Here is a 111,567-nt window from a genome sequence, read left to right as displayed (position 1 = left end):
CACCCGCGCCCGAGGCGAGCGCTCAGACCGCCGGTTCTCCCGGCAACACTGCTCCTGCCGCGCAGCAGACGCCGGAACAGCTCGACTTCGCGATGAAGGCCACCAGTGCCACGCGGCTCGCCTATGTCGTCACCGGCGATGCCGAAACCGATGCGATCAGCCGCTCCGGACTCAAGGGGCTGACCGACTTTCTTGGCGAGCGCACGGCGCTGGAAGCCGGCGAGCCGATGGGCGTCGATCCGGCGAAGGATGAGCTTTCCTTCTTCCCCCTGCTCTACTGGCCCGTGCTGCCCAATGCGGCCAAGCCAAGCCCTGCCGCGCTGGCGAAGATCGACGCCTTCATGAAGCAGGGCGGCACCATCCTGTTCGACACCCGCGACGCCGAGACGGTGCTGCCCGGCTCCAACGGCGCCGGTTCGCCCGCCAATGACGCGCTACGCGCCATCCTTGCCGGCCTCGACATCCCCGAGCTGGAACCGGTGCCCCGCGACCATGTGCTGACCAAGGCGTTCTATCTGTTGCGCGACTTTCCCGGTCGCTTCGCCAGCGGCCAGACCTTCGTCGAGGCCCTCCCGGCGCAGGAGGAAGGCGAAGAACGCCCGGTCCGCGCGGGCGACGGCGTCTCGCCCATCATCATCACCTCCAACGACCTTGCGGGGGCTTGGGCGGTGAATGAGGACGGCCAGCCTTCCCTTCCGGTGTCGGAGGAAGAACCCCGCCAGCGCGAGCTTGCCTTTCGGGCTGGGGTCAATTTCGTGATGTATGTGCTTACTGGAAACTACAAGGCCGATCAGGTTCACGTGCCGGCCCTGCTGGAAAGGCTCGGCCAATGAGGAACCTGCCCATCTCGTGCCGACCTGAGAAAGGCGGACGATGAATCTCGGACTCGGCTTCGATCCGCTGATCCCCCTGCCCTGGCTGGCAGCCGCCGTTGCGGTCGCGCTCGTGCTCACCGCCCTGCTCCTGCTCGGCCGCAGCCGAGGCGCGCTGCTGCGCGGACTGGCCCTGTTGCTCGCAGTGCTGGCACTCGCCAATCCCTCGCTCACCCGCGAGGAGCGCGAGCCGCTGTCCACCGTGGTCGCCGTAGTCGTGGACAAGAGCGCGAGCCAGGATTTCGGCGACCGGACCGCCATGACAGAGGCGGCACGCGCCGAGCTGAAGGAACGCCTTGCCCGCCTGCCCGGCGCCGAGGTGCGCTGGATCGAGGCCGGCAGCGGTGCGGGCGATGTCGACGGCACCCGCCTCTTCACCGCACTGAATGCCGGTCTCGCGGACGTGCCGCCCGAGCGTGTGGCGGGTGCGATCTTTCTGACCGACGGGCGGGTGCACGACATTCCCGCCACCGCTGCCGCGCTCGGCTTCAAGGCGCCGGTGCACGCCATCATCTCCGGTCATGCCGGCGAGCGCGACCGGCGCGTCGCCCTGACATCGACGCCGCGCTTCGGCATTGTCGGGCAGAGCCAGACGGTCGGCTACAAGGTGGTGGACGAGGGCGCGCCGGCGCAGGCGCAGGTTCCCGTTACGGTACGGCGCGACGGCGAGGTGGTGGCGCAGGCGACCGTCACCGCCGGCCAGCCGGCCGAGGTGCAGATACCGATCACCCATGCCGGCAGCAACATCGTGGAGATCGAGGCGGCCGGGCTCGAGGGGGAGCTGACGCCGGTGAACAACCGCGCCGCACTGTCCATCGACGGCGTGCGCGACAAGCTGCGCGTGCTGCTGGTTTCGGGCGAGCCCCATGTCGGCGAGCGAACCTGGCGCAACCTCCTGAAATCCGACGCCAATGTCGACCTTGTGCACTTCACCATCCTGCGTCCGCCGGAAAAGCAGGACGGCACCCCGATCAACGAACTCTCGCTGATCGCCTTCCCGACGCGCGAGCTGTTCCAGCAGAAGATCAAGGATTTCGATCTCATCATCTTCGACCGTTACGCTCAGCAGGGCGTGCTGCCGATGATCTATTTCGACAACATCGTGCGCTATGTTCGCGAGGGCGGCGCCGTTCTGGTCGCGGCTGGCACGGATTACATCTCGGACGGTTCGATCTATCAGACCCCGCTGGAATCCATCTTGCCCGCCGAGCCGACGGGCCACATGACGGAAGAGCCCTATCGCGCCCATCTCACCGATGCCGGCCGCCGCCATCCGGTCACGCGCGACCTTCCGGGCTCGGACCAGAACCCGCCGCGCTGGAGCCCGTTCTTTCGCGTGGTCGACACCGTGAATGCCAAGGGAACCAGCGTGCTGGACGGGCCCGGCAACCGCCCGGTGCTGCTGCTGAACCAGGTCGAGCAGGGTCGGGTCGCGCTGCTGCTCTCCGATCATTTCTGGCTCTGGGCGCGCGGCTATGAGGGCGGAGGGCCCTATATCGACCTGCTCCGCCGGCTCTCGCACTGGCTGATGAAGGAGCCGGAGCTGGAGGAAGAACGCCTCACGCTGGTGGCACGCGGGCCCGACCTCGTGATCGAGCGCCAGACCATGGGCGACAGCGTCGCGCCCGTCACCGTCACCACGCCGACTGGCCAGATCCGGACGATGACGCTCCAGCCGGACGGCCCCGGCATCTTCCGCGCCTCCTTTCCCGCCGATGGACTCGGGCTGTGGCGCGCGACCGACGGCAAGCTCTCGGCGCTGGTCAATGTCGGCCCGCTGAACCCCAAGGAGTTCGCCGAGGTCACCAGCACCGCGGAAACGCTGTCACCCATCGCAGCCGCCACCCATGGCGGGGTCTGGCGGATGGCGGACATGACCGGCGGCGTGCCGCGCGTGGTCGCGGTGCGTTCCGGCGATCGCTATGCCGGCGAGGACTGGATGGGGCTTGCGATGCGCGACGTTTCGGTCGTGCGCGGGCTTGGCCTGTTTCCCCTCTTCGCCGGACTGTCGGGCCTGCTCATCCTGATGGCGGGCATTGCAGCGGCGTGGGCACGCGAGGGGCGGTGAGGCCCACCCCGGCCAGATCCGGCTATGCGGCTCAGGCAGCTTCGACCGCACGGGTGGGTGCGACCATGCCTTCGACGCTGGCCGGATCGCGACCGTCCAGCGTGCACAGTAACACCCGCCGGGGATCGACCGGGCCCGGCAGCGTAACCTTGCCGCGACCGACATGGCGGAAGCCCATCCGGCCGTAATAGGGTTCGTCGCCCACCAGCAGCACGAGGCTCGCACCGGCCGCCTTCGCCGCTTCCAGCGAGCGCTCGACCAGCCGCCGGCCAATGCCGTGGGAACGGAAGGGCGGCTCCACCGTGAGTGGGCCGAGCAGCAGCGCCGGTTCGGTGCCGATCAGGATGGGCGTCAGCCGCACCGAACCCACCAGCATGGTGCCGATGAAGGCGGTGAAGGAGAGGTCGCGCCGGTGCGGGTTGTTCTCCCTCAGCCGGTAGGCGGTCCGGGCGAAGCGGCCGGGTCCGAAGGTGCGATCGACCAGCCGTTCGATGGCGGCGTCGTTCGCAGGGCTTTCGGGCAGGAGGGTGATGGACAGGTCGGTCATGGAACACTCGGGAGCAGGTCGGGCAACGGCATCTCTCCGGATGCCGGCAGGACGCGCCCGGCCGCGACGCTTCGAGGGGCGAAGCTCAGGCGCGGGCGAACGGCACGGCGCGCGCGAAAACGCGGGCTCGTTCGTCTCGTCGTCGCTGGCAGCGCCGGAAGCTCATGACCGATCGGTTCCTCGAAGGTCCGGCCGGATAGCACAGGCCATCGCCGCCGTCGAGAGTTCGTCGGCACCCCACGGCGCCTTCCTGCAGTCCTGCAAGACCGATCCTTCGCCGCCGCACATGATCGGGGGCATCGCACCGCCACCTGCCGCGTTATGGTCCGGCATCACAGCGAAGGAGCAGGACGATGGGTCTTCTGGTCGACGGCAAATGGTCGGATCAATGGTACGACACCAGCAAGACCGGGGGGCGGTTCGAGCGCACCGTCACCCGCTTCCGCAACTGGGTGACAGCCGATGGCAGCCCCGGCCCCTCCGGCGAAGGCGGTTTCCCGGCCGAGACTGGGCGCTATCACCTCTATGTCTCGCTGGCCTGCCCATGGGCGCACCGCACCCTCATCTTCCGCAAGCTCAAGAAGCTGGAGGACGTGATCTCCGTCTCCATCGTCGATCCGCATATGGGCGAGGAAGGCTGGGTGTTTCATGACGGCGCGGGCGGCCTCTCGCCCGGCGCGACGCGCGACGAGGTGCTCGGCAAGCAGCGGCTCTACGAGGTGTATCTGGAGGCCGACCCGCATTATTCCGGTCGTGTCACCGTCCCGGTGCTGTGGGATCGCTCACGCCGCACCATCGTGAGCAATGAATCGGCGGAGATCATCCGCATGTTCAACAGCGCCTTCGACGCCTTCACCGACGCGAAGGAGGACTATTGTCCCGCAGACCTGCTCCCGGACATCGACGCGATGAATGCGGGCGTGTACGACGCGGTGAACAATGGCGTCTACAAGGCCGGCTTCGCGACCCGGCAGGCGGCCTATGAAACCGCCGTCACCGCGCTCTTCGCCAAACTGGACCAGCTCGACGCCCTGCTTGGCGGCGCCTCCACCCTCGTCGGCAACCGATTGACGGAGGCGGACTGGCGGTTGTTCACCACGCTGGTGCGGTTCGACCCGGTCTATGTCGGACATTTCAAGTGCAACATCCGCCGCATCGCGGATTATCCGAACCTCTACGCTTATTTCCGCCGCTTGCTGGACGTTCCGGGCGTGCGCGAGACGGTGAACATCACCCACATCAAGCGGCACTATTACGAGAGCCACAAGACCATCAACCCAACCGGCATCGTGCCGGTGGGTCCGCAACTGGGATGGATCTAGGAACGCGCCTCAGCCGGCCAGAGCAACGCGTTCGACGGAGCCGCCCGCCGCGCAGGTCACGTCCAGTTTGCGGAAGCGCACCATGGTGTACATGCCCAGCGCCACATTGCGCGGGGTCACCATCTCGACCGTGCCGTTCTTCAGGGCCCAGTCCCGCAGGCGGGCGAGCTGGAATTCGGGGCGCCAGCCGAGCTTTCGGGCCCGGCGGGCGAACCAGCGCTCGAAAGAGGCGCGCACCCCGTCCTCGGCACCGAGATGGTTCACCAGGATGATCTCGCCGCCCGGCCGCAGCACGCGCGCGAGTTCGTCCAGCGTCTCCTCGGGCTGCGGCACCACGGTGATCACGAACTGCGCGATGGCGATGTCGAAGGAGGCGTCGGCAAACCCCATCTGCGCGCCATCCATGAGGCAAAGGCCTTCGACATGATCGAGCCTTTCCTTCTCCACCCGCTCGCGCGCCTTCTGCAGCATGGGTTCGGAGATATCGACGCCGACGACCCGATTGGTGCGGCGGTAATGCGGTAGGGCGATGCCGGTGCCCACGCCGAATTCGAGGATGCGGCCGCCGATCTTCTCCGCCTGGGCCATCGCCATTCTGCGGCCCGGCTCGAACACCGCGCCGAAAACGACATCATAGATGGGCGCCCAGCGCGCATAGGCCTCTTCGACGGTGCTGCGGTCGAGATCGGTCGACATCTTTCCCCCTGGAACGCGGCCCTTGGCACGCTGGCACGAGCGAATCTACGGAACGGACGCCATCATTGTGCTGTCCCGTGTCAGCGGCGTGAAGGCGCCTTTTCCGCGACGGATGACCCCGCCCCCAAGCAGGCGCGCATGCGCCCCGCCATCCGCGTAGAAAACGCAGGCCTGCCCCGGAGCGACGCCTTCCTCAGCGGCAAGAAGATGAACCGCGATCGCTCCGTCCGGTTCCCACGCCAGATGGCCGGCAACCGGCGCGCGGGTGGAGCGCACCTTCACGAAGATCTCGCGTCCGGCCTCGGTCGCCTCGGCAAGCGGCTCGTCGCCCAGCCAGTTGATCGCGTCGACCCGCACCACGGTGATGCCGAGCGCCGTGCGCGGGCCCACCACCACGCGGCGCTGGCGCGCGTCGATGCCCACCACATAGAGCGGCTCCGAGGCGGCAATGCCCAGCCCCTTCCGCTGCCCGATCGTGTAGCGCATCACCCCGGAATGCTGGCCCAGCACCCGCCCGTCGAGATGCACGATCTCCCCCGGCTCGGCGGCCTCGGGACGCAGCCTTTCGACAATGTCAGTATAGCGTCCCGTGGGTACGAAGCAGATATCCTGACTGTCCGGCTTGTCGGCCACCTTCAGACCGAACTGCTCGGCCAGCGCACGCACCTCCGGCTTGGTGGTCTCGCCAAGCGGAAAGCGCAGCATCTCGATCTGCTCGGGCGTGGTGGCATAGAGGAAATAGCTCTGGTCGCGGTTCTCGTCCTCGGGACGGAACAGCCCACGCCCGCCGCCCGGCAGCGCCCGGCTGGTGACGTAGTGGCCGGTCGCGAACAGATCGGCCCCCAGATCGCGCGCCGTCTCCAGCAGATCGCGGAACTTGATGGTGCGGTTGCACTCGACGCACGGAATGGGTGTCTCGCCCGAGGCATAGCTGTCCGCGAAGCGCTCGATCACCTCGTGGCGGAAGCGGCTCTCGTAATCCAACACGTAATGAGGGATGCCCAGCCGCTCGCACACGGTGCGGGCGTCGTAGATGTCCTGCCCCGCGCAGCAGGCGCCGGGACGATGATGCATCGCCTCGCCATGATCGTAGAGCTGCAGGGTGACCCCGATCACCTCATAGCCTGCCTTGGCATAGAGCGCCGCGACCACAGAGGAATCGACGCCGCCCGACATGGCCACGACCACACGGGTCTGGCACGGGTCACGGTCGCTGTCGTCGAGACGGATCATCGGCGGGTCATCACGTTGCGCAGCGCGCAGGCTGGAGACGGCGTGGTGCCGCAGGGCGGGGTCGAAAAGCCAATATAGGTGCAATGGCCGGTTTTAGGCACCCCTCGTACGGGACGCAAGCATCCGCACATCCATTGCTGCCGCAGCTCTCGCCCGCGACAGGCACGGGCGAGCCAGCGGAAGGCTCGGGCATCGATGGTTTCCCGGTAGTGGTGTCGCTGCGAAAAGTTTCTCGGATCTTAACAGAGAAACCACGCGCAACACCGTGATTCGCTTAGGGAAATCTTCATGCTCGATGTGTAGGGTTACCTCCATTGGGTATCCCGAGTGAGCGTACCATGACCGAACCCTATCGCCCGAGGGTCAAATATGTGATCGGGCCGGATGGAAGTCCGCTGACCATTGCCGACCTGCCTCCGCCGGAGACCAAGCGCTGGGTGATCCGGCGCAAGGCCGAGGTGGTCGCAGCCGTGCGCGGCGGTCTTCTGAGCCTCGAAGAGGCCTGCCGGCGCTATACATTGACCACCGAGGAATTCCTGTCCTGGCAGGCCTCGATCGACCGCCACGGCCTCGCCGGCCTGCGCACGACGCGGATCCAGCAATATCGGCAATGATCGGCCGGATGAACGACGCCGCACCGGCGCTTACAGCGTCGACAGATAGCCTATCAGCGTCTCGCCGGCCGCTGCGATCTCGCCGTCGTTCATGATGGTCAATGCCGGAGCCACATCGAGGCTGGGCGCCCTCTTCAGGCGAGCCAGGACATCGCCGGCCGTTTCCCGCCCGCGCGAGGCAAGGCGCATCGCCAGCACCTCGGCCGGCGCGGTCACCAGCACCACACGCACGTCGGCAAAGCGCGCCACCGCCTGCGTCACGGCGGCGCGCGAACCATTGGCGGCGACCACCCGGCCCGCCGCCAGCCATTCCCGACATTCCGGGCCCAGGGCATAGCCGAGCCCGTTGGCGCGCCAAGACAGGGCGAAGCGATCTCCCGAGACGCCCGCCTCGAAGGCATCGGGCCCGATCTCGCAATGGTCCTCGGTCGCGTCGGCGGGCCGGGTGATGAGGCGCCGCGCGAAAACCACGGATCGGCCGGCCGGCCGCCGCGCGAAATGCGCGCGCGCATGGTTCAACAGCGTGTCCTTGCCGGCGCCCGAGGGGCCGACCACGAAGACGAGCGTGCCGTTCCTTATCTCCGCCTCGGACCGGACCTCGTCGAGTGTCCCGCTTTCCACCGCCTCACACTTCGTCATCGGTCCGCTCACGAAACCCGCTCGCCGGAACGCCACACCCGGCGCACGGCCGGCACGTCGCCCACCATCGCGACCTGCACCAGATCGGCGCGCAGGCCAGTGGCGAGCCGGCCGCGATCCGTCAGGCCAACCGCCTCGGCCGGGTTGGCGGTGACGAGGCGGATCGCCTCCGGCAGCGGCAGCATCGCGCGGCCATCGGTTTCCCGCGCCAGCGCGAAGGCACCCATCAGCAGGCTGGCAGGCACATAATCGGACGACAGGATATCCAGAACCCCCGCCTCGGCGAGCATCCCGGCGGCGATGTTGCCGGCATGGGAACCGCCACGCACCACATTGGGCGCCCCCATCAGCACCTTGATGCCGACCTCGTGCGAGCCGCGCGCCGCCTCCAGCGTGGTCGGGAATTCGGCGATGGCGATGCCGTCCTCGCGCGCCTCGGCGACATGGGCCACGGTGGCATCGTCGTGGCTCGCCAGCACGATGTCGCGCTCATGGGCGAGCTCGACGAGACGCATCCGGTTTGGCCGGGCGTGGCGGATATGGGCGTCCAGCCGCGCCGCCACGATCACGTCCATCTCGGCGGCGGTGATCCCGCTCTTCTTCATGTAATAGCTGCGGAAATGCTCCTCGGTGAGGAACTGCCGCTGGCCCGGCGTGTGGTCCATCAGCGAGATGAGGCGCACATCACCGGCCTCCATCAATGCCTGCGCATCCTCCACCACCCCGTCCGCCGCCACCTCGCAGCGCAGATGCACCAGATGCTCGGCGCGCAGCAGCCCTTCGCGACCGGCGCCCTTGATGGTCGAGGCCAGTTCGGCGGCATCGCCGTCGACGCCGACGACGCGGGTGTCGGGCCAGACGCGGAGCGAATCGAACACGGTGGTGATGCCGGATGCGGCGATCTGCGCGTCATAGGCCAGCACCGCGGCAAGCGCGTTCCACTTCACCCGCGGCCGCGGGAACAGATGGGTCTCGACATGATCGGTGTGCAACTCGACGAGGCCGGGAATGAGATAGTCGCCCTTCAGATCGACGGCACCGGCCGGCGCCGTGCCTTCGCCGATCTCGGCGATCCGTCCCTCGCGCACCACCACGTTCCCTCGCACCACCTGGTCCGGCAGCACGAGATTGGCATTGGCAAACACCGTTTCGGTCATATCCCTGGTTCCTTACCGTCAGGCCGCCGCCTGGAAGGCGGTGACGTCGATCACCCGGTCGCACACCGCCTCGCGCACCTCGGCATCGTGGAAGATGCCGAGAATGCCGACGCCGGCGCGCTTCTTCTCTTCGATCAGCTCCACCACCACCGCTCGATTTGCAGCGTCGAGCGAGGCGGTCGGTTCGTCCATCAGGAGCAGCGGACGATGGGCGATGAGCCCGCGCGCGATGTTCACGCGCTGCTGCTCGCCGCCCGAAAAGGTGGCGGGCGGCAGGCTCCACAGCCGCTCCGGCAGATTGAGCCGGGCGAGCAGCGCACCGGCCCGTTCCCGCGCCTCGTCCGGTGCCGCCCCGTCAACGACGAGCGGCTCGGCAACGACGTCGCGTGCACCGACACGCGGAATCACCCGCAGGAACTGGCTGACATAGCCGATGGTCGTTGCCCGCAGGCGCAGCAGCCGGCGCGGCTCGGCGGTAGCGACATCCACCGTCTCGGCGCCGTCGCGCACCCGGATCGCACCGGCATCGGTGCGGTAATTGCCGTAGACCATCTTGAGCAGCGAGCTCTTTCCGGCGCCCGACGGGCCGCCCAGCGCCACGCATTCACCGGCGAACACCTCGAACGCCGCATGCGCCACCACCGGCAGCCGTGCGCCTTCGCGCAGATGCAGCACGAAGGTCTTGGAAAGGCCGGAGGCCGAGAGAAGAGGTGTCATGTTCATCCCGCCTTTCACGCCGCCAGAACCGAGGAGACGAGCAACTGCGTATAGGGCTCGCGCGGATCGTCGAGCACCTGGTCGGTCAACCCGGTCTCGATCACCCGCCCCTGCCGCATCACCAGCGTGCGATGGGAGAGCAGCCGTGCCACGGCGAGGTCGTGCGTCACGATGATGACCGCGAGCCCCAGTTCCGCCACCAGCGAACGGATGAGGTCGAGCAGCCGCGCCTGCACCGAGACGTCGAGCCCGCCGGTCGGCTCGTCCATGAAGACGAGGCGCGGGCGCGTCACGAGGTTGCGGGCGATCTGCAGGCGCTGGCGCATGCCGCCGGAAAAAGCGCGCGGGTCGTCGTCGATCCGGTCCGCCGCGATCTCGACGCGGCCGAGCCAGTCCAGCGCCTCCTCGCGGATATTCCCGTAGTGCCGCCAGCCGACCGCCATCAGCCGCTCGCCGACATTGCCGCCCGCCGAGACCGCCATGCGCAGTCCATCGGCCGGGTTCTGCCGCACGAGGCCCCAGTCGGTGCGCATCAGCAGCCGCCGCTCCGCCGGACCGAGGGTCGCGAGGTCGGTCAGCGTGCCGTCTCGCATGCGATAGAGCACGCGTCCCGAACTCGCGGCGAGTTCGGTGGAGAGCAGGCCGAGCAGGGTCGATTTGCCGGACCCCGATTCACCCACCACCGCCAGCACCTCGCCGGGATAGAGGCTGAAGGACACGTCGCGGCAGCCGAGCCGCGTGCCGTACATCTTGCCGAGCCCTTCGGCGACGAGGAGGGGCTTTTCGCTGGTTGTCGTCATCGTGCGTCCTCCGCGAGCATGCCGCCCCACATCTCGCCGTGGTGACCCTCAGCCTGCCGCGTCTCGCAGTGATCGGTGTCGGAGCAGACGAACATCCGGCCGCCGCGGTCGTCGAGGATCACCTCGTCGAGATAGACGCCGCGCGCACCGCACATGGCGCAGGGCTTGGCGAAGTGCTGCACCTCGAAGGGATGGTCCTCGAAATCGAGCGAGACGACCCGCGTATAGGGCGGGATGGCGTAGATGCGCTTCTCGCGGCCGGCGCCGAACAGTTGCAGCGCCGGGCAATCGTCCATCTTCGGATTGTCGAATTTCGGGATTGGCGACGGGTCCATCACATAGCGGCCCGCCACCTCGACCGGATAGGCGTAGGTGGTGGCGATGTGGCCGTGCCGGGCGATGTCCTCATAGAGCTTCACATGCATCAGGCCGTATTCAGCCAGCGCGTGGAGCTCGCGGGTCTCGGTCTCGCGAGGCTCGAGAAAGCGCAGCGGCTCGGGGATCGGCACCTGGTAGACCAGGATCTGGTCCTCGCTGAGCTTCTGCTCGGGAATGCGATGGCGGGTCTGGATGACGCTCGCCTCCCCCGTGCGGGTGGTGGTGGCGACACGCGCCGTCTTCTCGAAGAAGCCGCGGATGGCGACCGCATTGGTGGTGTCGTCCGCGCCCTGGTCGATGACCTTGAGCACGTCGTCTGGCCCCAGAACGGCGGCCGTCACCTGCACCCCGCCGGTGCCCCAGCCATAGGGCATCGGCATCTCGCGGGCGGCGAAGGGCACCTGATAGCCGGGAATGGCGATCGCCTTCAGGATCGCCCGGCGGATCATGCGCTTGGTCTGCTCGTCGAGATAGGCGAAGTTGTAGCCGATCTCCGGCATCTCCGCCTCGGAACCCGTCACCATCGCGTTCATTCCGCGGCCTCCTTCAGGCTTGCGGCGGCCTCGCGCTCCGCCCGCATCCGGCGCACGAGGTCGAGTTCGGCCTGGAAATCGACGTAGTGCGGCAGCTTCAGATGCTCGACGAAGCCAGTCGCCTGCACGTTGTCGCTGTGGGCGAGGACGAATTCCTCGTCCTGCGCCGGAGCGCCCTTCTCCTCGCCGAGTTCCGCCCAGCGCAGGGCGCGCTCGACGAGTGCCATCGACATCGCCTTGCGCTCGCATTGGCCGAAGACGAGGCCATATCCCCGGGTGAACTGCGGCGGCGTGCTGGCCGATCCGGTGAACTGCGTCACCATCTGGCATTCGGTGAGTTGCACGGTGCCGGGCGAGACCTCGAAACCGAGTTCCTCGGCGAAGAACGAAACCTCGACATCGCCGAAGCGAATTTCGCCGACAAAGGGATGGGTGCGCCCGAAACCACGCTGGGTGGAGTAGCCGAGCGCCAGCAGATAGCCCTCGTCGCCCCGCGCCAGCATCTGAAGGCGCGTCGCCCGGTCCACCGGGAAGGCGACCGGCGCGCGGGTGATGTCGAAGGGTTCCTCCCCCTCCTCCGCCGGTGCCGGCTCGATGAGCCCGTCCGCCCCGAGCAGGTCGGTGACGCGCGGCATGGCCTCGGGTTCAGCGGGCATCATCTCCGCCTCTCCGCCTTCGCCCAGACCGGCACCGAGCAGGCGGTGGGTGTAGTCGAAGGTCGGACCCAGAAGCTGGCCGCCCGGCAGGTCCTTGAAGGTGGCGGAGACGCGCCGGCGAACCAGCATGGCCCCGGTGTCGACCGGCGTGCTCGCGCCGAAGCGCGGCAGCGTGGTGCGGAAGGCGCGGATCAGGAAGATCGCCTCGATGAGATCGCCCCGCGCCTGCTTCACCGCCAGCGCGGCAAGCTCGGCGTCATAGAGCGAGCCTTCCGCCATCACCCGGTCGACCGCCAGCGCCAGTTGCTCGGCGATCTGGGCAAGGCCGATATCCGGCAGGTTGCGATTGCCGCGCCGGCGCTTGGCCAGCAGCCTGTGCGCGTTGCGGATCGCCTTTTCGCCACCCTTGGCTGCGACATACATGGTCAGCCCTCCCGAACCAGCGTCGAACGCGGCAGCCCGACCACCGCGCCGGGCGCCGCGAGAATGAGATCGACCCCGCGTGGAAACAGCCTGCGATTGGCGGCGAGGCGCCGGGCCAGATCGGCCGGCAGCGGGCCGGCGGCGATGCGCTCGGCCCCCTTCACGCCCGGGCCTTCCAGATGGAGCGAAACCGCGTCGGTCCCGGCATCCGCAAGGCCGGAGACTTGCAGCACCAGCGTCGCCGAGGCATCGGGATAGTCCGGCGTGCCGGTGGGGAAAGCGGCGAGATCCGGCATCCCCATCGGGTCGGCGATCAGCGCGAAGCGTGCCGCCGCCGGGTCGGTCACCACCGGTGCGCCGGTGTGAAAGCGCAGGAAGGCCGCAACCTCGGGCACTGCCGCGAGCGGAGCATCGAGCCAGATCGGCGTCTCATGGTCGCACAGCGCCAGAACCACGGCAGCCGCTTCCGGCGTCAGCGGAACCGGCGGGGTGAAGCCCGCGACGAGTGCGGCGGGACGCCCCGGCCGCGCCAGCGCGTTCATCACGGCGCGAAAGACGGCCTGAGCGCCGAACACGGGATCGGCAAAGCCGGGACCCGGCACGGCTGCCGGGAGGGTGGGCACCGGCGTGATCGCGCAAACCATGTGCATCGCTCAATCCTCTCCGCGCACGAGGGTGAAGAAGTCGACCTTGGTCGCGGCCGTCTCGGCCCGCACGGTCGCGGCCCCTTCGGCCAGCCGCGCGCGCAGCGGCACCAGAGCGGCCTCGACCGCGGCGCGGCGCGCCTCGTCCTGCCACAGCGCATCGATGACCGCCGCGACACGGGCCGAGGCGGGAGAGCGACCGAGGCGATAGGAGAAACCCGGCGCTCCACCCTCCAGCCGGATCGCGGCACGGCTCACCGTCGCCTCACCAAGGTTGAAGGCGGCGCCATCGCCGCCGATCCGCCCGCGGAGCATGACGAGGCCAATCTCCGGCGCGCGCAGATCCTGCACCGCGGGGATCGGCGCAAGCTGGTCGAGAATGGCGTCGAGCTCGCCTTTTCCGGCGCGGGCGAGCACCGCCATGAGAGCCTGTCGCGCGCTCTGGCGCTCCGGGGCGGCGGATGGAGATGCAACGGTCATGAGCGGCTTCTGGTCCCTTGATGGCTCCGCTGGACGGCCTGCTATTTGTATATTAATATAGACAAATAGGCAATCACGCGTCGCAACAAATCTTCGGGGAGGGAGAATGGGCGAGACCGATAACAGTACGATGACGGATGGTTCCGGCGTCGCCCGCGGCAGCGGTGTCTCGCTCTGGAAACAGATCGCCGAAGCCATCACGGCCGAGATCGCGGAAGGCCGCCTCGCGCCCGGCGCCCGCCTGCCGACCGAAGCCGAACTCGCCGAGCGCTTCGGGGTCAACCGCCACACCCTGCGCCGCGCGCTCGGCGTGCTGACCGAGCAGGGCGTCATCGAGGCCACGCCCGGCCGCGGCACCTTCGTGAAGGAGGTCCCGCTGCACTACGCCATCGGCGCCCGCACCCGCTTCTCCGAGATCGTCTCGAGCGAAGGCCGCGCGCCGGGCGGCCGTTTCCTCTCGTCACAGCGCGAACCCGCCCCGCGCGACATTGCCGAGCGCCTGAAGATCCCCCACGGGACCGAGCTGCTGCGCATCGAGATCGTGCGCGAGGCCGATGGCGTTCCGGTCGTGTGCGGCACCCACTGGTACGTCGCCGATCGCTGCAAGGACCTGGAATTTCTCGTCGCTGCCACCGGCTCCATCACCCGCGCGCTGGAAGCGCTCGGCCTCGGCGATTACCGCCGTCTTGAGACGCGCGTGACCGCGCGTCTTGCCGATGAGACCGAACGCACCCTCCTTGCCCTCCCCGCCGGCCGGGTGGTCATGGTGGTGGAAAGCGTCAATGGCGACGCCAGGCGGCTGCCGATCCAGTACACCCGTTCCCGCTTCGCGGCCGATCGCGTACAGCTCATCGTCAAGAGCTGAGGAGACATACCGGTGACCCGCATCACGTCCATCGAGGCGCTGCGCGCTCTCTATCCCGCCCCGCGCGAGCGCAGTCTCAACAAGGTGCTGCTCGCACTCGACCACCATTGCCGGCACTTCATCGGTCTCTCGCCGCTGATGATGCTGGCGACCTACGGCACCGACGGCCGCGCCGACGTGACCCCGCGCGGCGACGCCGCCGGCTTCGTACGGATTTTCGATGCGCAGACCCTGCTGGTGCCGGACCGGCCGGGCAACAACCGTCTCGACAGCCTCACCAACATTCTCGGCAATCCGGCGGTCGGACTGCTCTTCCTCATTCCCGGTATCGACGAGACGCTGCGCGTGAACGGCACCGCCGAAATCCGTACTGATCCCAACCTGCTCGATGCCGGAATGGCGGAAGGCAGACGCCCGGTCACCATGCTGCGCATCACCGTGCAGGAGGCGTATCTGCACTGCGCCAAGGCCTTCATGCGCTCAAAGGCATGGGACGCTGAGCATTTCGTGCCCCGCGATAGCCTGCCAAGCATGGGCGAAATGCTGCGCGACCAACTGGGCCTCGCTACCGCCGAGACGCAGACCGAGATGCTGGAGCGCTACAAGGCCACGCTCTACTGAAGAACCGGCCTCAGCCCGGCTGCCACAGCACCTGCGGCCCGATGTCGGACAGCGTGCGGCAGCCGGTCAGCACCATCGCTATCTCCAGCTCGCAGCGCAGCAGATGGAGCACATGGGCGACGCCGGCCGGCCCGGCCACCGCAAGCCCATAGAGAACGGGCCGGCCTACCAGCACCGCCGCGGCGCCCAGCGCCAGCGCCTTCAGCACGTCTGTGCCGCGCCGGATGCCGCCGTCCATCAGCACCGGAACACGGCCCGCCACCTCGCGCACCACGGCGGGCAGCGCCTCGATGCTGGCCGGCTGGCTGTCCAGCACGCGCCCGCCATGGTTGGAAACGATGATCCCGTCGACGCCGAGCTCCAGCGCGCGCTGCGCATCTTCCGGCGCCATGATGCCCTTGAGGATAAGCGGCAGCTTCGTCGCCCGCCGCAGCCGGGCGATGTCCTCCCACACCGGAACGGCCTCGAGATAACCGCCGAACATGAGGCTTTCACCAAGGTCGGCATGAGCGAAATGGGTGGTGTGCAGACCGGCGAGGTTGGCGAATTCCGACAGCTTCGGTCCGCGATAGCCAGCCCGGAGCTCCCGGTTGCGCAGCCCGTGCACCGGCGCATCCACCGTCACCACCAGCGCCCGGTAACCTGCCTGCTCGGCCCGGCGCACGACATCGAGCGTGTAGGCCCGGTCATGCTGCACATAAAGCTGGAACCACAGCGGCGCCGTGGCCGCGGCGGCGAGTTCCTCCAGCCGGATGTCGGCCTCCGTGCTCACCACCATGCCGGCTTTCGCGCCCCCCGCTCCCACCAGCGTGGCAAGCTCCCCATGCGGGTCGCAGAGCCGATGCCGTCCGCTCGGCGCGACGAGGATGGGGTGGACGAAGTCACAGCCGAACAGCGACAGCGCCGTGCCGCCTCCGCGCAGATCCGCCAGCACACGGCTCTTCAGCGCCAGCGCATCGAAGGCGGTACGGTTGCGGGCCAGCGTCAATTCATCCGCCGCGGCGCCGGAAATATAGGCGAAGGCGTCCGCCGGCAGGCGCTCGCGCGCGATCGGCTCGTAATCGGTCACGGAGGCGATGTGCGAAGGAATATCGTAGCGCGTCGCCATGCCGTTCTCCCCGCCCGCTCAGGATACCGTGCGCAGCGGTCCGGTGAGCACCCGCACGGTGCGCGTCGCCACGAGCGGATCACCCGGCGCGAAGCCACGTGCCTCCATCTCGCAGCGCCAGATCCCGTTCGCACTCTCGCCTTCCCGGGAGATGCGATAGAGGTGATAGCCCCCCGGCCAGCGCTTGTCGTCCGGCCCCGCGGCGGCGGAGGGCGCCTCCACGACCGGCACCAGTCGCCCGCCGGGACCGGGAAGCTGCTCCACCATCGGCCGATGATCATGGCCGCAGAGCACCAGTTCAGCCCCGTGCCGCGCAAGGCAGGCGCGGAAAGCCTCGGCGTCGATCAGCCGCTTGTGGCTGGGGCGGGAGCCGCACGGCGGATGATGGATGAGCACCACCCGGAACAAGCCTTGCCGGCCAAGCTCATCGAGAACACGGGCGAGGCGTTCCATCTGGGCATGCCCCACCCGACCGGTCGCCATGAAAGGATGGGTCGGGATCGCGCTCGACACCCCGACCAGCGCCACATCGCCGCGCCGGCGCACGAAGGGGAACGCCTCCTCCGCCGTGACGCCCTCCAGCGCGGCATCGTCGCCGCGCATATAGTCGCCCCAGTTCAGCAGCGCATAATGCGCGGTGGAGCGCACATAGGCATCGTGATTACCCGGAATGACGGTGACGTCCCGTCCCGTGCCCAGCGATCGAAGGAAGGCAAGGCCGGTCTGGTACTCGGCGGGCAGGCCGACATTCACCAGATCGCCGGTCACCGCGATATGATCGGGTGCAATGGACTTGATGTCCTCGACCAGAAGCTCGATCGTACCCGCTGCGTAGCGTTTACGGCGACCGCGGCGCCAGTTGATGAAGCCGAGCGCACGTTTGCTCGCAAGCTCTGCGAGTCGCGCGCGGGGCAGCGGGCCGAGATGAGGATCGGTGAAATGGGCGAGAACGAACACGGCCGTTTCCATATCAGCCCCCGGCGGGCGAAGGAAGCCGGAGGTGCGCCCGAGCCGTTCATCCCCGCCATCCGCCAGCCCCGTCGCACCCGCCTGCCCGGCATCGCGCGCTGGTGGCAGCGCTTGTTCAAGGGCGTCACGCTGGGCGTGCGCGCCGTCGTGCTGCGCCCGGATGGCGCCGTGCTGCTGGTACGCCACACCTATGTCGCCGGCTGGCAGTTTCCCGGCGGCGGTGTCGAGGCCGGGGAGACGGTGCGCGAGGCTCTCGCCCGTGAACTGGAAGAGGAAACCGCCGTCGAGCCTCTGGGCGAGCCCCGGCTGCACGGCATCTTCTTCAACTCGTTCCTGTCCCGACGCGACCATGTCGTCGTGTTCGTCGTGGAGCGCTACCGGATGGGCCTGCTGCGCCTGCCGAATCGCGAGATCGCCGACGCCCGCTTCTTCCCGCTCGACCAGCTTCCTGCCGACACCACGCCCGGCACCCGCCGCCGGCTGCACGAGATCGGCCAAAGCCTGCCGCCCGCCCCGCGCTGGTAGGTCCGGCCCGCCCGGCACCGACGATCCGGGGACAGCGCCCGCGCCCCGCTTGACACGCCGCCACCCCCTTCCTTATATCCGCGCCACCTTGAAAGGACGGCTGGGCAACCGGCGCCTTTGGGGCGGAGTAGCTCAGTTGGTTAGAGCACGGGAATCATAATCCTGGGGTCGGGGGTTCAAGTCCCTCCTCCGCTACCAATAAATCCGATATATTTCAGCAATTTAACGAATAGTAAGCAAGTCAGAACGCCCCGGGAGGGTGCGGCCTGCCATGCGGCTTTTGCCGGGGTCGCAAGGTCGCATATGCGACTTTCGTTCTCCGAGCGCGGAATTTTCTGTGCGACCTGCACAGGAATTGCGGCGGGTCAGAGCACGCTGCCGCGCAGATCCACGCATGCCATCATCGTGCCGACGGCGTCGACCGCCATCCGGTTTCCGCCTTCAGGCCCGGATCGTCCCCTGCCGCTCCAGCATCCACCCCGGATATTCCGCCGGCAGCCGGGTGGCGGCGTCGAGCGCCAATAATTCGTCGGCGTCGAGGCTCACCTGCGTCGCGGCGATGTTGTCGGCGAGCTGGTCCGCCCGCTTCGCCCCGATGATGACGGTGGTGACGACCTCCTGATGCAGCAGCCATGCCAGCGCGATCTGTGCCACCGTCACCTTGCGGGTCTCGGCGAGCCGACGCATTACGGCGAGCGCCGCCTCACCCCGCTCCACATTCACCGGCGGAAAATCGAAGGTCGCGCGCCGGCCATCCGCGCCGGTCAGGCCGCCGGCGGCGTCGCGCTGGTATTTGCCGGAGAGGTAACCGCCCGCCAGCGGGCTCCACACCATGAGGCCGAGCCCCTCCGCCTTCAGCATCGGAACGATCTCGCGTTCGAGGTCGCGGCCGATCAGGGTGTAATAGGCCTGCAGCGAGAGGAGCGGCGCCAGCTTGCGCGCCTCCGCAATGCCGACCGCCTTCACCACCTGCCATGCCGCCCAGTTCGACAGGCCGATATAGCGGACATGGCCATGGCGCACGAGCGTGTCGAGCGCCTCCAGCGTCTCGGCGATGGGCGTCTTCGGATCGAAGCCGTGGATCTGGTAGAGGTCGATATGGTCGAGCCCGAGCCGGGACAGGCTCGTCTGACAGGCCGAGAGGATGTGCCGGCGCGAGGCGCCCCGCTGGTTCGGGCCGGTGCCGACGGCGCCGAACACCTTGGTGGCCACCACCACATCGTCGCGCGCTACCCCGAGATTGCGAAGCGACTGGCCGAGAATGCTCTCGCTGCGGCCCTCGGCATAGACATTGGCGGTGTCGATGAAGTTGATGCCGGCGTCGAGCGCCGCCTTCACCAGCTCATCCGCCTCCTGCTGGTCGAGCCGCCCGATCTGCCCCCAGATCCCCTCGTCGCCGCCAAAGGTCATGGTGCCGAGGCAGAGTTCGGAAACGAACAGGCCGCTGGGGCCGAGCGGGCGATAGCGCATGGTGGACTTCCTCGCATCCGGAGACGGTAATGAGCATATAGGGCGCGGCCCGCGGAGGGGATGGGAGGATGGCAACCCCAAACCTCGCCATCCGCCGATGCATCCCCCGGCATCTGGCTCTTTTACCGCGCGCCGTTCCGCGCCAGTTTGCGGGCGGTTCACCCGCCGCGTAGGATTCCATCATGGCCAACACGCCGAACAGCTACGACACCGGACGCCTCAACCTGCCCTTCGTCGGCATCTGTACCTTCGGCAAATATCCTTATGTCGCCGACTGGAATGCCATCGACGCCGATGTCGCGGTCATGGGCGCGCCCTTCGATTTCGGCACCCAGTGGCGCGCCGGCGCCCGGCTCGGCCCACGCTCCATCCGCGAGGCCTCCACCCTGTTCTCCTTCGGCCATGGCGGCGCCTATGACCATGAGGACGACGTGACCTATCTGCCGGCGGAGAGCGTGAGGGTGGTGGATATCGGCGATGCCGACATCGTGCACACCGACACCATGCAGAGCCATGCCGGCATCGAGGCCGGGGTGCGCGCCATCCTGAAGGCGGGCGCGCTGCCGGTGGTGCTGGGTGGCGATCACTCGATCAACATTCCCTGCATCAACGCCTTCGACGAGGACTGCGCGAAGAACGGGCCCATCCACCTCGTGCAGTTCGACGCCCATCTCGATTTCGTCGACGAGCGCCACGGCGTGCGCTACGGTCACGGCAACCCCATGCGCCGCGCCGCCGAGAAGCCCTATGTCAGCGGCCTGTCCCAGCTCGGCATCCGCAACGTGTCCTCCACCGCGAAGGAGGGCTACGAGGCCGCCCGCTCCATGGGCTCCGACATCCTCTCGGTGCGGCAGATCCGCAAGCTGGGGGTCGAGGCGGTGCTGGAGCGGATTCCCGCCGGCGCGCGCTACTACGTGACCATCGACATCGACGGCTTCGATCCCTCCATCGCGCCCGGCACCGGCACGCCCAGCCATGGTGGCTTCGTCTATTACGAGGTGCTGGAGATGCTGGCCGGACTGGCGAAGCGCGGCACCATCGTGGGCGTCGATCTCGTGGAAGTGGCGCCCGACTACGATCACACCGGCACTACCGCCATCCTCGCCGCGCAAATCCTGATGAACCTCATCGGCCGCATCATGCATGCCCGGGGGGTGTGAGACGGTTGATTCCGCCATGGCCGGGCCAGTCTCCGGCCATCCCGGTTCGCGAAAGGGATGTTTCGGCGGGGCGGCAGCCGCAAACGCCGCCGCGGGCGGGCAGTACGTGAACGCCCGCCTGCCATCCTTGCACGCGCCTTGCCTCACCCGGCGGACAGCTTCCGGAGCCCGACCATGATCGCCAATCCCATCCCCTGGCCGAACGGAGCGAAATGCGCCGCCTGCCTGACCTTCGACATGGATGCCGACAGCCTCATCCATCTCGCCTTCCCCGATGACGGGCACAACCGGGTCGCGCAGGTGTCGATGCTGCGCTACGGGCCGGAGGTGGCGGTGCCGCGCATCGTGGAGACCTATCGTCGGCTCGGCATCCGGCAGACCTTCTATCTGCCCGCCTGGTGCATGGAGCAGTATCCCCGCGCGGTGGAAACCATTCTCGCGGGCGGCCACGAGATCGGCCATCACGGCTACATCCACGAAAATCCCCAGCTCGCCGGCCTGGAGGAACAGGCCCACTGGCTCGATGTCTCGACCGAGGTGCACCTGCGCATGACCGGCCGGGCGCCACGCGGCTGGCGCGCGCCGACGTATCGTTTTTCCTCCCATTCGCTGGACCTGCTGCTGGATCGCGGCTTCGCCTATGATGCCTCGCTGATGGGCGACGACCTGCCCTATCTCATCGAGAGCCGGCGCGACGGCCGGCGGCTGGTGGAACTGCCGAGCCATTGGGGCCTCGACGACTGGCCGCAATTCGTCCAGTCTGGCGACCTCGGCTACCTGATGCCGATCCGCGCGCCTTCCGATGGCTGGCGCATCTATCGGGAGGAATTCGAGGCGGCCTACCAGCACGGCGCGCTATGGGTCGCGGTGTGCCACCCCTTCGCCACCGGCCGGCTCGCCCGCTGGCACGAGGCGGCGCGCTTCCTCGAGGAGATCGTCGCACGGGGCGATGTCTGGCTGGCGCCGATGGAGGACATCGCCGCCCATCTGCGCATGCTGGTAGCGACCGGATCCTACGCGCCGCGTATCGAGCTCATTCCGCAATATCAGGCACCCATCGGGCGGCCGCACACACCGGCCTGAGCCCTGCCGGAAAGAATACGCCGAAAGGGGAGCATCCCGTCGAACCTTCCGGAGCTTTTGCACTGAAGCGGCGGAACCGTGAAGGAGGTGCGACGTTTTCGCGCTATGCTCCCGTGCCGTCTTGCCGGCGTCACGGCGGGTCGCGATATGCTCTTATATAATTCTTATAAATGGAGCGCCTCCCATGTCTCGCCTTCTTCGTCTTTCCGCCGCGATCGGCCTTGCCGGCCTCGTCGCGACCGGCCTTGCTGCGCCCGCGCTCGCCGCGAGCGCGGCCGACGTGCTCGCTGCCGCGGGCAAGAAGCCGACCGACACGCTCACCGTGCAGGAGGCTATCGACCTCGGTACCAAGCTGTTCTCGGCCATCAACCCCGACGGCGACACAACGCTTGAGCCGGACGAAACCGAAGGCCGCCTGACCAAGAAGGACTGGGCCAAGGTCAATAAGGACGGCGACCAGACGCTGGAAATGGACGAGTGGCTCGGCATCGTCCGCGCCCGCTTCAATGCCGCGGACAAGAACAAGGATGGCAAGCTGACCGTGAAGGAGCTCGACTCCAAGGCCGGCCAGCAGCTCATTCTGGTGCTGGTGAAATAGGCCCTGTCTCATACGGATCCGGATGGCCGGCGGCGGAACGTCGCCGGCCTCCAGCGTTGAAGAACCGGCCACCGCCGCAACAGGATATCGACCAGACCAGGCGCCGCCAGTCTGCCGGAGCTGATGCTCAGCCTTCAGCCTTCAGCCTTCAGCCTTCAGCCTTCAGCCTTCAGCCTTCCAGCTGTTCCCGCTCGGCGGTGAGCCTGTCGAGCAGTTCCTGCTGTTCGGCCAGGCGGTCGGCCGTGAAATTCTCGTCGCCGGCACCGGAATAGGCTGCGGCCTGCTCGGTCAGCACGCGCATGTTCTCCCGCACATCGGCGATGCGGCGGTCGAGTTCGGCAGCGCTTGCCATGGACGGCGGCTGCGGGGCGGGATCGGTCGGCATCGGCATCTCCTCGACATCTGCGGTACGGGCCTTGGCGCGACGGTAGCCGCCGCACCTGTCCGCGCAACTAAACATAGGATAGCGCGCGCGCCTTGCGCCCCCGCCCTGCCGAAAATTCCGTCAGCGCCGGCAGGAAATCGGTCGGCAGGCAATCGCCGTCCCTTCCGGTCCGTTCATCTCCACAGCGCCGCGAATTCCTCCAGCTCCCCCGCATTCAGGTCGGACACGGCCCAGAACACCATGCCTCCCGCCTTCCAGCGCACGAAATTATAACCGTCACGCGCGCCCGAGCCGCTTACGAACGCCTCGTCGCCGGCAGGCCAGATGAAGAGGTCGATGATGTGCTCCCGCCGCTTGTAAACCAGCGTCCCGGCGGTGTGCCCGGGCAGATAGTCCAGCCGTCCGCCGATCAGCGGGAAGCCGGCCTGCGTGAGGTCCTTCACCGGTGGCGAAAAAGGAAGCCGGCCGGCGAACCAGGGTTTGACGGTGTGCTGCTCGCTCGACGCCACGTCCATCAGGTGATCGGGCTGGAGCGCCCGGATATGCGCAGCGACGATCCAGTCCGGCATAGCATCGCCACGCGGCAGCAGGGCGAACAGCATGAGGGAAGCGGCAAGAGAAGCGGCAAGCGCAACGCCGGCCGCACCGAGTGCGGCGCGCCGCCAGCGGCCGCCGCCGCCCTTGCCCGCGGCCTCCTTCGCCAGCCGCGTGCGCACCGCCTCACGCAGCAGCTCGGGCGCACGGTGGCGCGGCAGTCCATGCATGCGGGACGACAGGCTGAGCAGGCGCTGCTGCAGCCGGGCGCAGGAGGGACAGATCTCCAGATGAGCGGCCACGCGCGCCGCCTCGGCCGGTTCCAGCTCGCCATCGACATCGGCCTGGATCAGCAGGTGCATGGAGGCGCAGTTGTCAGGAATCATGCTCGCCTCCCTCCCCTGCCGCGCCCATCAGCATCTTGCGGGCGCGCCACAGCCGGGACATGACCGTGCCGATCGGCACGCCGGTGATCTGCGCGATCTGTTTATAGGACAGCTCTTCAAGTTCCTTGAGCACGAGACACTCGCGCAGTTCCGGCGGCAAGGCGCGGAGCGCATCGGTCAGGCGCTCGGCGTCCTCGGCCCCGGAGAGCGCGGCTTCCGGATTCGCGCCGGGGTCCGGAACGTTCAGCACCTGCTCGTCCGCCGTCATCTCGCGGGCATCCGTGTGCCGCAATGCCTGCTGGCGGGCGGCGAGTGCCGTATAGGCGGTGTTGCGCACGATGCGCATGAGCCACGCCCGCGGATCGCCGCCGCGAAAGGAAGCGAAATAGGTCAGTCCCCGCACCACGGAGTCTTGCACCACGTCCTCCGCCAGCTGCGCATCGCGGACCAGCCATCGCGCGAGATTGTAGGCGGCGTCGAGATTGGGCAGCACGACCTGCTCGAAACTCGGCTGCTCCTGCTGGGGCGGCACGGAATCCCTCGGTCGGAAACGCCATCTCACAGGCCGGCCTCACTACCGTCAGACCGGGCCGGCCGCACCTGCAACGAAATCTCCGGCAGATGCGGCGCGAGGTGCATGAATGGCTTCCATCGTGACCAATCGGCCTGAAAACCGACGAGCGCGATCGTAGGAACGGCAATGCCGGTCGTTTTCATACCATCGGCTCATTCGGCTTTCCATGCGTTCCACTGCGGCCGAGGCATTCCGTCGACTCCACAACCTGCTGATTGAAGACAGGACCGGAAGAACCCGCGTTTTATTCGCGGCAACGTCCCCGCCCGCAAAAAAATCGCCGCGCCCGCGAATAAACGCGCCCGCCGCCCGGTCTGTTATCCGTGCGGGGGCGTTTTCCGATGCGATGCGGATCGATTCAGGTTGTGGCTGCGGCCTCCGCTGAGGCGGGCAAGGTTGGACGCAGCCACAAGGCGGTGGCGAAGGATCAAGCCGGATTCCGGCGGGCGTTTCGGGGCGGAAAACGCCCATGACTCTCTTCGCCACCGCCATACTTACGGGTGCCGGCGTGGGACTGTCCATCGCCGCGCCGATCGGCCCGGCGAGCATGCTGTGTATCCAGCGCACCATCGCCGCCGGATGGCTGACCGGCCTCGTCACCGGTCTCGGTGTCGCCACGGTGCACCTCACCTATGGCGCGCTGGTCGCCGGCTGCGGAACGGCCTTCGTCGCGCTCTGGTCAGATGCGGCGCTGCTGTCACTGGCTTCCGGGCTGGTCCTCCTCGTGTTTTCGGTCCGGGTCTTGCGGCGCAGCCCGGTGCTGCCATGCGCGGCGGAGAGCCGCCGCAACCTTGCCTCGGCCTATTGCGGTGCCGTCGGATTCGGCTTCCTCAATCCCGTCACGCCTATCCTCTTTGCGGCCGCCGCGCCCGCCTTCCTCGATCATGGGACCACGCAGGTGCTGCTGGCCGCCGGCGTCTTTCTCGGCTCCTTCGGTTGGTGGATCCTGTTGAGCATCACCGCGGCTCTTCTGCGCGGGCGGCTCACCAACCGCCGGCTCCATGTGATGAACAGGGGCGCGGGCCTGCTGCTCGCCGCCCTCGCGGTGAACATGATGATGAAGGGCGCGCTGGCCGCCATGCCCGCCGTTGAGCAGGCCGGGGTACATCTCTCATGGAGCAGCCGGGGACCCAACAACATGGCCGGGCAGGACGCCGCGGCCCGGACGCCTCGCAACTAGAACATCGCGCCGGGGGAGCCGCGCTGGCGTGCGGAAGCCCTGCGTTACCCCATCTTCACGCGATGCCCCGCCACTCCCGGCAGCGCCTCACCGCCTCGGCGAAACGCGCGCGCCTCTCCTCCCGTTTGCGCGCACCCGCATGGGTCGGCGCAAGAGTCTCCTCAGGCGCCGTCAAGGGGACGACCTCGGCGCCCATCGCCGCCGCCGCGAGCAGGGCGGCGCCATAGGCGGTGCGCTCGCTAAAGGCGCTGCGCACCACCTGCCGCCCCAGCACATCGGCGAGGAACCGGCAGAAATAGCCGCTGCGGCTCAGTCCTCCGTCGATGGAGATGGCCTGCGCGGGCAGAACACCAAGCTGGACATGCCGGTCGATGGCGGCCACCACCTCCGCTGTGCGCAGCGCGATGCCCTCGACGAGCGCCTGCCGGAGATCGGCCCGCGTCGTCGCCCCGCTCATGCCGAGCCACATGGCGGCGGCCGTGCGGTCCCAATGCGGACAGGCAAGGCCCGACAAAGCGGGCACGAATACGAGGCCGCGGTCGATGGCGGCCGGCGCGTCGAACCGATCGAGCTGGCTGACCTCGTCGAGCACGCCGATGCGGATGGCCCATTCGACCGCGGAGCCGGCATCGTAGACGCCGCCATCCAGCGCATAGGTGGTCTGCGATGCGGTGCTCCACGCCACCGTCGGCAGCAACCCCTCGCCTTTCGCGCGGATGATGTCGCCCCCCGTCACCGCCAGCGCGAAGGCCCCGGTGCCAAAGGTGATCTTCGCCGCGCCCGGCATGCGGCAGCCATGCCCATAGAGGGAGGCCTGCTGATCCACCAGCGCAGCGAGCACCGGCGCCCCGGCGATCCGGCCCCGCACACCCGCACTCGGCCGGATCTGCGGCAGCGCCGCCATGGGCACGCCGAACAGACGGCACAGCTCCGGGTCCCACGCACAGGTCGCGAGGTTCATCAGCGACGTGCGCGAGGCGGTGGTCGGGTCGGTGGAAAAGCTGCCGGCCAGCCGGTCGAGAAAAAACGCATCCGTGGTGCCGAGCCGCAGCCGCCCTGCCCGCGCCGCTGCGCCCACCGCCGGCACGTTGTCGAGCAGCCACGCCAGTTTCGAGGCAGAGAAATAGGCATCGAGCGGCAGCCCGCTGCTCCGGGCGATCTCGGGCGGGGCGTCCGCAAGACCGCCCAGCCTTGCCGCCGTCCGGTTGTCCTGCCAGACGATGACGGGCGACAGCGGTTCCCCGCTCACCGCGTCCCAGGCGAGACAGCTCTCGCCCTGATTGGCGAGCGCCACCGCGTCCGCCGTGCCCGCCGCGGCAAGGCAGGCGCGGACATTGGCGAGGAGTTCCGCCGCATCCTGCTCCACCCATCCCGCCTGCGGATGAAAGGTCGCGTGGCGGACGATGTGAGCGATGTCGGCAGCACCCGTCGCGGTATCGAGCACCAGTGCGCGGGTCGAGGTCGTTCCCTGGTCGATCGCAACGACCCGCATGGCGCTATTCCTCGATACCGACCCGCAACCGCCTCACCCCTTCCGCCAAGGCTGGGATCGCCATGTCGATCCGCCGTTCGGGAAGAAGCCGCGCGCGGGGCCGCGCCGCCACCTGTCCGTCATCCGTGCCCACCACGATCCGGCCGTTCCGGGCGCCGCCGACGCGAATCTGCAGCCTTCCCATGCCGGGCGCCGAGCCGGCGAGGCGCTGCGGGACGACATAAGCAATGCCCGGACCAGCCTGCACCTCCACCGGCGTCTCATGGCCCTGGCTGCTCCCGAGGAGGTCGTCGGCAAGGCCGTCGGCGATCATCCGCGCCTCCGCCCAGCAGCGCCCGGCGGTTTCCACCGGATGCAGCAGATTTCCGGCGGCCAGCACGCGGCGGTCGCTGGTGCGGCCGAGCTGGTCGATGGAGGGCCCCCGCGTGCCCGGGTCGATCTCCAGACCGGCGGCCCGCACCATCGTCGCTTCCGGCGTGAAGCGCCCGGTCAGCACCACGCCGTCGCAGGCAAGGCGCTCCATCGCGCCATCGGCATGGTCCAGCGTCACCGCCTCGACCCGCGAGACACCTTCGATCCGCGCCAAGGCCGCGCCATAGCGCACCGGAACCCCAAGCAGGCGCGGCAGCAGCAGGAAAGGCCGGCGCGTCGTAGGACGCTCATCGGCCTCGATCATCGCGACCGGCCGGGCGCCGATGGAACGGCAGGTCAGCAGCGCCGACAACGCCACGAGTTCGCTGCCCACGATCACCGGGCGGCGGAAAGGCGAGAGCCCGCGCTCGGCGAGAAGCTGGAGGGCCCCGGTCGTCATCACACCCAGCGGGCGGTCGCCGCCGATGAGCCGGGCCGAGCGCGGCGTCTCGCGCACGCCGGTCGCCAACAGGATACGCTGCGGCATCAGACGTGCCATGCCGGCATCCGAGGTCACGGTCGCGACCAGCGGCTGCCCCCGGTCGATGCCGACCAGCGTGGTGGCGAGCCGGAGTTCGACGCCCGCCTTGCGGGCCCGGTCCGCCAGCGCCTGCGCATAGGCGGGACCCGTGAGGATGCGGGCGAACTCCCGCATCCCGAAGGGCGAGTGCCCGCAATGCCGGGGAATGCCGCCGGGCAACGGATCCCGGTCGATCACGACCACAGTGCCGAGGCCGCGCTCGCGCAGCCGGGTCGCCGCCGCGAGGCCGGCCGGGCCGGCACCGACGACGAGCACGTCGCACGCTTCGATCATGAGCCGCCACCCTCGGCAAGTGGCACTTGGAGCCGCCCGCGCGTCAGCTCGGCCAGGCGACCGAGGCAGCCGAAGCCCTGACAGCGGCCCATGGCGCAGCGGGTGCGACGGCGCAGGCCGCCGAAATCGCGTGCCGGCACCTCGCCGCCCAATGCGGCCTCGATCTCGCGCAACGTCACCAGCTCGCAATGGCAGACGATCCCGCCATGGCCCGGGGACTGCCAGTCGCGCGGCAGATGCTCGGCGAGATTCGGCATGGAAACGGACGGCGCGAGGCGTGAGGGGAGATGATGCTTGGCCTCCTTCGTGTCCCGGTACAGCCGTGCCACATGCTGCGCGATGCCGAGCGACGCCGTCAGCCCGGTCGAGCGGATGCCGCCGACCGTGATCCAGCGCAGCTCCGGGCGCGCGACGATGCGGTAATGCTTTTCCTCGCTCGCCGGCCGCAACCCGGCATAGGTCGCGGTGACATCCATGCGGGCGAGCGCCGGCACCATCTCCACCGCGCGGCGGATGAGAGCCTGAAGGGTGGCGCCATCGGTCGCGGCGTGCTCGCGGTCCTGCTGCTCCTCGGCCGTGGGGCCGACCAGCACATTGCCGAAAGCCGTTCGGCACAGCACGACACCTTTGGTACGCTCGGTCGGCACCGGCAGCACGATGCTGCGCAGCAGCGCGCTCGCCGCCTTGTCGAACACCACGAACTGGCCCTTGCGCGGCCGGATCTCGAAATGCGCCGCGCCCAGCAATAGCGCCTCGATGCGGTCGCCGAACAGCCCGGCGCAGTTGATGACCGAACGGGCACGAAAGGCCCCGCGCGTGGTATCGAGAGTCCAGACCTCGCCGTTGAATGTCCCGCCCGTCACCTCGGTGGAAAAGCTCAGCCGTGCGCCGAGCGCCGTCGCCTGCCGGAGATAGGCGAGGAACGGCGACCAGGGGTCGATCACATGCTCGCCGGGCACCAGCAGCGCAGCGCGGGCGGGCGCCAGATGCGGCTCGCGCTCCGCAATCTCGGCAGCCGTGAGCAGCCGCACATCCTCGACGCCGTTTCCCACCGCCTGCGCCGCGATGGCGGGAAGCGCCGCCTCCTCCGCCCGCGACCACGCGACCACCATGGCGCCGGTCTCCAGAACGGGCAGGTTGAACCCCTCTCGGATCGCCAGATATTCGCGATAGCCCGCCTGCATGCAGGCAAGCTCGACGCTGCCGGGCGGCGCGTCGAAGCCGGTGTGCAGAATCGCGCTGTTCGCCTTGCTGGCGCCGGAGAGCAGGTCGGCACCCTTCTCCAGCAACAGCACGGATGCCCCGTCGAGAGCGAAGCGGCGCGCCACGGCGCAGCCCACCGCGCCGGCACCGATCACCGCAACATCCGCAACCACACCCGCACCCATGCCTGACCCGGAACGCTTCGAAAAAGACTCTCTACCCTTCTTGACTGATCGGTCAATAGATATGACCATTCAATCATCATTTATGATGCTTCGGTCATCGCCATGACACCCCGGCAGCGCAGGGACAGGATCGTCGAACTCGTTCGCCAGCATGAGCGGATGAGCGTCGACGCGCTCGCGGAACAGCTCGCCGCCTCGCGCGAGACCATCCGCCGCGACCTCGCCGAACTCGACGGGCGCGGCTGGCTGCGCAAGGTCCATGGCGGCGCCAGCCTGCCCGAGCCGGGAAGCCAGGGCCGGGTGGCGGAGGGCCCCTTTAGCGAACGCCTCCGGGAGAACGGGCCGGCCAAGCGAGCCATCGCACGGCGGGCGGCGGCACTGTTCCGGCCGGGAGATTCGCTCTTCGTCGACACCGGCACCACCACGCTGTGCTTCGCCGAGGAACTCGCCCTCGCCCGCGGCCTTACCGTGATCACCAACTCCACCCCGATCGCGGCGCTGGCCGCGCGGGGCGAAGGCAGCACCGTCTTCCTCATCGGCGGACGCTACCGCGAGAGCGGCGGGGAGAATCTGGGGCCTATCGCGATCGAGCAGCTTCAGCGCTTCCACGCGCTCCATGCGGTGCTCACCATCGGCGCGATCGGGCGGGACGGCGTATCGGACTTCGACGAGGCCGAGGCCGAGATCGCCCGGATGATGATCCGGCAGGCGCGCAGCGTCACCGTGCTGGCGGACGGCTCCAAATTCGCCGGCGCCGGCATCTTCTCGGTCGCGCCGCTCGCGGAAATCGACCGGCTGGTGACCGACGCCCCGCCGCCCGCCGCGATGGCCGACCGGCTGATCGCGGACGGTGTCGAGGTGCTCCTCGCGGGAGCTGCGACATGAACCGTCCCATTCACCCCGCAGGGCTGGCCTTTCGAAGTGGCCCCGTCCTTTTCCGGCAAAGCGGTGCTTTTTGGGGGAGCCATTCGGGGGAAAGCTGCCTTCCGAACCCCGCCGCATCCCCGTGAGACCGGCGGCTTGAGAAGGAGAACGCGATGACCGAGCCGACCCCGGACTATTCCAAGGGCGCCGCCTATATGAACGGCGTCTATGTCCCCATCTCCGAGGCCCGCATTCCGGTCGGCGACTGGGGCTTCGTGCATTCGGACGTGACCTATGACGTGGTGCACGTCACCGATGGCGGCTTCTTCCGCCTCGAGGACCATCTCGACCGCTTCCACAAGTCGCTTGCCGGCTATCGACTCGATCCGGGCGTGACCCGCGAGGAGATGCGCCACATCCTCGGCCGGGTGGTCGCGCTCAGCGGGCTGAAGGACGCCTTCGTGGCCATGATCTCCACCCGCGGCGTGCCGAAGGTCTATGGCTCGCGCAATCCGCTCGACTGCGCCAACACCTTCATCGCCTATGCGGTGCCGTGGGTGGACGTGATCAAGCCGGACGTGCAGGAGCGCGGCGCGCATCTGCTGGTCGCCTCGGTGCCGCGCATCTCGCCGAAATCGCTCGACCCGACGCTGAAGAACTACATGTGGCGCGACTTCACCCGCGGCATGTTCGAGGCGCTCGACAAGGGCTTCGACACCGCCATCCTGCTCGACCAGGACGGCTTCCTGACCGAAGGCTCGGGCTTCAACGTCTTCATCGTGAAGGACGACAAGGTCATCACGCCGGACCGCGGCGCGCTGGAAGGCGTGACCCGCCTGTCGGTGCTCGACCTCTGCCCGGAGCTCGGCCTCCAGCCGGTGATCGGCCCCATCACCTTCGACGACCTGATGGATGCCGACGAGGTATTCACCACCACCACCGCCGGCGGCGTGATGCCGTGCGCCCGCGTCAATGACCGCATCTACGGCAATGACCGTCCGGGCCCGATCAGCGCGAAGCTGAAGGAGACGTATTGGCGCAAGCACAAGGAAGGCTGGCACATGACGCCGGTCAACTATGCCGATGCCGAGAACCCCTTCAAGGCCGCGGCCTGAGCCGCGACCGAAGGACCGGCCGCGCCCCGGGCGGGCGCGGCGAAAGGAACACCAACGTGCCGGAACGAGGGCGGCGCCAGACCGCCCCGCAAACCTTCCAGAAGCCGGAATACCGGAGCGGGCGACCGCGCCGGGAGGAAACGCCACAAGGCCGGGCCCGCCGGGACCAGATCCCGCAACCTTAAAAACCAGAGGGCGTGGCCATGACCCATTCGAAGTGCAGTCCGTTCGACACGGCGGTCCCCTCCGCCACGTCCATCAACCGCCGCACGGTGCTCAAGACCCTTGCGGCCGGCGCAGCGACGGCGATCGCCGCGCCCTATATCCGGCCCGCCTCGGCGGCGCCGGCTCAGCTTCGCGCGCTGATGTGGGAGGTCTATGCGGTTCCCGAAATCGTGGGGGCCTTCGAGGAGAAGCACAAGATCAAGTTCTCGCCGACCTTCTTCGACGGGAATTCCGAGGCCTACAACAAGCTGCGCGTCGGCGGCACCAAGGATTTCGACCTTGTTCAGGCGGATGGCTTCTGGCCGGGCCTGTATTTCCGCGAGAAACTGATCCGCGCCATCGACTACGGCAAGATCCCCAACACCGCGAATGTCTATCCGGTGTTCAAGCCGGAGCGTTACAAGCTGCTGACCGACGAGGCCAACGGCCAGCATTTCGGCGTCACCTGGTGCTGGGGCAGCTACGGCACGACCTACAACACCGCCGGCATGCCGAAGGAGAAGGTGCAGAGCATCGAGGCGCTGTTCGACCCGGCCTTCTCCGGCCGGCTCGCCACCAGCGCCCGCTTCGAGGAGAACATCGCCCTCGCCGGCATCCTCGTCGCCACCCGCATGGGCACCAAGGACAAGCCGCGCCCCGACGGCAAGTCGTTCAACCCCTATGTGCTGACGGATGAAGAGCTGGCCGAGGTCGAGAAGCTGCTGATCCAGCAGAAGCCGCTGCTGCTCACCCGCTATCAGGACAACACCACGCTGCAGCAGCTTCTGGAGAGCGGCGCCATCGTCGCCGCGCCGGAATTCGCGCAGGTCTATCGCGTGCTCACCCAGAAGAAGGAAAAGGGCGAGATCGACCTCGACTTCGCGCACCAGCTGGTGCCGAAGGAAGGCGGCCTCGGCTGGGTCGATACCTGGCTGGTGACCTCGGGCGTGACCGACCCGGCCATGCTCGACATCTGCCACGACTTCATGAACACCTTCCTCGCGCCCGAGAACATCAAGAAGATCTCGCTCGTCGCCGGTTCCTCCGCGACCATCGACCTGCGCGCGATCTCGACCCCGGAGGAACAGAAGCTGTTCCTCATGGACCGCACCGAGGAACTGGCCAGCATGTACATGTTCGACCAGCCCTCTTCGCCGGAGAAGTGGGAGCGCGTCTGGTCGCGCATGCAGGCCGCCTGAGCGGACCGCGGCCGCGCCGTTCCCCGTGCGGGAGCGGCGCGACACCATGGCGAGACGGCCCACCCGGCGCGCACGCGTTCGCCGGGCGGCCCAGGCCCGGGCGCATCCGCCGTCGGGGCCTTCCGCCTTCTGTCCCCTTGCACACCGGGAGTGCGGCGTGGCCTACATAACCCTCGACGGCGTATCCAAGCAGTATGGGAGCGTCTGGGCGGTCGATCGCGTCACCATGGCGATCGAGAAGCACGAATTCGTGTCGCTGCTCGGCCCCAGCGGCTCCGGCAAGACGACGCTTCTGCGCATCATCGCCGGGCTGGAGACGCCGACCCAGGGCCGCGTGCTCATCGATGGCGAGGATGTCACCCACCTGCCGCCGCACCGGCGCGGGGTGGCGATGGTGTTCCAGGAATTCCTGCTGTTCCCCCACCGCACCGTCTACGAGAACCTCGCCTTCCCTCTTCGCATGCTCAAGCTGCCCAAGGGCGAGATCGAGGAGCGGGTGGAGTGGGTGCTCGGTATCCTCGCCTTGCGCGGGCTGGAGAAGCGCTATCCCAACCAGCTCTCCGGCGGCCAGCAGCAGCGCGTCGCGCTGGGCCGCGGCCTCGTCGGGCGGCCGAAGGTGCTGCTGCTCGACGAACCGCTCGCCAATCTCGATCGCGAATTGCGGCAGGAGATGGAGGTCGAGATCCGCAAGCACCAGACGGCGCTCGGCATCCCCTTCATCTATGTCACCCACAACCAGGAAGAGGCGCTGAGCATGAGCGACCGCATCGCGGTCGTCCGTGGCGGGCGCATCGAGGATTTCGCCGCGCGCACCGATATCTATGACCGGCCGAAGACCGCCTTCATCGCGCAGTTCGTCGGCCGCTCCAACCGCTTCGAGGGGCTGGCCGCGGCCGCGGGCGACACCACCACGCTGCGCGGCGAGGGCATCGTTATCGAGGCGCCACACCATCCCGGCCTGCCGGCGGGAAGCCGCGCGGCAGCCTATGTGAAGAACGAGAAGATCCGCCTCAAGCCCGCGACGCCGGGCGACGCCCCGGCCGCCAACGCGCTCGCGGCCACCATCCGTCATGTCATCCTGCGCGGGGCCTATGCCGAATATGTGCTCGGCTGGGCCGGCGGCGAGATCGTCGCCAGCCGGCCGCGCAGCGAGGCCGAGTTCAGCGCGGGCACCGATGTGGTCGCCTTCTGGGACAAGAGCGACGTCGACCTCTTCTCCGCGACGGGAGAGCCGTGATGAAGGCACGCCTCGCCCCTGCGCTTTTCCTCGGCCTGCCGACCGCCTTCCTCGTCGCGCTGTTCGTGCTGCCGCTGCTCTCCATGCTGGTGCTCAGCGTGTGGCGCACCGAGAGCTACCACATCATCCGCGAGTTCAATCTCGGCAATTATCATGTGCTGGCGACCGAAGGCGCCTACATGACCTTCCTCGTCCGCTCGCTCGTCATGGCAAGCGTGGTGTCGCTCATCTGCACGGCTCTCGCCTGGCCGATCGCCTATGCCATCATCCTCTATGGCGGGCGCTACCGGCTGCTGCTGACGCTGGGCTTCGCGGTGCCGTTCCTCACCGGCGAGGTGCTGCGCATCATCGCATTGCAGGGCCTGCTCGGACCGATCGGCCTGCTGAACGGGGTGCTGATGGCGCTGGGCGCGGCGCCGCTCCGGGTCATCATGTACACCAATGTCGCGAGCGCCATCGGCCTCGTCTATCTGTACCTGCCCATCGTGGTGACGGTCATCTACCTGTCACTGCTCAATTTCGACCAGCGCCTGATCGACGCCGCCAAGATCTTTGGCGCCAGCCCGGCGCGCGCCTTCATCGAGGTCACCTGGCCGCTGAACCTGTTCGGCACGCTGATCGGCTTTGCCCTGTGCTTCATTCCGTGCCTCTCCGCCACGCTGGCGCCCCGCTTCCTCGGCGGTCCGAACGGCACGCTCTACGGCATGGCGATGGCGCAGCAATTCGGCGAAAGCGGCACCTGGGCGCTCGGCGCGGCGATGGGTGTGGTGCTGTTCGCGGTGTCGGTGCTGCTGGTCGTCATCGTCGCGCGGCTCGTCGATCTGCGGCGCACCGGCTTCACCGGCTTCGGGAGGGGATGAGATGCGGGTGAAACCGGGCAAGATCGCGCTGCTGTCGATCGTCGTGCTGACCTATCTGTTCCTCTATCTGCCGATCCTCCACATCGGGCTGGCCAGCTTCGCGCGGAACTCGATCTTCCCCTATCCGCCGAAATGGACGCTGGACACCATGCAGCGCCTGTTCGCCAGCTCGTTGTACCAGACCGCGCTCGGCAACAGCCTCATCATCGGCTTCGCCTCCGCGACCATCGCCACCGCGCTGGCCGGCCTCGCGACTATCGGACTGATGCGCCATGCCGGGCGGCGGGCGCCGCTCTACCTCGCGCTGTTCATCGCTCCGCTCTTCATCGCCGAGGTGCTGCTCGGCATCTCCTCGCTGATCTTCAACGGCCTGTTCCTCGGCCTGCAGGGCAACATGGTGTCCGCCGTGCTCGCCAATGTGGTGCACTGCTTCAGCTATGCGCTGCTCATCATCGCCACCCAGCTCTACCGTTACGACTGGCGGCTCGACGATGCGGCGATGGTGTTCGGGGCGAGCCCGGCGCGCACCTTCTTCGAGGTGACGCTGCCGCTCGTCTGGCCGGGACTGCTCGGTGCCTTCATCGTCACCTTCATCATGGCGTTCAACAATCTGGAGATCTCGTTCTATCTCCTCGGCGCGACGCCCACTCTGCCCTCCGCCGCCTGGGGCGCGCTGCGCTACGGCGTGAAGCCGGAACTCTACGCGCTGGCGACCTGCGTGAACCTCGTGGTGTTCCTGCTGCTGGGCATCATGTTCGTGCTGATGATGACCGGCCTCGTCACCTTCGGCCACCGGCCGGAGCGCGAACGCAGCGCGGTGTGAGCCGGCGCGAAAGCGCGAAGGCGATGGCGCGGAACTTGCGTTTCTCCGGCGGCACCGGTCGGGGAGACATCATGCACCTGCTGGATTCACTGGCACTCGACATCGGGCGGGACGCGGACGCCCCGCTGCACCGCCAGCTCTATAGCGGGTTGGTGGAGAAGATCGCGGGCGGCGCGCTCAAGCCGGGGGAGAAGCTGCCCTCCACCCGCGATTTCGCGCGCCTGCTCGGCGTCTCCCGCAACACCGTGCTGCTCGCCTTCGACAATCTCATCTCCGAAGGCTTCCTGCAGCCGCAGACGGGATCGGGCACCTATGTCGCGCGCGAGCTGCCCGAGCAAAGGCCGGCCAAGGCGCCTGCGCGCATCAACCCCGCGATCCGGGCCGCCGGCCAGCTCAACGGCTCGTTGGCGCCGAGCACCGCCATCACCAATGTGCCGCTCACCCTGCGCCACATGCGCCGGCCGGTGCCGTTCCGCGCCAATTTCCCGGCGGTGGACATGTTCCCCGTGCAGCGCTGGGCGAGCCTCGCCGCCGGGCTCTACCGGTCCCTCGACCCGGAGACGGCGGGCGAACTGCTCGGCGAGGGCGACCCGCAGGGTTACGAGCCGCTGCGCATCGCCATTGCCGAGCATGTCGCGCTAAGCCGCGGGCTCACCTGCGGGCCGCAGAACATCGTCATCTTCGCGGGCGCGCAGCACGCGGTCGATCTCGCCTGCCGTATCCTCCTCACGCCCGGCGAGAGCGTGTGGTGCGAGGATCCCGGCTATGACGGCATCTACGCCTCCGCCACGGCGGCCGGCGCCGTGCCGGTGGCGGTGCCGGTCGACGAGGAGGGCCTGCTGGTCGGCGAGGGCATTGCCCGCGCCCCCGATGCGCGCCTCGCCTATGTCTCGCCCTCCAAGCAGTTCCCGCTCGGGATGGAATTGAGCCTTGAGCGCCGTCATGCCCTGCTGCAATGGGCAAGTGGTGCCGGCGCGTGGATTCTGGAGGACGATTACGACACCGAGTTCCGCTATGCCGGCCGTCCCATGCCCGCTCTCCACGCGCTCGACCGGGAAGGTCGCGTCCTTTATTTCGGCACCTTCAGCAAGATGCTGTTCCCCGGCCTTCGCCTCGGCTTCGCGGTGCTGCCGGATGCGCTGGTGGAGCCCTTCGTCGCGGCGCGCACCGTGGTCGGGCGCTATTCGCCGATGTTCGAGCAGGCGCTGGTCGCGCGTTTCATGGAGGAAGGCCACCTCGCCGCCCATGTACGACGGATGCGCCGGCTCTATGCACAGCGACAGGACTATCTGCTGGACGCCATCGCCACGCATCTTGCACCATGGATGACCGCCAGCCCCACCAACACGGGCATGGAGATCATCGTCCGCCTCGCGCCCGGCCTCAGCGCGCGGCAGATCGCGCAGGCGGCGGCGCGGCGGGGACTGGAGATCCTGCCCATCGCCGCACTGGCGCGCGAGGCGGAGATGGACGATCTGATCACGATGGGCTTCAGCGCCTTCGGCGAAAGCCAGATCGACGAGGGCATCGCCGTGCTGGCGGACATCCTCACGGACGCCCGCCGGGCTGGACACGGCGCCTGATCGCCGCCCTGCCTCGCCATCGCCACAGGCCGGGGGTATGGCCGCGCAGGAGACCGGCGGGTGGGGCCGCCGGAGCCGCCCACACCATGCCGGCGACGCATTACGGCGCGTCGCGCAGGAGAGGACCCCATGACAGGAACCATCGACGAGCTTCTCAGCCTCCTCACGCTGCTGGGACGGCTCATACTGGCGATGTTCCGCTTTCTCGGAGGGCGCTACGCTGCGCCGTAGCCGGACCGCCCGCGTCGGCTGCTCAGGCCAGCGAAGCGAGGGCAAAGGTGATCAGCGCCGGAAGAAAGGCGGTGATCAGGCCGGCCAGATACATTTTCATGAGGGGATGCGCTCTCGTGACGGTCGCGCCAGATGGTCCGCGACCTGGCCGCGCGGCGGCAGGCCGCGTGACCTCCCGTCGTTGTGACGCGCCCCCCGTGAAGCTCCATCTCAGCCCGTCTCGAAATCGCCCTTCTGCGGCGGGGCCAGCGGCACGAACAGGCTGCGGTCGGGCTTGATGTCGATCAGCGGGGTGAGGTCGAGGCAATCGAGCCCTCGCACCAGCAGCGTGCCGTCCTCGATTCCTTCCAGCGCCACGATGGAGGTGCCGATCGGATTCGGCCGCACCGGCGAACGCAGGGCGAAGGTGCCGCGCGTCTCTCCGTCATTGCGCGGGCTCTGCAGGATGAGGTCGCGCCGCGAGCGGTGCAGCCAATACAGTACCTCCAGCCGCTCATACTCTTCGATGCCGGCCAGCGCCTCCTGCCACGGCCCGTCGACGTCGATGCGGCAGAGCGGGCCATCGGTCCGGCCCTGCCGCGGGCATTCCAGCCGGGAGGTCCACGGCGTGCGGATGCGCCCGATGAAGACCAGCCCGGCATCCACCGCCTCCGGCCATTCGATCGCCCGCTCCGCGGCTCGAATCTCGTCCTCGCGTACCATCGGCCCGCCTCCCCTGCTGCCGGTGCAACCCGGCATTGGAGCCGGACCGACATTCAGCTATATCTGGCGCGACACAGCTTTTCACGCCATCCCGTTCGTTCGTCCTGCCCGGATCATCCGCATGACCCCACCCAACGCCTGGCCCCGCATCCTCGCCTTGCAGGGCGCGACAAGCGCCCGCATCCAGGCGACGATGGCGGCCTTCGTGGCGCGGCGGCGGGCCGAGGGCGTCGAGGTCGCCGGCCTCATCGAGGAGAGGATCGGGCAAGAGCCCGATCGGAGCAAGGCGGACGGAGCGGGCAACGCAGGCAAGGCCCCGGGCTCCGGCTGCACCGGCTACAGTCTACGCGAGCTTTCCGGCGGCCGCCTCTTCCGTATCGACCAGGATCTCGGCCCCTGCGCCACCGCCTGCCATCTCGACGCCTCGGGGGTGGTCGCGGCCTGCGCGGCGCTGATGGACACCATCGCCGGGGGATGCGAACTCGCCGTCATCAGCAAATTCGGCAAGCTGGAAGCCGAGCGCGGCGGGCTGGGCGATGCCTTCGCCGCCGCGGTCGGGCGCGGCGTGCCGGTGCTGACGGCGGTCGCCCCCTCCTTCGCTCCGGCATGGGCCCGGTTTGCCGGCCCGCTCGCCGGCTTCGCCCCGCCGGACGATGCGATTCTCGATGCGTGGTGGCACGCAGTGCGCGCCGCTGCTCCCGCCGCACGCATCGCGGCGGAATGATAAGCTGGACGGATGATTGACGGATCGCCAGCTTCGACCGAGTCTAGACTGTAGACGTCGTTACAGCTCCCGGACATGATGGCCCGTCTCAGCATCCGCATCGACCTCGACCCGCAAGGCCGCATCGGGCCGGGCAAGATCGACCTTCTCGAATGGATCGGCCGCACCGGCTCGATCTCGGCGGCCGGCCGGGCGATGAAGATGTCCTATCGCCGGGCGTGGGAGCTGGTGGACAGCATGGGGCAGGTGTTCGGCCAGCCGGTGGTGGTGTCGCAGACCGGCGGGCGCCATGGCGGCGGGGCCCGGCTTACCCCCTTCGGCGAGCAGCTCATCGCCCGCTACCGGATGATCGAGCGCGTCGCGGCGCAGGCCGCCGCCCCGCATCTCGACGCCCTTCAGGACGAGATGCGCGCGCGCGACGCCGCGGACACCGCTCCCCTCGGCGCGGACGCCACTCCCTGAAACGCCGTGCGGCTGCCGGGACGAGCGTTTTGCCGTTGCTCGTTATGCTTCATTGGATATAACGTTCGCATCTGCGAGGAAGAGAGGCCAGATATGAAACGGCGGTCGGTGGTCGCGGTGCGCCATGTCGCGTTCGAGGATCTGGGGCTGCTCGCCGGCGTGCTCGACGCGGCGGGGTGGGACATCGCCTATTGCGAGGCGGCGACCGACGATCTCGGCCATCGCTCCATCGCCAATGCCGACCTCGTCATCGTGCTGGGCGGACCGATCGGGGTCGGCGACGCGCACGCCTTTCCCTTCCTGACGCGCGAGATCGCCCTCATCGAGCACCGTCTCGCCCGCCACAAACCGACCCTCGGCATCTGCCTCGGCGCGCAGCTCATGGCCGCCGCGCTCGGCGCGCCGGTGTTCGCAGGGCCGCAGAAGGAGATCGGCTGGGGAAGCCTCGCCCTCACGCGCGAGGGGCACCGTTCGCCGCTGGCGCCGCTCGCGGAAGCCGGTACGCAGGTTCTGCACTGGCATGGCGACACCTTCGACCTGCCCCGCGGCGCGAAACGGCTCGCCTTCAACGAACTCTATGAGAACCAGGCCTTTTCCTTCGGCCGCTGCGGGCTCGGCCTCCAGTTCCATCTGGAGGCGGACGCGCGCGAGCTGGAGGAATGGTATGTCGGCCACAGCGTCGAACTCGGCGTCGCAAGGATCGACGTCGCCGCGCTGCGGCAGGCCGGCATCGCCCGTCACCCGGATGCGGCCCGCGTCGCCGGCGCGGTGTTCGGCTCCTGGCTCGACGGGCTGTTCCCGCAGGAACGCCCCGGGCGCCGCATGTCCGTGCACGAGGCGCAGGCGGCACATCCGGCCTGAGCCACGCCGGTGCGCATCGTCTCAGGGGGCAGGCTTTTCAGGCCGCTCGTGCGGGCGGGCCTTCCTTTTCCAGCGCCTCGACCTCGGCATCGGTGAAGACGCGCGAGCGGGTGAGGAAGCGCACCCCTTCCGGCGCCTCGACCGAGAAGCCCGAGCCGCGGCCGGGCACCACGTCGATGATGAGCTGGGTGTGCTGCCAATATTCGAACTGCGCGGCGCCGATATGAAAATCGCAGCCGGCGATGGTGCCGAGCTTCACGTCCTGCGGGCCGAGACGGAAATCGCCGGCCGGGTAGCACATCGGCGCCGAGCCATCGCAGCAGCCGCCGGACTGGTGGAACATCAGCGGCCCGTGCTGGGCCTTCAGCCGCTCGACGAGCTCGGCGGCGGCCGGGGTGATCTCGACGCGGGCGACCATAACCACTCCTCCAGCGGGAACAGGCGGGCCGGCGCGGGAAAACCCACGCCGGCCCTGACGACAGGCAGCGCGGCTCAGAAGAAGCCGAGCGCCTTGTTGGAGTAGCTCACCAGCATGTTCTTGGTCTGCTGGTAGTGGTCGAGCATCATCTTGTGCGTCTCGCGCCCGATGCCGGACTGCTTGTAGCCACCGAAGGCCGCATGCGCGGGATAGAGGTGGTAGCAGTTGGTCCACACCCGGCCCGCCTGGATGGCGCGGCCGAAGCGATAGGCGCGGGTGCCGTTGCGGGTCCACACGCCGGCGCCGAGGCCGTAGAGGGTGTCGTTGGCGATGGCGAGGGCATCCTCGTCATCCTTGAAGGTGGTCACCGACACCACCGGGCCGAAGATCTCCTCCTGGAAGATCCGCATCTTGTTGTTGCCGGCGAAGATGGTCGGTTCGACATAGAAGCCGCCTTCCAGCTCGCCGCCCAGCTCGGCCCGCTTGCCGCCGGTCAGCACCTTGGCGCCTTCCTGCCGGCCGATGTCGAGATAGGACAGGATCTTCTCGAGCTGGTCGTTGGACGCCTGCGCACCGATCATGGTCGAGGGATCAAGCGGGTGGCCCTGCTTGATCTTCTTGGTGCGCTCGACCGCCCGCTCGATGAAGCGGTCATAGATGCTTTCCTGCACCAGGACGCGGCTCGGGCAGGTGCAGACCTCGCCCTGGTTGAGCGCGAACATGGAGAAGCCTTCGAGCGCCTTGTCGAAATAGTCGTCGTCGGCGTCCATCACGTCGGCGAAGAAGATGTTCGGCGACTTGCCGCCCAGCTCCAGCGTGACCGGGATGAGGTTGTCCGAGGCGTACTGCATGATCAGCCGCCCGGTGGAGGTCTCGCCGGTGAAGGCGATCTTGGCGATGCGCTTGTTCTGCGCCAGCGGCTTGCCCGCCTCGACGCCGAAGCCGTTCACGATGTTGACCACGCCCTCGGGCAGGATGTCGCCGATCAGCTCCATCAGCGCGAGGATGGAGAGCGGGGTCTGCTCGGCCGGCTTCAGCACCACGCAGTTGCCGGCGGCGAGCGCCGGGGCGAGCTTCCACACCGCCATCAGCAGCGGGAAGTTCCACGGAATGATCTGGCCCACGACGCCGAGCGGCTCGTGGAAGTGATAGGCGACCGTGTCGTGGTCGATCTCGGAGAGCGTACCCTCCTGGCCGCGCACGACGCCGGCATAGTAGCGGAAATGGTCCACCGCCAGCGGAAGGTCGGCATGTGTCGTCTCGCGGATCGGCTTGCCGTTGTCGAGCGTCTCGATCATGGCGAGCAAATCGAGATTGGCTTCGATCTTGTCCGCGACCTTATTGAGCACGCGCGAACGCTCGGCGACCGAAGCCTTGCCCCAGGCGTCCTTCGCCTTGTGGGCGGCATCCAGCGCCAGCTCGATATCGGCGGCGGAGGAGCGCGGCACCTCGCACAGCTTCTTGCCCGTCACCGGGCTCGGATTGTCGAAATAGCGACCCTCGACCGGGGCGACCCACTTGCCGCCGATGAAGTTCTCGTAGCGATTGCGGATGAGAAGTTTGCTGGAGATCGTCTCCAGAGCCTGCTGGAACATTGGCTTCCTCCTGGGATTCGGGCCGATTGAAGCGTCCCTTCCGCGTGTCATCCCCGGCTTGCGGGAAGCGGGGCGCCGCGGTTTCGGACGCAGGTCTCGCGGTAGTCCGCGCGGGGCTGCGACCTTCGGAGCGAAGACTGCGACGGCTCTTGCAGCGTCGTCAACGCAATATTCATGCGAATACAACGTGGGAAATATTTCCGCGCCCGGCGGAAAATCCCCGGATAGGGCGCCCAACCCCGCACCGCGCCGCAACAATCGCGCCGAATACGACCAAAGACGAAAGACACTCTGCCGCATGTGCGAAGAAGGCGGCTTCATCACGTCCGCGTGTGTGCGGCGCGATTCCAGACCAACATCTCATGAACGGCTGCATCGTGCCGGCTGCGGCAACACTCTGCCGCGATGCGCACAATTGCCGTTGCGGCAGATGAAGTGCACCGTCGCACCGTCACAATTGTCATGCTAGTGGCTTCCGGCGGCCGGAAAGGCCATTCCAGGATCGACCTCTATGCCCTCTGTTGCCGGCGCGCCGCGCGTTTCCGTCGTCATTCCCGCCTTCGAGGAGGCCGGCAATATCGGCCGCCTCGTCACCGAGACATTCGCGGCCATAGCGGACGGCGACCTCGGCGAGGTGATCGTGGTGGACGATTGCAGTGCGGACGGCACCGGCGCCGAGGTGAAGGCGCTGCTCGCCACCTTTCCCAAGCTGCGCTACCTGCGCCACGCCACCCGCGCCGGGCAGAGCGCAGCGTTGCGTTCCGGCGTGCTGGCGGCGCGTTTTCCCATCATCGCCACCATGGATGGCGACGGCCAGAACGTGCCCGCCGACATTCCCCATTTGCTGGCCCGGCTCGGCAGACCGGAGGCTGGGGAAGAAGGCGAGCCGGCGCTGGTCGGCGGCATCCGCGCGAAGAGGCTCGCCACCGGCTCGCGACGCTGGGCTTCGCGCTTCGCCAACGGGCTGCGCGCCTGGATGCTGAAGGACGAGTGCCCGGACACCGGCTGCGGCATCAAGGTCTATCGGCGCGATGCCTTCCTGCTGCTGCCCTTCTTCACCTCGATGCACCGCTATCTGCCCGCGCTGTTCCTCAGCTACGGGCATGAGGTGGCCTATGTGCCGGTGGGCGACCGCGACCGCCTCGCCGGCACCTCGAAATACACCAATCTCGGCCGCGCCCTGATCGGCATTTACGACCTGATCGGCGTTACCTGGCTGCGCCGGCGCACGCTGAAGCCGCGCATCGCCGAGGACAGCCGCATCGCAGAGGACGGCCGCGTCGTGCCGTGACGGCCGCGCCGACCCTTCGGGTCATTGCGGACGAATGGCCGAGGGGGCGGATTCTGCGCACGGATTCTGCATGAAGCGACAGGATCGCCCTCGGCGCGCTGGGACGCCCGTTCGCGAACACGCTCCGGCGACATCCCGCCGGGAGTTCACAACCCTGCCGGGGTCCACATGACGGCAGACGCGCGTCAGGCTCCGGGAACGGCGGCAGAAGGCTCAGGTCGCGGTGCGGCGCGCCAGCCGCGCGAAGCCGGCCCGCAGGGCCAGCACACCGGCGCGGGCGTGGTGATGCACGTCGATCCCGATCCGGCTGAGGCGTGTTTCCAGCGCTGCGTCGGTCAGCGCGGGCGGGGTCCAGTCATAGAACAGCCCCTTCAGCCACAGGCCGATGGCGAGGGTCAGTCCGATGGCGATGAGCACATCGGAGAGGAAATGCCCGCCAAAGGCGATGCGGTTCAGCGAAACCGCACCGAGGAACGCCAACGCTCCCGTCACCGCGAGGGGCCGCCAGCGCGGCGGGGTCATCAGCGCGATCGGCAGCAGGCAGGCCACCAGCGCCGCCTCGCCGGACACGAAGGACCGGTTGCGCAGGGCCTCGTCACCGATCGCCCAGGCCGTGACGAAGGACGACGAACCGCCGAACTCCACGATATTGGCCGGGCGCGGCCGGCCGATCGCGGTCTTGAGCACGCCATTCACCAGGAGTGCCGGCGCGGCCAGATAGAGCGTCGTCACGAAAAGCGAGAAGCGGGGCGACCAGAAAGAGGGACTGAGCGGGCGCAGCACCTTCGCAAGAAGGGCCAGCCCGCAAATGCAGGCGAAGCCGACCGGCAGATAGGCTCCGAAATTGCGCAGCTTGCGCAACCCGTGGAAATGCTTGGCGGTGAAGCCGCGGCCCTGTTCGTAGAACAGCTTCGACACGGCGATGTCGAGCGCCGGCCAGAGATGGAACAGCACCGAGATCGCCAGCGTCGCCCCGAAGCAGCACGCGACCGGATGCGCCGCACAAAGCTCCCGCACGCGCCCGACCAGCGAGACGGACCCGGCACGACCGCCTTCCGTCTGAACCCCTGCCGTCATGCGCCCCTCTCCCGCCCCGCAGGTTCAGAATGGCGCATCGGCTTGACGATGTGATGAAGACACGCAAAGCCCGCCCCAAACGCATGGGATCCATGTCGATCAGCGGAAATGCGAGGGAAAACAGGGTGCATAAGGAACAGAATGGCGTGATTCGCATCGGCAGAGGTGACGGAAAGGTCGCGCCACCGGTTGAAAGCGCCGTTCAGCTCGCCCCTTCCGGGCTCTCCGGCAGAGCCGCCGCGCCGGCATCCACCGGCAGGCCCGCCTTCTCGCGCCAGATGAAATAGACGTTGCGCAGATAGATCAGCAACCCGCAGGCCTGCCCGACGATGAACACCGGATCGCCGCGATAGACCGCATAGGCCAGCAGCGTCGCCCCGCCGGCGAGCGAGAAGGTCCAGAACGCCACCGGCACCACGCTGCGCCGCGCCCGCTCCGAGGCGAGCCATTGCAGCACGAAGCGCATGGTGAACAGGCCCTGGCCGACAAAGCCGACAATGAGCCACAGCGTTGCTTGGGACTGGGAGAAAGGCAGCGTCATGGGGTGCTCCCGCGGGGCTGTCCGCCGATGCGGACACAGTGAGGATCGCCAGCATCAGCGGCGGTTTCAAGGCGCTGCGCCGGCATAGACCGACATCGTGACGAGATGCCCGTTACCGGTGTTGAAGCCGGTCACGGTGTCGAGCAGGGAAGGTGCGGCGAGGCCCAGCGCGGCGAGGCGCGCCGCGAAGGCGGCCTGCTGCCGGTCGGACACCGCGGCAACCCGGCAACCGGGTTCGCCGAGGAAATCCGCCGCCGCCGCGCCGTCGCCGAAGCGGGTGTCCTTGCCGAGCGCGAACAGCGCGCTCGCCTCGTTGAAGCCGGACACCATCACCTCCGGCGCCGGGCACGCGCTCTTCGCCACCGCCTCGGCGAGACGCGGGGCCAGCCAGGCGACGCGGATCTGCGGCGCCACGATGCCGAAGCCGAGCCCGTAGAGCAGCACGGCACAGGCGATCAGGCAGCCATAGGCGCGCCCCATCGCCCCGCCCAGCGCCAGCCACGCCCCAACCAGCGCCAGCGCACCGGCCGCCCAGGCGAGCAACAGCACGCCCACCGGGGCCGAGCCCTCGAACCACACCAGCGCCGTCGGCAGCGCGAAGGCGCCTGCCAGTCCGCCGAACGCGGCGAGGATCACCAGCACCCGCGTCCAGCGCGGCCACACCCCACCCCGCGCGCAGGCCGCCGCCCCCGCCAGCAGCGCGATGGCCGGATAGGCCGGCAGCGTATAATGCGGCAGCTTGGTCGCGATCAGCTCGAACACGATCCAGAACGGCACGATCCAGGCGATGCAGAACCGCACCGCCGGCAGCGCCCGGTTCGCCCACACCCAGGGCAGGCCGGCCACCGCCAGCGCGGCGCCCGGCCAGAAGGCGACGAAGAACGCCAGCAGATGCGCGCCGGGCGGCAGGCCGTGCGATTCCTGCCCGCTCGCCACCTTGCCCAGCAGGTCGTTGCCGACCGATTCGTGGAAGAAGTCGGTGCCCGAGGCGAGGAAGATCGCGATCACCCAGGGCAGCACGATCGCCAGCATCACCGGCACGCCGATGGTGGGCCGCAGCCGCTTCAGCCAGGCCGCCTTCCGGTCCATGGCGAGAAGGCCGAGCACCGTGCCGCCCGCCAGCAGCGGCACGATGGGCCCCTTGATCATGATGCCGAAGCCCATCGCCGCCCAGAACAGGAGCGCCGGGCCGAGCCGGCGGGGGCTCTCCGGCCGCGCCAGATAGCACCACATCAGCGCCAGTTGCCCGGCGAGCGCGGCGGCGAGCTGGGTGGCGTCCGTCTTGGCGAGATGCGCCTCCCCGCCCAGCACGAGACAGGAGGCGAGTAGCGCCGCCCCGGCGAACGCGGCCCGCGGCCCGAACAGCCGCAACCCGATGGTGTGGGTCAGCAGCACGGCGAGGCAGGCAGCGATCAGCGAGGGCAGGCGCAGCGTCCAGATCGGCGCCGCACCGTCGCCATGGCCGGTCAGCGTCGCGCTCGCGGTCTGCAGCCAGTAGATGCCGATCGGTTTCTTGAAACGCGGGTCCTCGCCGAGACGGGGCGTAACGAAATCGCCGCTCGCCAGCATCTGCCGGCTGGCCTGCGCGAAGCGGGCCTCGTCGCGATCCACCGCCGGCAGGCTTGCGAGACCCGGCAGCCACGCGGCGAGGCACAGCGCGAGCAGCGCCACGCGCGCGAGCCCGATGCCGCCCGCGCTCACCAGCCGCGCAACCCATCCCTCGCGCTCGCGCGTCCTAGGACCCACCTGCGGGCCGGCCCCACGTCGGGCTGCACTGGCCTGAGCCGCTTCGACCATTCCACCTCCGACAGACCCCGGCGCGCCGACACGAAGGCGGGGCGCTCTTTACATGGCGGTCATATGGCACAGGAAGTGGATCGGACGAAAGATCACGAAAGGGAAAGCCCAGTTCTTGATCAGCCGAGGTCGAGGCGAAGACGCTTCGACCCCGGCGAAGAATTGGCTATCCCGTTCTATTACCGCCGTTCTATCGCAGCAGGGGCACCCTCGCTCATGGCGCGGCGGTCAGCGCGGCCTCCGGGCCCACGAGAATCTGGTTGGTTTCCGCCCACCATTGGAAGGCGTTGGAAGCCTCGACGATCTCGTCCGGCGTGTCGGCGGCCTGCAGGCGTCGGATCAGCCCGTCATAATCGCCCTTCGGATGCGGATTGACGCTCGCAAAGGCGAGCGCCTCCTCCAGCGTGTGAAGGTCGAACATCGCACGGCCCGCGCGCACGCGCAGGGACGGGATAAGCGGGGTGCCGGCCTCGCTGGCGTCGATCAGGTTCGGTTCCATCGCGTCTCTCCCCTTCGTGGTCGGCTGCCAAGGTAATGCGCGGCAAGGGACGCCGGTTCCGCCGTGGAATTCATGTGCGCTCTGCGCCTGCGCCATTGCCGCAGGCGGCCCGGCTCCCCATGATCGCTCCCGAGGGGAAAATCGGTTCACGGGAGAGAAGAGAATGGATCTCGGACTGAAGGGCCTGCGCGCGCTGGTCACCGGCGGCACCAAGGGTATCGGCAGGGCGATCGCGGAGACCCTCGCCGCCGAGGGCGCGGACATCGCGATCTGCGCCCGCAAGGCCGACGAGGTGGAAAGCACCGTCTCCGCGCTGGCGGCGAAGGGCGTGCGCGCGTCCGGCCGCGCGGTGGACGTGGCGGACGGGCCGGGCCTCGCCGGCTGGGTGGCCGACGTGGCGGCCGAATTCGGCGGGCTCGACATCGTCGTCGCGAATGTGAGCGCGCTGGCGATCGGGCAGGACGAGGCGAGCTGGCAGAAGAGCTTCGAGACCGACATGCTCGGCACCGTGCGCCTCGTAAACGCCGCGATGCCCTTTCTCGAACAGAGCAAGGCCGGTGCCATCGTCGCCATCTCCAGCGTCTCCGGCCGCGAGATCGACTTCGCCGCCGGGCCCTACGGCACCTTCAAGGCGGCGATCATTCATTACACGCAGGGCCTCGCCTTCCAGCTCGCGGGCAAGGGCATCCGCGCCAACACCGTCTCGCCGGGCAACACCTATTTCGAAGGCGGGGTCTGGAACCAGATCAAGGACGGCAACCCGGAACTCTACGCCACCGCGCTGGCCCTCAACCCGACCGGGCGCATGGGCACCCCGCAGGAAATGGCCAACGCCGCGGTGTTCCTGGCGAGCCCGGCGGCAAGCTTCATCACCGGCACGAACCTGGTGGTGGACGGCGCGCTGACGCGAGGCGTGCAGTTCTGAAGCCCCGCGCTCCCGGGCGGTGGGTGCGCGGTCGGGCGGTTCGGTTTAACCGGCAGGTTCGGCAGGCGGGCCGCTCAAGCCGGCGACGCCCGCTCCACTCCGCATGACGGAAGGCGAGCCTCACGAGCCGTAACACCGCACGACCCGGCGCGACGCATCCCCTCTCCCCGTCGGGGAGAGGGTTGGATTGAGGGGCTGCGACGCGAGGGTCTTCGACGCGCCAAGGCTCCGCAGCCGCCCTCCCCTCACCCGACGCAGGCGCGCCGACCTCCCCCCGACGGGGAGGTGAAGACGCCGCTCCGGGACGTACTGGCGCGTGCAAGGTCGGGCGGCCGGCGATACCGGGCGATCGGGTTGGCCGGCAGGCTCAGCCTGCGGCCGCGGGCGGGCGGAAAGCGTCGCCCTCCCCGCCCTTCAGCCCTCGCCCGGCTCGCCCACCAACCCGGCGGCGGCGATGCCGGCGAGGGCGGCGGCCTCGTCATTGTCGGAGGTGTCGCCCGAGATGCCGACGGCGCCGAGCAGCGCGCCCGAACCGTCGCGGATCAGCACGCCGCCCGGCACCGGCACCAGCGCCCCGCCGGCGACATGGCTGGCCGCGGCGATGAAGAAGGGCTGGTCCTTCGCCCGCTTGAACAGGGCCCGGGACCCCACGCCGAGGGAGAGCGCACCATAAGCCTTGCCGTGGGCAATTTCGGAACGCTTCAGCGCCGAACCGTCCTCGATGGCGGCCGCCTTCAACGCGCCGCGCGCATCCAGCACCACCACGCCCATCGGCTTGAAGTTGCCGGCCCGGCAATGGGCGAGCGCCGCGGCAAGGATGGTCTGGGCGGCAGCAAGGGTCAGGTCGGTCATCGGGGATCTCCGGAAGGAAGACGGATGAAAGGATGCCGCGACGACGCGGATATGCCGGCAGGCGGCATGGGCGACGGAGCGGGGCGACGGGGGAGGCCGTCGCCTGGGCCCATCGCGTCGTCCCGGCCGAAGTGAGGTACAGGGCCGGGAGCCGACTGGTGGAGCGGAACGACGAACGGCGCGCTCCTCCGGCGACGGAGCCGGGCGCGGAGATTATTCGGGGCATCCCCGGCCCGGCCGGCGCGTCACCCGGCCGGGGAGCGGCCGGATGCGGGTGCCGGATGGGCCGGCCGCGGCCTCAGCGGATCGGCGGGGCGTAGAGGATGCCGCCGGCGCTCCAGAGCTGGTTGATCCCGCGCGGGATGGCGAGCTTGGAGCGGGCACCGACATTGCGCTCGAACACGTCGCCGTAATTGCCCACCGCCTTCACGATCGCGACCGCCCAGTCCTTCGAAAGGCCGAGATCGGGGCCGAACGTGCCATCCGTGCCCATGAAGCGCTTCACGTCCGGCTTGGAGGACGACGCCGCCTGCGCCAGCGTCTCGGTGGAGATGCCCAGCTCCTCGGCATTGACCAGCGCGAAGACGCTCCACTTCACGATGTTGAACCACACATCGTCGCCCTGCCGCACCACGGGGCCGAGCGGTTCCTTGGAGATGACGTCCGGCAGCACGATGTGGTCGGCGGGCTTGGCCAGCTTCTGACGCAGCGCGTAGAGCTGGGAGACGTCCGTCGTCACCGCATTGCAGCGGCCATCTTCATAGGCCTTCGCCACCTCGTCGACGCTGGGCAGCTCGACCAGCTCCAGCGTCATGTTGTTCTGCGCGAAATAGTCCTTCGCGTTCAGGGCGCTGGTGGTCCCGGCCTGGGTGCAGACCTTCGAGCCGGAAAGCTCCAGCCCCGAGGTCAGGTTGCGGGAGGCCGGCACCATGAAGCCCTGGCCGTCATAATAGGCAACGGCCGGGAAGAGCAGCTTCTGCCCGGTCTCGCGCTGCATGGTCCAGGTCGAGTTGCGCGAGAGCACGTCGATCTCGCCCTTGGCGAGCGCCGGAAAGCGCGCCTCCGCGCTCAGCGGCACATAGGTGACCTTCGCGGCATCGCCCAGCGTCGCCGCGGCCACCGCCTTGCAGATGTCGACGTCGAAGCCGCTCCACTGCCCCTTGTCGTCAGGCGCGGAAAAGCCGGAAAGGCCCTGGTTGACGCCGCATTTCAGCGTTCCGTGCGCTTTCACGTCGGCGAGCGTGTCGGCATGGGCGCCGGCGGCGCCCGCGGCCAGCACGAGGCCGGCAGCGGCCATCAGCCGGGTGAGCGGCTTGGCAATGCGTGTCATGTTTCCCCCATTTGCGGCTCGGGCCGCATGTCGTTCACGGGCGCCGCGCGGACGGCGCGCTCGATCGGCCCACCCTCAGAGCGAGGGTGCCTGCCGGATGATGACCTTGGTGCCCACCGGCACGCGCTGGAACAGGTCGGCGACATCGGCATTCACCAGCCGGAAGCAGCCGGAGGACACCGCCATGCCGATCGTGTTCGGCATGTTGGTTCCGTGAATGCGGTACACCGTCTTGCCGAGATAGAGCGCCGCCGCCCCCATCGGATTGCCCGGGCCACCCGCCATGAAACGGGGCAGATAGGGCTGGCGCTGGATCATCTCCGGCGGCGGGGTCCAGTCCGGCCATTCCGACTTGCGGGTGATGTGCTCGAGGCCCGCCCACTGGAAGCCGTCGCGCCCCACCCCGATGCCGTAACGCAGCGCGCGGTCATTGCCCTGCACCAGATAGAGGAAGCGCTCGTCGGTGTGGATGATGATGGTGCCCGGCGGCTCGTTGCTGCGGAAATAGACCGGCTGCCGGCGGAAAGCGGGGTCGAGCTGTGATTCGTCGTCGGAGGGCACATAGCCCGGCTTTTCGTCGATCTGCATGACCGAGGGCTGCACGGGCGCGGGCGGGCGCACCTGGGCATGTGCCGGCGCGGCGCTGGCGAGCATGGCGAGCGTCACGGCTGCCGGGGCGAACCGCGCAAGGCCGAGGGCGTGGAACGCCCGGCGGGCGGCGGCGTCAGGCGCCAGCGCGCGTCCCGTATCGGAGCCGCGGGAACGGAAAGCGGAAATACGCATGGATGGGCGTCCTCATATCCTTCGGGCCCGCTGCCCCGTTGGGCGGGCCATCTCGTTTGCCATTCGTCGCCATCCGCGATGGAAGGCGGTAAACGCGATCCTGTCAACGCCGCCTCACGTTGCGGCGCGCATAACCGGCCGGATAAGGCGGAAGGGGGGAACACCACCCCGCCAGCCACCCCGCCGCTCAGCCGAGCCCGGCGCCGGGACGACGCCACAGGCCGGAGGATCGCGAATCACCTCACATATTGAGGTGCGCCCCTCACACAGAGGGCCCGGCCGGGGGCTGCACCTTCTGGTCTCATCATCCACCTCACTGGCCTGACCGGACCGTGAGCCGCCGGCCTCGCGGCACGTCGCCCACCGGCCCACGCGGTCCGGCGGGGGCACGGACCAGGCCGAGGCGTCCGCCGTGGCAGGGGCGGAGGAAGGGCTGCCGCAGGGGACCGTCAGAAATAGCTGGCGAACAGGTTCTCCAGCCGCTCCTGCCGGCCCGAGCGCGGCTGCGGATCGAGCCCTTCCGCCTCGACGCGGGCGGCGATGTCGTCGAGCGAGCGCCCGCCACCCAGCATGGCCTGCGCCTCCGCGCCGTCCCAGCCGGCATAGCGTTCCTCCACGGCGGCCTTGAGCGCCCCGTCCTCGACCATCTTCGCCGCCATCAGCAGGCCGCGGGCGCACACATCCATGGCGCCGGCGTGCGCGAGAACCAGATCCTCGGGGTCGATCGACTGCCGCCGCACCTTGGCGTCGAAGTTCATGCCGCCCGTCGTAAAGCCGCCCGCCTTCAGGATTTCGTAGATGGCCAGCGCCGTGTCCTCGATATTGGTCGGGAACTGGTCGGTGTCCCAGCCGGACTGGGCGTCGCCCTTGTTGATGTCGATGGAACCGAACACCCCGAGCGCGGCCGCCATGGCGATCTCGTGCTCGAAGGAATGGCCCGCCAGCGTGGCGTGGTTCGCCTCCAGGTTCAGCTTCACTTCCTTTTCAAGCCCGGCCCGGCAAAGCAGGCCATAGACCGTGCCGACATCGAAATCATATTGATGTTTCGTGGGTTCCTGCGGTTTCGGCTCGATCAGGATGGTGCCCTTGAAGCCGATCTTGTGCTTGTGCTCGACCACCATGTTGAGGAAGCGGCCCATCTGGTCGAGCTCGCGCTTCAGGTCGGTGTTGAACAGCGTCTCGTAACCCTCGCGCCCACCCCACAACACGTAATTGGCGCCGCCGAGCTCATGCGTCACCTCCAGCACGTTCTTCACCTGTGCGGCGGCATAGGCGAAGACGTCGGGGTCCGGATTGGTGGCCGCACCGGCCATGAAACGCCGGTTGGAGAACAGGTTGGCGGTGCCCCAGAGCAGGCGCACCTTCTCCGTCTCCATCTTGCCGGCGAAGATGTCGGCAATGGCCCGGACATTGGCGTTGGACTGCGCCAGCGTGCGCCCTTCCGGCGCGATGTCGCGATCGTGGAAGGCGAAGAACGGCACGTCGAGGATGTGGAACAGGTCGAACGCCACATCCGCCTTGGCCCGCGCCAGCGCCATCTCGTCGTCGCCATGCATCCACGGCCGCAGGAACGTCTCGCCGCCGAAGGGGTCGCCGCCCGGCCAGGTGAAGCTGTGCCAATAGGCGACGGCGAAGCGCAGATGGTCCTCCATGCGCTTGCCCAGAACCATCCGGTCCTTGTCGTACCAGCGATAGGCGAAGGGCTCGCGTGATTGCGGTCCCTCATAGCGAAGCGGTTCGCTGTGCCGGAAGAACGAGGTCCGGGTCGTCATTGGCGTAACTCCCTGATATTGTAAGACTTCAAGGCCGGATAAAGCGCGCGGTAGCGCGCATGGCGTTCGGCATAGCGGGCCGCCAGCGCAGCGTCCGGCTCCACCGTCTCGACCCGCTGCGGCGGGGTGCACACGGCCTCCGGCGCCTCGCCGGTCACCGCCATGCGGGCGAGCCGGGCCGCACCGAACGCCCCGCCGCGCTCGCCATCCGCGACGCGATGGATCGGCAGGTCGAGGACGTTCGCGGTCACCGAGGTCCAGAAGCGCGAGCGCGAGCCGCCGCCGATGATGTCGGCCGAGGTGATGGTCGTGCCCGCCTCGCGCAGCGCCTCAAGGCAGTCGCGGAAAGCGAAGGCGACGCCTTCCATCACCGCCTGCGTCAGCGTCTCGCGCGAGGTGTCGTGGTCGAGACCGACAAAGGCGCCGCGCGCTTCGGGGTCGTTGTGCGGCGTCCGCTCACCGGACAGATAGGGCAGGAAGAACACCGGCGCGGGCGCCGAAGGCGCGGGACCGAGCCGGCTCTCCAGCACGCCGGGCGCTTCGCCGGCCACTTTCGACCACCAGCCGAAGGCCGAGGCCGCGGAGAGAATGACGCCCATCTGGTGCCAGGTGGCAGGAATGGCATGGCAGAAGGCGTGGACACCGTGAGCCGGGTTCGGCGCGAAGCGTGCGGTGGTGGCCCACAGCACTCCGGAGGTGCCGAGGGAGACGAAGGCGTCGCCGTCGCGGATCGCACCGAGGCCGATGGCGCCGGCGGCATTGTCGCCCGCCCCGCCCGCGACGATCGGCGCAGCCGTCATGCCCCAGCGCGCCGCCAGTTCCGGCTTCAGCGCAGCAGCCGGCGCGTTGCCCTCGACGAGACGCGGCATGTAGCTGCGATCCATCCGGGTCAACGCCAGCGCCTCGTCGGACCAATCGCGAGCGCCGGTGTCGAGCCACAGCGTTCCGGCACCGTCCGACATCTCCTCCACCATCTCGCCGGTGAGGCGATAGCCGATATAAGCCTTTGGCAGCAGAACCTTTTTCGTGCGGGCGAAAACCTCCGGCTCGTGCTTCGCCACCCAGAGCAGCTTGGGCGCGGTGAAGCCGGGCATCGCCCGGTTGCCGGTCACGCGCGGCAGGTCCGGCCACGCCGCCTCCATCTCCCGGCACTCGGCGATGGAGCGGCCGTCATTCCACAGGATGGCCGGTCGCAGCACCTCGCCGCCGGCTCCCAGCAGCACCGCGCCGTGCATCTGGCCGGACAGAGCGAGGCCGCGCACGGCGGCGAGTTCAGCCGGCTTCTCCGCCTTCAGCCGGTCGATGCTGGCGAGCGTCGCCTGCCACCAGGCTTCCGGGTCCTGTTCGGAAAAGCCGGGCGCGGGGCGGGAAATGTCGAGCGGGGTTTCCGCACTGGCAATCACACGCTGTTCATCGTCGACGAGGACGGCCTTGATGGCCGAGGTCCCGAGATCGAGGCCGAGAAACATGGGTCGGGCTTCCTAAGGATCGGGCTGCCGGAGCAGGAAGGGAGGGAGCGAAGCAGTCGGGCTTCCGGCAGAGGGTTTGCCCCGGATCAGGGCAAATTGTCACGGATGAAGATGTCGATGCGGATACGTTCCTGCTCCTCCATCAGCGGCTCGCCCGCGCAATGGGCCAGCAGCACCCGCGCCGCCGAACGCGACTGGTGGCCGGCATCCTGGTTGATGACCGCGTCCATCACCCCGCGAAGCAAGGCGCGGCGGGTGTCGTCTGTGAGATCGTGGCCGATGAAGACCAGCTCCTTCGCCCGCCCGCTCGCCTCCAGCGCAGTAGCGATGCCCCGATTGCCGGCACCGACATTGTAGAGCCCGACAAGGTCCGGAACCTCGCTCACCAGCCGCTGCGCGACCTGGCGGGCGCGCTCCTCCTCGTCGAAGCTCTCGCCGAGCGCGACCACCTTGAGGCCGGGGAACTCCCCCGTGATCACCTGGCTGAAGCCGAACTGCCGTTCGGCATGGTCACGCAGCGCCGCCGTTCCGACGACAAGGCCCACCGAGCCGCTCCGTCCGCCCGCGAACCGACCGAGCAGCGTCGCCGCGGTACGGCCGGCGGCGATGTTGTCGATGCCGACATAATGGGCGCGCTGGGAGTTGGGAACGTCCGACACCAGCGTCACCACCGCGACGCCCGCGCCTACCAGATCGTCGATCGCTGCACGCACGCGGGGATGATCGAGCGCCACCACCGCCACCCCGTCATAGCGGCCGGCCAGCCGCTCCAGCGTTCGCGCCAGCTCCTCGGGGGCGAAGACATCGACGCGCACGAGGTCGATATAGGCGTTCTGCCCCTTCAGCCATTCCGCCGTCAGCCCAACCTGCTGGGCGAGCTGCCGCATGAAGACATTGCTTCCCGCCGGCAGCACGAAGCACAGGCGCCACGTCTCGCCCCGCGCCAGCCGCGCCGCCGCGAGATTTGGCCTGTAGCCGAGCCGCGCGACGGCCGCCTGCACCCGCTCCACCGTCTGCCCCCGCACCCCGGCCCGTCCGTTCAGCACCCGGTCCGCCGTTGCCAGCGAAACCCCGGCCTCCCGGGCGACATCCTGCAGAGTTATGCGTGAGAGGGGTCTGGACATGGTTCGATGTTGCGCCCAAACTCTGAGGTACGCAACTCATCCTCGGGCTCCGTCCACTCGACCAAGGATGTAGAGCCGAACCGGCCGAGACGCGCTAGAGTGGTCAACGGAGATTATAAAGATTGAAACCTGCGCGGCGACGCGCACCAGATGCAAGGATCCATGAAGCGCACAGATAAATGAGGTGCGCCCATCATGAAATCCAATGGTTTGCCGAGGCTGCGAGGCCTCCGGCACCCCAAGAGGGCAACGCCAATCAGCCCCGAGACCGTCGGCTCCGGAGACCGGAGCCGCCGGAACAGCGATCATCCCTGGGAGGAACCCGATGAAGACGTCCTTCACGCTCTCGCTCGCCGCGCTCGCGACCGCGCTGAGCCTCACCGCCGCCCGCGCCGCCGATGTCGTGGTCGGCGTCAGCTGGTCGAACTTCCAGGAAGAGCGCTGGAAGACCGACGAAGCCGCCATCAAGAAGGCGCTGGAAGCCGCCGGCGCCAAATACATCTCGGCCGACGCGCAATCTTCCGCCTCCAAGCAGCTCTCCGACGTCGAAGCGCTGATCGCGCAGGGCGCCAATGCGCTCATCATCCTCGCACAGGATTCCGACGCCATCGGGCCTGCCATCACCAAGGCGCAGAACGAGGGCATTCCGGTGGTCGGCTATGACCGGCTGATCGAGAACCCCTATGCCTACTACATCACCTTCGACAACAAGGAGGTGGGCCGGATGCAGGCCTCCGAGGTGCTGAAGCTGGCGCCGAAGGGTAACTACATCTTCATCAAGGGTTCCTCAGCCGATCCGAACGCGGACTTCCTGTTCTCCGGGCAGATGGAGGTGCTGAAGCCGCATATCGACAAGGGCGAGATCAAGAATGTCGGCGAGGCCTATACCGACAGCTGGCTGCCCGCCAACGCCCAGAAGAACACCGAGCAGTTCCTGACCGCGGCGAAGAACGACGTGCAGGCCGTGGTCGCCTCCAATGACGGCACCGCCGGCGGCGCGGTGGCGGCGCTCGCGGCACAAGGCCTTGCCGGCAGCGTGCCCGTCTCCGGCCAGGACGCCGATTTCGCGGCGTTGAACCGCATCGCGCTCGGCACCCAGACGGTCTCGGTGTGGAAGGATTCGCGCGAACTGGGTAGGAAGGCGGCCGAAATCGCGCTTCAGCTCGCCAAGGGAACCGCGCTCGACAAGGTCCCCGGCACCACCACCTTCACCGGCGGCCCGAAGCGCGTCGCGATGAACTCCACCTTCCTCAAGCCGATCCCGATCACCCGGGACAATCTCGGCGTGATCATCGAAGCCGGCTGGGCGCCGAAGGCGACCGTCTGCCAGGGCGTCGCCAAGGGCAAGGTCAAGGCCTGCGACTGATCCGACCCTCGCCCTATGGCTTGAAGCCGGTCGCGACGGGTTTGCGCTCGCGACCGGCTCGAATGGATGGATGAGGACGGCCCATGAGCGACATCCCGGCCGGCGGGCCGCCTCCCGCCAAACAGACGGTCCCCGCCTCCGCACCACAGACGGCACCGGTCTCGCGGCTCGGCGCGCTGGAAGTCGACATGCGCTTCCTCGGCATGGTCGGCGCGCTCGCGATCATCTGGATCGTGTTCGATTTCCTCGCCGACCACACCTTCCTCACGCCGCGCAACCTGTGGAACCTGTCGGTGCAGACCGCCTCCATCGCGGTCATGTCTACCGGCATGGTGCTGGTCATCGTGATGAGGCACATCGACCTGTCGGTGGGTTCGATCCTCGGCGTCACCGGCATGGTGATGGCGGTGTTCCAGGCCAGCTATCTGATGCCGGCCTTCGGCTTCAACCATCCCGCAGTGTGGATGCTGACGCTTGTCGTCGGCATCGCGCTCGGCGCCTCGATCGGCGCGCTGCAAGGCTTCATCATCGCCTATCTCGGCGTGCCGGCCTTCATCGTCACGCTGGGTGGCCTGCTGGTGTGGCGCGGGGCGGCGTGGGCGGTCGCGGAAGGCAAGACGATCCCGCTCACCGACGACCATTTCAAGCTGCTCGGCGGCGGTGCCGACGGTTCCATCGGGGCGGGCTGGAGCTGGATGGTCTGCACCCTCGCCATACTCGCCATCGTCTTCGCCACGGTGCGCGCGCGCCAGCAGAGGAAGCGCTTTCGCTTCCCGTTGAAGCCGGTCTGGGCCGAGTTCGTGACCGCCGGTTTCGCCTCGCTGGCGGTGATCGCGGCCACGCTGGTGATGAACGCCTACACATTGCCCGCCGCCCTTGCCCGCCGCTATGCGGAAGCCCATGGCATCGAGGTGCCGGCGGACGGGCTCTTCATCAGCTTCGGCTATGCGGTGCCGGTTCTCGTGGCGCTGGCGGTTGGAATCGTCATGACCTTCATCACCACCCGCACCCGCTTCGGCCGCTATGTCTTCGCCATCGGCGGAAACCCGGAGGCAGCCGAACTCGCCGGCATCAACACCCGGCGCATCACGGTGCAGGTCTTCGCGCTGATGGGCGGGCTCGCGGCCATCGGCGCGGCCATCTCCACTGCACGCCTCAACTCCGCGACGAATGCGCAGGGTACGCTCGACGAGCTCTACGTGATCGCCGCCGCGGTCATCGGCGGCACCTCGCTGTCCGGCGGCGCCGGCACCGTGGCGGGAGCCATGCTCGGCGCGCTGGTGATGCAGAGCCTGCAATCGGGCATGGTGCTGATGCGGGTCGATACGCCCTACCAGAACATCGTGGTCGGCATGGTGCTGGTGTTCGCCGTCTTCATCGACACCGTCTACCGCAAGCGCTTCAAGTGAGGGGAGACGGATCATGCAGCAGCAGACCATGACGGGCACCCCTGCCCTCGCTCCCGGCGCCTCGACAATCCCGGGCACGCCGCTGGTGGAGATGCGCGACATTTCCATCGCCTTTGGCGGCATCCATGCCGTGGACCGGGTGAGCGTCGACCTGATGCCGGGCGAGGTGGTGGCCCTGCTCGGCCACAACGGGGCGGGCAAATCGACCCTCATCAAGATTCTCGCCGGCGCCTACAAGGCGGATGGAGGCGAGATCCGCATCAAGGGCGAAACGGTGCCAATCGCGAACCCTCGCGACGCCAAGCGCTACGGCATCGAGACGATCTACCAGACGCTCGCCCTCGCCGACAATGTCGATGCCGCCGCCAATCTCTTCCTCGGCCGCGAACTCGTGACCCCATGGGGAACGCTCGACGATGTCGCAATGGAGGCGGCGACCCGAGAGGTGATGGGGCGGCTGAACCCGAATTTCCGCAAGTTCAAGGAACCGGTGCGCGGCCTCTCTGGAGGGCAGCGGCAATCGGTGGCGATCGCCCGCGCCATCCACTTCAATGCCCGCATCCTCATCATGGACGAGCCCACGGCCGCCCTCGGCCCGCAGGAAACGGCGCAGGTCGGCGAATTGGTGAAGCAGCTCAAGGCCGAGGGTATCGGCATCTTCCTCATCAGCCACGACATCCACGACGTGTTCGACCTCGCGGATCGGGTCAGCGTGATGAAGAACGGCAAGCTGGTGGGCACGGCGCGCACCGGCGACGTGACGCAGGACGAGGTGCTGGGCATGATCATTCTCGGTAAATGCCCGCCCGGCGCCCGCCCCGGTCCCGGCGCCTCGTGAGCCCTCAGCAGGGCGACTGTGAACCCTCTCCCTGCGCAGCCGGGTTCGACGGCTTGTCGATGGGATTGAGGCCGGTCGCCGTCTCCGGGTGACTGCTCTTGCTGCCATCCGGATTGTCGTGAGAGGTGCCGACGAAGGACCCGCCGGTGCCGCCCGTCCACCCGGTGGAACCCGCCCCACCCGGACTTGTGCCAGCATCGGCACCCTGGGTCGGCGGCGTTGCCGGGGCGTCCGGAGCCTTTATCCCGCTTGTGCAGCCGGTCGAGGGCTCCGCCGGGCTCTGGGCGAGGGCCGGCAAGCATAGGGCGAGCAGGAGGACCACTGGGGCAAGGGATGCGCGTAACATGGCGAGAGCTCCCGGCAACATCACCCAACGGCAACGCATCGCGGCGACAGCCGTTCCATGTTGCCCGCGTCGTCTATCCCGACGGTCGGTGAGTCGCACTGCGCTTTGCACGAAAATGCTCTAGAGACGTGCCGGTGAAAGGTGGATCGCGGATGATCGGCCGGGGAACGGGCATGATGGGGAAGGGCGGCACGGGACGGATCTTGCTGGCGCTCGCCGCCGGCTATCTGCTCGTGCTTCAGACCATGCTCGGTGGCCTTGCCACCGGCGCCCATGGTGCGGCGCGCTATAGCCCGGAACTGGCGGGACAGGTCATCTGCTCGGGTCTGGAAAGCGGCGGCGCCCAGCGTGATGGCGGCGCGCCCGTCGATCCCTCTCATCACACGCCCGATTGCTGCATGGCCGGTTGCCATCTGGCAGGAAGCGCTGGCACACCACCGACGCCGGCCGCGCTACGTGCGCCCCTAACCCATGCCCGGCCCTTCCGATGGCCGGATACCGGTCATGTCGCCCTCGGCACCCTGATCGCCGCCTACGCCGCGCGCGGCCCTCCGCTCGCCTGACGTTGATCGCGCTCCACGCCCATCTCGTCAGCACAGATGCCGGCAGTGACCGCTAAGCGGCCGCCGGCTGGAGAATGTTCATGAATCGCTCTCTTTCCCTCGGTCGCACCCGTCTGCTCGCCGGCCTGCTCGGCGCCGCCACCCTGCTCGCGCCCCTCGTCGCGCAGGCGCACGAATACAAGATCGGCGCCCTCGAGATCATCCACCCCTGGACCCGCGTGACACCGAACGGTGCCAAGGTGGCCGGCGGCTATCTCATCGTCGAGAATGACGGGGACACGGCCGACCGCCTGATCGGCGCCACCACCGAGGTCGCCGGGCGGGCCGAGATCCACCAGATGACCGTCACCGACGGCGTCATGACCATGCGCATGCTGAAGGACGGTGCCGAGGTGCCGGCCAAGGGCAAGCTGGAACTCGCGCCGGGCGGCTATCACATCATGATGCTGGACCTGAAGCGTCCGCTGGTCGAGGGCGAGAAGATCAAGGGCACGCTCACCTTCGCAAAGGCCGGGACCATTGCCGTGGACTTCAAGGTCGAGAGCATGAAGGGACCCTCCCCCGACGCCATGAAGCACGACATGAAGAACATGCCGGCCACGCCCGCCCAATAGCCGCACGGCGACAGAAGGACGGGCGTCGCCGCCAATATGCGGTGGCGCCCTTCCGGGACAGCAGCGCGTCTCCTATCATGCCCGGTGATGACACAGCGCCACGCCACCGCCGCAGAAACCGACGCCGACACGCCTGATGAAACCGCCGCAAAGCAGCGCGACGGGCTCTTCATCCGCATCTTTTTCGGCGACGGGCGTTTCCTCGGCCCCGGCAAGATCGAACTGCTGGAAGCGATCCGCTCCGAACGCTCCATCCTCTCCGCCGCACGCAAGATGGGCATGAGCTATCGCCGCGCATGGCTGCTGGTGGACGAACTCGACACCATGTTCGCCCAAGCCGTGGTGGTGACCCATCCCGGCCGTCGCGGGGCCGGAACCGACCTGACCGCCTTCGGCGAACGATTGATCGCCCTTTATCGCGAGGTCGAAGCCCGCAGCACCGCAGCCTCGGATGAGGCCATCGCGACCCTACGCGCGGCGCTGGCGCCGGAATGGCCCACGGTCAGGCCGGCGCCGACGGAGAATCCGCCGCGCTGAAGCTGGCGGCACGGCTGTCCACCGCCACTGACTTGACCAGCGCCCACACCTCCATGCCCACGGCGAGACGGAGCCGCTCCACGCTTTCCAGCGTCACCATGGCGTGCAGGCACGAAGCGCCGATGGCGAGTTCGACATCGGTATAGGGACCCTCGATGCGGCGGATGTCCGACACCTGCGCGGGGATGCGGTTGGTGACGGAGACGTCTTCCGGCCGTGCGAGCGCCAACGCGACGTCGCGGGAGCGCACTCGCGCGCGCATCGGCGCGCCGGGCTTCACATCCACCAGCGGCACTCGCAGCTCGCCGCCGGCGAAGGACAGCGTCGAGAGGCCGTAATCGGGATCGTGCCGCGCGACCACGCAGTCGAGGATGGTGCCGAGATCGAACCGCCCTACCACCGGCAGGATGTCCGGCCGCGACATCACCTCACTCACCGGACCGGCGGCGACCTGCCGTCCATCCGCAAGTGCAACCACGTGGTCGGACAGCCTCAGCACCTCGTCTATGGAGTGGCTGACATAAAACACCGGGAGCCGCATCTCGTCGCGCAGGCGCTCGATATAGGGCAGGATATCGAGCTTGCGGGCCTCGTCCAGCGCGGCGAGCGGCTCGTCCATAAGAAGGATGCGCGGTTGGGCCAGCAGCGCCCGGCCGATGGCGACGCGCTGGCGCTCGCCGCCGGAAAGTGTGTGCGGGCGGCGCTTCAGCAGGTGGCCGATGCCGAGCAGGTCCACCACCTGCGCGAAGCCGACGAACGGGGTTCCCCGCGCGCGGCGCTCGCCATAACGCAGGTTCTTCTCCACCGAGAAATGCGGGAAGAGGCGCGAATCCTGAAACACATAGCCGACGCGCCGCGCTTCGATGGGCAGGTCGATCCCGCGCTCGAGATCGAAATAGGTCTCGCCATCCACCACGATCCGCCCCGCAGCGGGGCGTACCACGCCGGCTACCGCCTGGATGATGGTGGTCTTGCCCGCGCCCGAGCGGCCGAACAGTGCGGTAACGCCGGCACCCGGCGCCACGAAAGCCGATTCCAGCCGAAAGCTGGATCGCTCGATACGGATGTCGATCTCGATCATGTGCGCCCGATCAGGATGCGCACACGCCGATCCACCAGATTCGACAGCAACAGGGCGGCGAAGGCCAGCACCACGGACACCGCAACCAGCCGTGCCGCCATGGCGTCGCCATCGGGCATATGGGTCGCGCTGTAGATGGCGAGCGGAATGGTCCGGGTCTGGCCTTCGACATTGGAGACGAAGGTGATCGTCGCACCGAACTCGCCAAGTGCGGAAGCAATGGCGAGCAGCGCCCCGGAGAGTATGCCGGGCATCATCAGCGGCAGGGTGATGGTGCAGAACACGTCGACGCGGTTCGCACCCAGCGTGCGCGCGGCGGTCTCAAGCCCGCGATCCACAGCCTCCAGCGCGAGCCGGATGGCGTTGACCGTGAGCGGGAAGCTCACCACCGCGGCGGCGACGGTGGCCCCAGCCGTTGTGAAGATGAGCTTTATGCCAAACCATTCGGCAAGGTATTGCCCGATGAAGCCACGCGCGCCGAGCGCAATCAGCAACAGATAGCCCACCACCACTTTTGGCAGGACCAGCGGCATATAGATGAGGCCGTCGAAAAGTCCTTTGCCGGGAAAGTTCGTTCTCGCCAGCAGAAAGGCGACGGCGATGGCAATGGGAAGGCTCCACACCGTTGCCCAGAACGCCACCTTGAGGCTGAGCAGGACGGCGGTCCATTCATCGGGGGTCAGCATCATCGGTTCGGCCATCCGGGCGGGCGGCAGGAACGGGGCGACGCACCCGCCGCCCCGTCTGTTTCAGCTCTGTCCGGCACGGTGCCGGACAAACCTCATTTCACCACGAAACCGTACTTCTCATAGATCGCCTTCGCTTCCGGCCCGGAGAGGAAGGCGAGCAGGGCGCGGTTCGCCTCGGTGTCCTGTCCCTTCACGATCTCGAAGGGATACTCGACCGGCGGATGGCTGTCGGCCGGGAAGGTCGCGACCACCTTCACGTTCTTCGCGATGGCGGCGTCCGTCGAATAGACGATGCCGGCGGCGGCTTCGCCGCGCTCCACCAGCGCCAGCGCCGCGCGCACGCTTTCGGCACCCACCACGCGGTCCTTAATCTTGTCCCACTGGCCGAGGCTGGTCAGCGCGGTCTTGGCGTAGATGCCGATCGGCACGCTGTCCGTCAGGCCGGTCGCGATCTTGCCGTCGGCACCAAGGAAGTCGGCAAAGGAAAAGGATTTGTCGATCGTCACCGGCTTCGCCTTATCCGCCGGCATGATGAGCACGAGGCTGTTGCCGATGGGCGTGACGCGGGTGGACTTGATCGTGAGATCCTTGCCCTCGGTGTAGTCCATCCACTTGTTGTCGGCCGAGGCGAAGATGGCGGCGGGCGCGCCGGCCTCGAGCTGCTTGGCGAGCGCGGAGGAGGCGGCGAAGGAGAAGGTCACCTTCTTCCCGGTCTTGGCGGTGTAGGCCGCACCGATATCCTGAAAGGCATTGGTCAGGCTCGCCGCGGCGAACACAGTCGGCACGTCCTGCGCCTGCGCGGGGCGGGCAACCGGGCCGAAGCCCAGCACCGCGAGCGCGAGAGCAGCGGCGCCGAGCACCGCGCGGCGCGGGCGAACCACGGCGAGAAGTGAAGAAGCAACGACAGAGGACATGGGCGGACTCTCCGTAAGGTATATCCGCCCATATACATCATCAGATATATTCGTCCAGACATATGACTGAACAGCCTTCCGCGCCTCGTGGTTCGGAACGGCGGTTTGGAAAAGAAATGGCCGCAGCCATGGCAGCGGCGTTAAAGATTCAATCGTCGATGAACCCGCAGTCGCGCGCGGCCTTGGACGCGGCATTCTCCGCATCGGCGAGAAACGACCACGCAGCGGCTTGCCCGTCCTTGCCGAACACGATGGAAGGACCGCGGCTGACCACACGCTTGCCGCAGCCATTATCAACAAGGGAGAACTCATAGATGTGATGCTCATCGCGGTGCATCACGCGGATGGTGGACGACGAGAGGGTTACGACGTCAAAGTCCGTACCGGTCATCATGTGGCGCCCTTTCCCCACCGACGCGGCTTGAACCGCCACGCCAAATCGAATGCGTTAAGAGTTTCTTTTCAGCCACTGTACCGGAAAGTTTCTCGTTCACCATATCATTCGACATGGTTTCGCCGGAATGCCGGCGAGTCGGCGCGCACGGGAGCCCGCCTTTCGCCGGCTTTCAGGTGGTATCCTCAAGAAACACACTCAAGCGCTTTCGAAAGGCAGCTCCGGTATTTGGAAACAGGTGGACTGATCCGTTCCAACCTGTCGGGCAGCCGCGTTCACACGGATTGCCGCGCCCTTTTTCTCTGGCGAGCGTCGTTCACTTTTTCGCACATCCCGCGGCATACCCGTTCGAGGAGCCTCAGCCCCGCTCCGCCTTCATGGCATCGAGCGCGGCACGGGCACGCAGCGTGTCCAACACCTCCTCGACCGGGATCGCAAGGCGACGGCGCCAGTTCGGCCTCTCGCGATCCGTGCCGGGCAGGTTTACGCCGATCGTCTCGCCCGCAAGATCGTCGATCTGGGTAAGGGCCAGCATGGAACGGCTGCGGGCGACATAGCCATGCACCGCCGCAACGAACGCATCGTCAAGCGGCGCCTCGAAATCCGGCAACTGGCCGATCAGCCCTTCCTGCTGCAACGCTTGCGCGAGCGTCTCCTTCTCCACCCGCCGTGCCACCCGTGCGCCGGCGGCGCTGGCCTCGTCCTCCAGCCTGATCGCCTGGCGCTCGTCGATGTCCGCGCCGTCCCACCACCCCGCCAGCGTCGGCAGATCGTGGGTGGAGACGCAGGCCGCCGCCAGCGGGGGATAATCGCGTGGCGGCATGAAGCCGGACGTCGAGCGCTCGAACCACAACACGCGATAGGAGAGCATGTTCTCGGCCGAAAGCTGCTCGCGCATGCCAAACGGCACGGTGCCGAGATCCTCACCGACGACCAGACAGCGCGCGCGATGGCTTTCGAGAGCCACCTGCCCGGCCATATCCTCGAAGGGGAAGGAAAGATAAGCCCCCTCCGCCGCGCTCGCGCCCTGCGGAATGAGGAAAAGCCGCCGGAGGCCCATCACATGGTCGATCCGCAGCGCGCCTGCATAGCGCATGTTCGCCGCCACGTTGCGGGCAAAACCGACATAGCCGTCCGCGCGTAGCGCCAGTGGATCAGGCGGCGGCAGGTTCCAGTTCTGGCCTTCGGGACCGAGCGGATCCGGCGGCGCGCCGACGGTCACGCCCTGCATCAACCGGTCGGCCTCAGCCCATGCCTCGGCGCCATCCGGAGCGGTGCCGACCGCAAGGTCACGGTAGAAGCCGACCGAGAGCCCCGCCTCCTGCGCGCGGGTCGCCGCGCTCTGCAGATGCCGATCGGCTGTCCATTGCTGCCAGAGCGCGAAACGCACCGCGCGGGCATTGGCATCGATGAAGGCGCGCACCGCCGGCGCATCGGGTTGACGCAGGGTTTCCGGCCAGCTCCGCCAGCCGTCGCTGCCCTGCTGTTCAGCCAGCGCGGTGAAGGTGGCGAAGCGCAGCAGCGCCTCCCCGCCCTCCGTGACGAAACGGTCGAAGGCCGCATCGCCACCCGCTTCGAACAGATCGAAGGCCGCCGCAAGCACCCGGCGTTTGGCGCCCCAGACGGCGGTGTAATCCACCGCTCCGGAGGCACCGAGCGCAGAGAACACCGGAACCGCCGCCTCCCAGGCCGCCCGCAGTGCCTCGCTTTCGCCGGGCGCTGCCAGTTCGGCGACGTCGATATAGATCGGGTCGAGGAAGCGTCGGTCGGAAGGATAATAGGGGCTGGCGCGTTCCCGGTCGTGCGGGAAGAGCGCGTGCAGCGGGTTCAATCCCACCAGCGCAGCGCCGCGCGTGGCGGCCGCCTCGGCCAGCGTTGCCAGCGCCGAGAAATCCCCGATGCCCTGGTCATTCCGCGTGCGCCGCAGCGCATAGAGATGGGCGACGATGCCCGACGCCCGTCCGCCATTCCCCAGATGCGGCGGCACATAGCTCGACGTCGGGGCGACGGTTACGATGCAGCTTTCCCCGTCCAGCAGCAGCCCATGCCGGCCGAGCGGCAGTGGCGGCAAGCTGATATGGCGCACCAGCGCGAAGCGTCCGTCCGGACGCGGAAGTTCGGCCCGCTCGCCCTCGTCCGGCGCAACCGGCCAGAGCCGCTCCTCGCCATTTTCGAGCCGAATCCGAAGCTCGAGGCGCCGCGTCGCCCGCGCCGCCGCCCCGCCGAGGCGCAGGCGCGCCGTCGCCCCTTCTCGCACCACCAACGCCTCGGGAACGGAGCGCGCAAAGGTCTGCTCCGACAACCAGACGAGGCTGTCCGAGGCATCGCCGCGCGTGTCCGCCGGCAGCCGCATCGCTTTCAGCAGCGCGCGCTTGGTGTCATCAGGTACCTCATGGCGCAGGCCGCTCACATCCTGCCAGTGCGCGGCGATGCTAGCCGCAGCGGCGAGCCTTTCCAGCAGCGCTGGATCGGCCGAGCGGCGCGGCGCATCCGGCACCCGCTTCTCGACGATCACCGTGACGCTGCGCGCCGCCGCCGTGAAGCGCTCCTCCACCAGCCGAAGCGTGGTGCCGGCCTGGGCGCGGGAGGTATCGATCCGCACCTCCCAGTCATGCTCGTCGCGCGCTTCAGGCAAGCGGATGTCGGCGGCATGAGCATCGCCGTTCAGCACCACCGCAACCCGGTCCGCCTCGCCTCCCCGCCCTGCGGCGGCGTAGAAGACGGCCACGAGCACGCGGTTGTCGGGATCCTGCCAGTTGACCGGCGTGCCGTCCCCAGCCCGCCACTCGACATCGGGAAGGGTGCTGGCGTCGAGCGGACGACCGGTCAGGGGCATCTCGCCGCGCAGCGCGGGATGCTCGCGCCGAAGCGTCACGAGCGATGCGGTAAAGGCGACGAGGGCCTCGTCCATCCGGCTCCAGTCGAGCCAGGTCAGCGCATTGTCCTGCGCATAGGCGTTGTTGTTGCCGCTCTGCGAACGCCCGCATTCGTCGCCCATGGTGAGCATCGGCGTGCCGCGCGCGACCAGCAAGGTTGCCAGCAGCGCACGCGCATCGGCCTGCCTGCGGGCAATGATGGCGGGGTCATCGGTGGGGCCTTCCGTGCCATGGTTCCAGGAGTGGTTGTCGCCCGTTCCGTCCCGATTGTCCTCTCCATTGGCCTCATTGTGCTTGCGCTCATAGGAGACCAGGTCGGACAGCGTGAAACCGTCATGCGCGGTGACGAAGTTTACCGCCCGGGACAGCGGGCGCCGCCTGGCCGCGAAGACATCGGCCGAGCCGGCGAGCCGGGTGGCGACCTCGCCGATCATGCCCTGGTCGCCGCGCCAGAATTTGCGGGCCGTGTCGCGGAAATGATCGTTCCACTCCGCCCATTCCGCCGGAAACCGCCCGACCTGATAACCGCCCGGCCCGATATCCCACGGCTCCGCGATCAGCGCCCGGTCGCGCAGCAGCGGATCCTGTCCGATGGCACCGAAAAACGGAGCATGGATGTCGAAGCCGTGCGCCGTGCGGCCCAGCGTTGCCGCAAGGTCGAAGCGGAAGCCGTCCAGCCCCGTCGTTGCCCAGCGCCGAAGACTGTCCATGGCGAGGCGCAGCACCGGCGCAGATTCCAGCGCCAGCGTGTTTCCGGTTCCCGCATCATTAATGAGCTCGCCGGGATCATGCGTCGCATGACGGTAATAGGTGGCGTTGTCGAGGCCGCGCAGCGAGACGGTCGGGCCGTAGACGTCGCTCTCGCCGGTGTGGTTCAGCACCACGTCCAGCACCACGCTGATCCCCGCCGCGTGCAGGGCCTCGACCGCCAACCGAACATCGGCGAAGCCGCCGGGCGCAAGGCGCGGGTCCGGGGCGCCGAACACCACCGGATTGTAGCCCCAGTAATTGCTGAGCCCCAGCGACGGCAAATGGCGCTCGTCGATCCAGGCCATCGCCGGCATCAGTTCGACCGTGGTGATGCCGAGCCGCACCAGATGCGCAATCGCCGCCGGATCGGCAAGACCGGCAAACGTGCCGCGCAGTTCCAGGGGAACCTGTGGGTTGAGCCGGGTGTAGCCGCGCACATGCAGCTCGTAGAACACCTGCCCATCCCAGCGAAACGGCACCTGGAACGGCGCGATGACGCGTCCCGCCGCCTCGACGACGGCCTTCGGCACGAAGGGAGCGCTGTCCGCATCATCGCGCGAGGCGCCACGCGCGCGCTGGTCGAACATCGACACGTCGAGCACGAAGGGCCGGTCGAGCCGCACGGCGTAGGGGTCGACCAGCAGCTTGGACGAGTTGAAGCGGTGCCCGTGCGCGGGATCCCACGGGCCATGGGCACGCATACCGTAGCGCGCGCCATCGCCTATGCCGGCGATATGGCCGTGGAACACGTCTCCGGTCTGTTCGGGCAGAACGACGCGCGCGACGTCCTCCTGCCCGGTTTCGTCGAACAGGCAGAATTCAATCGCCGTCGCGTGCGCCGAAAACACCGCGACGTTCACGCCCTCGGCGTCGGCCGTCACTCCAAGCGGTTCTGGTACTCCTGCCGAAATCCGGTAGGCGTTCACGCGGCGCGCTCCGCCACGACATCCTCATAGAGCCTGGCATATTGCGCCGCCGGGCGGGTCCAGGACACGTCGCAGGCCATGGCGTTGCGCTGCGCTTTCTCCCACGCCGGGCGATCGCGCCACAGATCCGCCGTCCGCCGCAACGCGCCCTGCAGCGCCGCCGCCGTCACGGGCTGGAACTGGATGCCGGTACCGACTCCCGCCGCCCGCGCCATCTCATTGGTATCGATGACGGTGTCCGCCAGCCCGCCGACCCGCGCCACCACCGGAAGCGCGCCATAGCGCAGCGCCGCGAGCTGGGTGAGACCGCACGGTTCGAAGCGCGAGGGCACGAGCAGCGCATCCGAGCCCGCCTCGATCAGATGCGCCAGCGTTTCGTCATAGCCGATCTGCACGCCGACCTGGCCGGGGTTGGCCGCGGCTGCGCTGGTGAAACGGTGCGTCAGCAGGGCATCCCCGGCGCCGAGCAAAGCGAGCTGGCCGCCCACGTCCATGAGCACGCCGAGCGAATCCGCCACCAGATCGAGCCCCTTCTGCCAGGACAGCCGGCTGACGACGCCGAAGAGCAGCGCCTCCGGATCGGGGGCGAGGCCGAGCCGCTCCTGCAGAGCCCGCTTGTTGGCGGCGCGCGCGTCCAGCGTGTCGACGTCGAATATCTCCGGCAGCAACGGATCGGCCGAAGGATCCCATACGGCGGTATCGAGGCCGTTCAGGATGCCGTGCAGAGCAGCGCCGCGCTGGTTCAGCAGCCCATCGAGCCCCATGCCGGCGTCGGGTTGCAGGATTTCCTGCGCATAGGTGGGCGAGACGGTGGTGATGCGGTCCGCGAGTTGCAGCCCGGCCTTTAGGTAGCCGATCTGGCCGAAATACTCGACGCCGTCCATGCGGAACGCGCTCCAGGGCAGGCCGAGCACCTCCATGAGATGCATCGGAAACTGACCCTGAAAGGCAATGTTGTGAATGGTTATCACGCTGCCCGGCCGCCGGCCGCCGGCATAATGCAGATAGGCCGGGGTGAGCCCGGCCTGCCAGTCATGGGCATGCACGATGTCGGGGGCATAGCCGGGCAGCAGGCCGCGGCCAAGGCCGGAGCCGATCGCGGCCAGTGCGGCGAAGCGCTGGGCATTGTCGTTCCAGTCCCGGCCCGAGGCGTCCGTATACAGGCCGCCGGGCCGGTCATAGAGGTGCGGGGCCTCGATGGCGAACAGCGAGAGACCCGCAGCCGTACCGGAATGAAGCCGCGCCGGGCCCCCGAACAGATCGTCGAAATACCAGGCCTCCTCCCGGTCCGAGAGCCCCGCCAGCACTGCCGGATAACCCGGCACGAGGGTGCGTACCTCGATGCCGAGCGGCGCCAGCGCATGGGGGAGCGCACCCACCACATCCGCAAGGCCGCCGGTCTTTACGAGCGGGAACACCTCGGAAGCGACCGAGAGAACCTTGATGCCTGCCATCACCCACTCACTTCTGCAGGGCGTCGATCATGGGCTGGGTGATGAGGCACACCCCTTTTTCGGTACGACGGAACCGCCGGGCGTCGAGATCCGGGTCCTCGCCGACCACCAGCCCGTCCGGGATCTGCACACCGGCGTCGATGACGACATTGCGCAGCCGCACCGAACGCCCGATCCGGGCGTAAGGCAGGATGACGCCGCCCTCGATGGCGCCGAAGGAGTGGATGTGCACGCCCGTGAACAGGAGGGAGCGCCGAAGCTGCGAACCCGAGATGATGCACCCGCCTGAAACGAGGGATTGCAATGCCTCGCCGCGCCGACCTTCGACATCATGCACGAACTTGGCCGGCGGCGTGATCTCTCCATAGGTCCAGATCGGCCAGTCGCGGTCGTAGAGGTCGAGTTCCGGGACCACCTCGGTGAGGTCGACATTGGCCTCCCAATAGGCATCCACCGTTCCCACGTCACGCCAGTAGGGCGTCAGCTCCGAGCCGGAGCGCACGCAGGAGCGCGAGAAATGATGGGCTCGCGCCGAGCCGTGCTTCACGATGTAGGGAATGATGTCCTTGCCGAAATCGTGGGACGAATGAGGGTCCGCCGCATCCCGCCGAAGCTGATCGATCAGGAACTTGGTCTCGAAGACATAGATGCCCATGCTCGCCAGCGACCTGTCCGGGTTGCCGGGCATGGGCGGCGGGTTCTTCGGCTTTTCGAGAAAGGACAGGATGCGGTCTTCCTCGTCCACATGCATCACGCCGAAGGCGCTCGCCTCGCCGCGCGGCACCTCCAGGCAGCCAACGGTCACATCGGCGGCCTGGTCGACATGCTGCTGCAGCATGATCTCGTAGTCCTGCTTGTAGACGTGGTCACCCGCCAGGACGATGATGTATTTCGGCTCGTAACCCTCAATGATGTCGAGGTTCTGATACACCGCGTCGGCCGTTCCGAGATACCACATCGTTTCCGACACGCGCTGGCTGGCGGGAAGGATGTCGAAGCTCTCATTGCGCTCATGGCGGAAGAAGTTCCATCCGCGCTGCAGGTGCCGGATGAGGCTGTGCGCCTGATACTGGGTCGCCACGCTGATGCGGCGGATGCCGGAATTGAGCGCATTCGACAGCGTGAAGTCGATGATGCGCGACTTGCCGCCGAAATACACCGCCGGTTTCGCCCGGCGATCGGTCAGCTCCAGCAGACGGCTACCTCGGCCGCCTGCGAGCACATAGGCCATTGCCGAGCGGGCGATGGGGGCATTCACTGGCGCCGGCCGTTCCATGCAGCGCGTCTCCCTTAAGTAATTGTCCGTTCCAGGTTCACGCCTTCGCGCTCATCCGGTTCCCATTTGAAATAAAGGCACGCAAGCGGTGGCAGTGCGATCTCCGCGCTTGCCGGCTGGCCGTGGGCCGGCTGATGATCGGCGAAGACGCCACCCAGATTGCCCGTTCCCGAGCCGCCATAGCAACTGGCATCGGTATTCAGCACCTCCTTCCAATAACCGGAGCGCGGCAGGCCGAGGCGATAGGCCGAGCGCGGGACCGGCGTGAAGTTGACGATCATCACCACCGGCGGCCCGCCCTCCCCGTCTTCGCGCATCCAGGCGAAGACAGCCTGATCGCGGTCGTCGACCACGATCCAGCGGAAACCGTCGCCCTCGCAGTCGCGGGCATGAAGGGCGGGAACGGCGCGGTAGAGCGCATTGATGTCGCGCACCACACGCTGCACGCCTTGATGCAGCGAGCCATCCCAGACCAGATGCCAGTCCAGCGAACGGGCCTCGCTCCATTCCCGGCGCTGGGCGAATTCCTGGCCCATGAAGAGCAGCTTCTTGCCAGGATGGGCCCACATCATCCCGTAATAGGCCCGTACCGTCGCGAATTTCTGCCAGTCATCACCGCCCATGCGCGAGAGCACGGTGCCTTTGCCGTGCACCACCTCGTCATGGGAGAGCGGGAGCACGAAATTCTCGGAAAAGGCATAGGCCAGGCCGAAGGTGATCTTGTCGTGGTGCCAGCGGCGATACACCGGATCGAGCGAGAGGTAATCCAGCGTGTCGTGCATCCACCCCATGTTCCACTTGAAGCCGAAGCCGAGGCCGCCATGGCTCACTGGCCGGCTGACGCCGTCCCATGAGGTAGATTCCTCCGCGATCACGCTCGCCCCGGGGTTGAGGGCGTAGATCGTCTCATTCGCGTAGCGCAGGAACTGCACCGCATCCTTGTTGTCGTTCGAGCCATCCGGATTTGGCGCCCACTGGCCTTCGCCGCGCGCATAATCGAGATAGAGCATGGAAGCGACCGCATCGACGCGCAGGCCGTCGATATGGAAACGATCGAGCCAATAGAGCGCGCTCGCGGTGAGGAAGTTCGAGACCTCGCGTCGGCCGAAATCGTAGATCGCCGTGTTCCATTCAGGATGGAAGCCGCGGCGCGGGTCGGCATGCTCGTAAAGCGGGCCACCGTCGAAATGAGAGAGGCCATGGATGTCGGTCGGGAAATGCGCCGGCACCCAGTCGAGGATCACGCCGATGCCCGCTTCATGCGCGGCGTCGACGAAGCGGGCGAAGCCCTCCGGGTCGCCGAACCGGCTGGTGGGTGCGAACAGCCCGATCGGCTGATAGCCCCATGACTGGTCCAGCGGATGCTCGGAAATCGGCAACAGTTCGATATGGGTGAAGCCGAGCCAGTGCACATAGGGGATCAGCTGCTCGGCGAGCTCGTCATAACTCAGGAATCGGTCGCCCTCTCCCCGCCGCCACGAGCCGAGATGGACCTCATAGATCGACATCGGCTCGCGCCGCGGATCGGCGTTGGCGCGGCGGGCGAGAAAATCCTCGTCGGTCCAGTGAAAGGGCTCGGCGCTCGCCACCACGGAGCCGGTGGCCGGGCGGAACTCGCCGCGCTGGCCGAAGGGGTCGGCTTTCAGCGGCAGAAGACGCCCGTCCGCGGAGACGATCTCGAACTTGTAGATCGCATCCGCTCCGATACCGGGCGCAAAAATTTCCCACAGACCGCTGTCGACGCGCTTGCGCATCTGGTGCAGCCGGCCGTCCCAGCGGTTGAAATCGCCAACCACCGAGACGCGGGAGGCATTAGGCGCCCACACCGCGAAAGCGACGCCGTCGACACCCTCATGTGGGCCGATATGGGCGCCGAGCCGCTCATAGAGCTGGCGATGCGTACCCTCGACGAGCAGATAATCGTCCATCGGCCCGAGCACAGGGCCAAAGGAATAAGGATCGTCGAAGGTCCATGTTCCGCCGGCATTGGTGGCTTTGAGGCGGTAGCGCGCCCAGGTCGGGCGTCCGGGCATGAGCGCTTCGAAGAAGCCGGAATGCCGCGCCTGCATGGGTGCGATAGGGGTCCCGTCCGGCTCTACCGCCTCAAGCGTTTCCGCGTCGGGCACGAAGGCGCGAAGCACGACGCCTTGCGGGGTCTCATGGGGACCGAGCAAGGCAAAGGGATCCGGATGGCGAACCCCAACCAGCGCGTCGACCTCCCGGTCTGGCGCCTGCCACGCGCACATAATCGTCGACCTTTCCCGCGCCCTGAAGACGCCCATCAAGTCCGGCGAAGCACCCAAAGTTCCGCGCAGCTTTGCCCCAAATCGCGCGCGTCACAAGCCACTATCACACCTCCCGTGACGAAAAGCCTATCGCCACCCGCTGAACGTGCAAAACCGTGCACGTCCGTGTCCGCCGGGCGTGTCGGGGCGTGAGGGAAAAGCGCGTATGGAAGCGGGAGGCGGCCCGGCTCGCGGGCCGCCCGTCAGGAACATGCAGGCTTCAGCGCACCGGCTTGACCGGCACGTCCCAGATGTCCTTGGCATATTCGGAGATGGTGCGGTCGGAGGAGAACCACGCCATGTTCGCGGTGTTGATGATGCTGGACGTCCACCACGCATCCTTCTTGTTCCAGCGCGCATCGACCGCGCGCTGGGCGTCCCAGTAAGCGTCGAAATCCGACGTCACGAGAAAATAGTCGTGGTAGCGCAGCGCGTCGGTCAGCGGCCGGAAACGGTCCCGCTCATCGGGCGAGAACACGCCGGACTCGACCGCGTCCAGCACCTCGCCGAGATGCGGGGAGCGGGCGATCGAACCGGCCTCGTCGATGCCGGTACGACGGCGTTCCTCCACCTCGTCGGCGGTGAGGCCGAAGATGAAGATATTGGCGTCGCCCACATGTTCCTTGATCTCGACATTGGCGCCGTCGAGCGTGCCGATGGTCAGTGCGCCGTTGAGCGCCATCTTCATGTTGCCGGTGCCGGATGCCTCCATGCCGGCCGTGGAAATCTGTTCGGAGAGGTCCGCCGCCGGAATGATCGCCTCGGCGAGGCTCACATTGTAATTCGGCAAGAACACCACCTTCAGGAGATCCTTCACCGTCGGATCATCGTTCACCACTCGCGCCACATCATTTGCCAATTTGATGATGAGCTTGGCCTGATGGTAGCTCGCCGCTGCTTTTCCGGAGAATATCTTCACCCGTGGCGCCCAGTTCTTCGCCGGATTGGCGCGCATCGCCTCATAAAGCGCGATGGTCTCCAGAATATTGAGAAGCTGCCGCTTATATTCGTGGATGCGCTTGATCTGAACGTCGAACAACGCACCGGGATTGACCTTGATCTCCATGCGATCGCGGATGAGCCGGGCGAGCGCGACCTTGTTCTGCCGGCGCACCGCGGCGAGACGCTCGTGCAGCGAGCGATCTTCGGCCATGGGGACGAGTTTTTCGAGCAGGGTCGGATCGTCGAGCACGCCCGGACCGCACGTCTCGGCCAGCAGTCGGGTAAGGCCGGGATTGGCCTCGATCAACCAGCGGCGGAAGGTGATGCCGTTGGTCTTGTTGTTCATCCGCTCCGGATAGAGGCGGTAGAAATCCTTGAAGACGGTCGTCTTCATGAGTTCGCTGTGCAGCGCCGCGACGCCGTTGATGCTGTGCGAGCCGAGGAAGGCGAGATTGCCCATCCGCACCCGGCGCCCGCCCCCTTCCTCGATCAGCGAGACGGATGACAACAGCGCGTCGTCGTCGGGGAACTTCGCGCGCACCTCGCCCAGATGCACGGCGTTGAGCAGATAGATGATCTGCATATGGCGCGGCAGCAGCCGTTCCATCAGCGGAACAGGCCATGTCTCCAGTGCCTCGGGCAGCAATGTGTGGTTGGTGTAGGAGATGGTGCGGCGGGTGATGTCCCACGCCTCGTCCCATTCCAGGTCATGCTCGTCCACCAGAACGCGCATCAACTCCGCCACCGCGATGGCGGGATGGGTGTCGTTGAGCTGGATCGCGACCTTGTCGGGCAGAGAGCGGACATCGCCGAAGCTGTCAATGTGCCGGCGCATCAGGTCGTGCAGCGAGGCGCAGGTGAAGAAATATTCCTGCCGCAGCCGCAATTCCTGGCCCGCCGGGGTGGCATCGCTCGGATAGAGCACCTTGGAGATCGCCTCGGCGCGCACCTGATCGGCCAGCGCACCGACATGGTCGCCCTGGTTGAAGGCATCGAGCCGCAGCGGATCGGCCGCACGCGCGGACCACAGACGCAGCGTGTTCACATGGCGTCCGCGCCAGCCGCAGATCGGGGTGTCGTAGGCCACCGCCTCGACCCGCTCCCCCGGATGCCAGACATGCTTCTTGCGGTCGTTGGACAGCGGAACCGCCTCGACCGAGCCGCCGAACCCGACATCGTAGAAGACCTCGGGACGTTCGAATTCCCACGGATTGCCGAAGGAAAGCCACTCCTCGGGATATTCCTGCTGCCAGCCATTCTTGATCACCTGCCGGAACAGGCCGTGGTCGTAGCGGATGCCGTAGCCATAGGCGGCGATGGACAGCGTGGCCATACTGTCCATGAAACAGGCGGCGAGCCGGCCGAGACCGCCATTGCCGAGCGCGGCGTCGGGCTCGACCTGCCGCAGCCGGTCCAGATCGACGCCGAGATCGCCGAGCGCATGGCGCACCGTGTCCAGAAGCTCGAGATTGGTCAGCGCATCGAACAGCAGCCGGCCGATCAGGAATTCGAGGGAGAGATAGTAGACGCGCTTGCGTCCCTCCGAATAGGTCTGTCGGGTCGAGGTGATCCAGCGGTCGACAATGCGGTCGCGGGTGGCGAACGCCGTGGCGAGAAACCAGTCGCGATCGCTTGCCGCGGCCGGATTCTTGCCCACCGCATAGGTCAGCTTCGCGATCACCGCCGCGCGGAACCGGGCAACATCGTCGCTGGCCGGGCTTGGCATCACCGATGCCGCTCCGCCCTTTTCGAGCGTGTTCGCGTCGACTTCCATCGTCATATCCCGCCTGTGCTCCCAACTGCCTTCACCGCGACACATCATACCGCCCGGGGGGCGATGATGTGCCAGCGACGTTCATTCACATCATGCAACGTTTTGGCCAGTTTCGTGACCCGCCGACGCTTTCCCCTTCACCGGCGCTTTCACGGCCACGGCGTCCGGCATCATCGCTGCCCACCTTGACCGCTTCACGTCAGACGAAGCTCATCTTCATGTCGGTCGCGCGCGCCGCTCGAAGGCCGCAAGGGCTACTACCAGCCAGCCGGCGATCGTCAGCGTGCCCCCGGTCGGCGCCGCCATCGGGAACAGCACGAGGCCGACGAGGATGCGCATGGCGATCGCGCCGCTGAACAGAGCCGTGCCGAGGGCGATCATCGCCCCGCCGACCTCCGCGAAGGACCAGCCCGGCCCGCCCGCCACGGCGAACGCCGTGATGCCGAGCAGGGAGAGCGCGCCGAACAGCAGGAATTGTGCGGCCGTCGCAAGGCTGGCATCGACCGCCATGTGGGCGGCAGCCGCGGACAGCGCCACGCCGGCGGCGCCGTAAAGTCCCGCGAGCCCGACAAGAAGGCGGCGCAGAGCGTTCATCGCTCACTCTCCTGCAATGGCGTGAAAGAAACTTCCCGAAACCCGTCCGCGCCGGCCACCGCTTGGCCCGAGGTCACGCCCCGTGCCGTCCGCCAGCGCGACGAGGGGCTGGTCCGCCCCTTTATCGGTCACGGTGGCGTAGTGGAATTCATGTCCGCGAACCACCCCGCCCGCCGGCCCGAGCGGCGAGGTCGCGAGAAGCCGGGCGCGGCGATAGCCGAGATTGAGCCGGCGGCGAGCGAAGCTCGTCACATGGCCCAGCAGGCCGAGCATGGGATGGCGCACGCCCTCCGCATCCTCGATGGCCGTGCCCAGCACCATGAACCCGCCGCACTCGCCATGCACCGGACGGGTTTCGGCAAAGCGCCGCATGCCCTCTGCGAACCGGGTTGCCGCGGCCAGCCTTGCGCCGTGCAGCTCGGGATAGCCCCCGGGTAGCCAGCACGCATCGCACGCGGCATCCGGGGCCTCGTCGGCGAGTGGCGAGAACGGCACGATCCGCGCGCCGGCACGACGCCAGCCCTCCAGCACATGCTCGTAGATGAAGCTGAACGCGGCATCGCGGGCGAGAGCGATCACCTGTCCGGGCGGCGGCAGCGCCGGGCCCGACGGGGGCGCATCCGCAACGTGCAGCGGGGTGCCGAGTGCGGCGATGGCATCGAGATCGGCATGGGCCGCCACGAAGTCGGCCAGACTCGCCAGATGGCCGGCGAGTGCGGGATGCTCCTGCGCCTGCACGAGGCCGAGATGCCGCTCCGGCAATGCCAGCGTCGCCTCGCGCGGCAGTGCGGCCAGCACAGGGATACCGAGCGCGGCGATAGCCTCGCTCGCCTGTATGCGGTGGCGCTCGCTGGCCACCCTGTTGAGCACAACCCCCGCGATGCGCACGCGGGGATCGTGGCTCGCGAAGCCCCGCACCAGCGCCGCGGCGGATTGCGACTGCCCGGACACATCGACCACCAGCAGAACCGGCAGGCCGAGCGCGCCGGCAAGATCCGCCCCCGCCCCGGTACGACCCGTCTCGCCGGCAATGCCGTCGAACAGCCCCATCGAAGCCTCGACCAGCAGCAGGTCGGCACCCTCGGCCGCATCCGAGGCGAGATGGCCCACGAGTGAAGGCGCCATGGCGTAGGAGTCGAGGTTCAGCCCGGCCCGTCCGGTCGCGGCGGCGTGGAAGGCCGGGTCGATATAGTCCGGCCCCGACTTGGCGGCGGCGACGCGCAATCCCTTGCGGCGCAGGGCGGCTATGAGGCCGAGCGTCACCGTGGTCTTGCCGGAGCCGGAGCGCGGCGCGGCGATCATGAGGGCGGAGGCGCTCATGACCGGCCCCTGAAGCGGCGCTGGTAGCCGGCGTCGTAAAGCGCGCTCTCGCGGAAGCCTTCCGCACCGAGCGCGCGACCCACGAGGATCAGGGCTGTGCGCTCCACCGGATCGCGCGCGAGTTGACCGAGGATATCGCGCAGCGTGCCGACGATCATCCTCTCGCCGGGCCGCGTCGCCTCCACCACCACGGCAACCGGACAATCGGCACCGAGCACCGGCAACAGCCGCTGCACCAGCGCTTCGGCCGCATGGATGGCGAGGTGGAGCACCAGCGTGGCGCCGGTTTTCGCGTAGACTTCCAGTTCCTCACGTGCCGGCATCGCGGAGGCGCGGCCCGACAAGCGTGTCAGTACGACGCTCTGCGCGACTTCCGGTACGGTAAGCTCGCGCCCAAGCACGGCGGCAGCGGCGGCGAAGGCTGGCACGCCGGGGGTGAGCGTATAGGGTATGCCCCGCGCCTCCAGCCGCCGGATCTGCTCCGCCACTGCCGAATAGATTGAAAGATCGCCCGAATGCAGCCGTGCCACGTCCAGGCCGGCGGCTTCGGCGGCGACATATTCGGCCTCGATCTCGTCCAGCGACAGCGGCGCGGTATCGACGATGCGGGCACCGGGCGGGCACCAGCCGAGCATCTCGGTCGGCACCAGCGAGCCGGCATAGAGGCACACGGGGCAGCGCGCGATCAGATCGCGCCCGCGCAGGGTGATGAGATCGGCGGCGCCCGGCCCGGCGCCGATGAAATGCACGGTCATGGCGGCTCCCCGAGCACGTCCCGTTTCTGCCGGGAAGGCTCTGAACGATAAATCCTTTAAGGACGGTTGCCCTCGCGGGCCAGCGCGCAGGTCACGGGACCCAGAACGAAGCGCGGACCGAGCAGGGTCGAGCGTCGGCCAGCCGCGGCAAGCGCCGCCGCCTCCGCCACGGAGGGTACGCCCATCAGTGCCACCACCCGCTCGGAATGGGTCACCGCACGGGCGCCCGCCGCCTCGAGTTGTGCCTGCGGTACCATGACCAGCAGCAGGCCGAGATCGAGCGCCGCCCGCATGATGCCGGGCTCGCTGCCCTTGAGCGCGGGCGTCGCCATCAGCGAGACCTCGCCGAGCTTCACCTCATAGCGCTGCAGCGCGCCCTCGACCGCCGCGCGCACCTCCTGCGCCGTGACCCCGCGACGGCTGCCGACACCGGCGACGATCACGTCGCGCCTCCCGGCTTCACCCAGCTCCACTGCGTCACCGGCATGGCCGGGCGCCAGCCGGTCATGCCGGCGACCGGCGCGGCGCGGGAGACGGCGATGCGCACGAGATCTCCGCCTTTCGCCGCATGGCGGGCAAGCAGCAACGCTTCCGTTTCCAGCGTCACCGCATTCACCACCAGCCGCCCGCCAAAGCCGAGCGCCGCTTCCGCCGCCTCAAGAACGCCGGGCGCGCTGGCCCCGCCGCCGATGAAGATGGCGTCCGGTGGCGGAAGCCCGGCCAAGGCGTCGGGCGCCTTTCCTTCCACGATCATCAGTCCCGGCACGCCGAGCGTGACGGCATTGCGCCGGGCCCGCGCGGCGCGCTCCCCCTGCGCCTCGATGCCGATGGCGCGCAGCGAGGAATCGGCAAGCATCCACTCAATGCCGATGGAACCCGCTCCGGCACCGATGTCCCAGAGCAGTTCGCCCCGTCGCGGGGCCAGCGCCGCCAGCGTCATCGCCCGGATCTCGCGCTTGGTGAGCTGGCCGTCATGCTCATAAAGATCGTCCGGCCGGCCCGGCGTCAGGGCGACGAGACGCGCTGCCTCGTCCGCCACGACCTCGATGCCGACCACGTTCAGCGGCCCGACATCGGCCAGCGCGAAACCGGAGGCCGTGCCCCGCCGCACGCGCTCGTCCGCCCCGCCCAACGCTTCCAGCACATGCAGCGCCGAACCGCCGAAGCCGCTCGCCACCAGAAGCGTCGCAATGTCCCTGGGCCCGGCGCCATCCGAGGTGAGCGCGAGGATGCGCCGGCCAGGATGGAGATGCGGGCGCACCAGCTCGATCGCCTTGCCATGCAGCGACACGGTGGAGATATCCGGCAGCGCCCAGCCCAGTCGCGCGGCGGCGAGGCTGAACGCGGAGGGCGCCGGGATCACCCGCATCTCGGCCGCCGGCACATGGCGCGCGAGCACCGAGCCGACCCCGTGCAGGAATGGATCGCCTGAGGCGAGCACGCAGACCGCCTGTCCGCGCCGCGCCAGAATCGCCGCGACCCCCGCCTCGAACGGGCTCGGCCACGGACAGACTTCGCCACGGATCAGGTCCCGTGCCAGTGCGAGATGCCGCCGCCCGCCATGGACGAACGCCGCGGCCTCGATCGCCGCCCGCGCGGCCGGAGGCAGGCCCGCCGCGCCATCCTCGCCGATGCCGACGATGGACAGCCACGGCCCGGCCTGCGCATGGTGCGCGCCATTCTCCACCGGGGCGTCAGCCATGAAGGGCTCCATCCGCCGCATCCTCCTTCTCGGCGGCACGACCGAGGCGCGCCAGATCGCCGAGGCGCTCGCGTCGCGCCGCGACATCGCCCTCACCGTCTCCCTTGCCGGGCGCACGCGCAACCCCGCGCCGCTGCCCGTACCGACCCGCATCGGCGGTTTCGGCGGGGCGGATGGCCTTGCGAGCGTCCTGCGGCAGGAAGGGTTCGACGCTCTGGTCGACGCCACACATCCCTTTGCCGCCGCCATCTCCGCCAACGCCGCCAACGCCGCCCGCAGGGCGGGTGTGCCGATGCTCGCCCTCGCCCGGCCTTGCTGGCAGCGGCAGGCGGGAGACGACTGGTGCGAGGTGCCGGATGTCGCCGGTGCGGTCGTGGCCCTGGGCGCCGTGCCACGCCGCGTCTTCGTCGCGCTTGGCCGCAACGAGGTGCGCACCGTCGAGGCCGCGCCGCAGCACCTCTATCTGCTGCGCAGCGTCGATCCTGTCGAGCCGCCGCTGAACGTGCCGCTCGCCGGCACCATCGAGGCGCGCGGCCCCTTCGCGGAAGAGGACGAGCGCGCCCTGCTGGAGGCGCACGCCATCGAGATCGTGCTCGCCAAGAACAGCGGCGGGGCGGCGGGCTATGGCAAGATCGCCGCGGCCCGGGCGCTCGGCCTGAAGGTCGTGCTCGTCACTCCGCCGGCCCGGCCGGACGTGCCGACAGTGGCAAGTGTCGCCGGGGTACTCGCCTTCATCGAGGCGCTGCCGCCGAGCACTCATCCGGCCGCCTTCGCGGCGCCCATGGCCGAACGTGGCGCATAGACCAGCGGCGTCAGGCCTTCGCGCGTGATCAGCCGCGTGTCGGACGAGCCGATGATGATGCAGGTCGCCATATCCGCCATCCCGCCCCGCGCCTCGCTGAGCGGCACCACCGCGATGCGCGCATCCGCACGCCCGGCGGCATGGCCGAACACCACCGGCACCGTTGCCGGCAGCGCTTCGCGCAGCACCTCGAAGGCCCGGTCGAGCTGCCAAGGCCGAGCCTTCGAGACGGGATTGTAGAGCGCGATCACCAGCCCCGCCTCCGCGGCGAGCCGAAGGCGCTTTTCCACCAGCTCCAGCGGCTTGAGATTGTCGGAGAGCGAAAGCGCGCAGAAATCATGGCCGAGCGGCGCCCCCGCCATCGCCGCCACCGCGAGCATGGCGGTGATGCCCGGCACCACCTCGACATCGAGCGCGCGCCATTCCTCAGGCCCGTCCTCGATGGCCTCCATCACCGCCGCCGCCATGGCGAAGACGCCGGGATCCCCGCCCGACACCACCGCGACGCAGGCGCCCGCCGCCGCGTGGGCCAGCGCGGCCTTGGCGCGTCCCAGTTCCTCGCGATTGTCGGAGGCGATCTTGCTCTGCCCGTTGCGCGCCGGCACCCGGTCGAGATAGGGACCATAACCGTAAAGCGCCTCGGCACGTTCCAAAGCCTCACCCGCCTGCGGGGTCAGGAAGCGCGCCTCGCCCGGCCCGAGCCCGACCACGATCAGCCGCCCGCTCACGCGCGCCCCTCCCAGCCCGGCACCAGCACGATGGCGAAATAGGGCGCTGGCTCCTCGCCCCGCTCGGCGAGGGGAATGGCGTGCGAGCCCTCCATCGTGCCGCGCTCTACATAGAGAGCGCGCGGAAGCCGGCCGGCGACGGCGAGCGCGCGGCGGATCTTCGGCAGGTTGCGGCCCACCTTCATGATGACGGCGGCATCGGCCTGCATCAGGCGGCGGATCAGCACATCCTCGTCCAGCGTGCCGGGCAGGACGCTGAGCACGTCGTCGCCCTGCGCGATCGGCGTCCCCGCCTGCGACCAGCAACCGGACATGCCGGTGACGCCGGGAATGACCTCGGCCCGGTAGCGCAGGGCAAGGCGCACATGCAGATGCATGTAGGAGCCGTAGAACAGAGGATCGCCCTCGGAGAGCACGGCGACATGGCGCCCGGCCTCGATATGCGCCGCCACCTCCTCCGCCGCCGCGTCGTAAAAGCCGGCGATCGCATGGCGATAGGCGTCGTCATGGCGGTGGATCTCGGTCGTCACCGGATAGCCGAGCGGCAATTCCACCGTCCCCGCGCGCAGATGCGGGGCGGCGATGCGTCGTGCCACGCTGCCGTTGCCGAGCTTGGCGAAATAGGCGACGACATCGGTCTCCTGCAGCGCCCGCACCGCCTTGAGCGTGAGGAGTTCCGGGTCGCCGGGCCCAACGCCGACCCCGACCAGTCGGCCGCGCGTGGAGGAAAGCGCGCTCACAGGCCGGGCCTCGCCAATGCGTTCACCGCCGCTGCCGTCATCGCGCTGCCGCCGAGCCGCCCGCGCACGATCAGCCACGGCACGCCATGCCCACCGCTCGCCAGCGCGTCCTTGGACTCCGCCGCGCCGACGAAGCCCACCGGCATGCCGAGGATCGCCGCCGGCTTCGGCGCGCCCGCCGCCAGCATCTCCATGAGATGAAACAGCGCCGTCGGCGCATTGCCGATGGCGACCACGGCCCCCGCCAGCCGGTCGCGCCACAGGTCCAGCGCCGCCGCCGAGCGGGTGGTGCCGAGCTTTTCCGCCAGCGCCGGCACCTGCGGGTCGCGCAGCGTGCACACCACCTCGTTGCCCGCCGGCAACCGGGCGCGGGTCACGCCATGGGCCACCATCTCGGCATCGCACAGGATCGGCGCACCAGCCGTCAACGCCGCACGCGCGGCTTCCACCACGCCGGGCCCGAAGGCAATGGAGCCGGCCGCTTCCACGAGACCGCAGGCATGGATCATGCGCACGGCGACATCGGCCTCGTCCTGCGAAAAGGCGGAGAGATCGGCCTCGGCGCGGATGATGGCGAAGGATCGCTCATAAATCGCGCGGCCGTCGCGCTCATAGGTGAAGGTGTTCGGCTCAGCCAAGATCGGTCTCCAGAAGGCGCGCGACCTCGTCGAGCAGGTCCGCAGCGGCGAACCGGCGACCGGGCGCCCCGCGCGCCGTGCCTTGCAGCACGAGCCCGGCCCCTTCGTCCAGTCCGACGAGCGTGATGTCCGCAGGAGCCGGATGCGCGCAGCCCTTGGCACAGCCGGAAATGTGGAGGTCCCGCCCGCCCAGCCCTTCGCCCAGCCGGTTCGCCACCAGCCCCGCAAGCGCCCGTGCCGGGAGCCGGCCCGAAGCGCAGCGCGGCGCGCCGGGACAGGCGAAAATGTGCCGGCGCGGATCGTCCGGCTGCGCGATGAAGCCGAGCGCAACAGCCTGTTTTCGCACGGCTTCCGCCGCCTCCGGCCTCACGCCGAGAAGAAGGAGCGCCCGCCCCGGCACGGGCGCGACGCCATCAGCCCCGAGGCGTTGGGCAACCTCCGCGATCCCACTGAGAGCGTCCGCCTCGATCTGCCCGAAGGCGACGCCGAAGCCCAGCGCCAGCCCACCGTCGGCCAGCTGAAAGCGGCCGATCGGTTCTACGGCAAGGGCAGGCGCGGCGTCCCCCGGCTGCACAGCGAATCCGGTTCCGGCCAGCCTGTCCGCGAACGATTCCGCCCCGTGACGGCCGACCAGCTCGGTCATCCTCGCCGCAGGCCCTTCCTGCGCCAACCGGTGGAGCAGCGCGAGCGTCGCTGCCGCCGCCCGTTCCGCCGGCACGGTGCCGAGGCGAACGCCGCCTGCGAAAAGGGCAAGCCGCCCCTCCCCGCCCGGCATAAGGACGATGTCGCCCGACAACCCTGCCAGCGGCAGCGCCCCGCCGCCATCCACCACCACCGCGACCTTGGGCGCGAGACGGCCCGCGAGTCCTCCGGCCGCCCCGGCGGCGATCGTCTCGACGATGGGCCGCGGATCGAACGCCATCGCCGGATCACGTCCCGCCAAAGCGCCGCTCTGGATCTCCAGACCTTCGCGGATGGGCAAGCCGTTGTCCGTCAGCGCAGCCACATCGGCCGCCAGACGCGGCGCGCTCACCGGCGTGAGGCCGCGAATCTGCAGCTTGCCACGCGCGGTGACGTCGATCAGGCCATTGCCGTGACGCTTAGCCAGCGCGCCGAGCGCGATCAGGGCGACCGGCATCGCCGGCGCGGCCAGGGCGATGCGGGCGAGCAGGCCGTCGCCGGTCGCCATCGGCGCGGGCAGCGTCGGACAAGCACCGCGCCTGCGATCAGGAGCCCCGCTCATTGCGCCGCCTCCCCGGCCAGCGTCGCGAGGTCGGCCGCGACATCGTTGCGGCGCGGGTGCCAGAGCCCGCGCGCCTGCGCTTCGGAAAATCGGCGGGCGACGAGCCGGGCGGCCTCCGGGCTCTGCGCGGCGAGGAAGTCGCGGACCTCGGTGTCGGCGACATAGGCGGCATGCAGCCGCTCGATCAGATGTCCGGAGACGGCGGGCGTCGCGGCAGCGAAGCCCACCAGCCGGTCGACCGTCTCGGCAATTTCCGCCGCCCCGCGCGGGCCGTGGCGCAGCAGCCCGGCAATGTAGCGCGGCGCCACCCGTCCATGGACGATGCGCGCCAGCGCCTGCGCCAGCGGCCGGGCGCGCGGCCGGGCCGGATCCGCGGTGTCGAGCACCACGAGGTCGGGCGCATGGCCGAGCCGCGCCGCCGCCGCCGCGAAACCGCCGATGAAGGCAAGGTCCGCATCGCCTTCCAGCAGGTCGCGGCCGGGATCGTCCGCGCCGTGCAGCAGCAGGTCCGCTTGCGCCACCCGCGCGGCGAAGGCCTCGCCCGCCGGTCGGCCGATCCCCTCCGCCCCGCCATAGACGAAACGGGCGCTGTCGAGATAGGCCGCGCCCAGCGCGTCGCGGTCGGGCACGCCCTCCGGCAGATCGGCAAGACCCGCCCCATAGGCGCCCGGCGCCGAGCCGAAGATGCGCGGGCCGTCCGGTTCGGCGCGCAGGGGGTTCTCCTCGACGCTTTCCTCACGCGCCGCCACCGCTTTCAACGCCGCGTCGATCAGCGCAATCTGCGCCGGGAACAGGTCGCGGAACAGGCCGGAGATGCGGAAGGTGACATCCACCCGCGGCCGGCCAAGCACCGCCGGCGGCAACACCTCAATGCCGGTAATCCGCCCGGTGCCCGCATCCCACAGCGGGCGGCAGCCCATCAGGGCGAGGCCCTGCGCGATTTCCTCGCCCCCGGTGCGCAGCGAGGCGCTGCCCCACAGGTCGAGCACCAGCCGCCGCGGCCACGCGCCATGGTCCTGAAGGTAGGCGCGCAGCACCTCCTCCGCCGCCAGCCGGCCGAGATCCATCGCCGTCCGGGTCGGCAAGGTGCGCGGATCGCTGGCGAAGATGTTGCGCCCGGTCGGCAGAACGTCGCTGCGCCCCCGCCCCGGCGCGCCGGCCGGACCCGCCTTCACCCGCCGGCCGTCCAGCGCCGCCAGCAGGCCGGCGCGCTCCTCCTCCCCGCAGGCGCCGCGGCCATAGAGGTGGAAGCCATCCTTCAGCCGCATCTCCTTAAGGTCGCAGAGCCAGCCGTCGATCGCCTGCAGCGCCGCGATGTCCTCGCCGCCTGCGGCGACGCCCGCCTCGCGCGCGACGCCGAGCCGGGTGGCTTCCTCGACGATGAGCCGCGCCAGCCTTTCGCGGCGGCGGCGATCCAGGCCCTCGGCCTCGGCATATTCCTCGACCAGCCGCTCCAGCCCGGCGCGCTCCCCTGACTCCGCTCCCTCGATCATGGGCGGGGGCAGGTGCCCGAGGGTGACGGCCGCGATGCGGCGCTTGGCCTGCGCCGCCTCGCCGGGATTGGAGACGATGAAGGGATAGGCAACCGGCAGGGCGCCGAGCACAAGTTCCGGGAAACAGCCGGCGGTCAGGGCCGCCTGCTTGCCCGGTAGCCATTCCAGCGTGCCGTGCGCGCCCATATGGACCAGCGCGTCGAGCCCGGCGACCTCCCGCAGCCACAGCCCGAAGGCAAGCAAGGCGTGGCGCGGCGGCAAGGCGGGATCGTGATACTGCGCCCGCCGCTCGATCCGCGACCCGCGCTCCGGGGCGATGGCGACCCACACATGGCCGAAACGCTTCGCCCGGAAATGAAAGGCGTCGTCCGCGACATCGGGATCGGCCTCCGGCTCGCCCCATGCGGCCAGCATGGCCGTCCGCGCGGCTTCCGGCAGACCGGCGAGATGGCGGCGATAGACGGCAAGGTCGAGGCTCGCCTCGCCGCCCGCCAGCTCGTCGAGCAGCACGCGGGCATCAGGCGGGATCGCCTCCACCCGATAACCGACCCCGGCGAGATCGCCGAGCAGGAGGCGCACGCTTTCCGGCACGTCGAGCCCCACCGCCCAGCCGGTCCGCCCCGGCGCGCCGGCATAATCGGGAATGAGGATGCCGATGCGCCGCTCGCCCGAAGCCGTGCGATGAAGCCTCACCAGCCGCGCGACCCGGTCCGCCACCTGCGCGACGCGATCGGGCTCGACCGCATTGATGAAGCGTCCGCCGCCCGCGCCGTCGCCGAGATCGGCATCGGGCGGCTCCGCGGCCTTGAAGGAAAGCGCGCCGGCCAGCACCCGCCCGTCGAGTTCGGGCAGAACGACATGCATGGCGAGGTCGGCGCCGGTCAGCCCGCGCGCGCCCTCCGCCCAGGCCTCGCGCCGGGTGGTCGCGACCACGGCCTGCAGCACCGGCACGCAGGGCGCATCGAGCACGCTGTCCTCGCCCGGTTCGGCGCTCGCAAAGGCGGTAAGGGTGACGATGACGGACGGCGGATCGGCGGCGAAGCTCTCGCGCAGCAGGGCAACCGATGTCGGCTCGCGCAGGCTGGCGACGAAGATCGGCCGCGGCGCCAGTCCACGCTCGGCCAGCGCGGCGCACAGCGCGTCGACCGGAGCGGTGTCGGCGGCGAGCCACATGGAGCGGTAGAAAAGGACGGGAACGATAGGCGCATGGTCGGGGAATGAAGACGGCTCCAGAGCGGGGGACGGCGAAGGCCCCTCACCCAACTTTCGCCCCGAGGGGGAGAGGGTTTCCGGCGCGCTTTGTAACCCTCTCCGCTCCGGTGAAACGGCTTCCGGCTCGCCGTATGGACGTGCGCCCCCCGCCCCCGAGCAACCCGCCTCTTCTCCCCACAGGGAAGAGAGCTGGGGTGAGGGAGCGGAGCGCTGACCGGCTTCGCCGTCCCAGTGATAGATTCCCGCCAGCGGCACCGGCTGGGGCGGCGGCACCTCGCAGGTCCGGCCGGCCAGCCTTGCCATCCGTCGCAGCAGCGCGGCCATGTTCGTCGGCCCGCCGGCGCGGAAACAGGCGAGCAGTGCAGCAAGCTCATCCGCCGGAAGGGTGGAGAGCGCCGCCAGCCGGTCGTCGTCCCGGTCCTCGCCCGGCAGCAGGGCGAGCGCGATACCCCGCGCCCGCGCTTCGGCGGAAAGCCGTTCGGCGCCGTAGCGCCACCAGTCGAGTCCGCCGAGCAGGCGCAGCACGACGACCCGCGCCCGCGAGGCCACCTTGTCGATCCACAAATCCACCGACATCGGGTGCCGCAGCGCGGCGAGCGGGGCGAGACGCAGCGAAGGCAGTTCATGCCGCCCCGCCTTCCACGCCCGCGCCAGCACGGCGAGGTCGCTGTCGGTGAAGGAGGCCACCACCATCTCGCCCGGCGCCTGGCCGAGATCGATCGGCTCGACGAGGTCGTCGAGGCTGGCGCTGGTGGTGGCGAGGATGTGCATCAGCCCGCCGCCTCCAGCACCTCGGGCGCCACCAGACCCCGTGCGGCCAGCGCAGACGCCAGCTTGCGCGGCGTGGTGAACTGCACGGCATCGAGCCCCGCCGCCTGCGCACCCGCGATATTGACCGCGAGGTCGTCGACGAACAGCGCCTCCCCCGGCGCAACGCCCAGCGCCGCGAGGCAGACGTGGAAGCACGCCGCCTCCGGCTTTCCGACGCCCAAGGCGGCGGAGGCGAAGATGTCCGCACCGAACAGGCCGACCAGTTCGGGGAACAGTTCGTCGATATGCTCGCTCACCAGCGTCACATTGTTGGTGAGCACCGCGACCCTCGCCCGACGCCTCACCTGTTCAACCAGCGCCAGCACCTCGGGGATCGGCGTCATCGAGGCCCTGCGGGAGGCGATCCATTCGGCGCGGGTGATGGGATAGCCGATGCGCCGGCCATATTCGGTGAGATAGACGTCGTTTGTCATCCCGCCCTGCAGCGCCTCATGGCTGAAGCCGCTGTCCCACAGCGCGGAATAGATACGGTCCGCATTGCCGCCGGAGAGCCGGGCGAGATGGGCCGAACGGACCCGCTTGTCCGAGATGCAGAGCACGTCGTCCATGTCGAACAGAACGAGGGAAGGCTGGCGCATGCCGCGTCCTCAGGCCGCTTCGGCGAGACCGAGCGCCGCTTCGACCTTCGCCCGATCCAGCCCCTTCAACCCGATCACCACCAGCCGGCCAGCGCGCGCCTCCCCGCCCCAGGGACGGTCATACTGGTGCGTCACCCGCGGACCCACGCCCTGCACGAGCAGCCGCATCGGCTTGCCGGCCACCGGTACGAAGCCCTTGGCGCGCAGCACGCCGGCCTCTTCCGCCGCCGCGATGATGCGGGCGGCGAGGTCGGCGGGGTCGGCCACCTCCGGGATGTCGAGCACGAAGCTGTCGAAATCGTCGTGGTCGTGCTCGGCTTCATCGTCGTGATGGGTGCGGCGGTTGTCGATGTCGTCCTCGGTGCCGATGCCGAGCCCGAGCATCAGCGCCGGGTCGATCGCGCCGTTCGCCACCGGCACCACGCGCACCGCGGCCGGCAAAGCGGGCTTCAGCGCCGCGTCGGCGCGGGCCGTGCCTTCGGCATCCATGAGGTCGGCCTTGGTCAGGATCACCAGGTCCGCGCAGGCGATCTGGTCCTCGAACACCTCCTCCACCGGGTCGTCATGGTCGAGCGCGACATCGGTGGCGCGCTGCGCGGCAAGCGCGTCGAGGTCGTGCGCCACCTGCCCCGAGGCGAGCGCCGCACCGTCCACCACCGCCACCACGCCGTCGACGGTGACCCGGCTCCGGATCGCCGGCCAGTGGAAAGCCTGCACCAGCGGCTTGGGCAGCGCGAGGCCGGAGGTCTCGATCAGGATGTGATCCACCTTCGGCGAGCGGGAGAGGATGGTGTCGAGAGCGGGCACGAAATCATCCGCCACCGTGCAGCAGATGCAGCCATTGGCGAGCTCGACGACGTTTTCCTCCGGGCAGCTCTCGATACCGCAGCCGCGCAGGATCTCGCCGTCGATGCCGACATCGCCGAACTCGTTGACGATGACCGCAAGGCGCTTGCCCTTCGCGTTCTCCAGCACGTGCCGGATCAGGGTCGTCTTGCCCGAGCCGAGAAAGCCGGTGACGACCGTGCAGGGCACGCGGGTGAGGACGAGCGGGGCGGCGGGTGTATCGGACATGAGCACGGCTCTCCAGCGGCCAGGGAAGTACGACAGGACTGGGGCGCGCCGGCCATGGGCCGTGCCGCGTGGCGCGGCGGGACCCAAGCGGGGCGGCCCTCAAAGCCGCCCGTCCGCACGTACAGGGCACCCCGCCCGGCGCGCGACCGGATCGACGGCAGGTCTCCTGGCTCGCGGGTCACGGCCTTCGCGCCGCCTTCCCGGACGTTGCCGTCCAGTGGCGATGGCGCCGGCTCGCCGCTCACAGTTGCGGGGGCAGCCGCGGATTTGGGGCCAGCCGCCCCGCACCGCATTCCCTCTTCGTCCCTCCTTGCGGAAGGAACCGTCGATCGCGCCCACTAAAGGAGCGCCCCCGGCGAAAGTCAACGCGCGAGGACGACCACTGTCCCCAACCCCGCGATGCACCATTGCCGGGGCTGCGGGGTCCTCTATAGTGGCGCGATGTCGTCGGTTCCCGTGATGCGCACGGGACGCAAGACGGGAACGCGGTGAGCCGGCTGCCCTTCAGGCACAGGCGAAACCGTGGCTGCCCCCGCAACTGTGAGCGGTGAGCCCTCCTCCGAACGCCACTGGCCTCGTGCCGGGAAGGCGGGGGACGGGCGAGGACCCGCGAGCCAGGAGACCGGCCGTCGACGCAACACCAGCCGGCCCTCGGGTGGAGGGCCAGGAGACGACCCGATGAACACCGCCTCGCCGAACCTTTCGGCTCCGTCCCATTCCGCCGGCGTCGTCCACGCGACACCAGCCGCGCGCGCCCTCGCCGTCTCGATCGCCGCGCTGCTCGGCGTGTTCGTGATCGGCGGCGTCGGCTTCTCGCACATCAGCGCGATGCACAACGCCTCGCATGACGTGCGCCACGCCAATGCCTTCCCCTGCCACTGACGCGCGGGGAAAACGATCATGAACGGACTTGGCCCTCTCCTGAGGACGATCCTCTTCGTCGCCGCGCTCTCGGGCATCGGCGCCGGCGCGGTCACCGCCGCGATCCATCTCAACTCCACCGCCCAGCTCATCCTCAAGGCCGAGGTCTATGAGGAAGCGGAGGCCGCCGCGGCGCCCGCGCCGGCCACCGAGCAGGCCACTCCTGCGGCCGAAGCCCCCCATGACCATGCGGTGCATGCCCATGATGAGGAAGAATGGGAGCCGGCGGCCGGCTTCCAGCGCAACGGTCTCACCGTGCTCTTCACCATCCTCACCGGCTTCGGCTTCGCCCTGCTGCTGGTGGCGGCGAGCGAGCTGAAGGGCGGACTCACCTCCTGGCGCGAAGGCATCCTGTGGGGCTTCGCCGGCTTTGCGGTGTTCACGCTTGCCCCCGGCCTCGGCCTGCCGCCGGAACTGCCCGCCATGCCGGCGGCGGACCTGATGGAACGGCAGATCTGGTGGACGGCCACCGCCGCGGCCACCGCCATCGGCCTCGCCTTGATGATCTATGGCCGCTCGCCGCTCTTCGCCGCACTCGGCGTGCTTCTGATCGCCGCCCCGCAGGTGATCGGCGCACCGCAGCCGCCGAGCTACGAAACCCCGATCCCGGAGAGCCTGCACCACAGCTTCGTGGTCGCCAGCATCCTGGCGAGCTTCGTGTTCTGGGTGCTGATCGGCGGCTTCGCCGGCTGGCTGCGACCGCGCATCGGCGCCCAGCAGGCGCTGGCGCCCGTGGCGCAGGCTGCGTGACGCCCATGTCCGGGAGGGTGATCCGCGCGTGAGCCTCACCCTCGTCCTCGGCGGCGCCCGCTCCGGCAAGAGCCGGCACGCCGAGCACCTCATCGAAGCCCAGCCTGCACCGTGGTGCTACCTCGCCACGGCGCAGGCCTATGATGCCGAGATGACCGACCGCATCGCCCTGCATCGCAGCCGGCGCGGTGCGGGCTGGGAGACCATCGACGCCCCTCACCACCTCGCCGCCGCGCTGCGCACCGTTCCGCCCGGCCGGCCGGTGCTGATCGACTGCCTCACCTTATGGCTCGCCAACCGCATGCTGGCGGAGGCCGATCTCGACATGGAGGGAGCGGTGCTCACCACGGCCCTGCTCGGGCACGACGGCGAGATCGTCATCGTGTCGAACGAGGTCGGGCTGTCCATCGTACCGGAGAACGCACTGGCCCGCCGCTTCCGCGATGCGCAAGGCCGGCTGAACCAGCGCATCGCCGAGATTGCCGATCGCGTGCTCTTCATGGTCGCCGGCCTGCCGATGACCGTGAAGGACGAGCGCGGCCGCTGAGCCGCGGAGGCTCGGGAGAAACGCCATGACCGAGCAGACCAACCAGACCGATACACCGGGCGCGAAGCCTGACCTCTCCTCCGAAGAGGCCACCCGCCACCGGGCGAAGATGGAGAAGCGCAAGGCCGTCCAGGACGCCGAGGTCGCCGGCAAGACCATCGAGAAGGGCCTGCTGATGGTCCACACCGGGCCGGGCAAGGGCAAGTCCACCGCCGCCTTCGGCCTCGCGCTGCGCACGCTCGGCAGCGGCGGGCGGGTCGGCGTGGTGCAGTTCATCAAGGGTGCCTGGCATTCCGCCGAGCGCGACGCCTTCGCCGCCTTTGGCGAGCGCGTGGTGTGGCATTCCATGGGCGATGGCTTCACCTGGGAGACGCAGGACCTCGCCCGTGACAAGGCAAGCGCCCGCCGGGCGTGGGACAAGGCTTTGGAGCTGATGGCAGACCCCGCCATCACGCTGCTGGTTCTGGACGAACTCAATATTGCGCTGCGCTATGATTATCTTCCCGAAGCCGAGGTCGTGGCCGCGCTGGCAAACCGCCGGGATGGGCTGCACGTCGTGGTCACCGGACGGAATGCCCGGCCGTCTCTGGTCGCGGCCGCCGACCTCGTGACCGAAATGGGACTGGTGAAGCATCATTTCGCCGCCGGGGTGAAAGCGCAGAAGGGCATCGAGTTCTGATGCGCCCGCCCGGCTCATCGGCCGCGAAATTCATCGGGCTCACCTCTCGTCAAGCCGGGCTCCCATACCCATGTGCAATGCGGCACGCATTGGAGGGCGTCCGCGATGAAATCCACGCCTGTCGCCTATCTGTTCTGGATCTTCGGCCTGTTCGGCATCTGCGGCATTCACCGCTTCTATACCGGGCGCTACTGGAGCGGCGCGCTGTGGCTGATCACCGTCGGCCTGCTCGGCATCGGGCAGATCATCGACCTCTTCCTTATTCCCGGCATGGTGCGGGAATCCAATCTGGAAGAACGTGTCGGCCGCATGGAGGCGATCACCGGCCGGCGTTTCTGACGCCCCCGCCCGGAAGCGCGCGCGCATGACCGCGCGCGCACTGATGTTTCAGGGCACCGGCTCGGATGTCGGCAAGTCGCTCGTCGTCGCCGGCCTCGCCCGAGCCTTCACCCGCTCTGGCCTGCGGGTGCGCCCCTTCAAGCCGCAGAACATGTCGAACAACGCCGCCGTCACGGAAGACGGCGGCGAGATCGGTCGTGCGCAGGCCCTGCAGGCGCGCGCGGCGGGGGTGGCGCCGTCCGTCCACATGAACCCGATCCTGCTGAAACCGCAGAGCGATGTCGGCGCGCAGATCGTGGTGCAGGGCCGCGTCCACGCCACGGCGAAGGCCAGCGCCTATCAGGCGATCAAGCCCACCCTCATGCCTTTCGTGCTGGAAAGCTTCCGCTGTCTCGGCGACGAAGCGGACCTCGTTCTGGTGGAAGGCGCCGGCTCGGCTTCGGAGATCAACCTGCGCGCCGGCGACATCGCCAATATGGGGTTCGCCCGCGCCGCCGGGGTGCCGGTGGTGCTGATCGGCGATATCGACCGCGGTGGTGTGATCGCGAGCCTCGTCGGCACGAAAATGGTACTGCCGCCCGAGGATGCGGCGATGATCCGCGGCTTCCTCGTCAACCGCTTCCGCGGCGATCCCGCGCTGTTCGCCACCGGCATGGCGGAAATCGCAAGCCGCACCGGCTGGGCGGCGCTCGGCCTCATCCCCTTCCTGCCCGCCGCCGCCCGTCTTCCGGCGGAGGATGCGCTCGGCCTGGACGGGCCACGCCCCGCAAAGCTCGATGCGCGCCTCAGGATCGCGGTGCCGATCCTGCCGCGCATCGCCAATTTCGACGATCTCGATCCTCTCGACGCCGAATCTTCGGTCGAGGTGCTGCGCATCCGCCCCGGCACGCCGCTGCCCGGCGATGCCGACCTCGTCATCCTGCCCGGCTCCAAGACCACGATCCCGGACCTCGCCGCCTTCCGCGCCGAGGGTTGGGACATCGACCTCGCGGCCCATGTCCGGCGCGGCGGGCGGGTGCTGGGCCTGTGCGGCGGCTATCAGATGCTCGGCCGCTCCATCGCCGACCCGGAAGGCATCGAGGGTCACGCCGGCACCGTTCCCGGCCTCGGCCTGCTCGACGTCGAGACCGTGCTTTCAGGCGTCAAGCGCCTCGTGCCGATCGCCGGCATCACCTTCGACGGCAGGCCCTTCCGGGCTTACGAGATGCATATGGGCGTCACCACCGGCCCCGGCCGCGCCCGCCCCTTCGCCCGTATCAAGGGCGAGGGAGAGGAAGGCGCCGTGTCCCCTGACGGGCGCATCATCGGGACCTACGCACACGGCCTGTTCACCGATGATGCCCAGCGCTCCGCCTGGCTGCGGCGGCTCGGTGCCGGGCCAAGCGGGCTGGACTACGAGGCCGACGTCGAAGATGCGCTCGACGCCCTGGCCGACCATCTCGCCGCGCATCTTGACCTTGACCGGCTGCTCGCCCTTGCTGCCCCGATCAGGGCATGAAGAACTGGAACGCCGCGCCGGTGCACACCAGCAGCACAAGCAGCGCGTCGGCCACCGTGTAGAGCCGGAGCGCGCGGCGGATGTCGCGGGCGGACAGCTCGCGCCGCCCGTCGCGGTTCATGTACCGATAGTCGATCATCTCGCCGTGATAGGCGCGCGGCCCGGCGATCGCGATGCCGAGCGCGCCCGCCATCGCCGCCTCCGGCCAGCCGGCATTGGGCGAACGGTGGAAGCGGGCATCCTGCCGGATCGCCTTGATCGCCCCCCGCGCCGAACAACCCGGCATCAGCGCTGCCGCCAGCACGATCAGTCCGCCGGACAGGCGCGAACACGGCAAATTCACCAGATCGTCGAACCGCGCCGCCGCCCAGCCGAACTGCAGGTGCCGCGCCGTCTTGTGGCCGATCATGCTGTCGGCGGTGTTCACGGTCTTGTAGAGCGCGCCGCCGGTGAGCCCGCCGGCCAGCAGCCAGAAGGCCGGCGCCACCACCGCATCGGAAAAGTTCTCGGCGAGGCTCTCGATCGCCGCGCGCGCCACCCCGCTCTGGTCGAGCGCCTCCGGGTCGCGCCCGACGATGTGCGACACCGCCTCGCGCCCGGCGGGCACGCTGGTCTGCAACGCCTCGGCGACGCGGCGGACATATTCGTGCAGCGAGCGCTGGGCGATCAGCGAGGAGGCGAGTATCGCCACGACGACGATGCCGAGGGGCAGCGTCATCAGCCCCCATTCCAGCGCATGGACCGGCACGCCCACCAGCGCCAGCAGCAGGACGAGCGACAGGATGCCGGTCGCCCGGCGCAGCCTCGGCCCTCCCCGCTCGTCGTTCAGATGGCGATCGAGAAAGCCGATCAGCGCCCCCACCCACATCACCGGATGGCCGATGCGGGCGACCAGCCATTGAGGATAAGGCAGCGCCGCCTCGAACAGCAGGGCAAGAGCGGTTAAACCGAAGGCAAGCTCGACGGGCATGCGGCCGATTCGCGTGAGAGACGGATGGACGCACCATTTCCGCACGACGGGCTCTCGGCAAGGGGTTCGTCGGCGTCGACGGGCTCGTCGGGCACCGAGCGGTTCGTCGGACGTCAGGATGCGGAGCACGGAACACGGGATGAACGAGCACACGCCGCCGCCTTCAGCCAGCCCCCCCGCGACCGCTCTGCCCGCGCAGATCGAAACGCGCAAGCGCGCCGTGCTGAAGGACGTGTTCGGCTTCGACCGTTTCCGCCCCGGCCAGCAGGAGGTGGTGGATGCCGTTCTCGCCGGCACCCCGACGCTCGCGGTAATGCCGACGGGTGCCGGCAAGTCGTTGTGCTACCAGCTTCCGGCGCTCGTGCTCGGCGGGCTCTCCATCGTCGTCTCTCCCCTCATCGCGCTGATGGACGACCAGGTCGCCGCGCTGAAGCTGGAAGGCGTCGCGGCGGAGGCAATCCATTCCGGCCGCTCGCGCGAGGACAATGTCGCAGCGTGGCGGCGGGTCACTTCGGGAGAGACGCGCCTGCTCTACATGGCGCCGGAGCGGCTGCTGACCGAGCGGATGATGTCCGCCCTCTTGCGGCTGAAGCTCGGCCTCATCGCCATCGACGAGGCGCACTGCATCTCGCAATGGGGCCACTCGTTCCGCGCCGAATATCTGGGCCTCGGCCGGTTGCGCGAGGCTTTCCCGGATGTGCCGCTGGTCGCTCTCACCGCCACCGCCGATCTCGGGACCCGCACCGACATCGTGGACCGGCTGTTCGGCGGCAGCGCGAAGGTGTTCATCTCCGGCTTCGACCGGCCGAACATCTTCATCGGCGTCGAGGAGAAGCGCCGGCCGGCCGAGCAGATCGAACGCTTCGTGCGCGAGCGCGCGGGCAGCGCCGGCATCGTCTACCGGATCTCGCGCAAGAAGGTGGAGGAGACCGCCAGCGCCCTCTGCGCCGCCGGCATCCGCGCTTTGCCCTACCACGCTGGCATGAGCATCGAGGCGCGGCAGGCCAATCAGGAGGCCTTCCTGGCCGAACCCGGCATCGTGATGGTGGCGACGGTGGCCTTCGGCATGGGCATCGACAAGTCGGATGTGCGCTACGTCATCCACGGCGATGCTCCCGGCACGCTGGAGGCCTATTATCAGGAGATCGGCCGCGCCGGGCGCGACGGCCAACCCTCCGAAGCACTGCTGCTCTACGGGCTGGAGGACATCCAGACCCGCCGCCGCTTCATCGAGGAGGAGGCCTCCGAGCCGGAGCGCAAGCGGGTGGAGGCGCGCCGGCTCGATTCGATGGTCGGCTTCTGCGAGGCGGTGACCTGCCGGCGGGCGGTGCTGCTCGGCTATTTCGGCGAGCGCGCCGGGCCCTGCGGCCATTGCGACGTGTGCCGCAACCCGCCCCGCGTGGTCGACGCCTCGAAATCCGCCCAGCTCGCGCTCCGCATCGCCCGCGCCACCGGCGAGCGGTTCGGCGCCGCCTATCTCGCCTCCGTCCTCACCGGGCAGGTGAACGAGCAGGTGACGAGCCGGGGACACGACCGGCTGGCCGAATTCGGCACCGGGGCCGACCGGCCTGTGGGCGAATGGCGCGCGCTACTGCGACAGCTCGTCGCCACCCATGCGCTGCATGCCGATGCGGAACGGTTCGGCGCGCTGACCCTCACCGAGGCCGGCCGGTCGATCCTGCGCGGCGAGCGTCCCTTCACCGCACGCGCCCCTGCGGAGCGGCGTCGCGAGCGCGGGCCGGCCGCCCCGCGCGGGCCGGAACTTGCCCCGGCGGAGGCAGAACTTCTGAGCCGCCTCAAGGCGTTGCGCCGCACATTGGCGGCTGATCGGAATGTACCGGCCTATGTGATCTTCGCCGATCGCACGCTGGAGGAGATGGCGGTGGAGCACCCGCGCACGCGCAGCGAACTGGCCGCCATCCGCGGCGTCGGCGCCGCCAAGCTCGCCGCGTTCGGCGCCGAATTCCTCGCCGTGCTCAAGGGGTGAGGCCGAACGCCTCACCCAGCGGCACCGTCGAAAGGCGGCTTCACGGATCGGGCGAGGCCTGCTTATCTTGGGATCGAACGGGCTGCAAAAGCCCGTCTGAACGCGTTTTCGGGATGGAAACCATGAATCTGAGCCTGCTTTCGGTCGCCGCTGCGGCCGCTGTCGCCATGGTCGGCTTCACTTCGGCCGCCAATGCCCATGGCCCAACCCGCCAGAAGGTCAGCGAGACCATCGAGATCAACGCGCCCGCCGACAAGGTGTGGGCGGTGGTCTCGAACTTCCAGGACGGCGGCTGGATTCCGATCGTCGCCAAGACCGAAGGCACGGGCGGCAATGCTCCCGGCGCCAAGCGCACCCTGACGCTCAAGAACGGCGCCACCGTGGACGAGGAGGTCGCCAAGCTCGAGCCGGAAAAGATGACCCTCATGTACCGGATCGACAAGGTCGACGTGAAGGTGCTGCCGGTGAACAACTACTCGTCCTGGCTGATCGTCACGCCGGAAGACGGCGGCAAGTCCAAGGTCGAGTGGCGCGGCGCCTTCTATCGCGGCTACGAGAACAACGATCCGCCGCCGGAGCTGAGCGACGAAGCGGCCATCAAGGCGGTGACCGGACTCTACAAGATGGGCCTCGACGGCCTGAAGAAGAAGATCGAAGGCACCAACTGAGCCGCGACAGGCTCGGCATGTGCAGGATCGCGTATCCGCGGAAAGCGGAGCCGGCCGCAAAGGGCCGGCTTCGTCATGTCGCGCTATGCGCGATCTTCGCCCTGTGCTGCGCCCCGCTTGCGCGGGCGGACGAGGCCTTCATCACCTCGCAGCCGGCGGACGCGCTGTCGATCGTCGATCTGAAGACCCGCGCCATCGTTAGCCGCCTCACGATCCCCGACAAGCCGGCCGGCATCGCGGTGTCGCCGGACGGAAGGCGAGCGTTCGTCACCAGCCCGGACGGCAAGGCCCTCACCATCGTCGATGCCGCCGCGCGCCGCATCGAGCGGCGGGTGGATGTCGGCGGCGGTCCGCTGGGCGTGGCGGTCCATCCCTCCGGCTCGCCGGCCTATGTGGCCGACTGGTACGAACATCAGGTGATCGCGGTGGAGGCCGATACCGGTGCCATCGCCGGAAAGGTGAAGACCGGCAACTCCCCCTCCGGCCTCGCCCTCACCCCGGACGGGGCGCTGCTGGTGTCGGCGGACCGTGATTCCGACGAGATCAGCCTCATCGACACGAAGACCCTCACCCGCATCGCCACCGTGCCGACCGGGCACAAGCCCTTCGGCGTGACCATCGACGATGCCGGCGCCCGCGCTTATGTCGCCAATGTCGCCTCGAGCGACATCACGGTGGTGGATCTCGCCGCGCGCACCGTGCTGGCCACGGTGAAGGTCGGCGAGCGGCCCTATGCGGTGGCGCTGGCGCGCGGCCTCGCCTTCACCACCGACCAGTATGCGAGCACGGTGACCGCCTTCGACACCGCCACCTTCGAGAAAAAGGCCAGCATCGCCGTCGGCGACTATCCGGAAGGCATCGCCGCGGCCCGCGACGGCAGCGAGGTCTATGTCGCGAGCTGGGAGGCCAACACACTGAGCGTCATCGACACCGCCACGCTCAAGGTGGTGAAGGAGATCGCCATGCCCGACGGCCCGCGCGCCTTCGGCAGCTTCCTGCGGCGCGCCGACTGACGATTGGAACGTCGTCATGTTTTCGCTCAGGCCCATCGGCTAGAGCATTTTCGGGCGAAGCGGATACCGGTTCGCGTGAGGAAAATGCGACCAGTCAATACGCTGGAGCCATTCATCGACTTCGTGAAACGATGGATGGCTCCAGCCTTGCCGCAGGCACGGAGACGGCGATGGACGAAGCATTCTGGCAGGGCAAATGGCAGCGCGGCGAGATCGGCTTTCACGCCGCCGCGCCCAACCCGCTGCTGACCCGCAACCTTCCCGCGCTCGGCCTCGCCCCCGGCGCCCGGCTGTTCCTGCCGTTGTGCGGCAAGAGCCTCGACATCCACTGGCTGCTGGCGCAGGGCCATGCGGTCGCGGGCGCCGAGCTGAGCCGGCTCGCCGTCGAGCAGCTCTTCTCGGAACTCGGCGTCGAGCCGACCATCCGCGCCGCCGGCACGCTGGAGCGCTTCGAGGCGGAGGGGCTGACCATCTTCGTCGGCAACATCTTCGATCTCGACGCCGCGCGGCTGGAGCCGGTGGACGCCATCTATGACCGCGCAGCGCTGGTCGCGCTGCCGGAGACACTGCGCACGCTCTACGCCGCGCATCTCGTCGCACTGACCGGCGGCGCGGCGCAAATGCTCGTGACCTATCAATACGACCAGAGCCGGATGAGCGGCCCGCCCTTCTCGGTTGGTCCCGCCGAGGTCGGCCGGCACTACGACGCCCTTTATCGCCTTACCCTTCTGGAGGAGGCGCAGGTCGAGGGCGGACTGCGAGGTGAGCCGGCGCGGGAAAGCGTCTGGCACCTCGCCCCGCGGTGAGGCGGGCCTCGCACGGCGTCGCCGTTCCCCGTCGATATCCCGGCCGAAGCGACGCGCCGAGCCGGGATCGCCGGACAGGAGGGTGTCCTGCGCATGCGCGATCCCGGATCGTCCTGCGCCGGTCCGGAATGACGGGAGCAGAAAGACGTGATGGCGACGTAAAGGCGTGGATGCCTGGCCTGTGCGGGCCGGACCCGAACGCCCTGCCTCAGATCGCGTAGTCGCCCGGCTGATGGGGCGGCGGCGGGCGGCAGTCCACGCCCTCCCCTCCGGAGGCGAAGAGCCGCGCGCGATCCAGCCGCACCGCGACCTTCTCGCCCACCGGCACCCGCACCGTGGGGGCGATGTCCGCTTCGAACAGGCCGCTGCCGACCTCCAGCTCCACCCGGCGGATGGCGCCGTGGCGGCGAAAGCCCCGCACCCGGCCCTTCAGCCCCGGCGTGCCCGGCAGGCCGAGCGAGATGTCGTGCGGACGCACATAGACGAGGCCCGGCCCATCCGGCACCGGCTTTGTCGCGGCAGCGATGGCGGTATCGCCGGCGACCGCGATGCCGTCCTTCACGTCCACCTCGATGCGGCTCGATTCGCCCATGAAGCCGAACACCGCGGCGCTGGCCGGGCGGTCATAGACGTCGTCGGGGGTGCCGACCTGCTCGATCCGTCCCTTGCCCATCACCACGACCCGGTCGGCGAGTTCCAGCGCCTCCTCCTGGTCGTGGGTGACGAACAGGGTGGTGTGGCCGGTGCGCTCGTGCAGCTCGCGCAGCCAGCGGCGAAGCTCCTTGCGCACCAGCGCGTCGAGCGCGCCGAAAGGCTCGTCCAGCAGCAGCACCTTGGGCTCGATGGCGAGCGCGCGGGCCAGCGCGACGCGCTGGCGCTGGCCGCCGGAAAGCTGCGCGGGAAAGCGCCCGCCATAGCCGTCGAGCTGCACCAATGACAGCAGGTCGGCAACCCGCGAACGGATCTGCGCATCGGAGGGCCGCTCGGCGCGCGGGCGCGAGCGCAGGCCGAAGGCGATGTTCTCGGCCACGCTCATATGGCGGAACAGCGCGTAGTTCTGAAACACGAAGCCGATGCCGCGCCGGCGCACCGGCACCGAAAGCGCATCCGCCCCGTCGAACAATACGCGGCCATGGCTGGGCTGTTCGAGGCCGGCGACGATGCGCAGCAGCGTCGTCTTGCCGGAACCCGAGGGGCCGAGCAGCGCCACCAGCTCGCTCTTGGCGATGTCGAGCGACACGTCGTCCAGCGCCGCGGGGCCGGAACCGCCGAAACTCTTGCCCACCTTGTCGATCGTGACCGCGACCGTCATGTCAGAAATTACTCGTCGTTTATGTAAGAACAGTATTTAACCAGAACATATCTGAAAAATTCGCCCTGTGAAGGTGCGCGGGCGCCCCGCGGCGAGGAAAGCACAGCGGGCATAGGCCCGCCACCTTGCTGCCGCTCGCCGCGCCGCCTAAACAACCGCGAAACCGCAGATGACACCCACCGGCCGCCTCATGACCCAAGCCAGCACCGTCCTCCTCGATCTCGACGGCTACACCACCGTGCCACCCGGCAAGATCGCCTGCATCGTCACCTTCCTGGAGATGACCGCGCGCCCGGCGCCGCTGCCCGAGCGCGGCACGGACGGCTTCACGCTGGATCGGGTCGAGGCGCCGGATCCCGGCTGGTACCGCGCCTTGTTCCGCCGCATCGGCGAGGACTGGCTCTGGTTCTCGCGGCTGCGCATGAACGACGCGGCGCTTTGCGCCATCATCGGACACCCCGATGTCGGCGTGCATGTGCTGCGCCGCGCGGGCGCGGATCTCGGGCTGGTGGAGCTGGATTTCCGGGTGCCGGGCGAGGTCGAGCTGGCCTTTGTCGGGCTGGTGCCGGAGCTGGTCGGCTCAGGCGCCGGACGCTTCCTGATGAATCGCGCGCTGGATCTGGCCTTCGCCAGCCGGCCGGAGCGGGTGCAGCCCAAGCGGGTGCATGTGCACACCTGCACGCTGGACCACCCGGGCGCCCTGCCCTTCTATATCAAGGCCGGCTTCCGGCCGGTGGGGCGGGCTGTCGAGATCGCCGACGATCCCCGCGCCGGGGGTGTGCTGGCGCCGGATGCGGCCCGGCATTTTCCCATGCTGACGGCAGAATGAGCCCGCACCGCCCTCAGGCGGACAGCGCCGGCCGGCCGCGCGGGCGCTGGGAAGCGCGGGCGGCGAGGTCCATCGTGTCGGCGGCGCGCTCGCCCAGCGTCTCGATCTTCTTCAGCTCTTCCAGCGCCGCCTCATAGGCGGCGCGGGCGTCGTCGAGCTGCTGCTTCAATTCGTCGGCGGAGGCGCGCAGATTGTCGCGACGCCCGGCGGCGGCACGGGCATAGGTCGGATAGGCGAAATGCGTCGGGTCGCTGATGCCGGCGCGTTGGTGCTCGACGGCGATTTCCCGGTCGAGATCGTGGGCCATGCGCTCGAATTCGGCGATCATGGTCTCGATCTGCAGGAACTGCCGGCGCTTTTCCTCGGTCTGGAAACGCTTCAGCCGCACGACGGTGTCACGGGACTTCATCGACACGATACTCCGCTCTCACGCGGGCGCCCCTCAACGGTCGGCGCCCCGGCCAGACCCACATTCCCCGGCCGGCAAAAGCATGATGACGCGGAGTCATTGCCGGTTCCTTACCCGGCCCGGAAGGGTGCCGCGCCATACCGGGATAGGGTTTCCCCGGGCGGCGCGACGCTCCGACGCACGCTCGCGCATCCAGCGCGTGACGCTGCGGCCGGCGGCACAAGGAAAATCACCGCGTTAAGCCTCATCCACAGCCTTGGAAACGATTTGTTTACCGGCTCCGTTAATGATCGGCACACCGTCCGGTAACGAAGGGCTCTGCCATGAAAAGCGGAGTCCCTGGATTCACTTAGACGCACGTCTTCACATCCTGAACCAAGCTCTGGTGTTTCGAATTTCGATGAGACTCCAGGCCATTGCGGCAAGACTCGTACACACCCTGTCTTTCTGCTTGTGCCCGGGAATCGAGTTTTGTTAACCCTATTGGCATGGATGTCGAATCGGTGTGCGTGCCGGGCGCGGGGCTCAAGTCAAGCCCGGTCGCGAAGGCCGGTTGCGACCGCCCCTGGGGGCCGTGGCGAGGGAAGGGGATTGGAATGCGCGTCTTGCTCATCGAGGACGACCGCGCGACCGCGCAGAGCATCGAGCTGATGCTCAAATCCGAGAGCTTCAACATCTACACGACCGACCTCGGCGAAGAGGGCGTCGATCTCGGCAAGCTCTACGATTACGACATCATCCTGCTCGACCTGAACCTTCCGGACATGTCGGGCTACGACGTGCTGAAGGGCCTCCGGGTCGCCAAGGTGAAGACCCCGATCCTCATCCTCTCCGGCCTCGCCGGCATCGAGGACAAGGTAAAGGGCCTCGGCTTCGGCGCCGACGACTATCTCACCAAGCCGTTCCACAAGGACGAGCTGGTGGCGCGCATCCACGCCATCGTGCGTCGCTCCAAGGGCCACGCGCAGTCGGTCATCACCACCGGCGACCTCGTGGTCAATCTCGACACGAAGACGGTCGAAGTCGGCGGGGCGCGCGTGCACCTCACCGGCAAGGAGTACCAGATGCTGGAGCTCCTCTCCCTGCGCAAGGGCACCACGCTGACCAAGGAGATGTTCCTCAACCATCTCTATGGCGGCATGGACGAGCCTGAGCTGAAGATCATCGACGTCTTCATCTGCAAGCTCCGCAAGAAGCTCGCCAATGCCTCCGACGGGCGCAATTACATCGAGACCGTGTGGGGCCGCGGCTATGTGCTGCGCGAGCCCAACGAAGTGATGGAACTGGCGGCGGGCTGATCCGCCGCTCCCGGGAGGCATCGAAACGCGCGAGACGATCTGCGCGAGACGCCTCGCTGCGCGACCAAATGCACACGACCATCCGCCTGGCCGCATTCGATGACCCCGCCCGCTGGCGGGGTTTTCGCGTTTCGCCAATCCACCGGACAGCGCCTCCCGTCAGCGCCGGCCGCGCACCAGCAGCGCCTGCAGAGGCAGATCGACCGGCTCCGGGCCGAACCGGCGCAGCAGCGCGTCGGCAACCCGCGCCGTCACCTCCCCCAGCCGGCCCGGCGCCCGCTGCTCGATTTCCGCACGCAGCGGCGTGCCTTGGCAGAAGGCCGCGGCCACCTCCGGCAGCGCGGCCGCATGGGCCGTCCCCGTCACCACCTCGGCGGCGAACGTCGCGAAGCCCGCCTCCGCCATCTCGGCCCGCAGCCGATCGAGGCTGGAATGGCCATGAGGCGTACGGGCGAGGAAAAGCGGCGGGTCGTCCGGAAATTCCGCCGCCAGCGCCTGCGTCACCGCCGCGGCGGGCAGGTTGGTGGCGATCGTGTCCCACACGGAGAGCAGCAGCGTTCCGCCCGGCACCAGCACCCGCCGCGCCTCGGCAAGCCCCCTCACCCGATCGGGAAAGAACATCAGCCCAAAGGCGCAGACCACAGCGTCGAAGCCGGCCTCCGCGAAAGGCAGCGCCAGCGCGTCCGCCTGCTGCCAGCTTATGCATGGCTCCGGCGCGACACGGGCGCCCACCTCCAGCATGGCAGGATTGAGATCGGTCGCGACGATGCGCGCATCCTGCGCCAGCACGGCGGCCATGCGGCGGGTGACGGCGCCGGTGCCGGCGGCGGTTTCCAGCAGCCGGCGCGGGGCCAGCTCTGCCACGCGCGCGGCCAGGACCTCGGCATAGGGCGCGAAGATCAGCGGCACCATCAGCCGCTCATAAAGCTCGGGAACCGCACCGGCGAAAACCCGGTCGCCGGCGGGTTCCGGCCTGTCGTCGCTCGCGGACATGGCTGCCACCTCCGGCCGGGGCCGGACGCATCCTAGCTCAAACTCCGCAACCGCACAGGCCCGCGGTTGCGACAGGGCCGGTCTTTCCGAACGGCCCTGCCGCGGGCGACGCTACTGGCCGTTCTTCTGCAGCCACGCCTGCATGAACGCGATCTCGCGCTCCTGCGCCGCGATGATGTCCTCGGCCAGCTTCCTGAGTTCGGGATCCTTGCCGTATTGCAGCTCGACCTTCGCCATCTCCACCGCGCCCTCGTGGTGCGGGATCATGCTGCGTACGAAGTCGACATCGGCATTGCCGGTCATGTGCATGGACATCGCCTTGTGCATGCGCTCATTGACGGCCATGTAGGCCTGCGAGGATGCGGACATGTCGCCGGCCGCCGTCGTGCCCGGCATCTCGTGCTTGTGCTGCATGTTCATGGTCTCGGCGCCGGCGCCCGCCGTCAGGCCGAGGGTGAGCAGGCCGAAGGCGGCGGCGCGCAGCAGGGCGGACCGGGGGTTGAAAGACATCATGATGGTCTCCTGAAAGGGAATGTGGGGCGCACGGCATCAACCGCGCGGCGCAAGCATCGTTTCAGGCAGGTCTGGGCGGCGGCTCGGGCAGATCGACCGATCGGCCGATGAGGCTCGCCACCGGCATCGCGTCCCACGCCACGCGCACGCGGGCCGGCGGGGAGAGCGGCAGGTCGACCGGCGGGGCGGCGACGAGACAGGCCAGCGCGCAGCACAGATGCGGCGCCGGAAGCGCGCCGCCACGGTCGTCCTTCATGCCGCCATCCGTGGCGGCCACCATGCCCTCGTGGCACGGCATCGGGCCGATGGAATCCGAGGCTGCGGGGGATGCGCTCATCGTAGCGGCGATCAAAGGAGCCGGCAGCAGCGCCAGCACCGCGAGCAGGCCGAGCATGAGTCCCAGTCCGCGCAGCCATGCCGGCATGCGGCCCCGAAGGAGCCGCGACGGGTTGAGCAAGCTGGGACGGGCGATGCGGATCATGGCGGGAGGCTAGCACGGCCCGGGCCGGTGACGCGAGGCGGGCTGGCCGACGAGTTGTTGAAACGGTCAGGCCGCGCGGGTGCCGCGCAGCAGCGCCCGGACGAGGCCGCGCGTGTCGCCCGCCACCAGCACCGCGTCGAAGCCGGGCGGAACCACCGCGCCGGCACGGCGGGCGATACCGATCAGGCGCGGCCGGTCGGCGGGGGCGATGTCGCGGCTCGCCCCGCACAGCCGGTCGAGCGCCGCGCCATAGGCGTCGAGATCGACCAGCACGATGTCATAGCGCCGGCCGGAGAGCGTCGGCGCGCGCGGATCGTCCGCCAGCGACACCTCGTAGCCGAGTTCGCGCAGCGCGAGGCCCTGCCGCTCGCAGGCCTCGCCCGAGGGGGCGACGACGAGCGCGCGCAGCTTCTCGGCCGGCCTGGTGCGGGTGGCGGCGATGCCGATGGGCAGGTCGAGCAGGATGGCGCGGGTGCCTCCCGGCAGCACCGCCATGCCGGCGATCATTTCGCCGGCTGGCATATGGGCGGTCGCGACCGCGGCGGGGATGGGGAGCACCTCGGCGGTTTCGAGAATCGGTTCGGCGTCGAGCAGCACCGTGCCGCGCACGCGCCCGCCCTGCCCGATCAGCAGCAGCGCCCCGGCCCGCGGCGCCTCGCGCCGGGCCTGCCCCGGCCGAACCAGCCCGAGCCGGGCCGAGAGCCTCAGCAGGGCCAGCCCGGTCCCCTTCAGCGTGCCGGCCTCCGCCATCACGGCGAGGGAGTGCCAGCGCTCGCCGTCGACCGGCAGAAGCTCCACCACGTTCTCATAGGGCAGCGCGAAGCGCATGCCGTCGAGCGCGAAGACGAGGACCTCGGTGCGGTTGTTCTTCATGGGACGCCGGCGGTGATCGTTGCGGGACCGGCCCGCGACGAAAGGAATCGCCGGCCGGTTCCGTGACTGTGGCGGCCACGCGTTAACATGGCCTGAAACCGCGGGCGCAGGTTTGAACGACCCGGCGTTTTCGTCACGCCTTCGCCATTTTTTGCCGCTCGCCGCTCAGACCGTGCCGGGCTCACCGGCGACAGCGGCTTCGGCGGCCTTCTCGCCGGGTGCGGCAGTGATGACGACGCCGTCGCCCTCTCCCGTCATGGCGAGCGTGATCCCCATCCCCACCTCGCGGGCCAGCAGGCCGGTATAGTGCGGCTGCACGCCATGGGCGTCGATCGAGCCGCCCTCGGGCGCGCCGCCGGAGAGCAGCGTCTCCATGTGGTTCGGGATACGGGCATGCGAGCCGCGGGTGGTGATGATGAAGCGCGCCGTCTCGCCCTCGCCCTCGGCGTCCGCCGCGATGGTGCCGCCGCGCGGAATGGTCGCGCCGGCCACCATCAGCAGGTTCAGCAGCAGCTTCACCCGGTTCTTGGGCAGATAGGCCCGCGGCACGTGCCATTCCAGCGTGGTGCGGTCGTCCTGGATGAAGCCGCGCGCCACCTGCTCGGCATCGCCGGTGTCGATCTGCGCCCCGGCCGAACCGGCGGCGCCGAAGGCGAGGCGGGCGAATTGCAGCCGGGCCGAGGCCTGCCGCGCGCTCTTGGCGATGAGGTCCAGCGCGAAGGCCTTCATGCTGGCGTCGTTCTCGTCCTCCAGCACTTCCAGCCCGTTCACGATCGCGCCGACCGGGCTGATCACGTCGTGGCAGACGCGCGAGCACAGCAGCGCGGCGAGATCGAGCTTGTCGAGGTCGATGGCGGTCATGAAGGTCCGTCGCAAGTCTGGCGGCCCGGCACTCGTCAGGCGGGCGGCGTGGCGGAGAGGCGAACCGCAGGCGGCAGGGCATGCGGCTGGCGAACAGGCGCGAATCGCAGGGCGGAGCGTGCGGTTCGTATCGCGCGGTGATACACCGCCCTCGCGCGCCCGCCAACTCGCGGGGGCGCGAACGGCCTGTAGCTGCCCTCTCCGCCCGCCTATTTCCGCCTCCGCCCGCGCTTGCCGCCTCCCGGTCCCGATCGTCCGATCCCATATGTCCGATCCCATGCAGCCCCAGAATTCAGCCGCCCCCCGCTCAACCTCTCCCCGCTTTCCTGCCGAGGTGGTCGCACTCGCCGAGGCCGTGCTGGCCGCCGGCGCCGAGATCATGCGCATCCGCGCCGAGGGAATCCGCGCCGAGGCCAAGGCCGACCAGAGCCCGGTCACCGCGGCCGACCTCGCCGCCGAGGCGCTGCTGCGCGCGCGGCTCCACGATATCCTGCCCGGCGTGCCGGTGATTGCGGAGGAGGCCGTATCGCAGGGCCGCGGCGAAAGCCCGGCCGCGACCTTCCTGCTGGTCGATCCGCTGGACGGCACCCGCGAATTCGTCGCCGAGCGCGGCGAGTTCACGGTGAATGTCGGCCTGGTGGAAGACGGCGTGCCGACGCTGGGCCTCATCTATGCTCCGGCGATCGGTCGGCTGTTCGTCGGCAGCGCGGGCGGGCGGTTCGGCGCGCTGGGGGCCTTCACCGCCGAACGCACTCCCGGCGCCGCAGCCGATGCGGCCGGCTGGACGCGGATCGGCTGCCGCCCGCGCCCGGCCGAAGGGCTGGTGGCGGTGGCGAGCCGCTCGCATCTCGACCCGCACACCACCGCCCTGCTCGGCACTCTTCCGGTTGCCGAGCGCGTCTCCTGCGGCTCGGCGCTGAAATTCGGGCTGGTGGCGGAAGGCCGGGCCGATGTCTATCCGCGCCTGTCGCCGGTGATGGAATGGGACGTCGCCGCCGGCCATGCCCTGCTGCGCGCCGCCGGCGGCACCGTCACCCGCCCGGACGGATCGCCTTTGCCCTATGGCCGTAGCCAGGAGGGTTACCGCGTCCCCGGCTTCCTCGCCACCGGGCCGGGCATGGACTGAGGCGGGACGCGCGCCGGCAACGTGCGAACGCATACGCCGCGCGCCCGCTGCCGTCATGGCCGGCTCCGCCCGCCCGGCGTCTCTTCACGCGGAGGCGGCGGGCTCCGGCAGAACCACGCGGCGCTGGCGCGATGCGATCGAAGAACGGGCCCTTCACCGCTGCCCTCTCCCCGACCGGGAGAGGGAGCCCGCCAACCGGGTACGCATCGACCCGGCCGAAGCGCCGCTCCACAGTCACGCCGTTGAACGTCGCGCCGAGCGGGAGAGAAAGCGAACCACCCGGCGAGGCTTGGCCCGGCTCGGACGGAGCGCCGGACGCCAGGGGGCACGCCCCTTTTTGAACCTTTCCCCATGGTGAAGAGGTCGGCGCGCAGCGCCGGGTGAGGGGCGGAACGGTTCCGCGAACCGGGCCTGCCCTTTCCTTCCGGCTTTTTTCCTTCCGGCTCCTTCCCTTCAACAACGTCGCATCGCGTGCCCCGCCTCGCCAACGCGCTCCCGTTCCCATCCGGCATTGTCAGGCCCCAAGGATGGCGCAGTGACGGCGACCCCGCCGGACGCGGCTACCGCATGGGAGGCCCGAACCGCCCGAAATCTCCACCCCACGCCGCCTTGCGTCGCACAGGTGGGCATTCCTTAACGCTTCATGCCCTCTCATCCCCATTCATGCCCGGATTTGCTGCGCACGTGTTCCGGCGCGCAATTGCCGTGCTAAGTATCGTCCATTGCCCGACCCCGGTTCGCACCCGTCGCTGACGTCCCTCGAACGAACGCCCTCAAGCCCATTCGCGAGACCCACCATGCCGACCTTGCGCTCTCTCCTCGCCTGCCTCGCTCTTCTCATGCTGCCCCTTGCCGCCACGCCGGCGGCGGCCCAGCAGCAGCAGCAGACCGGCTCCTACTCCTCGGACGAGCTGATCACCAAGGGGCACGGTTTCTTCGGCGAGGTGTCGCGCGGGCTGGCGCTTTCCATCGAGAAGGCGGTGAGCCGTTGGGGCCAGCCGAACGGCTATATCCTCGGGCAGGAGGGTTCCGGCTCCTTCGTCGCAGGCCTGCGCTATGGCGAAGGCACGCTTTACACCCGCAATGCCGGCGACCTGAAGGTGTTCTGGCAGGGCCCCTCGCTCGGCTGGGACTTCGGCGGCGACGGCGCGCGGACCATGATCCTGGTCTACAACCTCAACTCCATCAACGACATCTTCCGTCGCTTCGGCGGGATTTCCGGCTCGGCCTATTTCGTCGCGGGCTTCGGCATGACGGCGCTCGCCTCCGACCCGATGGTGGTGGTGCCGATCCGCTCCGGCGTCGGCGTGCGCCTCGGCGCCAATGTCGGCTATCTGAAGTTCACGCCGCAGGCGACGTGGAACCCGTTCTGAGCCGGGCGGTGGGCTTTATTTCCAGCTATCCATCCCCGGCATGGGGGGCGTGCACGGCCATCGGCCAACAGGCATGGCACTTATGCACGGCCATCGGCCAACAGGCATGGCCGGCGCGGCACGGGAGCGATAAGCTCACCATGCGGGCGACGAGCCTTTTTCGGCAGGCGCCGGCCGCGGATGGATCGCGCTCCTCGATCCGAACACATGGGACGACGGCATGGTCGAGATGATCATGTATGCCGCGCTGGGTTTTCTGGCTGCGACGCTGCTGGCACTGCTGATTCTGCCGGCGGTGTGGCGGCGGGCGGTGCGGCTGACCACGCTGCGCATCGAGCGGGCCCTGCCGGTCTCGATGACGGAATTCCTTGCCGACAAGGACCAGTTGCGCGCCCAGTTCGCGGTTGCCGTGCGCCGGCTGGAGCTGAAGCTCGACGCGATGCAGGCCCAGCATGCCGAAGGCGAGGTCGAGCGCTCGCGCCATGTCGTGCGGATCGGCGAGCTGGACGCCGATCGTGCCGCCCTCTCCACCGAGCTTGCGGACCTCGAGGAGAGCCGGCGCGCCACCCTCGCGCGCGCCGAAGCCGCGGAAGCCGAGCGCGACGCCCATGAAGCCGCGCTCGCCGAAATGCGCGCCGGGCTCGAAACCGCGCAGGCCGAACTCGCCGAGAGCCGCAGCCGCACCGCCGAAGCCGACGGCATCGAGGAAAGCTGGCGCATCGAGAATGCCGCTGTCGCCACGCGCGCCGAAGGGCTCTCCCAGCGCGTCGGGGAGCTGGAGCGCACGGTTGCCCGCGACCTCGCCACGCTCACCCGGCTCGAGGAGACGCTCGCCGCCGAGCGCACGGCACGCGATGCCACCGAGGCCCGCCTCGCCGGCACCGAAACCGCGCTCGC

108 protein-coding genes, 1 tRNA gene and 2 riboswitches (2 of these 111 only partly in view) are annotated in these 111,567 nt (G+C 68.7%); of the genes, 46 read left to right on the top strand and 63 right to left on the bottom strand.

The window, feature by feature from the left end; translation table 11 throughout:
• Both MWN34_RS06970 and MWN34_RS06965 read left to right on the top strand, forming a co-directional pair.
• Positions 1–833: the 3' end of a DUF4159 domain-containing protein gene (locus tag MWN34_RS06970; RefSeq protein ID WP_247027955.1), read on the top strand. It extends 2,017 nt beyond the left edge of the window; 833 of the gene's 2,850 nt are visible here — the last part of the coding sequence; its start codon lies off the left edge, out of view; it ends in the stop codon at positions 831–833.
• A gap of 40 nt (positions 834–873) precedes the next feature.
• Positions 874–2,940, top strand: a complete 2,067-nt coding sequence (locus MWN34_RS06965) for a hypothetical protein (protein ID WP_247027953.1) — start codon at positions 874–876, stop codon at positions 2,938–2,940.
• Positions 2,941–2,971: 31 nt separating this feature from the next.
• On the opposite strand, the gene MWN34_RS06960 is transcribed toward MWN34_RS06965, so the two are convergent.
• Positions 2,972–3,487 (bottom strand): GNAT family N-acetyltransferase, encoded by a 516-nt coding sequence (locus MWN34_RS06960; RefSeq protein WP_247027950.1) that lies wholly within the window; start codon positions 3,485–3,487, stop codon positions 2,972–2,974.
• Positions 3,488–3,840: 353 nt separating this feature from the next.
• On the opposite strand from MWN34_RS06960, the gene MWN34_RS06955 reads away from it, so the two are divergent.
• Complete coding sequence (locus tag MWN34_RS06955) at positions 3,841–4,809, top strand: glutathione S-transferase family protein (protein ID WP_247027949.1); 969 nt, start codon at positions 3,841–3,843, stop codon at positions 4,807–4,809.
• 9 nt (positions 4,810–4,818) lie between these two features.
• On the opposite strand, the gene MWN34_RS06950 is transcribed toward MWN34_RS06955, so the two are convergent.
• Both MWN34_RS06950 and mnmA read right to left on the bottom strand, forming a co-directional pair.
• Complete coding sequence (locus MWN34_RS06950; protein ID WP_247027947.1) at positions 4,819–5,505, bottom strand: class I SAM-dependent methyltransferase; 687 nt, start codon at positions 5,503–5,505, stop codon at positions 4,819–4,821.
• 45 nt (positions 5,506–5,550) lie between these two features.
• Positions 5,551–6,738: a tRNA 2-thiouridine(34) synthase MnmA gene (gene mnmA, locus MWN34_RS06945; protein WP_247027945.1), complete on the bottom strand. Its 1,188-nt coding sequence runs from the start codon at positions 6,736–6,738 to the stop codon at positions 5,551–5,553.
• 338 nt (positions 6,739–7,076) lie between these two features.
• On the opposite strand from mnmA, the gene sciP reads away from it, so the two are divergent.
• The gene (sciP, locus tag MWN34_RS06940; RefSeq protein WP_213334562.1) at positions 7,077–7,352 is read left to right on the top strand and encodes a CtrA inhibitor SciP; all 276 of its coding nucleotides are present in this window, start codon (positions 7,077–7,079) and stop codon (positions 7,350–7,352) included.
• Positions 7,353–7,382: 30 nt separating this feature from the next.
• Here sciP and phnN read toward each other — a convergent pair whose 3' ends face one another.
• The 8 genes from phnN to phnG are packed head-to-tail and all read right to left on the bottom strand — an operon-like array spanning position 7,383 to position 13,779.
• Positions 7,383–7,991, bottom strand: coding sequence for a phosphonate metabolism protein/1,5-bisphosphokinase (PRPP-forming) PhnN (gene phnN, locus MWN34_RS06935; protein WP_247027943.1), 609 nt, complete (start codon positions 7,989–7,991; stop codon positions 7,383–7,385).
• A gap of 8 nt (positions 7,992–7,999) precedes the next feature.
• Entirely contained in the window at positions 8,000–9,148 is a 1,149-nt protein-coding gene (locus tag MWN34_RS06930) for an alpha-D-ribose 1-methylphosphonate 5-triphosphate diphosphatase (protein WP_247027940.1), read from the bottom strand.
• 18 nt (positions 9,149–9,166) lie between these two features.
• Positions 9,167–9,865 carry a phosphonate C-P lyase system protein PhnL gene (phnL, locus tag MWN34_RS06925; protein ID WP_247027938.1) on the bottom strand — a complete coding sequence of 233 codons (699 nt, stop codon included), beginning with the start codon at positions 9,863–9,865 and terminating at the stop codon, positions 9,167–9,169.
• A gap of 14 nt (positions 9,866–9,879) precedes the next feature.
• On the bottom strand, positions 9,880–10,665 hold the full coding sequence (phnK, locus tag MWN34_RS06920) for a phosphonate C-P lyase system protein PhnK (RefSeq protein WP_247027936.1): 786 nt from the start codon (positions 10,663–10,665) through the stop codon (positions 9,880–9,882).
• A complete protein-coding gene (locus MWN34_RS06915; protein ID WP_425532071.1) occupies positions 10,662–11,567 on the bottom strand; it encodes an alpha-D-ribose 1-methylphosphonate 5-phosphate C-P-lyase PhnJ in 906 nt (301 codons plus the stop codon). Before MWN34_RS06915 ends, phnK begins: the two co-directional genes overlap by 4 nt.
• A 5-nt stretch (positions 11,568–11,572) precedes the next feature.
• Positions 11,573–12,655, bottom strand: a complete 1,083-nt coding sequence (locus MWN34_RS06910) for a carbon-phosphorus lyase complex subunit (RefSeq protein ID WP_247027934.1) — start codon at positions 12,653–12,655, stop codon at positions 11,573–11,575.
• A 2-nt stretch (positions 12,656–12,657) separates the two neighbouring features.
• Complete coding sequence (phnH, locus tag MWN34_RS06905) at positions 12,658–13,299, bottom strand: phosphonate C-P lyase system protein PhnH (RefSeq protein ID WP_247027932.1); 642 nt, start codon at positions 13,297–13,299, stop codon at positions 12,658–12,660.
• Positions 13,300–13,308: 9 nt separating this feature from the next.
• Entirely contained in the window at positions 13,309–13,779 is a 471-nt protein-coding gene (gene phnG, locus MWN34_RS06900) for a phosphonate C-P lyase system protein PhnG (protein ID WP_247027930.1), read from the bottom strand.
• A 106-nt stretch (positions 13,780–13,885) separates the two neighbouring features.
• Between phnG and phnF the strand changes: the two genes are divergently transcribed.
• Together phnF and MWN34_RS06890 are read left to right on the top strand one after the other, a co-directional pair.
• Positions 13,886–14,644: a phosphonate metabolism transcriptional regulator PhnF gene (gene phnF / locus MWN34_RS06895; protein ID WP_247027928.1), complete on the top strand. Its 759-nt coding sequence runs from the start codon at positions 13,886–13,888 to the stop codon at positions 14,642–14,644.
• Between the two features lie 12 nt (positions 14,645–14,656).
• Positions 14,657–15,265: a pyridoxamine 5'-phosphate oxidase family protein gene (locus MWN34_RS06890; RefSeq protein WP_247027926.1), complete on the top strand. Its 609-nt coding sequence runs from the start codon at positions 14,657–14,659 to the stop codon at positions 15,263–15,265.
• 10 nt (positions 15,266–15,275) lie between these two features.
• Here MWN34_RS06890 and MWN34_RS06885 read toward each other — a convergent pair whose 3' ends face one another.
• A complete protein-coding gene (locus MWN34_RS06885; protein ID WP_247027924.1) occupies positions 15,276–16,373 on the bottom strand; it encodes an alpha-hydroxy acid oxidase in 1,098 nt (365 codons plus the stop codon).
• An 18-nt stretch (positions 16,374–16,391) separates the two neighbouring features.
• A complete protein-coding gene (locus MWN34_RS06880; protein ID WP_247027922.1) occupies positions 16,392–17,330 on the bottom strand; it encodes a metallophosphoesterase family protein in 939 nt (312 codons plus the stop codon).
• Between MWN34_RS06880 and MWN34_RS06875 the strand changes: the two genes are divergently transcribed.
• Both MWN34_RS06875 and MWN34_RS06870 read left to right on the top strand, forming a co-directional pair.
• On the top strand, positions 17,313–17,867 hold the full coding sequence (locus MWN34_RS06875) for an NUDIX domain-containing protein (protein ID WP_247027920.1): 555 nt from the start codon (positions 17,313–17,315) through the stop codon (positions 17,865–17,867). The two genes, MWN34_RS06880 and MWN34_RS06875, sit on opposite strands and share 18 nt — an antisense overlap.
• A gap of 121 nt (positions 17,868–17,988) precedes the next feature.
• A tRNA-Met gene (locus tag MWN34_RS06870) sits at positions 17,989–18,065 on the top strand.
• Between the two features lie 243 nt (positions 18,066–18,308).
• Here the strand turns inward: MWN34_RS06870 and MWN34_RS06865 are convergent.
• Positions 18,309–19,337, bottom strand: coding sequence for an aldo/keto reductase (locus MWN34_RS06865; RefSeq protein ID WP_247027918.1), 1,029 nt, complete (start codon positions 19,335–19,337; stop codon positions 18,309–18,311).
• A 182-nt stretch (positions 19,338–19,519) separates the two neighbouring features.
• Here MWN34_RS06865 and speB point away from each other — a divergent pair, with 182 nt between their 5' ends.
• From speB to MWN34_RS06850, 3 genes are all read left to right on the top strand, one after another.
• A complete protein-coding gene (gene speB, locus MWN34_RS06860) occupies positions 19,520–20,497 on the top strand; it encodes an agmatinase (RefSeq protein ID WP_247027916.1) in 978 nt (325 codons plus the stop codon).
• 174 nt (positions 20,498–20,671) lie between these two features.
• Positions 20,672–21,580 carry a polysaccharide deacetylase family protein gene (locus tag MWN34_RS06855; protein WP_247027914.1) on the top strand — a complete coding sequence of 303 codons (909 nt, stop codon included), beginning with the start codon at positions 20,672–20,674 and terminating at the stop codon, positions 21,578–21,580.
• A gap of 184 nt (positions 21,581–21,764) precedes the next feature.
• Positions 21,765–22,178: an EF-hand domain-containing protein gene (locus MWN34_RS06850; RefSeq protein ID WP_247027912.1), complete on the top strand. Its 414-nt coding sequence runs from the start codon at positions 21,765–21,767 to the stop codon at positions 22,176–22,178.
• A 169-nt stretch (positions 22,179–22,347) separates the two neighbouring features.
• On the opposite strand, the gene MWN34_RS06845 is transcribed toward MWN34_RS06850, so the two are convergent.
• The 4 genes from MWN34_RS06845 to MWN34_RS06830 all read right to left on the bottom strand — a co-directional run bounded on the left by MWN34_RS06845 (position 22,348) and on the right by MWN34_RS06830 (position 24,200).
• Positions 22,348–22,563: a hypothetical protein gene (locus MWN34_RS06845; RefSeq protein WP_247027910.1), complete on the bottom strand. Its 216-nt coding sequence runs from the start codon at positions 22,561–22,563 to the stop codon at positions 22,348–22,350.
• Between the two features lie 173 nt (positions 22,564–22,736).
• Positions 22,737–23,483, bottom strand: coding sequence for an anti-sigma factor family protein (locus tag MWN34_RS06840; RefSeq protein WP_247027908.1), 747 nt, complete (start codon positions 23,481–23,483; stop codon positions 22,737–22,739).
• On the bottom strand, positions 23,473–24,015 hold the full coding sequence (locus tag MWN34_RS06835; RefSeq protein ID WP_247027906.1) for a sigma-70 family RNA polymerase sigma factor: 543 nt from the start codon (positions 24,013–24,015) through the stop codon (positions 23,473–23,475). The genes MWN34_RS06840 and MWN34_RS06835 overlap by 11 nt, the downstream gene beginning before the upstream one ends.
• Before the next feature lie 26 nt (positions 24,016–24,041).
• Positions 24,042–24,200: a hypothetical protein gene (locus MWN34_RS06830; protein WP_247027904.1), complete on the bottom strand. Its 159-nt coding sequence runs from the start codon at positions 24,198–24,200 to the stop codon at positions 24,042–24,044.
• 326 nt (positions 24,201–24,526) lie between these two features.
• Between MWN34_RS06830 and MWN34_RS06825 the strand changes: the two genes are divergently transcribed.
• Positions 24,527–25,237, top strand: a complete 711-nt coding sequence (locus MWN34_RS06825; RefSeq protein WP_247027902.1) for a LysE family translocator — start codon at positions 24,527–24,529, stop codon at positions 25,235–25,237.
• 55 nt (positions 25,238–25,292) lie between these two features.
• Here MWN34_RS06825 and MWN34_RS06820 read toward each other — a convergent pair whose 3' ends face one another.
• From MWN34_RS06820 to MWN34_RS06810, 3 genes are read right to left on the bottom strand one after another with little or no spacing between them, the layout of a single operon-like run.
• On the bottom strand, positions 25,293–26,729 hold the full coding sequence (locus tag MWN34_RS06820; RefSeq protein ID WP_247027900.1) for an FGGY family carbohydrate kinase: 1,437 nt from the start codon (positions 26,727–26,729) through the stop codon (positions 25,293–25,295).
• A gap of 4 nt (positions 26,730–26,733) precedes the next feature.
• Positions 26,734–27,954, bottom strand: a complete 1,221-nt coding sequence (locus MWN34_RS06815) for an FAD-dependent oxidoreductase (RefSeq protein ID WP_247027898.1) — start codon at positions 27,952–27,954, stop codon at positions 26,734–26,736.
• Entirely contained in the window at positions 27,951–29,342 is a 1,392-nt protein-coding gene (locus MWN34_RS06810; protein ID WP_247027896.1) for an NAD(P)/FAD-dependent oxidoreductase, read from the bottom strand. Before MWN34_RS06810 ends, MWN34_RS06815 begins: the two co-directional genes overlap by 4 nt.
• A gap of 102 nt (positions 29,343–29,444) precedes the next feature.
• Here MWN34_RS06810 and MWN34_RS06805 point away from each other — a divergent pair, with 102 nt between their 5' ends.
• The 7 genes from MWN34_RS06805 (at position 29,445) to pdxR (ending at position 37,227) form a co-directional block, all read left to right on the top strand.
• On the top strand, positions 29,445–30,227 hold the full coding sequence (locus MWN34_RS06805; protein ID WP_247027894.1) for a DeoR/GlpR family DNA-binding transcription regulator: 783 nt from the start codon (positions 29,445–29,447) through the stop codon (positions 30,225–30,227).
• Between the two features lie 152 nt (positions 30,228–30,379).
• Positions 30,380–31,321: an aminotransferase class IV gene (locus MWN34_RS06800; protein ID WP_247027892.1), complete on the top strand. Its 942-nt coding sequence runs from the start codon at positions 30,380–30,382 to the stop codon at positions 31,319–31,321.
• Between the two features lie 203 nt (positions 31,322–31,524).
• On the top strand, positions 31,525–32,724 hold the full coding sequence (locus tag MWN34_RS06795; RefSeq protein WP_247027890.1) for an ABC transporter substrate-binding protein: 1,200 nt from the start codon (positions 31,525–31,527) through the stop codon (positions 32,722–32,724).
• A gap of 157 nt (positions 32,725–32,881) precedes the next feature.
• The gene (locus tag MWN34_RS06790; RefSeq protein WP_247027888.1) at positions 32,882–33,961 is read left to right on the top strand and encodes an ABC transporter ATP-binding protein; all 1,080 of its coding nucleotides are present in this window, start codon (positions 32,882–32,884) and stop codon (positions 33,959–33,961) included.
• Entirely contained in the window at positions 33,961–34,821 is an 861-nt protein-coding gene (locus MWN34_RS06785) for an ABC transporter permease (protein WP_247027887.1), read from the top strand. Before MWN34_RS06790 ends, MWN34_RS06785 begins: the two co-directional genes overlap by 1 nt.
• Before the next feature lies 1 nt (position 34,822).
• On the top strand, positions 34,823–35,644 hold the full coding sequence (locus MWN34_RS06780) for an ABC transporter permease (RefSeq protein WP_247027885.1): 822 nt from the start codon (positions 34,823–34,825) through the stop codon (positions 35,642–35,644).
• 71 nt (positions 35,645–35,715) lie between these two features.
• The gene (pdxR, locus tag MWN34_RS06775) at positions 35,716–37,227 is read left to right on the top strand and encodes a MocR-like pyridoxine biosynthesis transcription factor PdxR (protein ID WP_247027883.1); all 1,512 of its coding nucleotides are present in this window, start codon (positions 35,716–35,718) and stop codon (positions 37,225–37,227) included.
• A 441-nt stretch (positions 37,228–37,668) separates the two neighbouring features.
• Here the strand turns inward: pdxR and tsaA are convergent, their stop codons facing one another.
• Positions 37,669–38,160 (bottom strand): tRNA (N6-threonylcarbamoyladenosine(37)-N6)-methyltransferase TrmO, encoded by a 492-nt coding sequence (tsaA, locus tag MWN34_RS06770; protein WP_247027880.1) that lies wholly within the window; start codon positions 38,158–38,160, stop codon positions 37,669–37,671.
• Between the two features lie 121 nt (positions 38,161–38,281).
• Here tsaA and MWN34_RS06765 point away from each other — a divergent pair, with 121 nt between their 5' ends.
• The 3 genes from MWN34_RS06765 to MWN34_RS06755 all read left to right on the top strand — a co-directional run bounded on the left by MWN34_RS06765 (position 38,282) and on the right by MWN34_RS06755 (position 40,207).
• Positions 38,282–38,884, top strand: coding sequence for a DUF2478 domain-containing protein (locus MWN34_RS06765; RefSeq protein WP_247027879.1), 603 nt, complete (start codon positions 38,282–38,284; stop codon positions 38,882–38,884).
• Between the two features lie 78 nt (positions 38,885–38,962).
• Positions 38,963–39,346, top strand: a complete 384-nt coding sequence (locus MWN34_RS06760; protein ID WP_247028354.1) for a winged helix-turn-helix domain-containing protein — start codon at positions 38,963–38,965, stop codon at positions 39,344–39,346.
• A 93-nt stretch (positions 39,347–39,439) separates the two neighbouring features.
• Positions 39,440–40,207, top strand: a complete 768-nt coding sequence (locus MWN34_RS06755; RefSeq protein ID WP_247027877.1) for a glutamine amidotransferase — start codon at positions 39,440–39,442, stop codon at positions 40,205–40,207.
• A gap of 37 nt (positions 40,208–40,244) precedes the next feature.
• Here the strand turns inward: MWN34_RS06755 and MWN34_RS06750 are convergent, their stop codons facing one another.
• Together MWN34_RS06750 and adh are read right to left on the bottom strand one after the other, a co-directional pair.
• On the bottom strand, positions 40,245–40,625 hold the full coding sequence (locus MWN34_RS06750; RefSeq protein WP_247027875.1) for a DUF779 domain-containing protein: 381 nt from the start codon (positions 40,623–40,625) through the stop codon (positions 40,245–40,247).
• A 74-nt stretch (positions 40,626–40,699) separates the two neighbouring features.
• A complete protein-coding gene (gene adh, locus MWN34_RS06745) occupies positions 40,700–42,220 on the bottom strand; it encodes an aldehyde dehydrogenase (RefSeq protein ID WP_247027873.1) in 1,521 nt (506 codons plus the stop codon).
• 511 nt (positions 42,221–42,731) lie between these two features.
• Here adh and MWN34_RS06740 point away from each other — a divergent pair.
• Positions 42,732–43,511, top strand: a complete 780-nt coding sequence (locus MWN34_RS06740) for a glycosyltransferase family 2 protein (RefSeq protein ID WP_247027871.1) — start codon at positions 42,732–42,734, stop codon at positions 43,509–43,511.
• Between the two features lie 213 nt (positions 43,512–43,724).
• Here the strand turns inward: MWN34_RS06740 and MWN34_RS06735 are convergent, their stop codons facing one another.
• The 4 genes from MWN34_RS06735 to MWN34_RS06720 all read right to left on the bottom strand — a co-directional run bounded on the left by MWN34_RS06735 (position 43,725) and on the right by MWN34_RS06720 (position 47,425).
• Entirely contained in the window at positions 43,725–44,588 is an 864-nt protein-coding gene (locus MWN34_RS06735; protein ID WP_247027869.1) for a phosphatase PAP2 family protein, read from the bottom strand.
• 202 nt (positions 44,589–44,790) lie between these two features.
• Positions 44,791–45,129 (bottom strand): lipid-A-disaccharide synthase N-terminal domain-containing protein, encoded by a 339-nt coding sequence (locus MWN34_RS06730; RefSeq protein WP_247027867.1) that lies wholly within the window; start codon positions 45,127–45,129, stop codon positions 44,791–44,793.
• Positions 45,130–45,195: 66 nt separating this feature from the next.
• Positions 45,196–46,926: an ArnT family glycosyltransferase gene (locus MWN34_RS06725; RefSeq protein WP_247027865.1), complete on the bottom strand. Its 1,731-nt coding sequence runs from the start codon at positions 46,924–46,926 to the stop codon at positions 45,196–45,198.
• Positions 46,927–47,140: 214 nt separating this feature from the next.
• Positions 47,141–47,425: a hypothetical protein gene (locus MWN34_RS06720; protein ID WP_247027863.1), complete on the bottom strand. Its 285-nt coding sequence runs from the start codon at positions 47,423–47,425 to the stop codon at positions 47,141–47,143.
• 163 nt (positions 47,426–47,588) lie between these two features.
• Between MWN34_RS06720 and MWN34_RS06715 the strand changes: the two genes are divergently transcribed.
• The gene (locus MWN34_RS06715; protein WP_247027861.1) at positions 47,589–48,350 is read left to right on the top strand and encodes an SDR family NAD(P)-dependent oxidoreductase; all 762 of its coding nucleotides are present in this window, start codon (positions 47,589–47,591) and stop codon (positions 48,348–48,350) included.
• A 414-nt stretch (positions 48,351–48,764) separates the two neighbouring features.
• Here MWN34_RS06715 and MWN34_RS06710 read toward each other — a convergent pair whose 3' ends face one another.
• The 6 genes from MWN34_RS06710 to MWN34_RS06685 form a co-directional block, all read right to left on the bottom strand.
• Positions 48,765–49,202, bottom strand: coding sequence for a GlcG/HbpS family heme-binding protein (locus tag MWN34_RS06710; RefSeq protein WP_247027859.1), 438 nt, complete (start codon positions 49,200–49,202; stop codon positions 48,765–48,767).
• 298 nt (positions 49,203–49,500) lie between these two features.
• Positions 49,501–50,532, bottom strand: a complete 1,032-nt coding sequence (locus tag MWN34_RS06705; RefSeq protein WP_247027857.1) for an amino acid ABC transporter substrate-binding protein — start codon at positions 50,530–50,532, stop codon at positions 49,501–49,503.
• A gap of 75 nt (positions 50,533–50,607) precedes the next feature.
• Positions 50,608–51,186, bottom strand: a complete 579-nt coding sequence (locus MWN34_RS06700; protein ID WP_247028353.1) for a L,D-transpeptidase — start codon at positions 51,184–51,186, stop codon at positions 50,608–50,610.
• Positions 51,187–51,764: 578 nt separating this feature from the next.
• On the bottom strand, positions 51,765–53,087 hold the full coding sequence (xylA, locus tag MWN34_RS06695) for a xylose isomerase (RefSeq protein WP_247027855.1): 1,323 nt from the start codon (positions 53,085–53,087) through the stop codon (positions 51,765–51,767).
• A complete protein-coding gene (gene xylB, locus MWN34_RS06690) occupies positions 53,084–54,556 on the bottom strand; it encodes a xylulokinase (protein WP_247027853.1) in 1,473 nt (490 codons plus the stop codon). The genes xylA and xylB overlap by 4 nt, the downstream gene beginning before the upstream one ends.
• Before the next feature lie 86 nt (positions 54,557–54,642).
• On the bottom strand, positions 54,643–55,680 hold the full coding sequence (locus MWN34_RS06685; protein ID WP_247027851.1) for a LacI family DNA-binding transcriptional regulator: 1,038 nt from the start codon (positions 55,678–55,680) through the stop codon (positions 54,643–54,645).
• Positions 55,681–56,005: 325 nt separating this feature from the next.
• Between MWN34_RS06685 and xylF the strand changes: the two genes are divergently transcribed.
• The 6 genes from xylF to MWN34_RS06655 all read left to right on the top strand — a co-directional run bounded on the left by xylF (position 56,006) and on the right by MWN34_RS06655 (position 61,353).
• Positions 56,006–57,046 (top strand): D-xylose ABC transporter substrate-binding protein, encoded by a 1,041-nt coding sequence (gene xylF, locus MWN34_RS06680; RefSeq protein ID WP_247027849.1) that lies wholly within the window; start codon positions 56,006–56,008, stop codon positions 57,044–57,046.
• Positions 57,047–57,129: 83 nt separating this feature from the next.
• Positions 57,130–58,455, top strand: a complete 1,326-nt coding sequence (locus MWN34_RS06675) for a sugar ABC transporter permease (protein WP_247027847.1) — start codon at positions 57,130–57,132, stop codon at positions 58,453–58,455.
• Between the two features lie 28 nt (positions 58,456–58,483).
• A complete protein-coding gene (locus tag MWN34_RS06670; RefSeq protein WP_247028351.1) occupies positions 58,484–59,293 on the top strand; it encodes an ATP-binding cassette domain-containing protein in 810 nt (269 codons plus the stop codon).
• 519 nt (positions 59,294–59,812) lie between these two features.
• Positions 59,813–60,202: a DUF2946 family protein gene (locus MWN34_RS06665; RefSeq protein ID WP_247027845.1), complete on the top strand. Its 390-nt coding sequence runs from the start codon at positions 59,813–59,815 to the stop codon at positions 60,200–60,202.
• Between the two features lie 80 nt (positions 60,203–60,282).
• Positions 60,283–60,816: a copper chaperone PCu(A)C gene (locus MWN34_RS06660; RefSeq protein ID WP_247027843.1), complete on the top strand. Its 534-nt coding sequence runs from the start codon at positions 60,283–60,285 to the stop codon at positions 60,814–60,816.
• A gap of 87 nt (positions 60,817–60,903) precedes the next feature.
• Complete coding sequence (locus tag MWN34_RS06655; RefSeq protein WP_247027841.1) at positions 60,904–61,353, top strand: winged helix-turn-helix domain-containing protein; 450 nt, start codon at positions 60,904–60,906, stop codon at positions 61,351–61,353.
• Here MWN34_RS06655 and modC read toward each other — a convergent pair.
• The 14 genes from modC to cbiE form a co-directional block, all read right to left on the bottom strand.
• A complete protein-coding gene (modC, locus tag MWN34_RS06650; RefSeq protein WP_247027839.1) occupies positions 61,319–62,434 on the bottom strand; it encodes a molybdenum ABC transporter ATP-binding protein in 1,116 nt (371 codons plus the stop codon). The genes MWN34_RS06655 and modC overlap by 35 nt on opposite strands.
• Positions 62,431–63,120, bottom strand: coding sequence for a molybdate ABC transporter permease subunit (modB, locus tag MWN34_RS06645; protein WP_247028350.1), 690 nt, complete (start codon positions 63,118–63,120; stop codon positions 62,431–62,433). Before modB ends, modC begins: the two co-directional genes overlap by 4 nt.
• A gap of 95 nt (positions 63,121–63,215) precedes the next feature.
• Entirely contained in the window at positions 63,216–64,037 is an 822-nt protein-coding gene (modA, locus tag MWN34_RS06640) for a molybdate ABC transporter substrate-binding protein (RefSeq protein WP_247027837.1), read from the bottom strand.
• Between the two features lie 148 nt (positions 64,038–64,185).
• Entirely contained in the window at positions 64,186–64,431 is a 246-nt protein-coding gene (locus tag MWN34_RS06635; protein ID WP_247027835.1) for a hypothetical protein, read from the bottom strand.
• Between the two features lie 358 nt (positions 64,432–64,789).
• Positions 64,790–68,983: a glycogen debranching protein GlgX gene (gene glgX, locus MWN34_RS06630; protein WP_247027833.1), complete on the bottom strand. Its 4,194-nt coding sequence runs from the start codon at positions 68,981–68,983 to the stop codon at positions 64,790–64,792.
• Complete coding sequence (gene glgA / locus MWN34_RS06625; RefSeq protein ID WP_247027830.1) at positions 68,980–70,437, bottom strand: glycogen synthase GlgA; 1,458 nt, start codon at positions 70,435–70,437, stop codon at positions 68,980–68,982. The genes glgX and glgA overlap by 4 nt, the downstream gene beginning before the upstream one ends.
• Before the next feature lie 7 nt (positions 70,438–70,444).
• Complete coding sequence (gene glgC, locus MWN34_RS06620; protein WP_247027828.1) at positions 70,445–71,713, bottom strand: glucose-1-phosphate adenylyltransferase; 1,269 nt, start codon at positions 71,711–71,713, stop codon at positions 70,445–70,447.
• A 14-nt stretch (positions 71,714–71,727) separates the two neighbouring features.
• Positions 71,728–73,959: a 1,4-alpha-glucan branching protein GlgB gene (gene glgB, locus MWN34_RS06615; protein WP_247027826.1), complete on the bottom strand. Its 2,232-nt coding sequence runs from the start codon at positions 73,957–73,959 to the stop codon at positions 71,728–71,730.
• 259 nt (positions 73,960–74,218) lie between these two features.
• Complete coding sequence (locus MWN34_RS06610) at positions 74,219–76,666, bottom strand: glycogen/starch/alpha-glucan phosphorylase (RefSeq protein WP_425532070.1); 2,448 nt, start codon at positions 76,664–76,666, stop codon at positions 74,219–74,221.
• Between the two features lie 264 nt (positions 76,667–76,930).
• Positions 76,931–77,308 carry a DUF423 domain-containing protein gene (locus MWN34_RS06605; RefSeq protein ID WP_247027822.1) on the bottom strand — a complete coding sequence of 126 codons (378 nt, stop codon included), beginning with the start codon at positions 77,306–77,308 and terminating at the stop codon, positions 76,931–76,933.
• A 3-nt stretch (positions 77,309–77,311) separates the two neighbouring features.
• Positions 77,312–78,628, bottom strand: coding sequence for a cobyrinic acid a,c-diamide synthase CobB (locus tag MWN34_RS06600; RefSeq protein ID WP_247027821.1), 1,317 nt, complete (start codon positions 78,626–78,628; stop codon positions 77,312–77,314).
• A complete protein-coding gene (gene cobM, locus MWN34_RS06595; RefSeq protein WP_247027818.1) occupies positions 78,625–79,383 on the bottom strand; it encodes a precorrin-4 C(11)-methyltransferase in 759 nt (252 codons plus the stop codon). The genes MWN34_RS06600 and cobM overlap by 4 nt, the downstream gene beginning before the upstream one ends.
• Before the next feature lie 56 nt (positions 79,384–79,439).
• Positions 79,440–79,826 carry a cobalamin biosynthesis protein gene (locus MWN34_RS06590; RefSeq protein ID WP_247027816.1) on the bottom strand — a complete coding sequence of 129 codons (387 nt, stop codon included), beginning with the start codon at positions 79,824–79,826 and terminating at the stop codon, positions 79,440–79,442.
• A complete protein-coding gene (gene cbiE / locus MWN34_RS06585) occupies positions 79,823–81,085 on the bottom strand; it encodes a precorrin-6y C5,15-methyltransferase (decarboxylating) subunit CbiE (RefSeq protein WP_247027814.1) in 1,263 nt (420 codons plus the stop codon). The genes MWN34_RS06590 and cbiE overlap by 4 nt, the downstream gene beginning before the upstream one ends.
• Between cbiE and MWN34_RS06580 the strand changes: the two genes are divergently transcribed.
• Positions 81,084–81,887 carry a cobalt-precorrin-6A reductase gene (locus tag MWN34_RS06580; protein WP_247027812.1) on the top strand — a complete coding sequence of 268 codons (804 nt, stop codon included), beginning with the start codon at positions 81,084–81,086 and terminating at the stop codon, positions 81,885–81,887. The genes cbiE and MWN34_RS06580 overlap by 2 nt on opposite strands.
• Here the strand turns inward: MWN34_RS06580 and MWN34_RS06575 are convergent.
• The 7 genes from MWN34_RS06575 to cobW are packed head-to-tail and all read right to left on the bottom strand — an operon-like array spanning position 81,842 to position 90,424.
• Complete coding sequence (locus MWN34_RS06575; protein WP_247027810.1) at positions 81,842–82,615, bottom strand: precorrin-3B C(17)-methyltransferase; 774 nt, start codon at positions 82,613–82,615, stop codon at positions 81,842–81,844. The genes MWN34_RS06580 and MWN34_RS06575 overlap by 46 nt on opposite strands.
• Positions 82,612–83,355: a precorrin-2 C(20)-methyltransferase gene (locus tag MWN34_RS06570; RefSeq protein WP_247027808.1), complete on the bottom strand. Its 744-nt coding sequence runs from the start codon at positions 83,353–83,355 to the stop codon at positions 82,612–82,614. Before MWN34_RS06570 ends, MWN34_RS06575 begins: the two co-directional genes overlap by 4 nt.
• A complete protein-coding gene (locus tag MWN34_RS06565) occupies positions 83,352–83,993 on the bottom strand; it encodes a precorrin-8X methylmutase (RefSeq protein WP_247027807.1) in 642 nt (213 codons plus the stop codon). The genes MWN34_RS06570 and MWN34_RS06565 overlap by 4 nt, the downstream gene beginning before the upstream one ends.
• Positions 83,986–85,236, bottom strand: coding sequence for a precorrin-3B synthase (gene cobG, locus MWN34_RS06560; protein WP_247027805.1), 1,251 nt, complete (start codon positions 85,234–85,236; stop codon positions 83,986–83,988). The genes MWN34_RS06565 and cobG overlap by 8 nt, the downstream gene beginning before the upstream one ends.
• Complete coding sequence (gene cobN, locus MWN34_RS06555) at positions 85,233–88,712, bottom strand: cobaltochelatase subunit CobN (protein ID WP_247027802.1); 3,480 nt, start codon at positions 88,710–88,712, stop codon at positions 85,233–85,235. Before cobN ends, cobG begins: the two co-directional genes overlap by 4 nt.
• Entirely contained in the window at positions 88,712–89,350 is a 639-nt protein-coding gene (locus MWN34_RS06550) for an HAD family hydrolase (protein ID WP_247027800.1), read from the bottom strand. The genes cobN and MWN34_RS06550 overlap by 1 nt, the downstream gene beginning before the upstream one ends.
• A 9-nt stretch (positions 89,351–89,359) precedes the next feature.
• Positions 89,360–90,424, bottom strand: coding sequence for a cobalamin biosynthesis protein CobW (gene cobW, locus MWN34_RS06545; RefSeq protein ID WP_247027798.1), 1,065 nt, complete (start codon positions 90,422–90,424; stop codon positions 89,360–89,362).
• A 139-nt stretch (positions 90,425–90,563) separates the two neighbouring features.
• A riboswitch (cobalamin riboswitch) is annotated at positions 90,564–90,766 on the bottom strand.
• A gap of 89 nt (positions 90,767–90,855) precedes the next feature.
• Positions 90,856–91,069, top strand: a riboswitch (cobalamin riboswitch).
• A 33-nt stretch (positions 91,070–91,102) separates the two neighbouring features.
• On the opposite strand from cobW, the gene MWN34_RS06540 reads away from it, so the two are divergent.
• The 6 genes from MWN34_RS06540 (at position 91,103) to MWN34_RS06515 (ending at position 95,158) form a co-directional block, all read left to right on the top strand.
• Positions 91,103–91,306: a CbtB domain-containing protein gene (locus MWN34_RS06540; protein ID WP_247027796.1), complete on the top strand. Its 204-nt coding sequence runs from the start codon at positions 91,103–91,105 to the stop codon at positions 91,304–91,306.
• A gap of 18 nt (positions 91,307–91,324) precedes the next feature.
• Complete coding sequence (locus tag MWN34_RS06535) at positions 91,325–92,095, top strand: CbtA family protein (RefSeq protein ID WP_247027795.1); 771 nt, start codon at positions 91,325–91,327, stop codon at positions 92,093–92,095.
• Positions 92,096–92,123: 28 nt separating this feature from the next.
• Positions 92,124–92,642, top strand: a complete 519-nt coding sequence (cobU, locus tag MWN34_RS06530) for a bifunctional adenosylcobinamide kinase/adenosylcobinamide-phosphate guanylyltransferase (protein ID WP_247027792.1) — start codon at positions 92,124–92,126, stop codon at positions 92,640–92,642.
• Positions 92,643–92,667: 25 nt separating this feature from the next.
• On the top strand, positions 92,668–93,321 hold the full coding sequence (gene cobO, locus MWN34_RS06525; protein ID WP_247027790.1) for a cob(I)yrinic acid a,c-diamide adenosyltransferase: 654 nt from the start codon (positions 92,668–92,670) through the stop codon (positions 93,319–93,321).
• A 105-nt stretch (positions 93,322–93,426) separates the two neighbouring features.
• On the top strand, positions 93,427–93,660 hold the full coding sequence (locus MWN34_RS06520) for an NINE protein (protein WP_247027788.1): 234 nt from the start codon (positions 93,427–93,429) through the stop codon (positions 93,658–93,660).
• A 25-nt stretch (positions 93,661–93,685) separates the two neighbouring features.
• Positions 93,686–95,158: a cobyric acid synthase gene (locus MWN34_RS06515; protein WP_247027786.1), complete on the top strand. Its 1,473-nt coding sequence runs from the start codon at positions 93,686–93,688 to the stop codon at positions 95,156–95,158.
• Here the strand turns inward: MWN34_RS06515 and cbiB are convergent.
• Complete coding sequence (gene cbiB, locus MWN34_RS06510) at positions 95,148–96,128, bottom strand: adenosylcobinamide-phosphate synthase CbiB (protein WP_247027784.1); 981 nt, start codon at positions 96,126–96,128, stop codon at positions 95,148–95,150. The genes MWN34_RS06515 and cbiB overlap by 11 nt on opposite strands.
• Before the next feature lie 139 nt (positions 96,129–96,267).
• On the opposite strand from cbiB, the gene recQ reads away from it, so the two are divergent.
• From recQ to tmpT, 4 genes are all read left to right on the top strand, one after another.
• Positions 96,268–98,115: a DNA helicase RecQ gene (gene recQ, locus MWN34_RS06505; protein WP_247027782.1), complete on the top strand. Its 1,848-nt coding sequence runs from the start codon at positions 96,268–96,270 to the stop codon at positions 98,113–98,115.
• Between the two features lie 122 nt (positions 98,116–98,237).
• The gene (locus tag MWN34_RS06500; protein ID WP_247027780.1) at positions 98,238–98,783 is read left to right on the top strand and encodes an SRPBCC family protein; all 546 of its coding nucleotides are present in this window, start codon (positions 98,238–98,240) and stop codon (positions 98,781–98,783) included.
• Positions 98,784–98,800: 17 nt separating this feature from the next.
• The gene (locus MWN34_RS06495; RefSeq protein ID WP_247027778.1) at positions 98,801–99,796 is read left to right on the top strand and encodes a YVTN family beta-propeller repeat protein; all 996 of its coding nucleotides are present in this window, start codon (positions 98,801–98,803) and stop codon (positions 99,794–99,796) included.
• A gap of 170 nt (positions 99,797–99,966) precedes the next feature.
• A complete protein-coding gene (gene tmpT / locus MWN34_RS06490) occupies positions 99,967–100,602 on the top strand; it encodes a thiopurine S-methyltransferase (protein ID WP_247027776.1) in 636 nt (211 codons plus the stop codon).
• Between the two features lie 208 nt (positions 100,603–100,810).
• On the opposite strand, the gene MWN34_RS06485 is transcribed toward tmpT, so the two are convergent.
• Positions 100,811–101,914: a sulfate/molybdate ABC transporter ATP-binding protein gene (locus MWN34_RS06485; protein ID WP_247027774.1), complete on the bottom strand. Its 1,104-nt coding sequence runs from the start codon at positions 101,912–101,914 to the stop codon at positions 100,811–100,813.
• A gap of 169 nt (positions 101,915–102,083) precedes the next feature.
• Here MWN34_RS06485 and MWN34_RS06480 point away from each other — a divergent pair, with 169 nt between their 5' ends.
• The gene (locus MWN34_RS06480; protein WP_247027772.1) at positions 102,084–102,743 is read left to right on the top strand and encodes a GNAT family N-acetyltransferase; all 660 of its coding nucleotides are present in this window, start codon (positions 102,084–102,086) and stop codon (positions 102,741–102,743) included.
• A gap of 13 nt (positions 102,744–102,756) precedes the next feature.
• On the opposite strand, the gene MWN34_RS06475 is transcribed toward MWN34_RS06480, so the two are convergent.
• Positions 102,757–103,152, bottom strand: coding sequence for a flagellar export protein FliJ (locus MWN34_RS06475; RefSeq protein ID WP_247027770.1), 396 nt, complete (start codon positions 103,150–103,152; stop codon positions 102,757–102,759).
• A 596-nt stretch (positions 103,153–103,748) separates the two neighbouring features.
• Here MWN34_RS06475 and ctrA point away from each other — a divergent pair.
• A complete protein-coding gene (ctrA, locus tag MWN34_RS06470; RefSeq protein WP_247027768.1) occupies positions 103,749–104,450 on the top strand; it encodes a response regulator transcription factor CtrA in 702 nt (233 codons plus the stop codon).
• A 159-nt stretch (positions 104,451–104,609) separates the two neighbouring features.
• Here ctrA and MWN34_RS06465 read toward each other — a convergent pair whose 3' ends face one another.
• From MWN34_RS06465 to chpT, 5 genes are all read right to left on the bottom strand, one after another.
• Positions 104,610–105,443: a class I SAM-dependent methyltransferase gene (locus MWN34_RS06465; protein WP_247027766.1), complete on the bottom strand. Its 834-nt coding sequence runs from the start codon at positions 105,441–105,443 to the stop codon at positions 104,610–104,612.
• A gap of 111 nt (positions 105,444–105,554) precedes the next feature.
• The gene (gene copM, locus MWN34_RS06460) at positions 105,555–105,863 is read right to left on the bottom strand and encodes a CopM family metallochaperone (RefSeq protein ID WP_247028349.1); all 309 of its coding nucleotides are present in this window, start codon (positions 105,861–105,863) and stop codon (positions 105,555–105,557) included.
• Between the two features lie 154 nt (positions 105,864–106,017).
• A complete protein-coding gene (locus MWN34_RS06455; RefSeq protein ID WP_247027764.1) occupies positions 106,018–106,350 on the bottom strand; it encodes a DUF2946 family protein in 333 nt (110 codons plus the stop codon).
• A gap of 153 nt (positions 106,351–106,503) precedes the next feature.
• Positions 106,504–107,310 (bottom strand): chemotaxis protein CheW, encoded by an 807-nt coding sequence (locus tag MWN34_RS06450; protein ID WP_247027762.1) that lies wholly within the window; start codon positions 107,308–107,310, stop codon positions 106,504–106,506.
• 165 nt (positions 107,311–107,475) lie between these two features.
• Positions 107,476–108,171, bottom strand: a complete 696-nt coding sequence (gene chpT, locus MWN34_RS06445; protein WP_247027760.1) for a histidine phosphotransferase ChpT — start codon at positions 108,169–108,171, stop codon at positions 107,476–107,478.
• A 265-nt stretch (positions 108,172–108,436) separates the two neighbouring features.
• Between chpT and MWN34_RS06440 the strand changes: the two genes are divergently transcribed.
• From MWN34_RS06440 to MWN34_RS06430, 3 genes are all read left to right on the top strand, one after another.
• Entirely contained in the window at positions 108,437–109,297 is an 861-nt protein-coding gene (locus tag MWN34_RS06440) for a 3'(2'),5'-bisphosphate nucleotidase CysQ family protein (protein WP_425532064.1), read from the top strand.
• A 797-nt stretch (positions 109,298–110,094) separates the two neighbouring features.
• Positions 110,095–110,670, top strand: a complete 576-nt coding sequence (locus MWN34_RS06435) for a DUF1134 domain-containing protein (RefSeq protein ID WP_247027758.1) — start codon at positions 110,095–110,097, stop codon at positions 110,668–110,670.
• A 220-nt stretch (positions 110,671–110,890) separates the two neighbouring features.
• Positions 110,891–111,567, top strand: partial view of a coiled-coil domain-containing protein gene (locus tag MWN34_RS06430; RefSeq protein WP_247027757.1) — the 5' portion only. It continues 472 nt past the right edge of the window; 677 of the gene's 1,149 nt are visible here — the first part of the coding sequence; the start codon lies at positions 110,891–110,893; the stop codon falls past the right edge of the window.

Source organism: Ancylobacter crimeensis, assembly GCF_023016805.1.
Taxonomy (GTDB): domain Bacteria; phylum Pseudomonadota; class Alphaproteobacteria; order Rhizobiales; family Xanthobacteraceae; genus Ancylobacter; species Ancylobacter crimeensis.
Note: the sequence above shows the minus strand (reverse complement) of the source record. Positions and strands in the feature narration are given on the sequence as shown.

What these genes read in the sequence shown, in the direction of transcription:
- MWN34_RS06965 (WP_247027953.1), top strand. Translation starts at nt 874, where the DNA reads ATGAATCTCGGACTCGGCTTCGATCCGCTGATCCCCCTGCCCTGGCTG.
- MWN34_RS06960 (WP_247027950.1), bottom strand. Translation starts at nt 3,487, where the DNA reads ATGACCGACCTGTCCATCACCCTCCTGCCCGAAAGCCCTGCGAACGAC.
- MWN34_RS06955 (WP_247027949.1), top strand. Translation starts at nt 3,841, where the DNA reads ATGGGTCTTCTGGTCGACGGCAAATGGTCGGATCAATGGTACGACACC.
- MWN34_RS06950 (WP_247027947.1), bottom strand. Translation starts at nt 5,505, where the DNA reads ATGTCGACCGATCTCGACCGCAGCACCGTCGAAGAGGCCTATGCGCGC.
- mnmA (WP_247027945.1), bottom strand. Translation starts at nt 6,738, where the DNA reads ATGATCCGTCTCGACGACAGCGACCGTGACCCGTGCCAGACCCGTGTG.
- sciP (WP_213334562.1), top strand. Translation starts at nt 7,077, where the DNA reads ATGACCGAACCCTATCGCCCGAGGGTCAAATATGTGATCGGGCCGGAT.
- phnN (WP_247027943.1), bottom strand. Translation starts at nt 7,991, where the DNA reads ATGACGAAGTGTGAGGCGGTGGAAAGCGGGACACTCGACGAGGTCCGG.
- MWN34_RS06930 (WP_247027940.1), bottom strand. Translation starts at nt 9,148, where the DNA reads ATGACCGAAACGGTGTTTGCCAATGCCAATCTCGTGCTGCCGGACCAG.
- phnL (WP_247027938.1), bottom strand. Translation starts at nt 9,865, where the DNA reads ATGACACCTCTTCTCTCGGCCTCCGGCCTTTCCAAGACCTTCGTGCTG.
- phnK (WP_247027936.1), bottom strand. Translation starts at nt 10,665, where the DNA reads ATGACGACAACCAGCGAAAAGCCCCTCCTCGTCGCCGAAGGGCTCGGC.
- MWN34_RS06915 (WP_425532071.1), bottom strand. Translation starts at nt 11,567, where the DNA reads ATGGTGACGGGTTCCGAGGCGGAGATGCCGGAGATCGGCTACAACTTC.
- MWN34_RS06910 (WP_247027934.1), bottom strand. Translation starts at nt 12,655, where the DNA reads ATGTATGTCGCAGCCAAGGGTGGCGAAAAGGCGATCCGCAACGCGCAC.
- phnH (WP_247027932.1), bottom strand. Translation starts at nt 13,299, where the DNA reads ATGGTTTGCGCGATCACGCCGGTGCCCACCCTCCCGGCAGCCGTGCCG.
- phnG (WP_247027930.1), bottom strand. Translation starts at nt 13,779, where the DNA reads ATGACCGTTGCATCTCCATCCGCCGCCCCGGAGCGCCAGAGCGCGCGA.
- phnF (WP_247027928.1), top strand. Translation starts at nt 13,886, where the DNA reads ATGGGCGAGACCGATAACAGTACGATGACGGATGGTTCCGGCGTCGCC.
- MWN34_RS06885 (WP_247027924.1), bottom strand. Translation starts at nt 16,373, where the DNA reads ATGGCGACGCGCTACGATATTCCTTCGCACATCGCCTCCGTGACCGAT.
- MWN34_RS06875 (WP_247027920.1), top strand. Translation starts at nt 17,313, where the DNA reads ATGGGCGAGAACGAACACGGCCGTTTCCATATCAGCCCCCGGCGGGCG.
- MWN34_RS06865 (WP_247027918.1), bottom strand. Translation starts at nt 19,337, where the DNA reads ATGCGCTATCGCCCGCTCGGCCCCAGCGGCCTGTTCGTTTCCGAACTC.
- speB (WP_247027916.1), top strand. Translation starts at nt 19,520, where the DNA reads ATGGCCAACACGCCGAACAGCTACGACACCGGACGCCTCAACCTGCCC.
- MWN34_RS06855 (WP_247027914.1), top strand. Translation starts at nt 20,672, where the DNA reads ATGATCGCCAATCCCATCCCCTGGCCGAACGGAGCGAAATGCGCCGCC.
- MWN34_RS06850 (WP_247027912.1), top strand. Translation starts at nt 21,765, where the DNA reads ATGTCTCGCCTTCTTCGTCTTTCCGCCGCGATCGGCCTTGCCGGCCTC.
- MWN34_RS06845 (WP_247027910.1), bottom strand. Translation starts at nt 22,563, where the DNA reads ATGCCGACCGATCCCGCCCCGCAGCCGCCGTCCATGGCAAGCGCTGCC.
- MWN34_RS06840 (WP_247027908.1), bottom strand. Translation starts at nt 23,483, where the DNA reads ATGATTCCTGACAACTGCGCCTCCATGCACCTGCTGATCCAGGCCGAT.
- MWN34_RS06830 (WP_247027904.1), bottom strand. Translation starts at nt 24,200, where the DNA reads ATGAAAACGACCGGCATTGCCGTTCCTACGATCGCGCTCGTCGGTTTT.
- MWN34_RS06825 (WP_247027902.1), top strand. Translation starts at nt 24,527, where the DNA reads ATGACTCTCTTCGCCACCGCCATACTTACGGGTGCCGGCGTGGGACTG.
- MWN34_RS06820 (WP_247027900.1), bottom strand. Translation starts at nt 26,729, where the DNA reads ATGCGGGTCGTTGCGATCGACCAGGGAACGACCTCGACCCGCGCACTG.
- MWN34_RS06815 (WP_247027898.1), bottom strand. Translation starts at nt 27,954, where the DNA reads ATGATCGAAGCGTGCGACGTGCTCGTCGTCGGTGCCGGCCCGGCCGGC.
- MWN34_RS06810 (WP_247027896.1), bottom strand. Translation starts at nt 29,342, where the DNA reads ATGGGTGCGGGTGTGGTTGCGGATGTTGCGGTGATCGGTGCCGGCGCG.
- MWN34_RS06805 (WP_247027894.1), top strand. Translation starts at nt 29,445, where the DNA reads ATGACACCCCGGCAGCGCAGGGACAGGATCGTCGAACTCGTTCGCCAG.
- MWN34_RS06800 (WP_247027892.1), top strand. Translation starts at nt 30,380, where the DNA reads ATGACCGAGCCGACCCCGGACTATTCCAAGGGCGCCGCCTATATGAAC.
- MWN34_RS06795 (WP_247027890.1), top strand. Translation starts at nt 31,525, where the DNA reads ATGACCCATTCGAAGTGCAGTCCGTTCGACACGGCGGTCCCCTCCGCC.
- MWN34_RS06785 (WP_247027887.1), top strand. Translation starts at nt 33,961, where the DNA reads ATGAAGGCACGCCTCGCCCCTGCGCTTTTCCTCGGCCTGCCGACCGCC.
- MWN34_RS06780 (WP_247027885.1), top strand. Translation starts at nt 34,823, where the DNA reads ATGCGGGTGAAACCGGGCAAGATCGCGCTGCTGTCGATCGTCGTGCTG.
- pdxR (WP_247027883.1), top strand. Translation starts at nt 35,716, where the DNA reads ATGCACCTGCTGGATTCACTGGCACTCGACATCGGGCGGGACGCGGAC.
- tsaA (WP_247027880.1), bottom strand. Translation starts at nt 38,160, where the DNA reads ATGGTACGCGAGGACGAGATTCGAGCCGCGGAGCGGGCGATCGAATGG.
- MWN34_RS06765 (WP_247027879.1), top strand. Translation starts at nt 38,282, where the DNA reads ATGACCCCACCCAACGCCTGGCCCCGCATCCTCGCCTTGCAGGGCGCG.
- MWN34_RS06760 (WP_247028354.1), top strand. Translation starts at nt 38,963, where the DNA reads ATGGCCCGTCTCAGCATCCGCATCGACCTCGACCCGCAAGGCCGCATC.
- MWN34_RS06755 (WP_247027877.1), top strand. Translation starts at nt 39,440, where the DNA reads ATGAAACGGCGGTCGGTGGTCGCGGTGCGCCATGTCGCGTTCGAGGAT.
- MWN34_RS06750 (WP_247027875.1), bottom strand. Translation starts at nt 40,625, where the DNA reads ATGGTCGCCCGCGTCGAGATCACCCCGGCCGCCGCCGAGCTCGTCGAG.
- adh (WP_247027873.1), bottom strand. Translation starts at nt 42,220, where the DNA reads ATGTTCCAGCAGGCTCTGGAGACGATCTCCAGCAAACTTCTCATCCGC.
- MWN34_RS06740 (WP_247027871.1), top strand. Translation starts at nt 42,732, where the DNA reads ATGCCCTCTGTTGCCGGCGCGCCGCGCGTTTCCGTCGTCATTCCCGCC.
- MWN34_RS06735 (WP_247027869.1), bottom strand. Translation starts at nt 44,588, where the DNA reads ATGACGGCAGGGGTTCAGACGGAAGGCGGTCGTGCCGGGTCCGTCTCG.
- MWN34_RS06730 (WP_247027867.1), bottom strand. Translation starts at nt 45,129, where the DNA reads ATGACGCTGCCTTTCTCCCAGTCCCAAGCAACGCTGTGGCTCATTGTC.
- MWN34_RS06725 (WP_247027865.1), bottom strand. Translation starts at nt 46,926, where the DNA reads ATGGTCGAAGCGGCTCAGGCCAGTGCAGCCCGACGTGGGGCCGGCCCG.
- MWN34_RS06720 (WP_247027863.1), bottom strand. Translation starts at nt 47,425, where the DNA reads ATGGAACCGAACCTGATCGACGCCAGCGAGGCCGGCACCCCGCTTATC.
- MWN34_RS06715 (WP_247027861.1), top strand. Translation starts at nt 47,589, where the DNA reads ATGGATCTCGGACTGAAGGGCCTGCGCGCGCTGGTCACCGGCGGCACC.
- MWN34_RS06710 (WP_247027859.1), bottom strand. Translation starts at nt 49,202, where the DNA reads ATGACCGACCTGACCCTTGCTGCCGCCCAGACCATCCTTGCCGCGGCG.
- MWN34_RS06705 (WP_247027857.1), bottom strand. Translation starts at nt 50,532, where the DNA reads ATGACACGCATTGCCAAGCCGCTCACCCGGCTGATGGCCGCTGCCGGC.
- MWN34_RS06700 (WP_247028353.1), bottom strand. Translation starts at nt 51,186, where the DNA reads ATGCTCGCCAGCGCCGCGCCGGCACATGCCCAGGTGCGCCCGCCCGCG.
- xylA (WP_247027855.1), bottom strand. Translation starts at nt 53,087, where the DNA reads ATGACGACCCGGACCTCGTTCTTCCGGCACAGCGAACCGCTTCGCTAT.
- xylB (WP_247027853.1), bottom strand. Translation starts at nt 54,556, where the DNA reads ATGTTTCTCGGCCTCGATCTCGGGACCTCGGCCATCAAGGCCGTCCTC.
- MWN34_RS06685 (WP_247027851.1), bottom strand. Translation starts at nt 55,680, where the DNA reads ATGTCCAGACCCCTCTCACGCATAACTCTGCAGGATGTCGCCCGGGAG.
- xylF (WP_247027849.1), top strand. Translation starts at nt 56,006, where the DNA reads ATGAAGACGTCCTTCACGCTCTCGCTCGCCGCGCTCGCGACCGCGCTG.
- MWN34_RS06675 (WP_247027847.1), top strand. Translation starts at nt 57,130, where the DNA reads ATGAGCGACATCCCGGCCGGCGGGCCGCCTCCCGCCAAACAGACGGTC.
- MWN34_RS06670 (WP_247028351.1), top strand. Translation starts at nt 58,484, where the DNA reads ATGACGGGCACCCCTGCCCTCGCTCCCGGCGCCTCGACAATCCCGGGC.
- MWN34_RS06665 (WP_247027845.1), top strand. Translation starts at nt 59,813, where the DNA reads ATGATGGGGAAGGGCGGCACGGGACGGATCTTGCTGGCGCTCGCCGCC.
- MWN34_RS06660 (WP_247027843.1), top strand. Translation starts at nt 60,283, where the DNA reads ATGAATCGCTCTCTTTCCCTCGGTCGCACCCGTCTGCTCGCCGGCCTG.
- MWN34_RS06655 (WP_247027841.1), top strand. Translation starts at nt 60,904, where the DNA reads ATGACACAGCGCCACGCCACCGCCGCAGAAACCGACGCCGACACGCCT.
- modC (WP_247027839.1), bottom strand. Translation starts at nt 62,434, where the DNA reads ATGATCGAGATCGACATCCGTATCGAGCGATCCAGCTTTCGGCTGGAA.
- modB (WP_247028350.1), bottom strand. Translation starts at nt 63,120, where the DNA reads ATGCTGACCCCCGATGAATGGACCGCCGTCCTGCTCAGCCTCAAGGTG.
- modA (WP_247027837.1), bottom strand. Translation starts at nt 64,037, where the DNA reads ATGTCCTCTGTCGTTGCTTCTTCACTTCTCGCCGTGGTTCGCCCGCGC.
- MWN34_RS06635 (WP_247027835.1), bottom strand. Translation starts at nt 64,431, where the DNA reads ATGATGACCGGTACGGACTTTGACGTCGTAACCCTCTCGTCGTCCACC.
- glgA (WP_247027830.1), bottom strand. Translation starts at nt 70,437, where the DNA reads ATGGCAGGCATCAAGGTTCTCTCGGTCGCTTCCGAGGTGTTCCCGCTC.
- glgC (WP_247027828.1), bottom strand. Translation starts at nt 71,713, where the DNA reads ATGGAACGGCCGGCGCCAGTGAATGCCCCCATCGCCCGCTCGGCAATG.
- glgB (WP_247027826.1), bottom strand. Translation starts at nt 73,959, where the DNA reads ATGTGCGCGTGGCAGGCGCCAGACCGGGAGGTCGACGCGCTGGTTGGG.
- MWN34_RS06610 (WP_425532070.1), bottom strand. Translation starts at nt 76,666, where the DNA reads ATGCCAAGCCCGGCCAGCGACGATGTTGCCCGGTTCCGCGCGGCGGTG.
- MWN34_RS06605 (WP_247027822.1), bottom strand. Translation starts at nt 77,308, where the DNA reads ATGAACGCTCTGCGCCGCCTTCTTGTCGGGCTCGCGGGACTTTACGGC.
- MWN34_RS06600 (WP_247027821.1), bottom strand. Translation starts at nt 78,628, where the DNA reads ATGAGCGCCTCCGCCCTCATGATCGCCGCGCCGCGCTCCGGCTCCGGC.
- cobM (WP_247027818.1), bottom strand. Translation starts at nt 79,383, where the DNA reads ATGACCGTGCATTTCATCGGCGCCGGGCCGGGCGCCGCCGATCTCATC.
- MWN34_RS06580 (WP_247027812.1), top strand. Translation starts at nt 81,084, where the DNA reads ATGAAGGGCTCCATCCGCCGCATCCTCCTTCTCGGCGGCACGACCGAG.
- cbiE (WP_247027814.1), bottom strand. Translation starts at nt 81,085, where the DNA reads ATGGCTGACGCCCCGGTGGAGAATGGCGCGCACCATGCGCAGGCCGGG.
- cobG (WP_247027805.1), bottom strand. Translation starts at nt 85,236, where the DNA reads ATGAGCGGGGCTCCTGATCGCAGGCGCGGTGCTTGTCCGACGCTGCCC.
- cobN (WP_247027802.1), bottom strand. Translation starts at nt 88,712, where the DNA reads ATGCACATCCTCGCCACCACCAGCGCCAGCCTCGACGACCTCGTCGAG.
- MWN34_RS06550 (WP_247027800.1), bottom strand. Translation starts at nt 89,350, where the DNA reads ATGCGCCAGCCTTCCCTCGTTCTGTTCGACATGGACGACGTGCTCTGC.
- cobW (WP_247027798.1), bottom strand. Translation starts at nt 90,424, where the DNA reads ATGTCCGATACACCCGCCGCCCCGCTCGTCCTCACCCGCGTGCCCTGC.
- MWN34_RS06540 (WP_247027796.1), top strand. Translation starts at nt 91,103, where the DNA reads ATGAACACCGCCTCGCCGAACCTTTCGGCTCCGTCCCATTCCGCCGGC.
- MWN34_RS06535 (WP_247027795.1), top strand. Translation starts at nt 91,325, where the DNA reads ATGAACGGACTTGGCCCTCTCCTGAGGACGATCCTCTTCGTCGCCGCG.
- cobO (WP_247027790.1), top strand. Translation starts at nt 92,668, where the DNA reads ATGACCGAGCAGACCAACCAGACCGATACACCGGGCGCGAAGCCTGAC.
- MWN34_RS06520 (WP_247027788.1), top strand. Translation starts at nt 93,427, where the DNA reads ATGAAATCCACGCCTGTCGCCTATCTGTTCTGGATCTTCGGCCTGTTC.
- MWN34_RS06515 (WP_247027786.1), top strand. Translation starts at nt 93,686, where the DNA reads ATGACCGCGCGCGCACTGATGTTTCAGGGCACCGGCTCGGATGTCGGC.
- cbiB (WP_247027784.1), bottom strand. Translation starts at nt 96,128, where the DNA reads ATGCCCGTCGAGCTTGCCTTCGGTTTAACCGCTCTTGCCCTGCTGTTC.
- recQ (WP_247027782.1), top strand. Translation starts at nt 96,268, where the DNA reads ATGAACGAGCACACGCCGCCGCCTTCAGCCAGCCCCCCCGCGACCGCT.
- MWN34_RS06500 (WP_247027780.1), top strand. Translation starts at nt 98,238, where the DNA reads ATGAATCTGAGCCTGCTTTCGGTCGCCGCTGCGGCCGCTGTCGCCATG.
- MWN34_RS06495 (WP_247027778.1), top strand. Translation starts at nt 98,801, where the DNA reads ATGTGCAGGATCGCGTATCCGCGGAAAGCGGAGCCGGCCGCAAAGGGC.
- tmpT (WP_247027776.1), top strand. Translation starts at nt 99,967, where the DNA reads ATGGACGAAGCATTCTGGCAGGGCAAATGGCAGCGCGGCGAGATCGGC.
- MWN34_RS06485 (WP_247027774.1), bottom strand. Translation starts at nt 101,914, where the DNA reads ATGACGGTCGCGGTCACGATCGACAAGGTGGGCAAGAGTTTCGGCGGT.
- MWN34_RS06480 (WP_247027772.1), top strand. Translation starts at nt 102,084, where the DNA reads ATGACACCCACCGGCCGCCTCATGACCCAAGCCAGCACCGTCCTCCTC.
- MWN34_RS06475 (WP_247027770.1), bottom strand. Translation starts at nt 103,152, where the DNA reads ATGAAGTCCCGTGACACCGTCGTGCGGCTGAAGCGTTTCCAGACCGAG.
- ctrA (WP_247027768.1), top strand. Translation starts at nt 103,749, where the DNA reads ATGCGCGTCTTGCTCATCGAGGACGACCGCGCGACCGCGCAGAGCATC.
- MWN34_RS06465 (WP_247027766.1), bottom strand. Translation starts at nt 105,443, where the DNA reads ATGTCCGCGAGCGACGACAGGCCGGAACCCGCCGGCGACCGGGTTTTC.
- copM (WP_247028349.1), bottom strand. Translation starts at nt 105,863, where the DNA reads ATGAACATGCAGCACAAGCACGAGATGCCGGGCACGACGGCGGCCGGC.
- MWN34_RS06455 (WP_247027764.1), bottom strand. Translation starts at nt 106,350, where the DNA reads ATGCTCGGCCTGCTCGCGGTGCTGGCGCTGCTGCCGGCTCCTTTGATC.
- MWN34_RS06450 (WP_247027762.1), bottom strand. Translation starts at nt 107,310, where the DNA reads ATGAAGAACAACCGCACCGAGGTCCTCGTCTTCGCGCTCGACGGCATG.
- chpT (WP_247027760.1), bottom strand. Translation starts at nt 108,171, where the DNA reads ATGACCGCCATCGACCTCGACAAGCTCGATCTCGCCGCGCTGCTGTGC.
- MWN34_RS06440 (WP_425532064.1), top strand. Translation starts at nt 108,437, where the DNA reads ATGTCCGATCCCATGCAGCCCCAGAATTCAGCCGCCCCCCGCTCAACC.
- MWN34_RS06435 (WP_247027758.1), top strand. Translation starts at nt 110,095, where the DNA reads ATGCCGACCTTGCGCTCTCTCCTCGCCTGCCTCGCTCTTCTCATGCTG.